This window comes from Enterobacter cloacae complex sp. 382A5, from assembly GCF_050031095.1.
GTDB classification, from domain to species: domain Bacteria; phylum Pseudomonadota; class Gammaproteobacteria; order Enterobacterales; family Enterobacteriaceae; genus Enterobacter; species Enterobacter cloacae.
Window position 1 is genome coordinate 4645353 of the sequence record NZ_JBLGVK010000001.1, and the last position, 114564, is coordinate 4759916.

General features: G+C 53.5%; 103 protein-coding genes, 1 tRNA gene, 3 rRNA genes and 2 pseudogenes (1 of these 109 cut by a window edge). 55 read left to right on the top strand and 54 right to left on the bottom strand.

Features of this window, described 5'->3' with window-relative positions; genetic code table 11:
- Positions 1–36: 36 nt before the first annotated feature.
- The 6 genes from ACQG2G_RS21970 to cpxP form a co-directional block, all read right to left on the bottom strand.
- The gene (locus ACQG2G_RS21970) at positions 37–1341 is read right to left on the bottom strand and encodes an SLC13 family permease (protein ID WP_013099324.1); all 1305 of its coding nucleotides are present in this window, start codon (positions 1339–1341) and stop codon (positions 37–39) included.
- Positions 1342–1414: 73 nt separating this feature from the next.
- Complete coding sequence (locus ACQG2G_RS21975) at positions 1415–2158, bottom strand: CDP-diacylglycerol diphosphatase (RefSeq protein ID WP_020686902.1); 744 nt, start codon at positions 2156–2158, stop codon at positions 1415–1417.
- A 110-nt stretch (positions 2159–2268) separates the two neighbouring features.
- Positions 2269–3258 (bottom strand): sulfate ABC transporter substrate-binding protein, encoded by a 990-nt coding sequence (locus tag ACQG2G_RS21980; RefSeq protein WP_013099326.1) that lies wholly within the window; start codon positions 3256–3258, stop codon positions 2269–2271.
- Between the two features lie 235 nt (positions 3259–3493).
- A complete protein-coding gene (pfkA, locus tag ACQG2G_RS21985; protein WP_013099327.1) occupies positions 3494–4456 on the bottom strand; it encodes a 6-phosphofructokinase in 963 nt (320 codons plus the stop codon).
- A gap of 174 nt (positions 4457–4630) precedes the next feature.
- Positions 4631–5524, bottom strand: coding sequence for a CDF family cation-efflux transporter FieF (gene fieF / locus ACQG2G_RS21990; protein ID WP_013099328.1), 894 nt, complete (start codon positions 5522–5524; stop codon positions 4631–4633).
- Positions 5525–5677: 153 nt separating this feature from the next.
- Positions 5678–6184 (bottom strand): cell-envelope stress modulator CpxP, encoded by a 507-nt coding sequence (cpxP, locus tag ACQG2G_RS21995; RefSeq protein WP_248766696.1) that lies wholly within the window; start codon positions 6182–6184, stop codon positions 5678–5680.
- A 150-nt stretch (positions 6185–6334) separates the two neighbouring features.
- On the opposite strand from cpxP, the gene cpxR reads away from it, so the two are divergent.
- Together cpxR and cpxA are read left to right on the top strand one after the other, a co-directional pair.
- The gene (gene cpxR / locus ACQG2G_RS22000) at positions 6335–7033 is read left to right on the top strand and encodes an envelope stress response regulator transcription factor CpxR (RefSeq protein WP_003862004.1); all 699 of its coding nucleotides are present in this window, start codon (positions 6335–6337) and stop codon (positions 7031–7033) included.
- Positions 7030–8403 (top strand): envelope stress sensor histidine kinase CpxA, encoded by a 1374-nt coding sequence (gene cpxA / locus ACQG2G_RS22005; protein ID WP_047023906.1) that lies wholly within the window; start codon positions 7030–7032, stop codon positions 8401–8403. The genes cpxR and cpxA overlap by 4 nt, the downstream gene beginning before the upstream one ends.
- 118 nt (positions 8404–8521) lie before the next feature.
- Here the strand turns inward: cpxA and yiiM are convergent, their stop codons facing one another.
- Both yiiM and sodA read right to left on the bottom strand, forming a co-directional pair.
- Positions 8522–9196, bottom strand: coding sequence for a 6-hydroxyaminopurine reductase (yiiM, locus tag ACQG2G_RS22010; protein ID WP_248766697.1), 675 nt, complete (start codon positions 9194–9196; stop codon positions 8522–8524).
- Between the two features lie 66 nt (positions 9197–9262).
- On the bottom strand, positions 9263–9883 hold the full coding sequence (gene sodA, locus ACQG2G_RS22015; RefSeq protein WP_003861999.1) for a superoxide dismutase [Mn]: 621 nt from the start codon (positions 9881–9883) through the stop codon (positions 9263–9265).
- A gap of 288 nt (positions 9884–10171) precedes the next feature.
- On the opposite strand from sodA, the gene rhaT reads away from it, so the two are divergent.
- A complete protein-coding gene (gene rhaT, locus ACQG2G_RS22020) occupies positions 10172–11206 on the top strand; it encodes an L-rhamnose/proton symporter RhaT (protein WP_061772737.1) in 1035 nt (344 codons plus the stop codon).
- Here rhaT and rhaR read toward each other — a convergent pair whose 3' ends face one another.
- Together rhaR and rhaS are read right to left on the bottom strand one after the other, a co-directional pair.
- Positions 11207–12055 (bottom strand): HTH-type transcriptional activator RhaR, encoded by an 849-nt coding sequence (gene rhaR, locus ACQG2G_RS22025; RefSeq protein ID WP_248766698.1) that lies wholly within the window; start codon positions 12053–12055, stop codon positions 11207–11209.
- A 73-nt stretch (positions 12056–12128) separates the two neighbouring features.
- Entirely contained in the window at positions 12129–12965 is an 837-nt protein-coding gene (rhaS, locus tag ACQG2G_RS22030; RefSeq protein WP_023621836.1) for an HTH-type transcriptional activator RhaS, read from the bottom strand.
- A gap of 301 nt (positions 12966–13266) precedes the next feature.
- Between rhaS and rhaB the strand changes: the two genes are divergently transcribed.
- From rhaB to rhaM, 5 genes are all read left to right on the top strand, one after another.
- A complete protein-coding gene (gene rhaB, locus ACQG2G_RS22035; protein ID WP_062935392.1) occupies positions 13267–14736 on the top strand; it encodes a rhamnulokinase in 1470 nt (489 codons plus the stop codon).
- Positions 14733–15992, top strand: coding sequence for an L-rhamnose isomerase (rhaA, locus tag ACQG2G_RS22040; protein WP_248766699.1), 1260 nt, complete (start codon positions 14733–14735; stop codon positions 15990–15992). Before rhaB ends, rhaA begins: the two co-directional genes overlap by 4 nt.
- A gap of 121 nt (positions 15993–16113) precedes the next feature.
- Complete coding sequence (rhaD, locus tag ACQG2G_RS22045; RefSeq protein WP_038420828.1) at positions 16114–16944, top strand: rhamnulose-1-phosphate aldolase; 831 nt, start codon at positions 16114–16116, stop codon at positions 16942–16944.
- Between the two features lie 46 nt (positions 16945–16990).
- Complete coding sequence (fucO, locus tag ACQG2G_RS22050) at positions 16991–18139, top strand: lactaldehyde reductase (protein ID WP_038420830.1); 1149 nt, start codon at positions 16991–16993, stop codon at positions 18137–18139.
- Positions 18136–18450: an L-rhamnose mutarotase gene (gene rhaM / locus ACQG2G_RS22055; protein ID WP_013099341.1), complete on the top strand. Its 315-nt coding sequence runs from the start codon at positions 18136–18138 to the stop codon at positions 18448–18450. The genes fucO and rhaM overlap by 4 nt, the downstream gene beginning before the upstream one ends.
- Here the strand turns inward: rhaM and ACQG2G_RS22060 are convergent.
- The 4 genes from ACQG2G_RS22060 to ACQG2G_RS22075 all read right to left on the bottom strand — a co-directional run bounded on the left by ACQG2G_RS22060 (position 18438) and on the right by ACQG2G_RS22075 (position 23549).
- Positions 18438–19715, bottom strand: coding sequence for an MFS transporter (locus tag ACQG2G_RS22060; RefSeq protein WP_038420831.1), 1278 nt, complete (start codon positions 19713–19715; stop codon positions 18438–18440). The genes rhaM and ACQG2G_RS22060 overlap by 13 nt on opposite strands.
- A gap of 44 nt (positions 19716–19759) precedes the next feature.
- Entirely contained in the window at positions 19760–21883 is a 2124-nt protein-coding gene (locus ACQG2G_RS22065; RefSeq protein ID WP_348596008.1) for an alpha-galactosidase, read from the bottom strand.
- A gap of 104 nt (positions 21884–21987) precedes the next feature.
- The gene (locus ACQG2G_RS22070; protein WP_255250413.1) at positions 21988–23082 is read right to left on the bottom strand and encodes a LacI family DNA-binding transcriptional regulator; all 1095 of its coding nucleotides are present in this window, start codon (positions 23080–23082) and stop codon (positions 21988–21990) included.
- The gene (locus ACQG2G_RS22075) at positions 23001–23549 is read right to left on the bottom strand and encodes a helix-turn-helix domain-containing protein (protein WP_013099345.1); all 549 of its coding nucleotides are present in this window, start codon (positions 23547–23549) and stop codon (positions 23001–23003) included. The genes ACQG2G_RS22070 and ACQG2G_RS22075 overlap by 82 nt, the downstream gene beginning before the upstream one ends.
- A 101-nt stretch (positions 23550–23650) precedes the next feature.
- Here ACQG2G_RS22075 and ACQG2G_RS22080 point away from each other — a divergent pair, with 101 nt between their 5' ends.
- On the top strand, positions 23651–24310 hold the full coding sequence (locus ACQG2G_RS22080) for an AzlC family ABC transporter permease (protein WP_013099346.1): 660 nt from the start codon (positions 23651–23653) through the stop codon (positions 24308–24310).
- Positions 24310–24633 (top strand): AzlD domain-containing protein, encoded by a 324-nt coding sequence (locus ACQG2G_RS22085; protein WP_094085437.1) that lies wholly within the window; start codon positions 24310–24312, stop codon positions 24631–24633. The genes ACQG2G_RS22080 and ACQG2G_RS22085 overlap by 1 nt, the downstream gene beginning before the upstream one ends.
- Before the next feature lie 40 nt (positions 24634–24673).
- Here ACQG2G_RS22085 and ACQG2G_RS22090 read toward each other — a convergent pair whose 3' ends face one another.
- On the bottom strand, positions 24674–24886 hold the full coding sequence (locus ACQG2G_RS22090; protein ID WP_013099352.1) for a DUF1471 domain-containing protein: 213 nt from the start codon (positions 24884–24886) through the stop codon (positions 24674–24676).
- Between the two features lie 114 nt (positions 24887–25000).
- Complete coding sequence (gene fdhD / locus ACQG2G_RS22095; RefSeq protein WP_038985305.1) at positions 25001–25837, bottom strand: formate dehydrogenase accessory sulfurtransferase FdhD; 837 nt, start codon at positions 25835–25837, stop codon at positions 25001–25003.
- Positions 25838–26220: 383 nt separating this feature from the next.
- On the opposite strand from fdhD, the gene fdnG reads away from it, so the two are divergent.
- Genes fdnG through fdhE form a run of 4 tightly spaced genes read left to right on the top strand, consistent with a single transcriptional unit; the run spans position 26221 to position 31744 of the window.
- Entirely contained in the window at positions 26221–29271 is a 3051-nt protein-coding gene (gene fdnG, locus ACQG2G_RS22100; RefSeq protein ID WP_165769001.1) for a formate dehydrogenase-N subunit alpha, read from the top strand.
- A gap of 12 nt (positions 29272–29283) precedes the next feature.
- Positions 29284–30186: a formate dehydrogenase subunit beta gene (gene fdxH, locus ACQG2G_RS22105; protein WP_014833793.1), complete on the top strand. Its 903-nt coding sequence runs from the start codon at positions 29284–29286 to the stop codon at positions 30184–30186.
- On the top strand, positions 30183–30818 hold the full coding sequence (fdoI, locus tag ACQG2G_RS22110) for a formate dehydrogenase cytochrome b556 subunit (protein ID WP_023622447.1): 636 nt from the start codon (positions 30183–30185) through the stop codon (positions 30816–30818). Before fdxH ends, fdoI begins: the two co-directional genes overlap by 4 nt.
- Positions 30815–31744: a formate dehydrogenase accessory protein FdhE gene (gene fdhE, locus ACQG2G_RS22115; protein WP_029882351.1), complete on the top strand. Its 930-nt coding sequence runs from the start codon at positions 30815–30817 to the stop codon at positions 31742–31744. The genes fdoI and fdhE overlap by 4 nt, the downstream gene beginning before the upstream one ends.
- A gap of 39 nt (positions 31745–31783) precedes the next feature.
- Here the strand turns inward: fdhE and ACQG2G_RS22120 are convergent, their stop codons facing one another.
- Positions 31784–32155 (bottom strand): type II toxin-antitoxin system VapC family toxin, encoded by a 372-nt coding sequence (locus ACQG2G_RS22120; protein WP_236277121.1) that lies wholly within the window; start codon positions 32153–32155, stop codon positions 31784–31786.
- A gap of 2 nt (positions 32156–32157) precedes the next feature.
- A complete protein-coding gene (locus tag ACQG2G_RS22125; RefSeq protein WP_248766702.1) occupies positions 32158–32400 on the bottom strand; it encodes a CopG family transcriptional regulator in 243 nt (80 codons plus the stop codon).
- 199 nt (positions 32401–32599) lie between these two features.
- On the opposite strand from ACQG2G_RS22125, the gene ACQG2G_RS22130 reads away from it, so the two are divergent.
- Positions 32600–33517: an alpha/beta hydrolase gene (locus tag ACQG2G_RS22130; protein ID WP_248766703.1), complete on the top strand. Its 918-nt coding sequence runs from the start codon at positions 32600–32602 to the stop codon at positions 33515–33517.
- Positions 33518–33529: 12 nt separating this feature from the next.
- Here ACQG2G_RS22130 and fabY read toward each other — a convergent pair whose 3' ends face one another.
- The 5 genes from fabY to typA all read right to left on the bottom strand — a co-directional run bounded on the left by fabY (position 33530) and on the right by typA (position 38379).
- Entirely contained in the window at positions 33530–34471 is a 942-nt protein-coding gene (fabY, locus tag ACQG2G_RS22135; protein WP_013099362.1) for a fatty acid biosynthesis protein FabY, read from the bottom strand.
- Positions 34472–34515: 44 nt separating this feature from the next.
- Positions 34516–34953 (bottom strand): D-aminoacyl-tRNA deacylase, encoded by a 438-nt coding sequence (gene dtd, locus ACQG2G_RS22140; RefSeq protein ID WP_013099363.1) that lies wholly within the window; start codon positions 34951–34953, stop codon positions 34516–34518.
- Positions 34950–35831: a virulence factor BrkB family protein gene (locus ACQG2G_RS22145; protein WP_013099364.1), complete on the bottom strand. Its 882-nt coding sequence runs from the start codon at positions 35829–35831 to the stop codon at positions 34950–34952. The genes dtd and ACQG2G_RS22145 overlap by 4 nt, the downstream gene beginning before the upstream one ends.
- Positions 35825–36424: a glucose-1-phosphatase gene (gene yihX / locus ACQG2G_RS22150; RefSeq protein WP_013099365.1), complete on the bottom strand. Its 600-nt coding sequence runs from the start codon at positions 36422–36424 to the stop codon at positions 35825–35827. The genes ACQG2G_RS22145 and yihX overlap by 7 nt, the downstream gene beginning before the upstream one ends.
- Positions 36425–36555: 131 nt before the next feature.
- A complete protein-coding gene (gene typA / locus ACQG2G_RS22155; RefSeq protein WP_008501854.1) occupies positions 36556–38379 on the bottom strand; it encodes a ribosome-dependent GTPase TypA in 1824 nt (607 codons plus the stop codon).
- Between the two features lie 386 nt (positions 38380–38765).
- Between typA and glnA the strand changes: the two genes are divergently transcribed.
- The 4 genes from glnA (at position 38766) to ACQG2G_RS22175 (ending at position 43057) form a co-directional block, all read left to right on the top strand.
- A complete protein-coding gene (gene glnA, locus ACQG2G_RS22160) occupies positions 38766–40175 on the top strand; it encodes a glutamate--ammonia ligase (RefSeq protein ID WP_013099376.1) in 1410 nt (469 codons plus the stop codon).
- Positions 40176–40362: 187 nt separating this feature from the next.
- A complete protein-coding gene (glnL, locus tag ACQG2G_RS22165; RefSeq protein ID WP_008501857.1) occupies positions 40363–41412 on the top strand; it encodes a nitrogen regulation protein NR(II) in 1050 nt (349 codons plus the stop codon).
- 11 nt (positions 41413–41423) lie between these two features.
- Positions 41424–42836 carry a nitrogen regulation protein NR(I) gene (glnG, locus tag ACQG2G_RS22170; RefSeq protein ID WP_013099377.1) on the top strand — a complete coding sequence of 471 codons (1413 nt, stop codon included), beginning with the start codon at positions 41424–41426 and terminating at the stop codon, positions 42834–42836.
- 110 nt (positions 42837–42946) lie between these two features.
- Entirely contained in the window at positions 42947–43057 is a 111-nt protein-coding gene (locus ACQG2G_RS22175; RefSeq protein ID WP_032618432.1) for a YshB family small membrane protein, read from the top strand.
- 67 nt (positions 43058–43124) lie between these two features.
- On the opposite strand, the gene hemN is transcribed toward ACQG2G_RS22175, so the two are convergent.
- Together hemN and yihI are read right to left on the bottom strand one after the other, a co-directional pair.
- The gene (hemN, locus tag ACQG2G_RS22180; RefSeq protein WP_020686871.1) at positions 43125–44498 is read right to left on the bottom strand and encodes an oxygen-independent coproporphyrinogen III oxidase; all 1374 of its coding nucleotides are present in this window, start codon (positions 44496–44498) and stop codon (positions 43125–43127) included.
- A gap of 188 nt (positions 44499–44686) precedes the next feature.
- Positions 44687–45199, bottom strand: coding sequence for a Der GTPase-activating protein YihI (yihI, locus tag ACQG2G_RS22185; protein ID WP_094085450.1), 513 nt, complete (start codon positions 45197–45199; stop codon positions 44687–44689).
- Between the two features lie 579 nt (positions 45200–45778).
- On the opposite strand from yihI, the gene yihA reads away from it, so the two are divergent.
- Positions 45779–46408 (top strand): ribosome biogenesis GTP-binding protein YihA/YsxC, encoded by a 630-nt coding sequence (gene yihA, locus ACQG2G_RS22190; RefSeq protein WP_020686870.1) that lies wholly within the window; start codon positions 45779–45781, stop codon positions 46406–46408.
- Positions 46409–46720: 312 nt separating this feature from the next.
- Here yihA and polA read toward each other — a convergent pair whose 3' ends face one another.
- The gene (gene polA, locus ACQG2G_RS22195) at positions 46721–49513 is read right to left on the bottom strand and encodes a DNA polymerase I (RefSeq protein WP_020686869.1); all 2793 of its coding nucleotides are present in this window, start codon (positions 49511–49513) and stop codon (positions 46721–46723) included.
- A gap of 440 nt (positions 49514–49953) precedes the next feature.
- Here polA and ACQG2G_RS22200 point away from each other — a divergent pair, with 440 nt between their 5' ends.
- Positions 49954–50862: an acyltransferase gene (locus ACQG2G_RS22200; protein ID WP_013099384.1), complete on the top strand. Its 909-nt coding sequence runs from the start codon at positions 49954–49956 to the stop codon at positions 50860–50862.
- A gap of 23 nt (positions 50863–50885) precedes the next feature.
- On the opposite strand, the gene dsbA is transcribed toward ACQG2G_RS22200, so the two are convergent.
- The 3 genes from dsbA to ACQG2G_RS22215 form a co-directional block, all read right to left on the bottom strand.
- Positions 50886–51509: a thiol:disulfide interchange protein DsbA gene (dsbA, locus tag ACQG2G_RS22205; protein ID WP_013099385.1), complete on the bottom strand. Its 624-nt coding sequence runs from the start codon at positions 51507–51509 to the stop codon at positions 50886–50888.
- Between the two features lie 27 nt (positions 51510–51536).
- Positions 51537–52523: a serine/threonine protein kinase gene (locus tag ACQG2G_RS22210; RefSeq protein ID WP_038985329.1), complete on the bottom strand. Its 987-nt coding sequence runs from the start codon at positions 52521–52523 to the stop codon at positions 51537–51539.
- A 75-nt stretch (positions 52524–52598) separates the two neighbouring features.
- Entirely contained in the window at positions 52599–52868 is a 270-nt protein-coding gene (locus tag ACQG2G_RS22215) for a YihD family protein (RefSeq protein WP_013099387.1), read from the bottom strand.
- A 68-nt stretch (positions 52869–52936) separates the two neighbouring features.
- Between ACQG2G_RS22215 and mobA the strand changes: the two genes are divergently transcribed.
- On the top strand, positions 52937–53521 hold the full coding sequence (gene mobA, locus ACQG2G_RS22220) for a molybdenum cofactor guanylyltransferase MobA (protein WP_061772279.1): 585 nt from the start codon (positions 52937–52939) through the stop codon (positions 53519–53521).
- On the top strand, positions 53518–54021 hold the full coding sequence (gene mobB, locus ACQG2G_RS22225; RefSeq protein WP_061772278.1) for a molybdopterin-guanine dinucleotide biosynthesis protein MobB: 504 nt from the start codon (positions 53518–53520) through the stop codon (positions 54019–54021). Before mobA ends, mobB begins: the two co-directional genes overlap by 4 nt.
- 78 nt (positions 54022–54099) lie before the next feature.
- On the opposite strand, the gene rrf is transcribed toward mobB, so the two are convergent.
- The 4 genes from rrf to ACQG2G_RS22245 form a co-directional block, all read right to left on the bottom strand.
- A 5S ribosomal RNA gene (gene rrf / locus ACQG2G_RS22230) occupies positions 54100–54215 on the bottom strand.
- 63 nt (positions 54216–54278) lie between these two features.
- Positions 54279–57181: ribosomal RNA gene (locus ACQG2G_RS22235) — 23S ribosomal RNA — on the bottom strand.
- A gap of 182 nt (positions 57182–57363) precedes the next feature.
- Positions 57364–57439 (bottom strand) — tRNA-Glu (locus ACQG2G_RS22240).
- A gap of 84 nt (positions 57440–57523) precedes the next feature.
- Positions 57524–59063, bottom strand: a 16S ribosomal RNA gene (locus tag ACQG2G_RS22245).
- Together the 16S, 23S and 5S rRNA genes with 1 tRNA gene alongside form the textbook arrangement of a ribosomal RNA operon.
- A gap of 455 nt (positions 59064–59518) precedes the next feature.
- Here ACQG2G_RS22245 and ACQG2G_RS22250 point away from each other — a divergent pair.
- Both ACQG2G_RS22250 and mdtD read left to right on the top strand, forming a co-directional pair.
- Positions 59519–60226, top strand: a complete 708-nt coding sequence (locus tag ACQG2G_RS22250; protein ID WP_013099390.1) for a FadR/GntR family transcriptional regulator — start codon at positions 59519–59521, stop codon at positions 60224–60226.
- Positions 60223–61656 carry a multidrug transporter subunit MdtD gene (mdtD, locus tag ACQG2G_RS22255; RefSeq protein WP_020690262.1) on the top strand — a complete coding sequence of 478 codons (1434 nt, stop codon included), beginning with the start codon at positions 60223–60225 and terminating at the stop codon, positions 61654–61656. Before ACQG2G_RS22250 ends, mdtD begins: the two co-directional genes overlap by 4 nt.
- Here the strand turns inward: mdtD and rbsR are convergent.
- From rbsR to kup, 7 genes are all read right to left on the bottom strand, one after another.
- The gene (gene rbsR, locus ACQG2G_RS22260) at positions 61622–62614 is read right to left on the bottom strand and encodes a ribose operon transcriptional repressor RbsR (RefSeq protein WP_013099392.1); all 993 of its coding nucleotides are present in this window, start codon (positions 62612–62614) and stop codon (positions 61622–61624) included. The genes mdtD and rbsR overlap by 35 nt on opposite strands.
- Positions 62615–62617: 3 nt before the next feature.
- Positions 62618–63547, bottom strand: coding sequence for a ribokinase (rbsK, locus tag ACQG2G_RS22265; protein WP_028028127.1), 930 nt, complete (start codon positions 63545–63547; stop codon positions 62618–62620).
- 107 nt (positions 63548–63654) lie between these two features.
- The gene (gene rbsB, locus ACQG2G_RS22270; protein ID WP_013099394.1) at positions 63655–64545 is read right to left on the bottom strand and encodes a ribose ABC transporter substrate-binding protein RbsB; all 891 of its coding nucleotides are present in this window, start codon (positions 64543–64545) and stop codon (positions 63655–63657) included.
- A gap of 27 nt (positions 64546–64572) precedes the next feature.
- Entirely contained in the window at positions 64573–65538 is a 966-nt protein-coding gene (rbsC, locus tag ACQG2G_RS22275; RefSeq protein ID WP_029883505.1) for a ribose ABC transporter permease, read from the bottom strand.
- A gap of 4 nt (positions 65539–65542) precedes the next feature.
- Positions 65543–67048: a ribose ABC transporter ATP-binding protein RbsA gene (rbsA, locus tag ACQG2G_RS22280; protein ID WP_020690258.1), complete on the bottom strand. Its 1506-nt coding sequence runs from the start codon at positions 67046–67048 to the stop codon at positions 65543–65545.
- A 7-nt stretch (positions 67049–67055) separates the two neighbouring features.
- A complete protein-coding gene (gene rbsD / locus ACQG2G_RS22285) occupies positions 67056–67475 on the bottom strand; it encodes a D-ribose pyranase (protein ID WP_020690257.1) in 420 nt (139 codons plus the stop codon).
- Between the two features lie 194 nt (positions 67476–67669).
- Positions 67670–69538, bottom strand: a complete 1869-nt coding sequence (kup, locus tag ACQG2G_RS22290) for a low affinity potassium transporter Kup (RefSeq protein ID WP_013099398.1) — start codon at positions 69536–69538, stop codon at positions 67670–67672.
- A gap of 223 nt (positions 69539–69761) precedes the next feature.
- Here kup and ravA point away from each other — a divergent pair, with 223 nt between their 5' ends.
- Both ravA and viaA read left to right on the top strand, forming a co-directional pair.
- Positions 69762–71258: an ATPase RavA gene (gene ravA, locus ACQG2G_RS22295; RefSeq protein ID WP_061772919.1), complete on the top strand. Its 1497-nt coding sequence runs from the start codon at positions 69762–69764 to the stop codon at positions 71256–71258.
- Positions 71252–72703 (top strand): ATPase RavA stimulator ViaA, encoded by a 1452-nt coding sequence (viaA, locus tag ACQG2G_RS22300; protein WP_013099400.1) that lies wholly within the window; start codon positions 71252–71254, stop codon positions 72701–72703. The genes ravA and viaA overlap by 7 nt, the downstream gene beginning before the upstream one ends.
- On the opposite strand, the gene asnA is transcribed toward viaA, so the two are convergent.
- The gene (gene asnA, locus ACQG2G_RS22305; protein ID WP_013099401.1) at positions 72704–73696 is read right to left on the bottom strand and encodes an aspartate--ammonia ligase; all 993 of its coding nucleotides are present in this window, start codon (positions 73694–73696) and stop codon (positions 72704–72706) included.
- A 151-nt stretch (positions 73697–73847) separates the two neighbouring features.
- Between asnA and asnC the strand changes: the two genes are divergently transcribed.
- The 20 genes from asnC to phoU all read left to right on the top strand — a co-directional run bounded on the left by asnC (position 73848) and on the right by phoU (position 93818).
- Entirely contained in the window at positions 73848–74306 is a 459-nt protein-coding gene (gene asnC, locus ACQG2G_RS22310) for a transcriptional regulator AsnC (RefSeq protein ID WP_008500198.1), read from the top strand.
- Positions 74307–74396: 90 nt separating this feature from the next.
- Positions 74397–74846, top strand: a complete 450-nt coding sequence (gene mioC, locus ACQG2G_RS22315; protein ID WP_013099402.1) for an FMN-binding protein MioC — start codon at positions 74397–74399, stop codon at positions 74844–74846.
- Positions 74847–75220: 374 nt separating this feature from the next.
- Positions 75221–77110, top strand: a complete 1890-nt coding sequence (mnmG, locus tag ACQG2G_RS22320) for a tRNA uridine-5-carboxymethylaminomethyl(34) synthesis enzyme MnmG (RefSeq protein WP_061772918.1) — start codon at positions 75221–75223, stop codon at positions 77108–77110.
- Positions 77111–77217: 107 nt separating this feature from the next.
- Complete coding sequence (gene rsmG / locus ACQG2G_RS22325) at positions 77218–77841, top strand: 16S rRNA (guanine(527)-N(7))-methyltransferase RsmG (RefSeq protein ID WP_013099403.1); 624 nt, start codon at positions 77218–77220, stop codon at positions 77839–77841.
- 616 nt (positions 77842–78457) lie between these two features.
- Positions 78458–78838: a F0F1 ATP synthase subunit I gene (gene atpI / locus ACQG2G_RS22330; RefSeq protein ID WP_008500194.1), complete on the top strand. Its 381-nt coding sequence runs from the start codon at positions 78458–78460 to the stop codon at positions 78836–78838.
- Positions 78839–78846: 8 nt separating this feature from the next.
- Entirely contained in the window at positions 78847–79662 is an 816-nt protein-coding gene (gene atpB, locus ACQG2G_RS22335; protein WP_013099405.1) for a F0F1 ATP synthase subunit A, read from the top strand.
- Positions 79663–79711: 49 nt separating this feature from the next.
- Positions 79712–79951, top strand: a complete 240-nt coding sequence (gene atpE, locus ACQG2G_RS22340) for a F0F1 ATP synthase subunit C (RefSeq protein ID WP_000429386.1) — start codon at positions 79712–79714, stop codon at positions 79949–79951.
- A gap of 48 nt (positions 79952–79999) precedes the next feature.
- Complete coding sequence (gene atpF / locus ACQG2G_RS22345; RefSeq protein ID WP_013099406.1) at positions 80000–80470, top strand: F0F1 ATP synthase subunit B; 471 nt, start codon at positions 80000–80002, stop codon at positions 80468–80470.
- A 14-nt stretch (positions 80471–80484) separates the two neighbouring features.
- Positions 80485–81018: a F0F1 ATP synthase subunit delta gene (atpH, locus tag ACQG2G_RS22350; RefSeq protein ID WP_013099407.1), complete on the top strand. Its 534-nt coding sequence runs from the start codon at positions 80485–80487 to the stop codon at positions 81016–81018.
- A 12-nt stretch (positions 81019–81030) separates the two neighbouring features.
- Positions 81031–82572: a F0F1 ATP synthase subunit alpha gene (gene atpA, locus ACQG2G_RS22355; RefSeq protein WP_003862367.1), complete on the top strand. Its 1542-nt coding sequence runs from the start codon at positions 81031–81033 to the stop codon at positions 82570–82572.
- Positions 82573–82623: 51 nt separating this feature from the next.
- Positions 82624–83487 (top strand): F0F1 ATP synthase subunit gamma, encoded by an 864-nt coding sequence (gene atpG / locus ACQG2G_RS22360; protein ID WP_003862364.1) that lies wholly within the window; start codon positions 82624–82626, stop codon positions 83485–83487.
- A 31-nt stretch (positions 83488–83518) separates the two neighbouring features.
- Positions 83519–84901: a F0F1 ATP synthase subunit beta gene (gene atpD / locus ACQG2G_RS22365; RefSeq protein WP_003862362.1), complete on the top strand. Its 1383-nt coding sequence runs from the start codon at positions 83519–83521 to the stop codon at positions 84899–84901.
- Between the two features lie 20 nt (positions 84902–84921).
- Complete coding sequence (locus ACQG2G_RS22370; RefSeq protein ID WP_006177560.1) at positions 84922–85341, top strand: F0F1 ATP synthase subunit epsilon; 420 nt, start codon at positions 84922–84924, stop codon at positions 85339–85341.
- Positions 85342–85478: 137 nt separating this feature from the next.
- A complete protein-coding gene (gene glmU / locus ACQG2G_RS22375) occupies positions 85479–86849 on the top strand; it encodes a bifunctional UDP-N-acetylglucosamine diphosphorylase/glucosamine-1-phosphate N-acetyltransferase GlmU (protein WP_045293067.1) in 1371 nt (456 codons plus the stop codon).
- Between the two features lie 237 nt (positions 86850–87086).
- Positions 87087–88916, top strand: a complete 1830-nt coding sequence (gene glmS / locus ACQG2G_RS22380) for a glutamine--fructose-6-phosphate transaminase (isomerizing) (protein ID WP_020690250.1) — start codon at positions 87087–87089, stop codon at positions 88914–88916.
- A 322-nt stretch (positions 88917–89238) separates the two neighbouring features.
- On the top strand, positions 89239–90279 hold the full coding sequence (gene pstS / locus ACQG2G_RS22385) for a phosphate ABC transporter substrate-binding protein PstS (protein WP_013099410.1): 1041 nt from the start codon (positions 89239–89241) through the stop codon (positions 90277–90279).
- Between the two features lie 128 nt (positions 90280–90407).
- Positions 90408–91367: a phosphate ABC transporter permease PstC gene (gene pstC / locus ACQG2G_RS22390; protein WP_013099411.1), complete on the top strand. Its 960-nt coding sequence runs from the start codon at positions 90408–90410 to the stop codon at positions 91365–91367.
- Positions 91367–92257 (top strand): phosphate ABC transporter permease PstA, encoded by an 891-nt coding sequence (gene pstA / locus ACQG2G_RS22395; protein ID WP_020690249.1) that lies wholly within the window; start codon positions 91367–91369, stop codon positions 92255–92257. The genes pstC and pstA overlap by 1 nt, the downstream gene beginning before the upstream one ends.
- A 47-nt stretch (positions 92258–92304) precedes the next feature.
- Complete coding sequence (pstB, locus tag ACQG2G_RS22400; protein ID WP_008500183.1) at positions 92305–93078, top strand: phosphate ABC transporter ATP-binding protein PstB; 774 nt, start codon at positions 92305–92307, stop codon at positions 93076–93078.
- Positions 93079–93092: 14 nt separating this feature from the next.
- Positions 93093–93818 (top strand): phosphate signaling complex protein PhoU, encoded by a 726-nt coding sequence (gene phoU / locus ACQG2G_RS22405; RefSeq protein WP_008500182.1) that lies wholly within the window; start codon positions 93093–93095, stop codon positions 93816–93818.
- A gap of 50 nt (positions 93819–93868) precedes the next feature.
- Here the strand turns inward: phoU and yieH are convergent, their stop codons facing one another.
- The gene (gene yieH / locus ACQG2G_RS22410) at positions 93869–94534 is read right to left on the bottom strand and encodes a 6-phosphogluconate phosphatase (RefSeq protein WP_013099413.1); all 666 of its coding nucleotides are present in this window, start codon (positions 94532–94534) and stop codon (positions 93869–93871) included.
- Positions 94535–94699: 165 nt separating this feature from the next.
- Between yieH and adeP the strand changes: the two genes are divergently transcribed.
- On the top strand, positions 94700–96037 hold the full coding sequence (adeP, locus tag ACQG2G_RS22415; RefSeq protein WP_023621401.1) for an adenine permease AdeP: 1338 nt from the start codon (positions 94700–94702) through the stop codon (positions 96035–96037).
- A 61-nt stretch (positions 96038–96098) separates the two neighbouring features.
- On the opposite strand, the gene ACQG2G_RS22420 is transcribed toward adeP, so the two are convergent.
- The 3 genes and pseudogenes from ACQG2G_RS22420 to ACQG2G_RS22430 form a co-directional block, all read right to left on the bottom strand.
- Positions 96099–96665, bottom strand: coding sequence for an NADPH-dependent FMN reductase (locus ACQG2G_RS22420; protein ID WP_013099415.1), 567 nt, complete (start codon positions 96663–96665; stop codon positions 96099–96101).
- Positions 96666–96701: 36 nt separating this feature from the next.
- A complete protein-coding gene (locus tag ACQG2G_RS22425) occupies positions 96702–97448 on the bottom strand; it encodes a 4'-phosphopantetheinyl transferase family protein (RefSeq protein WP_013099416.1) in 747 nt (248 codons plus the stop codon).
- 149 nt (positions 97449–97597) lie between these two features.
- A pseudogene (locus tag ACQG2G_RS22430) lies at positions 97598–97906 on the bottom strand (hypothetical protein); the annotation flags it as partial.
- 272 nt (positions 97907–98178) lie between these two features.
- Here ACQG2G_RS22430 and ACQG2G_RS22435 point away from each other — a divergent pair.
- Positions 98179–99213: a DUF4365 domain-containing protein gene (locus ACQG2G_RS22435; RefSeq protein WP_001143643.1), complete on the top strand. Its 1035-nt coding sequence runs from the start codon at positions 98179–98181 to the stop codon at positions 99211–99213.
- 344 nt (positions 99214–99557) lie between these two features.
- Here ACQG2G_RS22435 and ACQG2G_RS22440 read toward each other — a convergent pair whose 3' ends face one another.
- The 6 genes and pseudogenes from ACQG2G_RS22440 to dfrA15 all read right to left on the bottom strand — a co-directional run bounded on the left by ACQG2G_RS22440 (position 99558) and on the right by dfrA15 (position 104167).
- Positions 99558–100322: an IS6-like element IS6100 family transposase gene (locus tag ACQG2G_RS22440; protein ID WP_001389365.1), complete on the bottom strand. Its 765-nt coding sequence runs from the start codon at positions 100320–100322 to the stop codon at positions 99558–99560.
- 506 nt (positions 100323–100828) lie between these two features.
- Positions 100829–101329 (bottom strand): GNAT family N-acetyltransferase, encoded by a 501-nt coding sequence (locus tag ACQG2G_RS22445; protein WP_000376623.1) that lies wholly within the window; start codon positions 101327–101329, stop codon positions 100829–100831.
- 127 nt (positions 101330–101456) lie between these two features.
- On the bottom strand, positions 101457–102296 hold the full coding sequence (gene sul1, locus ACQG2G_RS22450) for a sulfonamide-resistant dihydropteroate synthase Sul1 (RefSeq protein ID WP_000259031.1): 840 nt from the start codon (positions 102294–102296) through the stop codon (positions 101457–101459).
- Positions 102290–102637, bottom strand: a complete 348-nt coding sequence (locus ACQG2G_RS22455) for a quaternary ammonium compound efflux SMR transporter QacE delta 1 (protein ID WP_000679427.1) — start codon at positions 102635–102637, stop codon at positions 102290–102292. The genes sul1 and ACQG2G_RS22455 overlap by 7 nt, the downstream gene beginning before the upstream one ends.
- A 116-nt stretch (positions 102638–102753) precedes the next feature.
- A pseudogene (aadA1, locus tag ACQG2G_RS22460) lies at positions 102754–103592 on the bottom strand (ANT(3'')-Ia family aminoglycoside nucleotidyltransferase AadA1).
- A gap of 101 nt (positions 103593–103693) precedes the next feature.
- Positions 103694–104167, bottom strand: a complete 474-nt coding sequence (gene dfrA15 / locus ACQG2G_RS22465) for a trimethoprim-resistant dihydrofolate reductase DfrA15 (RefSeq protein ID WP_001355915.1) — start codon at positions 104165–104167, stop codon at positions 103694–103696.
- 156 nt (positions 104168–104323) lie between these two features.
- Here dfrA15 and intI1 point away from each other — a divergent pair, with 156 nt between their 5' ends.
- A complete protein-coding gene (gene intI1 / locus ACQG2G_RS22470; RefSeq protein ID WP_000845048.1) occupies positions 104324–105337 on the top strand; it encodes a class 1 integron integrase IntI1 in 1014 nt (337 codons plus the stop codon).
- A gap of 100 nt (positions 105338–105437) precedes the next feature.
- On the top strand, positions 105438–106373 hold the full coding sequence (locus ACQG2G_RS22475) for a BsuBI/PstI family type II restriction endonuclease (protein ID WP_000929142.1): 936 nt from the start codon (positions 105438–105440) through the stop codon (positions 106371–106373).
- Positions 106374–106944: 571 nt separating this feature from the next.
- On the opposite strand, the gene ACQG2G_RS22480 is transcribed toward ACQG2G_RS22475, so the two are convergent.
- Positions 106945–107880 (bottom strand): hypothetical protein, encoded by a 936-nt coding sequence (locus tag ACQG2G_RS22480; RefSeq protein ID WP_000556384.1) that lies wholly within the window; start codon positions 107878–107880, stop codon positions 106945–106947.
- Between the two features lie 1196 nt (positions 107881–109076).
- On the opposite strand from ACQG2G_RS22480, the gene ACQG2G_RS22485 reads away from it, so the two are divergent.
- The 3 genes from ACQG2G_RS22485 to ACQG2G_RS22495 all read left to right on the top strand — a co-directional run bounded on the left by ACQG2G_RS22485 (position 109077) and on the right by ACQG2G_RS22495 (position 111462).
- Positions 109077–109949 (top strand): integrase domain-containing protein, encoded by an 873-nt coding sequence (locus ACQG2G_RS22485; RefSeq protein ID WP_031951562.1) that lies wholly within the window; start codon positions 109077–109079, stop codon positions 109947–109949.
- A 980-nt stretch (positions 109950–110929) separates the two neighbouring features.
- Positions 110930–111115, top strand: a complete 186-nt coding sequence (locus tag ACQG2G_RS22490; RefSeq protein WP_000286063.1) for a hypothetical protein — start codon at positions 110930–110932, stop codon at positions 111113–111115.
- A gap of 77 nt (positions 111116–111192) precedes the next feature.
- The gene (locus ACQG2G_RS22495) at positions 111193–111462 is read left to right on the top strand and encodes a hypothetical protein (RefSeq protein ID WP_000901447.1); all 270 of its coding nucleotides are present in this window, start codon (positions 111193–111195) and stop codon (positions 111460–111462) included.
- A 414-nt stretch (positions 111463–111876) separates the two neighbouring features.
- Here the strand turns inward: ACQG2G_RS22495 and ACQG2G_RS22500 are convergent, their stop codons facing one another.
- Positions 111877–112272, bottom strand: a complete 396-nt coding sequence (locus tag ACQG2G_RS22500) for a hypothetical protein (RefSeq protein WP_000060801.1) — start codon at positions 112270–112272, stop codon at positions 111877–111879.
- The gene (locus tag ACQG2G_RS22505; RefSeq protein ID WP_000783472.1) at positions 112269–113126 is read right to left on the bottom strand and encodes a hypothetical protein; all 858 of its coding nucleotides are present in this window, start codon (positions 113124–113126) and stop codon (positions 112269–112271) included. Before ACQG2G_RS22505 ends, ACQG2G_RS22500 begins: the two co-directional genes overlap by 4 nt.
- Before the next feature lie 345 nt (positions 113127–113471).
- On the opposite strand from ACQG2G_RS22505, the gene ACQG2G_RS22510 reads away from it, so the two are divergent.
- Positions 113472–114564, top strand: partial view of a conjugal transfer protein TraH gene (locus ACQG2G_RS22510; RefSeq protein WP_226343065.1) — the 5' portion only. The gene runs 230 nt beyond the window's last position; the window shows 1093 of its 1323 coding nt (coding positions 1–1093); the start codon lies at positions 113472–113474; its stop codon lies off the right edge, out of view.

The window sequence follows — 114564 nt, forward strand, 5'->3', positions numbered from 1 at the left end:
CGGGTGGCGCTTGCGCTTACCCGCCCTACAAAATCGCTACAAACGACCTAAAACGCTAAACCACAGATAATCCAGCGGCAGCAGCACCAGATACGTGGCAATTGCCAGCGCCAGACAGAGCACCATCCCCGCCCTTGCAGGCACCTTTCCTAAGCCCATCGCCACCACTATCGGCGACGCCTGATACGGCAGCAGCGGCGTGGAATAGCCCAGCACCTGAATCATGATGACAGACAATAGCGGAAAGCCCGTCGCCTCTGAAAAATTCTGCGCCAGCGTGGTATAGAGCGCCGGAACACCGTTAGCCGTCATAATAAAGTTCAGTGCCGTGGTGATCCCGGTCAGCGCCAGGAAACTGGTGAACGGTCTGTCGGCGTCCAGCGGCATTATCTTCAGTAACGCCTCCCCCACCGCCGGACCGATACCGGTTTGCGTCACCACAATGGCCAAACCGAGGATGCCTGCCACATAAATACAGGTGCGCATATTCACCCCCGCCGAGAACTCTTCTCCGGTGATAAAACCTACGCGTGGCAGCATCACAATGACCGATGCCGCAAGTCCGGTCCATGCCGGCCCCACACCGTGCCAGCTCTCCGTCACCCACATTCCCAATACCACCGCCAGCAGCCAGGCAAGGCGTTTTTCATCTCGTCCCATCGGTTCAGCGGGTGCCAGATCCCTGGGCGGCTTCGGGCTGCCGGGGAATAACCAGCAGATTAAACCAATCAGAATCAACCCTTTGAGAATACCGAGCACGGGCGTGTGCAGCAGCAGATAAGGCACGTAGTTCAGATGAATGCCGTATGAGCCCTCTGCCGCACCGCTCATCACCAGATTGGGAACGTTGGCAGGCAGGATGGTGGCCGAAAGCTGGAAGGTGCCGAAACCAACGGCCAGCGCCAGGCCAAACCAGGCGCGCGATCCGTCGGCAATACCGGCACGTTTTGCCATCGCGGCCACGATGGGCATCAGCAGCGCGATACGCCCCATGTTCGACGGCATCACAAACGCCAGGGCATAACTCAGCAGAACCACGCTGGCCACCATTAGCACCCAGGAGTCGGTAAGCCGGGCGGAGAGCGCCCGTGCAGCCCTGTCAGCCAGACCGGTTTTCCGGATTGCCACACCAAGCACAAAGCCGCTGAACACCAGCCAGAAGGCAGACGAGGCAAAGCCGCCAAAAATGACCTCCGGCGGGGCAATTCTGGCGGTCATCGCTGCCGTGAAGAACAGCAGCGCGGTAATGAATTCCGGCAATAGCGACGTCGCCCATAACACAATGGTGACGCCGACTATCGCTGAGGGCACAAACAGAGGGTGGGTTAACCAGAGCGACATGCCTGTCTCCTGTCGTTTTTTTCAGCAAGTCTACGGCGACAGGCAGGACGAGTAAACGCTATTTATGGTGGGGTCACTTCAGGATATCGCATTGATGATCCTGCAATTCCTCAGCCGACGCGCGGTTAAGCATCAGCAGATTACGTTCGGTTGCCAGCAACACAAACGAGCCATCAGACTGCTGGGCCATCGCCAGCGCGAAGCGCCCCATATGGTCACGCGCTTCCGGCAGCTCTTCCGCCAGCATCATAAACGGACTCCGCTGCACCAGCTCGTTCTCCGTCACCCGGCGGGCGAGATATTCATGTCCTTCCAGTCCACCGGGAAGGGGCAGCCATTGGGTGCTGATTTGCCCCTGCGCGGCATTGAGCTTCTCGCGCACGTCCGGGCGCAGGCAGGAGATGTGGATATGGAAATGATTCTGCGTGCGGCCCGTGGGTGAGTTGATGGTCAATGAAATTGCGCTGTCTGGCACCTCGGATCCGTGCTTCATGCTCATAAAGCTACGGGCCTGCCATGCCAGCCAGAAGAAGTTCGGTGTTTGAGGCTTTGTCAGAAGCGGGCTTTCGGTGCCGTTGATGCGGTAGGTGGGCATCAATAAGTACTGCAGCGGACCGTTGCGATCCTTGAACACCACATAGCCCGCGTCAGGTTTGACCTGTGCACACGGCGCCGGATTGCGGTGCTGGATCTGATTCGGCACACACTGGTCCAGCACGATGTGACGCAACGCATTCGGATTACCTGCTTTCATCCAGTACACGCCACCCGCGGCAAGGGCGATAACAATCAGAATCAGTAAGATAATTTTTTTCACAATGCGTTCCCTGTTTTCAGTAGAGGCCAAAGAGTAACGCAAAATGATGACCAAATAAAAAACCCGGCGGATTTCTCACACCGGGTCACCGTGTCGTTCGTTACAAAGGCCTAGCGTTTGCTGATCTGATCGAATGTACCGCCGTTAGAGAAGTGGTCTTTCTGGGCTTTTGTCCAGCCGCCAAACTCATCATCAATGGTGAAGAGCTTCAGTTTCGGGAATACGCTGTCGTATTTCTTCGCAACCGCCGGATCGCGTGGGCGATAGAAGTTCTTCGCCGCAATTTCCTGGCCTTCCGGCGAATAGAGATACTTCAGGTAGGCTTCCGCCACCGCTTTGGTCCCTTTCTTATCGACCACTTTATCCACCACAGAAACGGTCGGCTCGGCGAGGATAGATTCGCTCGGGGTCACGATCTCGAATTTGTCTTTACCCAGCTCGTTGGTCGCCAGCAGGGCTTCGTTTTCCCAGGCAATCAGCACATCGCCAATGCCGCGCTCTACGAAGGTATTGGTGGCACCACGCGCGCCGGAGTCGAGCACTTCAACGTTTTTATACAGCGCTTTGACGAACTCCTGAGCCTTGGCCTGATCGCCATTGTTGTGATGCAGGGCATAGCCCCAGGCTGCCAGATAGTTCCAGCGTGCGCCGCCGGAGCTTTTCGGGTTCGGCGTGATGACCGATACGCCAGGTTTAACCAGGTCGTTCCAGTCATGGATCTGTTTCGGGTTGCCTTTACGCACCAGGAAAACGATGGTCGAGGTATATGGCGCGGAGTTATCCGGCAGGCGTTTGATCCAGTTTTTGTCGATGCGGCCACGTTCGGCAATTGCGTCCACATCGTAGGCCAGCGCCAGAGTCACCACATCCGCTTCAATGCCGTTGATGACGGAGGTCGCCTGCTTACCAGAGCCGCCATGAGACTGGCGAACCACCACATTGTCGCCCGTTTCCTGTTTCCAGTGTGCCGCAAAGGCTTTGTTGTACTGCTCGTATAGCTCACGCGTCGGGTCGTATGACACGTTCAGTAACTGGATGTCCTTAGCCAGAACGCTGGTCGATGCCAGCAATAATGTTAAACCCACGCCCCATTTATTCATCGCCCAGCTCTCATATGTAGTGTTTTGATGAATGCAGCGTGCCAGAAACGGAATTGATGATTAAAGAATAAAAAAAGATTGGCTATAACTTTGAGGAATAAAAAAGTGGATGAGTGGCCTGATGTCCTCACCCCAACCCTCTCCCACGGGAGAGGGCGCAACCATAAAAAACGGTAACCCTGGGGTTACCGTTTTGCATTTACCTTGCCGCCACCCGGCACAATACAAACACCGATCAGTACAGTTTTTTCGCGCAGTCCAGCCAGTCACCTTTGAACGGACGCTTCATGTTTTCGATGGCGTCGATGATGTCATGGTGAACCAGTTTTTCGTTCTGAATACCGACGCAACGACCGCCGTGACCCTGCAGCAGCAGTTCAATGGCGTACGCACCCATGCGGGAAGCCAGGATACGGTCGTATGGACCCGGGGAACCACCACGCTGGATGTGACCCAGAACGGTCGCGCGGGTTTCGCGTTTGGTTTCTGCTTCGATGTACTTCGCCAGCTCATCAACGTCACAGATATGCTCGGTGATCGCGACGATAGCGTGTTTCTTACCTTTGGCGATACCGGCTTTGATTTCTGCAACCAGATCTTCACGGCTGAATTCCACTTCCGGAACCACGACGAACTCACAACCGCCCGCGATAGCCGCAGCCAGGGTCAGGTCGCCACAGTAACGGCCCATCACTTCAACGATGGAGATACGCTGGTGAGAAGAAGAGGTGTCACGCAGACGGTCAATCGCTTCCACAACGGTACCCAAGGCGGTGAAGTAACCGATGGTGTAGTCAGTACCTTTGATGTCGTTGTCGATGGTGCCAGGCAGACCGATGCACGGGAAGCCCATTTCAGTCAGACGTTTTGCACCCATGTACGAACCATCACCACCGATAACAACCAGTGCGTCGAGGCCGCGTTTTTTCATGTTCTCGATAGCCACTTCACGCACGTGTTCGTCGCGGAATTCCGGGAAGCGCGCAGAACCGAGGAAAGTACCACCGCGGTTGATCATGTCAGATACGCTGTAACGGTCGAGCTGAACCATACGGTCTTCATACAGACCCAGATAACCATCATAGATACCAAAAACTTCCAGACCTTCCGTCAGCGCTGCACGAACAACCCCACGAATTGCCGCGTTCATGCCCGGCGCATCACCGCCGCTTGTCAACACACCGATTTTCTTAATCATGACTACCTCTGAACTTAGGAATGCAAAATTGAAATCTGTTGCCGGAAGAAACTTGTCGACCAACGAATACTGCAAATAGTATATCAACCACTTCCAGCTGAATTGATTCAGGTCAGACCAAATGGCGGTAATTTATACACAAAATGCTGGCCTGGCTCACTTTTTTACAACGAATTACGAAAGCCCAACATAACCGGGTACAACCGAGCAGGGATCCTGGTGAATAATGACGTCTGACCCAGGAAAACGCTGCAAAATCGCCTGCTCCACCTGCTCAGCAATAACGTGAGCCTGAACCAATGGCAGGTTGTCTTCCATTTCTATGTGAATCTGAATAAAGCGGGTCGGCCCTGACTGCCGCGTACGAAGATCGTGAGCACCACTGACACCCGGCCAGGAGGTCACGATAGTATAAATTTCATCGCGTTCTGCGTCGGGGAGCGCACGGTCAAGAAGCGATTGCACCGCGTCATACCCCATCCGCAAAGCGCTGTATAAAATATAGATGCCAATCCCTAACGCAAATAACGCATCGGCCCGATGCCAGCCATACCAGGCCAGACCGAGCGCAATAAGAATAGCGCCATTCATCATAACATCAGACTGATAATGAAGCATATCCGCCCGTACAGCCTGACTTTGCGTTTTTCGAACCACCCATCGCTGGAACGTTACAAGAACAAGGGTGCATATAAGTGCAGCCACAGTCACCACCACGCCCACGCCGGGATCGTTCATGGGTGATGGCGAAACAAGATGCTGAATGCCGGTTAAAAACAGAAACAGTGCAGAGCCGGAAATAAACATACTTTGCGCCAGCGCCGCCAGCGATTCGGCTTTGCCGTGCCCGAAGGTGTGTTCTTCATCCGCCGGTTGCAGCGAGTAACGCACCACCAGCAGGTTGGTCAGCGAGGCGGCAATATCCATCAACGAGTCCACCAGCGCCGCCAGAATACTGACCGAGCCCGTGTACCACCACGCGAATATTTTGATGACCAGTAAGCTTGAGGCCACGACCGTCGCGGCAATGGCGGCCCGGCTGACCAGTCTTCCATAGGATTGATTCATAAATACTCCTGTCATGCCATGCCGCTAGTATAACGGAAGGTTACGGAGTCAAAGGATGAATAAACGGTTAACACATCAGAATGAAGGGCAAAAAAAACCCCCACATCATGTGGGGGAAGACAGGGATGGTGTCTATGGCAAGGAAAACAGGGTTTACTGGTTACTACGGGTACTGCTATTGCTACTGAAAAGCGTCGTTTCTGAGCTTCGCTGCATCCGTGCAACCTTACGCAATTGGTCCATACGTTGCTGATGTTTCTGGTTCAAAACCGCTTGCTGCTCGGGCGACAACAGGTGGAACATCTGGTTGCGAACCTTCGCCATCTCTACCTGGCGGGCAACCTGCTCCTGTGCCATTTTTTCTGCCTGAACACGTACAGCGTTTTCGTCAAAATTTTCTGCGGTGACAAGGCGATGCATTGTCTCCATTTCGCTAACATTAACAGGGGGCTGATCGTGTCGTGCCCTCTGCATCAGATCTCGCATCTGTTGACGCTGATGTTCGGTTAAACTTATGCCGTCAAACATATGGCTTTGACTGCTGTGCTGCGCGATGCCCTCTTGTGAGGACGCGTTATCGCCGATGATAGCTACAGCGGCCTGGCTAAACGCACTGAACGCCAGCGTTGAGGCCATGACGGCAGCGGTAACTTTGCGCATCACTTGCTCCCAAAATCTTTCATGTCGCGATTCAACGAGAGACAGTCTACGATTCAGGCTGCAAACATGCGTCAGGGGGTGTAAAACAACGTAAAGTCATGGATTAGATAGCCTTGATGTCGTAATTTCTGCCTCGGAGGTATTTAAACAATGAATAAAATCCTGTTAGTTGATGATGACCGAGAGCTCACATCTCTTTTAAAGGAGTTGCTCGACATGGAAGGTTTCAACGTTCTGGTCGCCCATGATGGCGAGCAGGCGCTGAGTCTCCTTGACGACAGCATCGATCTACTTTTGCTCGACGTCATGATGCCGAAGAAAAACGGCATTGATACGCTGAAAGAGCTTCGCCAGACACACCAGACCCCCGTTATCATGCTGACCGCACGCGGCAGCGAACTAGACCGTGTACTCGGCCTTGAGCTGGGTGCGGATGACTATCTACCGAAGCCGTTCAACGACCGCGAACTGGTCGCCCGTATTCGCGCTATCCTGCGTCGCTCCCACTGGAGCGAACAGCAGCAGAATACTGACAACAGTTCACCGACGCTGGAAGTGGACTCCCTGAGCCTCAATCCGGGTCGTCAGGAAGCGAGCTTTGACGGTGAAACGCTGGAGCTGACCGGTACCGAGTTCACGCTGCTGTATCTGCTGGCGCAGCACCTCGGCCAGGTGGTATCGCGTGAACACTTAAGCCAGGAAGTGCTGGGTAAACGCCTCACGCCGTTTGACCGTGCCATCGATATGCATATCTCGAACCTGCGCCGCAAACTGCCGGAGCGTAAAGACGGTCATCCGTGGTTTAAAACCCTGCGTGGTCGCGGCTATCTGATGGTTTCCGCTTCATGATAGGAAGCTTAACCGCCCGCATCTTCGCCATCTTCTGGCTGACGCTGGCACTGGTTTTAATGCTGGTTTTGATGTTGCCAAAACTCGACTCACGCCAGATGACGGAGCTTCTCGACAGCGAGCAACGTCAGGGCGTGATGATCGAGCAGCACGTAGAAGCCGAGCTGGCAAACGATCCGCCAAACGATTTGATGTGGTGGCGCAGGCTGTTTCGCGCTATCGACAAATGGGCACCTCCCGGACAACGCCTGCTGCTGGTGACCAGCGAAGGCCGCGTGATTGGCGCGGATCGCAATGAAATGCAGATCATCCGCAACTTTATTGGCCAGGCGGATAACGCCGATCATCCGCAGAAGAAAAAATATGGTCGGGTTGAGATGGTGGGCCCTTTCTCAGTCAGGGATGGGGAAGATAACTACCAGCTCTATCTGATTCGCCCGGCGAGCAATTCCCAGTCCGATTTTATCAACCTGCTGTTTGACCGTCCGCTTCTGCTGCTGATTGTGACGATGCTGGTCAGTTCACCGCTGTTGCTTTGGCTGGCGTGGAGCCTGGCAAAACCGGCGCGTAAGCTGAAAAACGCCGCCGACGAAGTGGCGCAGGGTAACCTGCGACAGCACCCTGAGCTGGAAGCCGGACCGCAGGAGTTTCTTGCCGCCGGGGCCAGTTTCAACCAGATGATCACCGCTCTTGAGCGCATGATGACCACACAGCAGCGGCTGCTGTCGGATATCTCGCACGAACTGCGTACGCCGCTCACGCGACTCCAGCTGGGCACCGCACTGCTGCGGCGCCGCAGCGGTGAGAGCAAAGAGCTGGAACGTATCGAAACCGAAGCCCAGCGTCTGGACAGCATGATCAACGATCTGCTGGTGATGTCGCGCAATCAGCAAAAAAACGCGCTGGTGAGCGAAACGGTGAAAGCCAATCAGCTGTGGCATGAAGTGTTAGACAACGCGGCGTTCGAAGCGGAACAGATGGGTAAATCGTTCACCGTCAACTTCCCGCCGGGGCCATGGCCGCTGTACGGTAACCCCAACACGCTTGAGAGCGCGCTGGAGAATATCGTGCGTAACGCCCTGCGCTACTCGCATACGAAGATTGAGGTGGCCTTCTCGGTGGATAAAGACGGTATCACCATCATTGTGGATGACGATGGTCCAGGCGTAAGCCCGGAAGATCGCGAGCAGATTTTCCGTCCGTTCTACCGCACCGACGAGGCGCGGGACCGTGAATCTGGCGGTACCGGGCTGGGTCTGGCGATTGTTGAAACCGCTATGCAGCAGCATCGCGGCTGGGTGAAAGCCGACGACAGTCCGTTGGGCGGGCTGCGGTTAACGCTGTGGCTACCGTTGTATAAGCGTTCGTAGTTTCCCTCTGGCACTGTATTGTAGGCCCGGTAAGCGCAGCGCCACCGGGCAATAACAGGCGCAGAGGCAAAAATGCCGGGTGGCGGCTTCGCCTTACCCGGCCTACTCTCTACGGGGACTATTTTCCCCACAATCTCCGCGAACTACTCTCGATCTTCCCGCTATTACGCCGCTTCTGCATCGTTCTTGTCCAGCTGGTGGATAACCCTGCCGCCGACAGCAGCCGATGATATTGCTCGTCATCAAACGGCATATGCCAGGCAATGGCACAGGCGTCATACACCGACACATCGCTCAGGCGCGACACCAGCTCCAGCGGCGCATCCGCAGACACCTGCCCCGCCAGCACCACCCGGTACAACCAGCCGGTTTTACCCGCGCTCTGCAGCCGTGCGGACATGTCGTTAATGCCGAAATGGAAGTTAAGCTTGAAGCATGGCGAGCGCGGTTGCGTTACCTGAATCAGGGCATCACCCCAGCGGAAAATATCACCAATGAAGACGTCCTTCTCCGTCAGCCCTTCGGTGGAGAGATTCTCACCGAACGCGGGGGCGACGAACAGGTCCGCCTGTTCAGGGAATTCGGTTATCCAGTATTGATAATGCTCGCGCGGATAGTGGCACAGCGCGCGTTCGGGCCCGCCGTGGATTTTCTTCTCGGCCTGCTCGTCGCCCGCAAGCCCGAGCTCGGTTAACGTCAGCTCTCCGTCGACCTGCACTTTGGCGATGGCGCTCGGGCGGCTGCCGTCGTATTCCCTTACCTTGCCTGTAAACACATTCACCGGGTAATGCATCTCTACTCCTTCAGATACAAAAAAAGCGAGTCAACAGACTCGCTTCTCACAGGCGTCAATGCAACCTTATTTTTTCGCGGCGAAACGCGCTGCAGCTTCGTCCCAGTTCACCACATCCCAGAAGGCTTTGATGTAGTCCGGGCGACGGTTCTGGAACTTCAGGTAGTAAGCGTGTTCCCACACGTCCAGACCCAGAATTGGGAAACCAGATGCGCCAGAGATCGCTTCACCCATCAGCGGGGAGTCCTGGTTTGCGGTAGAAACGACCGCCAGTTTGTCACCTTTCAGAACCAGCCACGCCCAGCCAGAGCCGAAACGGGTCGCAGCCGCTTTTTCGAATTCCGCTTTGAAGTTATCAACAGAACCGAAGTCGCGCTCGATAGCCGCTTTCAGGTCGCCCTGCAGGGTGGTACCGGTTTTGAGGCCTTTCCAGAACAGGCTGTGGTTAGCGTGGCCGCCCGCGTTGTTACGCAGTACGGTTTTCTTGTCCGCTGGCAGCTGGTCCAGTTTGGTGATCAGCTCTTCAACAGGCAGGTTAGCGAACTCTGGCAGGCTTTCCAGCGCAGCATTCGCGTTGTTCACATAGGTCTGGTGGTGTTTAGTGTGATGGATTTCCATCGTCTGCTTGTCGAAATGCGGTTCCAGTGCGTCATAGGCATACGGCAGGGATGGCAGTGTATAACTCATAATCCTCTCCATTAGTGTCGGGCGGCACAGCTGTTAATGCCGCGTAAGCAGTTGGTTCATTATAGTTAATTAAATGATATTGAAAATGATTATCAATGCCGTAGTTTTTATAAGGTTATTTGGGTTTTGCCAAATGACAAAATTGTGAGTCTGCTCACCCGGTTAACGTGCTGATTGCCATCCAGAACCAAAGTGCGGCAACCTTCTGAAGGTTCCTGAACCGCCTAATTTTTACACTCATCAAGTCGGGGGGAAGCCACCGGCTATAAAAACGATGAGGACGTAAAAATGAATCATGCGATTACGATGGGTATCTTCTGGCATTTGATAGGCGCAGCCAGTGCAGCCTGTTTCTATGCCCCGTTCAAAAAGGTGAAAGGGTGGTCGTGGGAAACCATGTGGTCGGTTGGCGGTACCGTCTCCTGGCTGATTTTGCCCTGGACCATTAGCGCCATGCTGCTCCCGGATTTCTGGGGCTACTTCACCTCCTTCAGTGCCTCCACCCTGCTGCCGGTGTTTCTGTTCGGTGCGATGTGGGGCATCGGCAACATCAACTATGGCCTGACCATGCGCTACCTCGGGATGTCGATGGGTATCGGCATCGCAATTGGCATTACCCTGATCGTCGGCACGCTGATGACGCCCATTCTTAACGGCAATGTCGATGTGTTGCTCAACACCAAAGGCGGGCAGATGACGCTGCTGGGCGTGCTTGTCGCGGTGATCGGCGTGGGTATCGTCACCCGAGCGGGTCAGCTGAAAGAGCGCAAGATGGGCATCAAAGCCGAGGACTTCAACCTGAAGAAAGGGCTGCTGCTGGCAGTGATGTGCGGCATCTTCTCGGCGGGCATGTCGTTCGCCATGAACGCCGCAAAACCTATGCACGAAGCGGCCGCCGCGCTGGGCGTCGACCCGCTGTACGTGGCGCTGCCAAGCTACGTGGTGATCATGGGCGGCGGCGCGCTGGTAAACCTCGGCTTCTGCTTCATTCGTCTGGCAAAAGTGAAGGAACTGTCGGTAAAAGCCGATTTCTCACTGGCAAAATCCTTAATCCTCACCAATGTGCTGCTGTCGATGCTGGGTGGCCTCATGTGGTATCTGCAGTTCTTTTTCTACGCCTGGGGTCACGCCAGCATTCCACCGCAGTACGACTACATAAGCTGGATGCTGCACATGAGCTTCTACGTACTGTGTGGCGGACTGGTTGGGCTGGTACTGAAGGAGTGGAATAACGCCGGGCGTCGTCCGGTGGGCGTCCTGAGCCTGGGCTGCGTAGTGATCATCATTGCCGCTAACATTGTCGGCCTCGGCATGGCAAACTGATTACGCTGCCTTTCGACTGCGATGACGCCACTGAACCGGCGTCATCCCCACCTCGCGGTTAAACACCACCGAAAAGTAATTACTGTCCTCAAACCCGCAGCGCATCGCCACCTCACTGACCATCAGCTCCGTATGCTGCAACAGATACTGGGCGTGGCAGATGCGCAGCTGGCGCAGGTAGTGGTTCACCGTCATCCCCGTCTGGGTGCGGAACTGCTGGCGCAGCGCGCGCTCGCTGCACTGCTCCTGCTCGCAGAACTTTTCCAGCACAAAACTTTTGTTCAGGCTGCCCGCAAGCCGGGCGATCAGCTTGTCCAGCAGTGCTTCCTGAACGGTCGCGGAGGGGTTATCGGTAGCGTAACGATGGCGTTTGAGGGTCATGACCAGCTGGGCGAACAGCAGTTCCGCCATCGGGTTTGCCACCGGATCGTGCTTCTGGCTCTCCTGCTCCAGCTGGGAGATCGTCTGGCGCACCTGTGCCATGCCGCTGCTGCTCAAGCGCCAGTGGGGTTCGCCTTTGGCATTGAGAAAACCCGGGATATGGGCCGCCCAGTCGACGTTCAGTTTGAGCCTGTCCGGGCAGTAGATCACGTTCTGCAACACCAGATCGTTAACCGAGGCGTAGGCGTGTTTGTCTTCGGCGCGAATGTAAAACAGATCGCCACGCGTAATGCGGTAGGGCCTGTCATTGAGGATGTGTAAGCCGTTGCCGCGCCACACCAGCACCAGCTCGCAAAATTCATGGGTATGCTCGGCAAAGACATTTTGCGGGTAGCGGTCGGCCACCGCGACGGCCTGACTCGCGGAGGCAAAAAAATCATCTTTGCGAAGAATTAACTGAGCGGCCACACCACAACCTCTACGGTGAATAACCGGACATTATTAGCCTTTTTGCGGCAATAAAACGGTGATTGCCTTCGCGTTACTGGAGTGAAGCATCCTTCCCCTGACGGATATCGCGCGGCGACCAGCTAAACTCACGGCGAAAAAGGGTCGAAAAGTGATTACTGTCGCCGAAACCGCAGCGATAGGCGATATCCGTGACGCTTTCATCGGTGTGACGTAAAAGATGACGCGCTTTAATCAGGCGCAGGCGATTGAGGTAGCGCTGTGGCGTCAGCCCGGTGTGTTGCTTGAGCTGACGATGGAGCGTGCGTAACGACAGCGAAAACTCATCCGCCAGCGTTTCCCAGCACACATCCTCGGCGAAATGGTCCTCCAGCCAGGCCATCAGCTGGTTCAGCCGCGCGTCGTTATTAGCCAGCCCTTCCACCAGAGAGCTGCGACGCAGCAGCACCAGCAGCTGCATAAACAGCAGCTCGCGGGTGGCAATGGCATGGGTCTCCTGCCCGTCCTCGCTCTGCTCCAGTTGATTCACCAGCTGGCGCACCTGCTGCAACGTGGACTGATTCACCCGCCAGTGAGACGGGTAGTGCCCATCCTGCTCCTGAGGCAGGAGCTTATTCAACCCCGACAGAAACTGGAACGCGTCCGGCGAACGATAGAGCACGTTGGTCAGGCACAGATTGTCGGTATGTTCATACAAATGCCTGTCGTGATCGCGCACGAAGCACACCATACCGCCGCTGATGGTGTACGGCTGGCCGTTAAAGACATGAATGCCTGTCCCATGCTCGACAATCACAATTTCATGAAAATCATGATGATGTTCAGGAAACGCAGCCTGCGGGAGCCGTGGCTCAATCGCGACCGGAGACGTTCCCGACGGGAAAAAATCGACGCTGTGCAGTACGGTCATAACGGCCCCCACCAATGAGAAAAGTTCTCAAAATAGTAATTAAGGCCTTCCACACTCACCTTAAATTTTTGACAGCAAACATCGCAAAAGCTGTCCATTTTTCAAGAAACAGACGGAAAAATCGGGAAATGCGGTCAGCGTCACATTGCCCGAAAACCCCGCCCTGACTGGAAATTGTGAACTCCCTCACGTTCATCTTTGCTTTCTTGCCAGCGCGAGATTCGGGCTGTCAGTGACGAGAAGGTGGTCTTTTCTTCCCTTTTTTACACTCAGCACCAATGACTTAAGAAGGGACCTGACCATGACTTTTCGCCATTGTGTGGCTGTCGATTTAGGCGCATCCAGCGGCCGCGTAATGCTCGCCACCTGGGACTGCGGCAAGCGCACACTTACGCTTCGCGAAATGCACCGTTTCGCCAACTGCCTGCAAAAACAGGACGGTTTTGATACCTGGGATATTGATGCCCTGGAAGCGGAGATCCGCACCGGGCTGAACAACGTCTGCAACGACGGCATTCGCATCGACAGCATTGGCATTGATACCTGGGGGGTGGACTACGTTCTGCTCGACAGCCACGGCGACCGCGTCGGCCTGCCCGTCTCGTATCGCGACAGCCGCACCGACGGGCTGATGACACAGGCCATCGCGCAGCTTGGCAAGGACAACATCTATGGCCGCAGCGGCATTCAGTTTCTACCCTTTAACACGCTGTATCAGCTGCGCGCGCTGGTTGAGCAGCAGCCGGAGCTGGTCAAAAAGGTGGCGCACGCGCTGCTGATCCCGGACTACTTAAGCTACCGGCTGACCGGCAACATGAACTGGGAATACACCAACGCCACCACCACGCAGTTGGTCAACATCAACACCGACAGCTGGGATGAAATCCTGCTGGCCTGGACCGGCGCTTCGCCTTCCTGGTTCGGCACGCCGACCCATCCGGGTAACGTAATCGGTTACTGGATTTGCCCGCAGGGGAATGAAATCCCGGTGGTCGCCGTCGCCAGTCACGACACCGCCAGCGCGGTGATTGCATCTCCGTTGGCCGGTAAAGACGCGGCCTATCTCTCTTCCGGCACCTGGTCGCTGATGGGCTTTGAGAGCAAAACGCCGTACACCAGCGACGCCGCGATGGCAGCAAACATCACTAACGAAGGCGGTGCCGAAGGCCGCTACCGCGTGCTGAAGAACATCATGGGGCTCTGGCTGCTCCAGAGGATGCTGAAAGAGCAACACATTGCCGACCTGCCTGCGCTTATCGCAGAGACCGAAAAGCTGAAGGCCTGTACGTTCCTGATCAACCCGAACGACGACCGCTTTATTAACCCGGTGCATATGAGCGCCGAAATCCAGGCCGCCTGTTTCGAAGCCGGTCAGCCGGTGCCTTCCCGTCCTGCCGAGCTGGCGCGCTGCATTTTTGACAGCCTGGCCCTGCTCTACGCGGATGTTCTGAGCGAGCTGGCGAGCCTTCGCGGCAAACCGTTCAGCCAGCTGCATATCGTGGGCGGCGGCTGCCAGAACCAGCTGCTGAACCAGCTCTGCGCCGATGCCTGCGGCATCACCGTGGTGGCGGGTCCGGTGGAGGCCTCAACGCTCGGCAACATCGGTATTCAACTGATGACTCTGGACGAACTTTCAGACGTCGACGAATTCCGTTCGGTGGTCACCGCGAATACCCGCCTGACCACCTTCACCCCTAATCCCTGCCATGAAATTGCCCGCTACCGGGCGCAGTTTCAGCAAAAACGACTGACTAAGGAGCTTTGCGCATGACCACTCAACTTGAACAAGCCTGGGACCTGGCTAAACAGCGTTTCGCCGCCGTCGGCGTGGATGTCGACGCGGCGCTGCGCCAGCTCGACCGTCTGCCTGTCTCCATGCACTGCTGGCAGGGCGATGACGTCGCCGGCTTCGAGAACCCGGGCGGTTCTCTGACGGGTGGCATTCAGGCGACGGGTAACTACCCGGGCAAAGCGCGCAACGCCACCGAACTGCGTGCGGATCTGGAACTGGCGCTGAGCCTGATCCCGGGGCCAAAACGCCTGAACCTGCACGCGATCTATCTGGAGTCCGACGAGCCGGTGGCGCGTAACGCAATCAAACCGGAGCACTTTAAAAACTGGGTGGAATGGGCCAAAGCCAACAAACTGGGTCTGGACTTTAACCCGTCCTGCTTCTCGCACCCGCTGAGCGCAGAGGGGTTTACCCTTGGGCATGCCAACGACGACATCCGTCAGTTCTGGATCGACCACGTTAAAGCCTGCCGCCGCGTCTCGGCCTGGTTTGGCGAGCAGCTTGGCACGCCGTCGGTGATGAACATCTGGATCCCGGACGGCATGAAAGACATCACCGTCGACCGTCTCGCCCCGCGTCAGCGCCTGCTGGCCGCGCTGGATGAGGCCATCAGCGAAAATCTCAATCCGGCGCACCACATCGACGCGGTGGAGAGCAAGCTGTTCGGCATTGGCGCGGAGAGCTACACCGTCGGCTCGAACGAGTTCTACATGGGTTACGCCACCAGCCGTCAGACCGCGTTGTGCCTGGACGCCGGTCACTTCCACCCCACAGAAGTGATCTCCGACAAAATCTCCGCCGCCATGCTCTTCGTGCCGCGCCTGCTGCTGCACGTCAGCCGTCCGGTGCGCTGGGACAGCGACCACGTGGTGCTGCTGGATGACGAAACCCAGGCGATTGCCAGCGAAATCATCCGTCATGACCTCTTCGACCGCGTGCACATTGGCCTCGACTTCTTTGACGCCTCCATCAACCGCATCGCGGCATGGGTGATCGGCACCCGCAATATGAAAAAAGCCCTGCTGCGCGCGCTGCTGGAGCCAACCGCAGCGCTGAAACAGCTGGAAGCAAACGGCGACTACACCGCGCGCCTGGCGCTGCTGGAAGAGCAGAAATCCCTGCCGTGGCAGGCCGTGTGGGAGATGTACTGCCAGCGTAACGACACGCCGGCAGGCAGCCAGTGGCTGGAAAACGTGCGGGCGTATGAGAAAGACGTGCTGAGTCAGCGCGGGTAACTGCCCCCTCACCCCTGCCCTCTCCCCAAAGGGGAGAGGGAGCAAACCATCCCCTCTCCCCTTTGGGGAGAGGGTTAGGGTGAGGGGTTCAACCTCACCGCGATAACTGGAAAAGAAAACTATGCAGACCATCACCACCTCCTGGTTCGTCCAGGGCATGATCAAAGCCACCTCCGATGCCTGGCTGAAGGGCTGGGACGAGCGTAACGGCGGCAACCTGACGCTGCGCCTGGACGACGCGGATATCGAACCCTACACGGCCGATTTCCACCAGAAGCCGCGCTATATTGCCCTGAGCCAGCCCATGCCGCTGCTCGCCAATACGCCGTTTATCGTCACCGGTTCCGGCAAGTTCTTCCGTAACGTCCAGATTGATCCTGAGGCCAACCTTGGCGTGGTGAAAGTGGACAGCGACGGCGCGGGCTACCACATCCTGTGGGGCCTGACCGATGAAGCGGTACCCACATCTGAACTGCCGGCGCACTTCCTCTCGCACTGCGAGCGCATCAGGGCGACTGACGGCAAAGACCGCGTGATCATGCACTGCCACGCCACCAACCTGATCGCCCTGACCTACGTGCTGGAAAACAGCTCTGACTTCATCACCCGCAAGCTGTGGGAAGGCAGCACCGAGTGTCTGGTGGTCTTCCCGGACGGGGTCGGCATTCTGCCGTGGATGGTACCGGGCACCGACGAAATCGGCCAGGCGACCGCCAGAGATATGCAAAAACATTCGCTGGTGCTGTGGCCGTTCCACGGCGTCTTCGGCAGCGGCCCTACGCTTGATGAAACCTTCGGCCTGATCGACACCGCCGAGAAATCCGCTGAAGTGCTGGTAAAGGTTTATTCCATGGGCGGTATGAAGCAAACCATTACCCGCGAAGAACTTATTGCGCTCGGCAAGCGCTTCGGCGTAACCCCGCTCCGTTCAGCGCTGGAAATATATGCATAAACCCTCGCTGACCGGACGGTCCGGGCGATAGTTAAGGAGAATTATCATGAGCTTTATGTTGGCACTGCCAAAAATCAGCCTGCACGGCGCGGGTGCTATTGGCGACATGGTCAGGCTGGTGGCGAACAAACGGTGGGGCAAAGCGCTGATTGTCACCGACGGCCAGCTGGTGAAGCTGGGCCTGCTGGACAGTCTGTTTACCGCGCTGGATGCGCACCAGATGTCATATCAGCTGTTTGACGCGGCCTTTCCCAACCCGACGGAGGCGCTGGTGCAAAAAGGCTATGCAGCATACCGGGACGCGGAATGTGATTATCTTATCGCCTTTGGTGGCGGCAGCCCGATTGATACCGCCAAAGCGATTAAAATCCTCACCGCCAATCCGGGTCCGTCCACCGATTATTCCGGCGTCGGCAAGGTGAAAAACCCGGGTGTGCCGCTGGTGGCGATCAACACCACCGCAGGCACGGCGGCGGAGATGACCAGCAACGCGGTGATTATTGACTCCGCGCGTCAGGTGAAAGAGGTGATCATCGACCCGAACATCATTCCGGATATCGCCGTGGATGATGCCAGCGTGATGCTGGATATTCCTGCGTCCGTCACTGCCGCAACGGGAATGGATGCGTTAACGCACGCCATTGAAGCTTACGTGTCCGTTGGCGCGCACCCGCTGACCGATGCCAACGCGCTGGAAGCAATTCGCCTGATTAACCTCTGGCTGCCCAAAGCGGTCGACGACGGTCATAACCTGGAAGCACGCGAGCAGATGGCGTTTGGTCAGTATCTGGCGGGCATGGCGTTTAACAGTGCTGGCCTCGGCCTCGTGCATGCCCTGGCGCACCAGCCGGGCGCGACGCACAATCTGCCGCACGGCGTGTGTAACGCCATCCTGCTGCCGATCATCGAAAACTTTAACCGCCCGAACGCCGTAGCACGGTTTGCTCGCGTGGCGCAGGCGATGGGCGTCGACACGCGCGGCATGAGCGACGAAGCGGCCAGCATGTCAGCGATTCAGGCGATTCGCGACCTGAGCGCCCGCGTCGGCATTCCGTCCGGCTTCAGCCAGCTTGGTGTCACCAAAGCCGATATCGAAGGCTGGCTGGATAAAGCCCTCGCCGACCCGTGCGCGCCATGCAACCCGCGCACCGCCAGCCGCGACGAGGTGCGCGAGCTGTATTTGGAGGCATTATGATCCGCAAAGCCTTTGTGATGCAGGTAAACCCGGACGCGCACGAGGAGTACGCGCGTCGCCACAACCCCATCTGGCCCGAACTGGAAGCGGTGCTGAAGGACCACGGCGCGCACCACTACGCCATTTATCTCGACCGGGAACGTAACCTGCTGTTTGCCACCGTAGAGATTGAATCGGAGGAGCGCTGGAACGCGGTCGCGAATACCGACGTCTGCCAGCGCTGGTGGAAACACATGCGTGATGTAATGCCGTCGAACCCGGACAACAGCCCGGTGAGTACCGGGCTGGAAGAGGTGTTTTATCTGGACTGACTGGTTAACGCTGCCGCGCCCGCGGCAGCGGCTATCTCCTGCCTGCTGCTCAGCGTAAACGCTGACACCACCGTGATCGCCAGCACGAAGCAGCCCAGCATCAGATACGTCTCCTGGAAGCCGATCCGATCATACATATTTCCGGCAAAGGCGGAGAGGAAAATGGCCGCTGACTGTTTGGCAAACTGAAAGCCAATCAGATAGATAGTGGCCGAGAGTCGCGTATCAAACACGCCGGTGATGTACTTGAATGCCCCCACCAGCAGGAACGGGACTTCCAGGGCGTGCAGCATTTTCAGGGCGATGACCTCCACGGCGGTGGTGGCAAACGACGAGCCGATGATGCGCGTCGCCATAATCAACCCGGCGATCAGCAGCGTATTTTTCGCCCCAATGCGGTTAATTATCCACGGCGAGCAGAACATGATGATGGCGTTACAGATCTCCCCCGCCGTCGTCGCGAAACCAAAGGCGCGAGTGCCCTCCTGCGGCGTGGCGAAGAAGGTTTTGAAGAAGGTGGCGAACTGCTGATCAAAAACGTCATAGACGCAGGCCACGCCAATCACGTACAGAATAAACATCCACATTTTGCGCTGACGGAACAGGTTAAAGACCGTTTTCGCGGTGATCTGCGGCTGGTTGGCCCCCAGGGCATTCATCACCTGTACCGTCTGATTGGGCTTCGGCTTTGCGACCACCAGCAGCAGCATCAGCAACAGCGCCGCCGCCGATCCCATCCAGAAAACGTATGACGGATCGATACCAAACAGGATGCCCCCCGTTGAGGCGCACAGCCCCCAGCCGAGGCAGCCGAACATGCGCGCCTTGCCATATTCAAAGGCGCTGTTGCGGCTCACGCGTTCGATATAGGCCTCAATCGCCCCGGACCCGGCCGAGAAAACAAAGCCGATATACAGCCCGCCGCTCAGCGCGCCCAGCCAGATGTTGGTTTTCAGCAGCGGCGCGAATACGTACAGGAAGAAGGGCGCAAACAGAAACAGCAGCACCGAGATAATCCACAGCAGGTGTTTTTTCAGCCCCAGCTTGTCCGAAATCACCCCCAGCACCGGCTGGAAGGCGATAGCCGAGAGCGAAATGCAGGAGAAAACGATGCCGGTATGGGTTTTATTCAGGCCGATGATGTCCGACAGCCAGATAGGCAGAAACGGAAAGCAGGTAGCCATGATGAAGAAGTAGAGAAAGAAGAACAGCCCAAAAATCCAGAAGTTAGGGTTGTCTTTGTGGGTACAGGTTGTTGTGTTCATTATTTTTATCCTCAACGGAGGGCCGGCTCCCCGGCCCGTCACCCTTACACGCGTTCCACGCCAATCAGAATGGCGGTTTCCGGATCGAGAATCGGCAGCGCAATACCCGCCTGCATCAGCCACTCACCGCTCGCCGTTTGCGGCGCGTTCATCCACGCCGGGAGCTTGCGCATGGTGTGCCCGCCCTCTCCCGTAATCTGAATATTCGGGTGATCGAGCAGCGTGATGCGGTACTGCGCGCTGGCGTCCAGCCCCGGCATGCGCAGCGGCATCATCAGGGTGTAATCCGGCATCGCGAGCTGGCTGACCATAAACAGCCCGTGCTTCCTGTCGTCACTCACTATACCCTGCGCCAGCGTGGTGGCGTCCGGCATATCCACGCGCCACTGGGTGCCGTGGTGGATCACCTCGCGCCACTGCTTGTGCAGCGCGGCGTAATGGCGATAGCCTTCGCGCTCCTGCGCGTCCACGGTGAGCGGATCCAGCTCCAGCCCCATATGGCCAAACAGCGCCGTCAGCCCGCGAAAGGCGATGCTGTGCTGGCGGAACGTCGCGTGGCATTTATGATGACCGATATGCGCGCCCATCACCTCCGGCGGGAAGAAGTAGCTCATGCCGCGCTGAATAGCGTTGCGCTCCAGCGCGTCGTTGTTGTCGGACGCCCAGAAGCGATGGCAGCGGGTCAGCACCTCGTAATCGATTCGTCCGCCACCGGAGGAGCAGGATTCAAATTCAATATGCGGGAAACGCTCGCCCAGCACATCTAAAAGTCGATAAAACTGGCGGGTCTGCGCGTCGGCGGCGGCTCTGCCGTTATGGCCAGGCTGCACCAGCTCGCGGTTCATATCCCATTTCACATAATCAACCGCATGCTCACCCAGCAGCCAGCTCATGCGCTCCACCAGGTAATCAAACGCTTGCGGAATGTTCAGGTTGAGCACCAGCTGGTGTCGTCCGGTCGCCTGCGCGTATCCCGGCAGCGCCAGAACCCAGTCGGGGTGCGCGCGGTAGAGATCGGAATCCGGGTTGATCATCTCCGGTTCAATCCAGATGCCGAACTCCATGCCGAGGTTTTTGACGTGGTCGATCACTGGCCGCAGGCCGTTCGGGTATTTTTTCTCATCCAGATACCAGTCGCCCAGCGCAGCATGGTCGTCGTTGCGTCCTTTAAACCAGCCGTCGTCGATGATAAAGCGTTCCACACCCAGCGCGGCCGCCTCGTCAGCCATACGCATGATGTAGTTCGGATCATGGTTGAAGTAGATCCCCTCCCAGGTGTTGAGGTGGACCGGACGCGGTTTGTTTTCCGGGAAACGGATGATGTTGTCGCGCAGGTAGCGGTGAAACTGCTGGCTCATGCCGTTCAGCCCGTGCGCGGAGTAGCTCGCATAAAGGCGTGGCGTCCAGAGCGTTTGTCCCTCTTCCAGCGCCATCTCCCCTGGCAGGTAGAGCGCTTCCGCTTGCAGATAGCGACGGCCATCGGTTTTGGCTTCAGCGCGAAGGCGATGGTTGCCGCTCCAGCCCAGATGCACACCCCAGACATCGCCGTGCATTTCGCTGAACGACGGCGTGCCTGAAATCAGCGCCGGGAAGTGTTCGTGAGACGTTCTACCCCGGCGGTTCTCAATCACAAAGCTGTCATGCTCCAGCATGACGCGGTGCGGCTGGAATTCACGGATCCAGCGGCCATGAAACGCCATCACCTCCCGGGCGCGCTCCGCCACGGGCAGCGTGACGGCAAAACGATCCACCTGCCACGCCTGCGATTTCAGGTTGGTTACGCCGTGCCGCACGACCAGCACGCCGCTGGCGTCCAGCGCCAGCTCGCTGGTCAGGCGCAGGCCCGCGTGTTCATCTTCTGCCGCTATCGTCAGGGTTTGTCCCTGCTGCTGCACGTCCGTGGTGCTGAAAACCGGGGAACCATCCAGCCCCTGCCGGTGCCCCTCAATGCCGGGTGAACCAAACAGGCCGTGTCCAGGTTCAGCCATCAGCGTAACCGGGGAATCCACGTCGAGCCTGCCGTTAGCCACCGGGCGTTCGAGCGTAGCGGCATCCTGCGGCGAAAAGTGCTGAAGGTGCGGCCCCCAGTAGAGAATTTCGGCAAACGGGTGCGTTTTTATCACCACGTCCACCGTGTTGCTTACGAGTCGAAAAACGGAATCTTGCATCAGACATCTCCAGTCATCGGGATGTCCTGAGTGTTGATCCGAAACGTTTCGGATACAAACCAAAACGTTTCGGATCTGTGATCGGCTTTGGAATTTTGCGTGGTTTACGCCGTCTGGCCTGGGGAGAATTCCGGCTGCCAGAGCACCTGAAGAGTGTCGATGTCGTCGCCATTAATCAACTGGCGCACCATATCGGCAATCTGCTTCCCGACGCCCTGACGGGTAGACTGGATCACCGCCGCCACGTCGATATCGACGATGCTGTCCTGGGGCAAACCGTCGTAGACCACCAGCGATACGGCATTCTCGCCGGTTAGACGGCCAAGCTGTGCCAGCGCCATTGCCGCGCCGTCGCCGTGGGTGTTGCAGTCGGTGATGATGGCCGTGGGGGGTTGCGGCAGAGAGAGCAGCTCTTTTGTTGTGGCGTAGCCGACCCGGCGGGAAGGCGGCATGGCGCGCAGCCACTCGCTGGACAGCCCGGCTTCACGCAGCGCATCCAGATACCCCTGGCGACGCTGGGTGATGAACGCCTGGTTGTTACTTTCGCCGAGCAAAGCAATGCGCTGATGGCCTTTTTCGATCAGCCAGCGGGTGGCCTGATACGTACCGGCGTAGTTGTCGAAATCAAACCATGCATAGGGCTGCGGCAGCTGACTGCGTCCGAGAGCCAGAAAGGGGAACCCGGCAGCCTGAAGCTGCTCAAGGCGCGGATCGTGATCCAGCGTGTGCGCCACAATCAGCGCATCCACGCGACGGCTTTGCACCATGCGCATATAGCTGTGTTTATCGGCCAGATCGTCATCGGCAATCAGCAGGAGATCGATTTCATGTCGCGCCAGTTCATGGCTAATTTCGCCGACCATGTCCATAAATACGCTGTTATTGAGCGGAACAGGATGTACCGGAAAAACCAGCCCCACCGCGTCGATCTTGCCCATCTTCAGACGACGGGCAAAGGTATTGGGCCGATAGCCGCGTCGCTGGGCTTCCGCTTCCACGCGGGCGCGCGTCTCGCTGGAGACGTCGTCATATCCGTTGAGGGCACGACTGACGGTGGTAACCGAAAGCCCCAGTTCTTTGGCGATAGCTTTAAGCGACATGCGTTTCCGTTTCCTGGTTAATTTTGTTCCGCCACCAGTAGCGCGTAGGTGTCTGGCTCCAGGGCCTTGAAGATATGCGGTTCGTCGGCGGGATAGCAAATGTAATCCCCTGCCTCCAGCACCTCTGCGGCATCAAGCAAACCGACCAGCGCCCGGCCCTGGGTCACAATAATATGTTCAACCGACCCCGGTGAATGGGGCTGGGAAATACGATCGGCACCTGGCTGGGTGATGAGCAGGTAGACATCGCGCCGTGCGCCCGGGGGGCATGCCGCCAGCAGAATGGCTTCGTAATTGGCCTGCCCGGCGACCACTTTTGTGCCTTCACCGCGGCGGATCACCTGCGTGGTCGGCTGCTGCGGCTCCAGCAACCGTGCAAAAGGAATATCCAGCGCCACACATAGCGACCACAGCGTCTCAAGGCTGGGATTGCCATTGCCGGACTCCAGCTGCGAAAGTGTGGATTTAGCGATACCGGCACGGCGGGCAATTTCCGCCAGTGAAAGTCCGGTTCGCAGGCGTTCTCGCACCAGACTTTTGGCGATCACGCTGATTGGCTGCGTCATAAACGGCCTCTTGTTCTATAAATCGAACGATTCGTTCATCTTGTAAACCGAATCTGATCCGTTCATTATAATGGATACACGTTCGATATGGCTAAAATTGTATGAAACGTTCTCTCTCTTGCCTGAAAGGCGACACCATCAAAGCAATTATCCTCGTTTGCCTCGCCGTTGGCGTGGTGGGGATGTCATACGGCTCGCTGGCGATGGCCTACGGTTTCCCGCTGTGGGTACCGTTTGTACTGTCTATTACCGTGCTGGCGGGGGCCTCGGAGTTTATGTTTATCGGTATCGTGGCGAGCGGGGGTAACCCACTGGCGGCGGCCGCGGCCGGGCTGCTGGTGAACGCCCGCCATGTGCCGTTTGGCGTTACGGTGCGCGAGCTGGTGGGTAAACGCGGTTTAAGCTTTTTGGGCTGCCACATCATGAACGACGAAAGCGTGGTGTTTGGGCTGTCGCAAAAAACCCCGGAGCAGCGCAAAACGGCCTACTGGCTGTGCGGCCTGGGCGTTGCCATCCTCTGGCCGCTGGGTACCCTGCTGGGTGCCATGGTCGGAAAACTGTTGCCGGCCCCGGAAACCATCGGGCTGGACGCGGTATTTCCGGCCATTTTGCTGGCCTTAGTGGTTCCGGCGTTTAAAAACCGCACCACGCTTATCCGCGCCTGCAGCGGCGCCGCCCTGTCGCTGGCCGCCGTACCGTTCGCTCCGGTGGGCTTACCGGTACTGCTCTCTTTACTCGGTCTCGCCGCGAGAAAAAAATAATGGAAAACATGACCCTCTTTATCCTCGGTATCGCCATTCTGTCAGCAGGGACCTATCTGATGCGTCTTGGCGGGGCGAAACTGGGTAGCCGACTGGCGCTGTCCGAGCGATCTCAGGCATTGCTGTCGGATGCGGCAACGGTGTTGCTGTTTTCCGTGGCGCTGGCGACCACCTTCTATGAAGGGGAACATTTCGCCGGGATGGCGCGGTTGCTGGGCGTGGCGTTTGCGGTGTTTCTGGCCTGGCGAAAAATGCCGTTAATTGTGGTGATCGTGGCGGCGGCGGTCGTTACGGCGCTGCTGCGTCTGGCGGGCATAAACTAAAAAAGCGCCCCAGGGGCACTCTTTCGACGGTGTAGCGTAATTATTTGTTCAGTTCAGCGGTCATATGTACGCGGTTACCAGAGAATGCCTGAGTAATTTTGTAAGAGGACGCGCCCGCTTCCTGAGCCTGAGCGGCGATTTTCGCTTCTGCGCCATCCAGCGTGGAGGCAGAGGCGGTAACAGTTTGTGCAGCGAAAGAACCGAATGAAGCAGCCAGAGCGATTACAGCGACAAAAGTTTTGATGCTTTTCATGATATAAACCCTTTAGTTAAGTTGTTTAGGTAAGGCACCGTGCCTTGATGAGATAAATACTAGACCTCATGACCGACAACTAAAAGCGGAAGGATTTGCTATTATCATTCAAAATTACTGATCAACAATTAATCGCTGCGGATGGGTATAAATTGTCGCCCTTCCCGGTTTGCAGAACCCAACCAGCGTCAGGTTACAACGCTCTGCCACCTCTACCGCCAGCGTCGTCGCCGCCGAGACCGCAAACAGGATTTCGACACCGCACATTGCAGATTTTTGCACCATCTCGTAGCTGGCGCGGCTGGAAACCAGCGCTGCGCCGTGCTGCCAGAGATCGCTCTCCCGCGCCCGACGCCCCATCAGTTTATCCAGTGCCACATGACGTCCCACGTCTTCATGCCCACCGGCGATATCGCCTGATGGCAGAACCCATGCCGCCGCATGCGTACAGCCGCTCAACTGGCCGATGGGCTGCACGTCGTTGAGGTGGGCAAGCGCGTGGTCGAGGTTGGCCAGATTGAAGGTCTGCGTAAAGGGCAGCGGCGCGACAGGTTTGCCGATATCGTTCAGTTGCTCAACGCCACAGACGCCGCACCCTGTTCGCCCGGCCAACGCGCGACGACGCTCCTTCAGCCCCATAAAGCGACGACTGGAGAGTTCGATCTGCACTTCCAGACCGTTGCAGGCCTGAACCACATCCATGCCGTAAATGTCCTGTGGATGCGCAATGATGCCTTCCGAGAGCGAAAACCCGATGGCGAACAGTTCAAGATCTTTTGGCGACGCCATCATCACAACGTGCGAGATGCCGTTGTACACCAGGGCGACGGGGACTTCTTCCGCCAGAAAATCGGGCGTGGCGTGGGTAATGTGAGGGGGTCGATGTACCGACAGCTCCACAATGCCTGCTGGCAGCGGTGACGAGTGGGTAGCACGGTTTTGTTTAGACACAACGGTTTTCCTGAACAACCACGGAGGTGAGCCTGCTATTGCAGCATAAACCACAGGCCTTACGCATAGTATGGATCAACTTTTCAGCACCCAACCGCCTCAAGTTTACCTACTCATTCTGGAGAGGTGCAACCGGCGCCATGCTACACCCCTGTAACATGCGGGGTTAATAATGTGATTGATATCACATTTTATAATCAACACGGTGATAATACGTTCACTTTGTATTAACGCCATTGGAACAGGCGTACCGACATTGTGGTATTCTGGTGATATCCCCCGGAGAAATGAGGGATTAACGCAAATTTTTCTCCTTTGCGGTCATTATTCAACCGCGAAGTCAAAACTACATATGTAAGCAATGTCGAAACAAGGAGTGACCCATGCAGGTCAGCAGAAGGCAGTTCTTTAAGATCTGCGCTGGCGGTATGGCAGGCACCACGGCAGCGGCACTGGGCTTTGCGCCTGGCGTAGCGCTGGCGGAAACGCGGCAGTATAAACTGCTGCGCACCCGTGAAACCCGTAATACCTGTACGTACTGCTCTGTCGGTTGCGGGCTGTTAATGTATAGCCTCGGCGACGGTGCTAAAAACGCCAAAGCGTCTATCTTCCACATCGAAGGCGACCCGGACCACCCGGTCAACCGCGGCGCGCTGTGCCCGAAAGGGGCCGGTCTGGTGGACTTTATCCACTCCGAAAGCCGTCTGAAATTCCCGGAATATCGCGCGCCTGGCTCTGATAAATGGCAGCAAATCAGCTGGGAAGAAGCATTTGACCGCATCGCTAAACTGATTAAAGAAGACCGCGATGCCAACTTTATTGCGAAGAACGCCGACGGCGTGACGGTCAACCGCTGGCTCTCCACCGGGATGCTGTGTGCATCGGCTTCCAGTAACGAAACCGGCTATTTAACTCAGAAATTCACGCGCGCACTCGGTATGCTCGCGGTCGACAACCAGGCGCGTGTCTGACACGGACCAACGGTAGCAAGTCTTGCTCCAACATTTGGTCGCGGTGCGATGACCAACCACTGGGTCGACATCAAGAACGCCAACCTCATTGTGGTGATGGGCGGTAACGCCGCTGAAGCGCACCCTGTCGGGTTCCGCTGGGCGATGGAAGCCAAAATCCACAACGGTGCGAAACTGATTGTGATCGATCCCCGCTTTACGCGTACAGCGTCAGTGGCGGATTTCTACACCCCTATTCGTTCAGGTACTGACATCACTTTCCTGTCAGGCGTATTGCTGTACCTGATGACTCACGAAAAATATAACCGCGAATACACCGAAGCCTATACCAACGCCAGCCTGATCGTGCGTGAGGATTACCACTTCGAAGATGGTCTGTTCAGCGGTTACGACGCCGAAAAACGCAAGTACGACAAAACCAGCTGGAACTACGAGCTGGACGAGAACGGCTTTGCGAAGCGCGACACCACCCTGCAACACCCGCGCTGCGTGTGGAACCTGCTGAAAGAGCACGTTTCCCGCTATACGCCGGACGTTGTTGAGAACATCTGTGGTACGCCAAAGGCTGACTTCCTGAAGGTCTGCGAGCTTATCGCCGAAACCAGCGCGAAAGACAAAACCGCGTCGTTCCTGTATGCCCTCGGCTGGACGCAACACTCCATTGGTGCGCAGAACATCCGTACCATGGCGATGGTTCAGCTGCTGCTCGGCAACATGGGGATGGCAGGCGGCGGCGTGAACGCCCTGCGCGGTCACTCCAACATTCAGGGTCTGACCGACCTCGGCCTGCTGTCACAAAGCCTGACAGGTTATATGAACCTGCCAAGCGAGAAACAACCGGACCTGCAAACCTACCTGACAGCCAGCACGCCAAAACCGCTGCTTGAAGGCCAGGTGAACTACTGGGGCAACTATCCGAAGTTCTTCGTCTCGCTGATGAAAGCCTTCTACGGCGACAAAGCGACGGCGGAAAATAGCTGGGGCTTTGACTGGCTGCCGAAGTGGGACAAAGGTTACGACGTGCTGCAGTACTTCGAGATGATGCACCAGGGTCAGGTCAACGGCTACATTTGCCAGGGCTTTAACCCGGTCGCCTCGTTCCCGAACAAGAACAAGGTTGTCGAGTCTCTGTCGAAACTGAAGTTCCTGATTACCATCGACCCGCTCAACACCGAGACCTCGACCTTCTGGCAGAACCACGGTGAATCGAACGACGTCGATCCGTCAAAAATTCAGACCGAAGTATTCCGTCTGCCATCAACCTGCTTCGCGGAAGAGAACGGTTCTATCGTCAACTCTGGCCGCTGGTTGCAGTGGCACTGGAAAGGTGCGGACGCCCCGGGCATCGCCATGAACGACGGCGAGATCCTGGCCGGTATCTTCTTACGCCTGCGTAAGATGTACGCGGCAGAAGGCGGCGCGAACCCGGAACCGGTTCTGAACATGACCTGGAACTACTCGACGCCGGAGAATCCATCCCCGGAAGAAGTGGCGATGGAGAGCAACGGTAAGGCGCTGGCGGACGTTATCGACCCGGCCACCGGTACCGTGCTGGCGAAAAAAGGCGATCAGCTCAGCACCTTCGCGCACCTGCGTGATGACGGCACCACCTCAAGCGGTTGCTGGATCTTTACCGGTAGCTGGACGCCGAAAGGCAACCAGATGGCCAACCGCGATAACGCTGACCCATCGGGCCTTGGCAATACGCTGGGCTGGGCTTGGGCATGGCCGCTTAACCGCCGCATTCTCTATAACCGTGCCTCCGCTGACCCGCAGGGTAACCCGTGGGATCCGAAGCGTCAGCTTCTGAAATGGGACGGCGCGAAATGGGGCGGCGTGGATATTCCGGACTACAGCACTGCCGCACCAGGCAGCGATGTCGGGCCGTTTATCATGCAGCCTGAAGGGATGGGACGCCTGTTTGCCATCGATAAAATGGCGGAAGGGCCGTTCCCGGAACACTACGAGCCGTTTGAAACGCCGCTGGGTACTAACCCGCTGCACCCGAACGTGGTCTCTAACCCGGCTGCCCGTATCTTTAAGGGCGACTTTGAAGCGCTGGGTAAAAAAGACAAGTTCCCGTATGTGGGCACCACTTACCGTCTGACCGAGCACTTCCACTACTGGACCAAGCACGCGCTGCTTAACGCCATCGCGCAGCCGGAACAGTTTGTGGAGATCGGCGAGAAGCTGGCGAACAAGCTCGGCATTGCCCATGGCGATACCGTGAAGGTCTCCTCTAACCGTGGCTATATCAAGGCCAAGGCGGTAGTGACCAAGCGTATTCGCACGCTGAACGTTCACGGTCAGCAGGTGGATACCATCGGTATTCCGATTCACTGGGGTTATGAGGGCGTGGCGAAGAAAGGGTTCATTGCGAACACCCTGACGCCATTCGTCGGTGATGCGAACACGCAGACGCCGGAGTTTAAGGCCTTCCTCGTGAACGTGGAAAAGGTGTAACGGAGACGACTTATGGCTTATCAATCTCAGGACATTATTCGTCGTTCCGCGACTAACGGTTTCACGCCCGCGCCTCAGGCGCGGGACCACCAGCAGGAAGTGGCGAAGCTTATCGACGTTACCACCTGTATCGGCTGTAAAGCCTGTCAGGTGGCCTGTTCAGAGTGGAACGACCTCCGTGACGAAGTGGGTCACAACGTCGGGGTGTACGACAACCCGGCCGACCTGACCGCCAAGTCCTGGACGGTAATGCGTTTCTCTGAAGTGGAGCAGAACGACAAACTGGAATGGCTTATCCGCAAAGATGGCTGTATGCACTGTGCGGATCCGGGCTGCCTGAAGGCGTGTCCGTCAGAAGGGGCTATCATTCAGTATGCCAACGGCATTGTCGACTTCCAGTCCGAGCAGTGCATCGGCTGCGGCTACTGCATCGCGGGCTGCCCGTTTGACGTGCCGCGACTGAACCCGGAAGACAACCGCGTCTACAAATGTACGCTGTGCGTTGACCGCGTGAACGTTGGCCAGGAGCCAGCCTGCGTGAAAACCTGTCCAACCGGCGCCATCCACTTTGGCTCCAAAGAGGATATGAAAACGCTGGCGGCCGAACGCGTGGGTGAACTGAAAACCCGTGGTTACGATAACGCTGGCCTGTACGATCCGGCCGGTGTGGGCGGTACGCACGTGATGTACGTGTTGCACCATGCCGACAAGCCGAATCTGTATCACGGCCTGCCGGAGAACCCGGAAATCAGCGCCACCGTGAAGTTCTGGAAAGGCATCTGGAAACCGCTGGCAGCGGTCGGTTTTGCTGCCACCTTCGCAGCGAGCATCTTCCACTACGTCGGTGTTGGTCCGAACCGCGCGGAAGAGGAAGACGATAACCTGCATGAAGAGAAAGACGAGGTGCGCAAATGAAAAAACGTGACACCATCGTGCGCTACACCGCGCCGGAACGCATCAACCACTGGGTCACCGCCTTCTGCTTTATGCTGGCGGCGATAAGCGGGCTGGGGTTCTTCTTCCCGTCCTTCAACTGGCTGATGCAGATACTGGGTACGCCACAGCTGGCGCGCATCCTTCACCCGTTCGTGGGTGTGGTGATGTTTGCCTCGTTTATCATCATGTTTTTCCGTTACTGGCACCATAACCTAATCAATCGGGATGATATCTTTTGGGCGAAGAATATTCGTAAGATCGTCGTCAACGAGGAAGTGGGTGACACCGGGCGTTATAACTTCGGCCAGAAGTGCGTATTCTGGGCGGCGATTATCTTCCTGGTCCTGTTGCTGGTGAGCGGCGTGATCATCTGGCGTCCGTACTTTGCGCCTGCTTTCTCAATCCCGGTGATCCGATTCGCGCTGATGCTGCATTCATTTGCCGCAGTGGCGTTAATTGTGGTTATCATGGTGCATATTTACGCCGCCCTCTGGGTGAAAGGCACCATTACCGCGATGGTGGAAGGATGGGTAACCAAAACGTGGGCGAAGAAACATCACCCGCGTTGGTACCGTGAAGTCCGAAAGACAACGGAAAAGAAAACTGAATGAGTATTCGCATAATCCCGCAAGATGAGCTGGGGTCGAGCGAGAAACGCACGGCGGAATATATTCCGCCGTTGTTATTCCCCAGACTCAAGAACCTCTACAACCGCCGTGCAGAGCGCCTGCGCGAGCTGGCAGAGAACAACCCGCTGGGCGATTTTCTGCGTTTTGCCGCGCTGGTTGCCCATGCGCAGGAAGTGGTGCTGTACGACCACCCGCTGCAAATGGATCTGACTGCGCGCATCAAAGAAGCCAGTGAGCAGGGCAAGCCGCCGCTGGATATTCACGTCCTGCCGCGTGACAAGCACTGGCATAAGCTGCTGCATTCTCTGATTGCCGAGCTGAAGCCCGAGATGAGCGGCACCGCGCTGGCGGTCATTGAGAACCTGGAAAAAGCCTCCGATCAGGAGCTGGAAGAGATGGCGAGCGCGCTGTTTGCCTCTGACTTCTCGCTGGTCAGCAGCGATAAAGCGCCGTTTATCTGGGCTGCGCTGTCGCTCTACTGGGCGCAAATGGCCAGCCTGATCCCTGGTAAAGCGCGCGCCGAATACGGCGAAGCGCGCCAGTTCTGTCCGGTGTGTGGCTCAATGCCAGTCTCCAGCATGGTACAGATCGGCACCACCCAGGGGCTGCGCTACCTGCATTGCAACCTGTGTGAAACAGAGTGGCATGTGGTGCGCGTGAAGTGCAGCAACTGCGAGCAGACCCGCGATCTGAACTACTGGTCGCTGGAAAATGAAGACGCGGCGGTAAAAGCCGAAAGTTGCGGCGATTGCGGTACGTATCTGAAGATTCTGTATCAGGAAAAAGACCCGAAAGTTGAAGCGGTGGCTGACGATCTCGCCTCGCTGATTCTGGACGCCAAAATGGAGCAGGAGGGCTTTGCCCGTAGCTCTATCAACCCGTTCCTGTTCCCGGGTGAAGGGGAGTAATCTCCTGTAATAGTGCCGGGCGGCGCAAGCTTGCCCGGCCTACAGTTGATAAGGCGTAACGACCTCATCAATACCCGAAAAATCTTTCGTATTTCGAGAAAACAACGGACATTTTCTGCTCTGGGCTGTGGCCAGAATGATGGCATCAGGCAGTTTCATTCCATGCTTTTCACGCAGTAAAACGCTTCTTTCCGCGATATCCCGAGACACATCAATAATTTCGAAAGCGCCCATCACGGCTGCCGTTTTCGCTTCATGACCATGCCTGCGTGCGCCCACCATCACCTCCATCCAGGTAATTAAGCTAATGGCTCGATGTGACGCGGCATGATCAATCGCATCCGCAGCTTCGACACGGTTGTTGAAGAGATCAATGAGAATATTGGTATCAAACACGGCCATATTATTCATGATCACCATTCCTCACGCAGCTTACGTTCATACTCCAGCCCGTCTTCTTTCTTGTCTCCCCACAAGCCAAGCGCACCGCGGATAACAGACGAACTCTGCTGGTCGAGATACTGCTCTATCGCCTCCCGTAGCAGCTCAGCGCGCGGCTGATTTCGCAGTTGCTTGAGGTTATCCAGCCGTTGAATCACGTCATCAGATAAATCGATCAGTATTCTGCCCATATCCAGTTCCGCCAAAACACTCATATATCACCTTAGTATATCATCTGCGGTTAATTTTCAGGCAAAATACACCTTATCAATTTAGGGTTAAAGGGCATTTTTTCGAGAGTAATCAATTTTGCGAGCCGCTTTCCATATCGTTCGCATCCTCAGATTTCGCTGTTTTCATCTGCACTAAATCAGGCTATAAATCTGTATATACATACAGCAAAAGGACATCACCATGGCACTGGAAAAGGGTATTGATAGGCTTGTGCAGGATTTTATCGCTGCAGGCCGACCTGGCGCGCGTAAGCAGAGTATTGATGACCGGAGAGCCGGATATGTTGCCAGCACTGTACTTGCCGGCGAGACCGAAACCCGCGTGCAGGTTGAAACGCTTGTCATTGATGGCCTTACCTTTCGGGTATTTTCGCCTCTCAATGTCTCTGAAACGTTACCTTGTGCCCTCTACTACCATGGCGGTTGTTTTGTCAGCGGTGGGTTTGCAACCCATGACAATCAGCTCCGCCAGCTGGCGTATTACGGTCAGTGTCGGGTGGTTGCGGTTCAGTACAGGCTGGCACCGGAGCATACCTTCCCCGCTGCGCATGATGATGCAGAGAGAGCGGCGGAGCTTGTCTGGCAACATGCCGAAAAAGTCGGTGTGGATAAAAACCGGATTACGCTTTGTGGTGACAGTGCAGGCGGCCATCTGGCGCTGGTCACCGCGCTGCGGCTCAAGGCTAAAACAGAGTGGAATCCGGCCCAGCTTATCCTTATCTACCCTATGCTCAACGCCACAGCCAGCTTTGCAAGTTATACCCATAATGGGCAGGACTACGTTATCACGCGCGATACGCTGCTGAGTGGTTATGATATGTACCTGGCAGAGACAGACCGCCGGGACCCTGAAGCCAGCCCACTCTGGCGGGATGATTTCAACGGCCTGCCGCCGGTACATATTATTACCGCCGAGTACGATCCGCTATGCGACGAGGGTCAGGCGCTTTATCAACATATGACAGAACAAGGGGTTATTTGCACAGCGCAGCATTGGCTGGGTGTCATCCACGGCTTCTTCCAGCTTGCCGGCGTCAGTCCATCAGCGCGAGACGTTCTTCGGGACATCGCCTGGCGGATCAACTCCGCCCGGCGATAACATCGGGGAACCTTATTCCTCCTCGTTCCCGCCCTCTTCATACGCGCCAAACGGCTTCGCAGGCAGAACGATATAGGTGCCTTCAAACACCGCGCCTGGGGTTTCATCGCCAAAGAGTTCAACCTGCATCTGTACACGGGCTTTGCGGCCGCGCGCCAGGCGGTCGAGATCGCCCCCCAAAGAGCCGAGATCGGCCACGGCGCTCGGTTTACCGCTTATGGGGGCGCTGTAGCGAATATGGGCATCAGCCAGAATGATCGTGCCGCCAAGGTGGCGTTCACGCAGCATCAGCCAGATAAGCCCCCAGCCGGTGAGCGTGGCGAGCGAAAACAGGCTGCCGGCAAATAGCGTGTGGTGTGGGTTCTGATTGCCGGTTTCCGGCATGGTGGTAATGAATTTTTGCCCGGTGTACTGCTGAATACGCACCCCCATCTTTTCACTCAGAGGGATGTGCTGATACCAGGCCTGCTGAAGCTGTCCGCACCAGTCCGCGCGGTGGAGAATATCATCCAGCGTGGCGATGGGTTTAATCATCAAAAAGTGGCGAATCGGCGTGGTTTGCGGGGTCGTAATTTCCCCCTGATTAACAAAACCGAGTTTGGCGAAGAACTCAACGGCATCTTCGCGGGCGCTACAGGTCACGCGTTTAACGCCTTCCTGACGGGCCACTGACTCCAGGGTCATGGCCATCAACGTACCTAACCCTTTGTCCTGCACGGAGGGATGGACCGCCATAAAACGAATAGAGGCTTCGTTATCGGCATTAATATACAGACGCCCGACGGCAACGAGGTTACCCTCTTCGTCCATCACCATCTGATGATGTGCCATGGCGTCCCAGGCGTCGCGTTCAGACCCTTTAGGCTGATGTAATGGCTTGCGCAGCATTTCCCAGCGGAACTGGTAATAGGCTTCTAACTCTTCTTCCGTTTGCGGTACTCGAAGGTGATACATAGCTGTACTCTCTCTTGTTACCCGCGGCCACGCCGCCAGTTGGCTCATACCTGGAGCCAGAATGTGACGGGGCCATCGTTCACCAGCGATACCTGCATATCTGCAGCAAATCGTCCGGTTTGCGTATTCATTTCCTGTTGGCGACAACGCTCAACAAAGTACTCGTAAAGCGCTTCTGCCCGATCCGGGGCCGCACCTTTTGAGAAACTCGGGCGCATGCCGCGTTCGGTATCGGCGGCCAGCGTAAACTGGGAAACCACCAGCACGCTTCCGCCCGATTGCTGGACGTTAAGGTTCATCTTGCCTTCCGCATCACTGAAGATACGGTAGCCCAGCACGCGTTCACATAAGCGGTTGGCTTTTTGTTCGTCGTCATCCTTTTCGACACCTAACAACACTAAAAGTCCTGGGCCAATTTCACCCGTCACCTCTCCCTCCACGGTGACGCTGGCACGGGTTACGCGCTGTATCAATGCAATCATGGTTGGTCTGCTTCTTGTTGTTTTTCAGCTTCTGCTGCTTTTTTAAGTTCGCGGTATACGCCGAGAGTGACAGTTATTTCCGCACCAAGCAAGACGATACACCAGGTCCAGTAAACCCAGACAAACAAAATGGGGATCACCGCCAGTACGCCGTAAATGAGCTGATAGGATGGGAACATGGTGATGTAAAGGGCAAACCCCTTTTTGCCCAGTTCGAAGAGTACCGCTGCAACCAGTGCGCCAACAACCGCATCACGGTTCGGCACGCGCGTGGTCGGCACCACACTGTAGAGCAGCCAGAAAGAGAGCCACGATAAAATCAGCGGGAAGATACGCAACACGTTATCAATGGCACCGTTGAGATCGCTGGCCCAGCGCAGGGAGAGCAGATAGGAGCTAATCGCCAGGCTCGCCCCCGCCAGCAGCGGGCCGAGAGTTAAAATCATCCAGTAAACAGCAAAGGAATAGACCTTCGGGCGGACTTTTTTACTCCGCCAGATCGTATTAAGCGCACTGTCGATGGAGTACATCAGCAGCAGCGCGGTGACGATAAGCCCGCACGCCCCCACTGCCGTCATCTTGCTGGAGTTTGCGACAAACTGTTCAATGTAGTTCTGGATCACATCGCCAGTGGCAGGAATAAAATTCGCAAAGACGAAGTGGCGCAGCTGCAGGCTGACCTCTGCAAACATGGGAAAAGCGGAAAAAAGGGCAAAAATAACCGCCACCAGCGGTACCAGGGAGAGCAACGACACGTAGGCGAGGTTACCCGCCAGCGTGGTCATGTTGTCCTCATCAATACGGTGCCAGAGGAGTTTTAGCCAGGCCCTGAGCGGGCGAGTATGGTGCGTGGCTTTTTGATGAACGGTTTTTAGCATAACTGCTTCGCAAAGTAGTTCGGTATCGTCTCTTTTCCGGTCACCAGAATTGACGTAATACCCAACTGGTTAGCTCCCTCTATATTATCGGCATTGTCATCGAAAAAGACCGCATCGGACGCGGAGAATCCTTCCGCTTGCAGTACCGCCTGATAAATCCGCGCTTCGGGTTTACGCATCCCCATCTCTTGCGAGAGGTAGATTTTATCTGCTGCGGCCTTAACTTCTGGGTATTCCTCTGGCCAGAACGTGGTGTGCAGGCGGTTGGTGTTCGACAGCACGACGACCCGGTGACCCTGCTCGCGAAGTTTATGCATGATGTCGATAACCTCAGGGCGGATAGCGACAAATACAGCCTGCCAGCCGTGGGAGAACTGTTCGTAGCTTAACGGCAGATCCATTTCATGGCACAGACGTTCAGCAAACACTTCGTCGCTGATCTCACCCCGTTCATGCTGATGGAATGTCTCGCCCATGGCGAAACTCTGTTTCAACGTCGCCAGCGGGACACGGCTAAAATCGCTCCATGCGCCCAGCACCCGATTGAAATCGATATCGACGATTACATTTCCTAAGTCAAAGATATAAAGCATGTTTATCTCCTGCTCGCCGTGGAAAAGTAACTGTAGCGGGAAAGATAAGGTTTGGCTATGAAGTACGCACAGGGTAGAAAAAGAAAAACCCCGCCACAAGGGCGGGGTTTTGTTGACCAGAGAGGAGTGTATTACTCTTCTTTCGCACCGCGCATTGCACGTTTACGATCGTTCTCGGTCAGGTGACGTTTACGGATACGGATAGACAGTGGAGTCACTTCTACCAGTTCGTCGTCATCGATGAATTCCAGAGCCTGCTCCAGCGTCATCTTGATCGGTGGAACCAGAACCGTTGCTTCGTCAGTACCGGACGCACGCATGTTGGTCAGTTTTTTACCGGTCAGGCAGTTTACCGTCAGGTCGTTAGAACGACTGTGAATACCGATGATCTGGCCTTCATACACTTCAGCACCGTGACCCAGGAACAGCTTACCGCGATCCTGCAGACCGAACAGCGCAAACGCAACCGCTTTACCCTGACCGTTAGAGATCAGCACGCCGTTGTTACGCTGGCCCACTTCACCCGGACGTACGTCGTCGTAGTGGCTGAAGGTGGAGTACAGCAGACCGGTACCGGAAGTCATGGTCATGAACTCAGAACGGAAGCCGATCAGGCCACGGCTTGGGATCACGTAGTCGAGACGTACGCGGCCTTTGCCATCTGGATTCATGTTTTTCAGGTCGCCTTTACGCTCACCCAGAGCCTGCATCACAGAACCCTGGTGCTGCTCTTCAACGTCCAGCGTTACGTTTTCGAACGGCTCTTGTTTACGGCCGTCGATTTCGCGGAAGATAACTTTCGGACGGGAAACCGCCATCTCGAAACCTTCACGACGCATGTTTTCGATCAGAACAGACAGGTGCAGTTCACCACGACCGGATACGCGGAAGGCATCAGCGTCTTCCGTTTCTTCAACGCGCAGCGCAACGTTGTGCACCAGCTCTTTGTTCAGGCGGTCAAGGATCTGACGAGAGGTAACGAATTTACCTTCTTTACCACAGAATGGAGAGGTATTGACGTTGAAGAACATGGTTACCGTTGGTTCATCAACAGACAGGGCTGGCAGCGCTTCCACGTTCTGCGGGTCGCAGATGGTGTCAGAGATGTTCAGCTCGCCCAGACCGGTGATCGCGATGATATCGCCCGCTTCAGCCAGATCGCTGTCGATACGCTCCAGACCCAGGTGAGTCAGCACTTTGCCCACTTTACCGTTACGGGTTTTGCCTTCGCTATCGATGATAGTAACCTGCTGGTTCGGCTTCACTTTACCGCGTTTGATGCGGCCGATACCGATAACGCCAACGTAGTTGTTGTAGTCCAGCTGGGAGATCTGCATCTGCAGAGGACCATCAAGATCAACATCCGGAGCCGGTACGTGATCGACAATCGCCTGATACAGCGGGGTCATGTCTTCCGCCATATCTTCGTGATCCAGACCTGCAATACCATTCAGCGCCGAAGCGTAGATGATAGGGAAGTCCAGCTGCTCGTCGGTCGCGTCAAGGTTAACGAACAGGTCGAACACCTGATCAACAACCCAGTCAGGACGTGCGCCAGGACGGTCAACCTTGTTGATAACAACAATAGGCTTCAGGCCATGGGCAAATGCTTTTTTGGTCACGAAACGCGTTTGCGGCATTGGGCCGTCAAAGGCGTCAACCACCAGCAGCACGGAATCCACCATGGACATCACGCGCTCAACTTCACCACCGAAGTCGGCGTGCCCTGGGGTATCAACGATGTTGATACGGTAGTCATTCCATTTGATAGCGGTGTTTTTCGCGAGGATGGTAATCCCACGCTCTTTCTCCAAATCGTTGGAGTCCATCACACGCTCTTGAGTTTCGGCACGTGCATCAAACGTACCGGATTGCTGCAGCAGCTTATCAACCAGGGTAGTTTTACCATGGTCAACGTGCGCGATGATGGCGATGTTACGCAAATTTTCGATCACAACTTTGCCTCAGGCATTAGAAATAGCGCGTTATTGTACACGGATTAATCGCACTACAAAACAGGATCACAAACATCCCCCGCAAACAAGTATTGCAGAGATGCTTTGTGATCGCTTTCACGGAGCGTAAAAAGGGCACTTTAACGAAAATTGCACCAATATGGTGCTCAGTGTTCACACTGAAGCACTATACTGGTGCAACATAACCATTGTGGTGCAGCACTTTTGCACTATGGTGCGCATGATAACGCCTTTTTGGGGTGTTTTAAAAGTTGGCACAGATTTCGCTTTATAAAAATACGGCAAAAAGATGGCCTCATAGCCACCTTGATAGAAGTTGAAGACCTCGTTACCACGACGACAATGACCAATCTGGAGAGTTAAGTATGTCCGCTGAACACGTTTTGACGATGCTGAACGAACATGAAGTGAAGTTTGTTGATCTGCGCTTCACCGATACTAAAGGTAAAGAACAGCACGTCACAATTCCTGCTCATCAGGTAAACGCCGAATTCTTTGAAGAAGGCAAAATGTTTGACGGCTCCTCCATTGGTGGCTGGAAAGGCATTAACGAATCTGACATGGTTCTGATGCCAGACGCGACCACGGCGGTCATTGATCCGTTCTTCGAAGAGCCAACCCTGATCATCCGTTGCGATATCCTCGAGCCAGGCACGCTGCAGGGCTACGACCGTGACCCTCGCTCCATCGCTAAACGTGCAGAAGAGTACCTGCGTTCTACCGGCATCGCAGACACCGTTCTGTTCGGGCCAGAGCCAGAATTCTTCCTGTTCGATGACATTCGTTTCGGTGCCTCTATCTCTGGCTCCCACGTGGCTATCGACGACATCGAAGGTGCATGGAACTCCTCCACCAAATACGAAGGTGGTAACAAAGGTCACCGTCCTGGCGTGAAAGGCGGTTACTTCCCGGTTCCTCCGGTCGATTCTTCACAGGACATCCGTTCCACCATGTGTCTGGTGATGGAAGAGATGGGCCTGGTAGTTGAAGCTCACCACCACGAAGTGGCGACTGCTGGTCAGAACGAAGTGGCAACCCGCTTCAACACCATGACCAAAAAAGCGGACGAAATTCAGATCTACAAATACGTTGTGCACAACGTTGCACACCGTTTCGGTAAAACCGCGACCTTCATGCCAAAACCAATGTTTGGCGACAACGGTTCCGGTATGCACTGCCACATGTCCCTGTCCAAGAACGGTACCAACCTGTTCTCTGGTGACAAATATGCAGGTCTGTCTGAGCAGGCGCTGTACTACATTGGCGGCGTAATCAAACACGCTAAAGCGATCAACGCCCTGGCGAACCCAACCACCAACTCTTACAAGCGTCTGGTCCCAGGCTACGAAGCACCTGTTATGCTGGCTTACTCAGCGCGTAACCGTTCTGCTTCTATCCGTATCCCGGTAGTGGCTTCTCCTAAAGCGCGTCGTATCGAAGTGCGCTTCCCGGATCCAGCAGCTAACCCATACCTGTGCTTCGCAGCACTGCTGATGGCCGGTCTGGACGGTATCAAGAACAAGATCCACCCAGGCGAAGCGATGGACAAAAACCTGTATGACCTGCCGCCAGAAGAAGCGAAAGAGATCCCACAGGTTGCAGGCTCTCTGGAAGAAGCCCTGCAGGCACTGGACGCTGACCGCGAGTTCCTGACTGCGGGTGGCGTGTTCACTGACGACGCTATCGATGCCTACATCGCCCTGCGTACTGAAGAGAACGACCGCGTGCGCATGACTCCGCATCCGGTTGAATTCGAACTGTACTACAGCGTTTAAGTTACAACGGGTTTCGCGCCACCCTTCAGGCGCGGCCCCGAAAGCTTTTTTTTTTGTTGCCGTGGAAACTTTCAGCCCATCTCCGGATGGGCTTTTTTCTCCACCAACAACCTGATCTCACGCGCTTTTTACGACGAAAAAGCTATACTGCACTAAATTAGTGCAACCAACTCCAGGAGACTGCTGAATGGCAACTGGCACGCTGCCCGATGCTGGGCAGATCCTCAATTCGTTAATTAACAGCATTTTGCTGGTCGACGACGAGCTGGCTGTTCATTACGCCAACCCGGCGGCGCAGCAACTGCTCGCCCAAAGCGCACGCAAACTGTTTGGCACTCCGCTGCCAGAATTATTGAGCTATTTTTCGCTGAACATTGGCCTGATGCAGGAAAGTCTGCAGGCCGGTCAGGGGTTCACCGATAACGAAGTGACGCTGGTGATCGACGGGCGCTCGCATATTTTGTCGCTTACCGCGCAACGTCTTCCTGAAGGGCTGATCCTGCTCGAAATGGCGCCGATGGACAATCAGCGCCGACTGAGCCAGGAGCAACTTCAGCATGCGCAGCAAATTGCCGCCCGCGATCTGGTGCGGGGCCTGGCGCATGAAATCAAAAACCCACTGGGCGGATTACGCGGGGCGGCGCAGCTGTTAACCAAAGCGCTGCCGGACCCTGCGCTGGCGGAGTATACCAACGTCATCATTGAGCAGGCCGACCGTCTGCGTAACCTGGTTGACCGCCTGCTCGGGCCGCAACAGCCGGGTATGCACGTCACAGAAAGCATTCATAAAGTGGCTGAACGGGTGGTGAAGCTCGTCTCAATGGAGCTGCCGGAGAACGTTACGCTGGTGCGTGATTATGACCCCAGCCTGCCGGAACTGGCGCACGATCCGGACCAGATTGAGCAGGTCCTGCTGAATATTGTGCGTAATGCGCTGCAGGCTCTGGGACCGGAAGGCGGCGAAATCATTTTGCGTACCCGAACCGCATTCCAGCTCACCTTGCATGGCGTGCGCTATCGGCTGGCGGCACGCATCGACGTTGAGGACAACGGGCCGGGGATCCCATCTCATCTGCAGGACACCCTGTTCTACCCGATGGTCAGCGGTCGCGAAGGCGGTACCGGGCTGGGATTATCCATTGCCCGCAGTTTGATCGATCAACACTCTGGAAAAATTGAATTTACCAGTTGGCCGGGACATACCGAGTTTTCGGTTTTCCTGCCGATTAAAAAATAAAGGTGACGTTTATGCAACGAGGGATAGTCTGGGTAGTCGATGACGATAGCTCCATCCGTTGGGTGCTTGAACGCGCGCTCACAGGGGCGGGATTAAGCTGCACGACGTTTGAGAGCGGCAGCGAAGTGCTCGACGCACTCACCACCAAAACGCCGGATGTTCTGCTGTCGGATATTCGTATGCCGGGTATGGACGGGCTGGCGCTTTTAAAGCAGATCAAACAACGCCACCCTATGCTTCCGGTCATCATAATGACGGCACACTCCGATCTGGATGCCGCCGTTAGCGCCTATCAGCAAGGGGCATTCGACTACCTGCCCAAGCCGTTTGATATCGACGAAGCGGTCGCGCTGGTTGAGCGCGCCATTAGCCATTACCAGGAGCAGCAACAGCCCCGTAATGCGCCCGATTTCGGCCCTACCACGGACATCATTGGCGAAGCACCGGCGATGCAGGATGTGTTTCGCATTATTGGCCGTCTGTCGCGTTCGTCCATCAGCGTACTGATTAATGGCGAATCGGGCACCGGTAAAGAGCTGGTCGCGCACGCCTTACATCGCCATAGCCCGCGGGCAAAAGCGCCGTTTATCGCCCTGAATATGGCGGCTATCCCGAAAGATTTGATTGAATCCGAACTGTTCGGCCATGAAAAAGGCGCCTTTACCGGGGCAAATACCATTCGTCAGGGCCGCTTCGAACAGGCTGACGGGGGGACATTATTTCTGGATGAAATTGGCGATATGCCGCTGGATGTTCAGACCCGTCTTCTGCGCGTGCTGGCCGACGGACAGTTTTATCGCGTGGGCGGGTATGCGCCGGTGAAAGTGGATGTACGCATTATTGCCGCGACACACCAGAACCTGGAGCAACGCGTGCAGGAGGGAAAATTCCGTGAGGATTTATTCCATCGCCTGAACGTCATCCGCGTCCATCTACCGCCGCTACGTGAACGTCGCGAAGATATCCCTCGCCTGGCGCGTCACTTCCTGCAGGTCGCCGCGCGTGAACTGGGCGTAGAAGCCAAACAGCTTCACCCGGAAACCGATGCCGCCCTCACCCGCCTGGCCTGGCCGGGTAACGTGCGTCAGCTGGAAAATACCTGTCGCTGGCTCACCGTCATGGCCGCCGGACAGGAGGTCTTGATTCAGGATCTGCCGGCTGAGCTGTTTGAAGCGACCGCCCCTGAAAGCAGTACGGGCCATGCGCTGCCGGACAGCTGGGCGACGCTGCTGGCGCAGTGGGCCGATCGCGCGCTGCGTTCCGGTCATCAAAATTTGCTCTCTGAGGCGCAGCCGGAGATGGAACGCACGCTGTTAACCACCGCGCTTCGTCATACGCAGGGCCATAAACAGGAAGCAGCCCGCCTGCTGGGATGGGGACGTAATACCCTGACGCGTAAGCTTAAAGAGCTGGGAATGGAGTAATCTGCACCGCTGTGTAAAGATTACTAATTGAGCGCAAATTGCCGTTATTTTGCGCTTTACTGTGTCGATGAGTTTTGTATGATCGTGCCCGGAAATTGGGGGTGAACATCATGCTGGAAACATTAGTACATATGCTCTCTAGCGGAGCCGCAGAAAGCCACACGCCGCAAACCGCAGTTGCTGCAGTGTTGTGTGCGGCGCTGGTTGGTCTGTTTAGCTAGCGGGTAAAAATGTAAAAGCCGGGTGGCGGCTTCGCCTTACCCGGCCTACGTTTCATGCTTTTGCGGCTTAAATCACCCGCGAGAACTGCTGCATACGCGCTTTCTGCCGAAGGTAAGCGTCAAAGCACATGCAGATATTACGAATCAATAAACGTCCTTTCGGCGTGACCTCAATCGCATTCTCCGACACATCCACCAGCCCGTCCTTCGCAAGCGGTGCCAGCAGCTTCAGGTCTTCTGCAAAATAATCGCTAAAGTGCAGATCCCACTGCGACTCAACGTCGCTGAAATCGAGACGGAAGTTGCAGATAAGCGCCTTAATCACATCACGACGAATGCAGTCGTCACGTGTTAACGCGATGCCGCGCCACAGCGCGTTGCCCTTTTCATCCACCTGCTGATAGTAGAGCTTCAACTCTTTCTGGTTTTGCGCGTAGCAATCGCCAATCATGCTGATGGCGGAAACGCCCATCCCCAGCAAATCGGTATCGCCCTGGGTGGTATAGCCCTGGAAATTACGGTGCAGTACCCCTTCGCGCTGAGCAACAGCCAGCTCGTCATCCGGACGGGCAAAGTGATCCATACCGATAAACTGATAGCCGGTCTCGGTCAGCGAGGTAATGGTTTCCTGGAGAATATCCAGTTTCTGTTGAGCAGAAGGCAGATCGGCATCTTTGATTTTGCGCTGCGCAGCAAAGAGCGTCGGCAGATGCGCATAGTTGAACACGCTCAGGCGGTCCGGGTTAAGTTCAGCCACGCGTTTCAGCGTAAAGGCAAAGCTCTCCGGTGTCTGCTTTGGCAGGCCGTAAATCAGATCGATATTGGTTGAGGTGAAACCAATTTCACGCGCATGGTTGAGTAAGGCAAAGATAAATTCTTCGTCCTGCTCGCGGTTCACCAGACGCTGAACCTCTTTATTGAAGTCCTGAACGCCCATACTCAGGCGATTGAAGCCTTCGGCACGTAAATGATCCAGCACATCCAGCTCAATTTCACGCGGATCGACCTCGATCGAGATTTCGGCGTCGTCATTAAAATGAAAATTGCCGCGAAGAAGCGCCATCAAACGGCTGATCTGCGCTTTATTCAGATAGGTTGGCGTACCGCCGCCCCAGTGAAGCTGGCTGACATGACGGCCAGTAAACAACGGCGCGCGATGCAAAATTTCCTGCTCCAGCGCATCCAGATACTGATCGGCTTTATGCTGCTGACGGGTGACAATTTTATTGCAGCCGCAGAAGTAGCAGAGCTTATGGCAGAACGGAATATGGACGTAGAGCGACAGCGGGCGTTCTGGATAGCGCGCGACGGCCTGCTGAAAATCACCCTCGCCGAAGGCATCGGAGAACTCCAGCGCGGTGGGGTATGAGGTATAACGCGGCCCGGAATAGTTATATTTCTGGATCAGGGCCAAATCCCAGTCGATAGATGGTACAGACATGCTCACTCCTTCCGTTGGTGTCGCGTTCGTATACGGCGGCCCGTTCTGGCCCCGTTGCGGACCATCATTCGGGTGCGCAGCCACTTCTGTCGCCGCGACAACCGCCGTAGTTTAACGAATAACCACACCAGATAACATATAACCGGAAGGGTTATAAGCAGGACTATCGTTCCTGCCGGGTGCAAATGTTAGTTTCCACCCTTCAGAAGACGCATCATATCTTCCTGCTTTTCGTCTTCTTCATCTTCGTCATCGTCGTATGACAGGCCCAGCTTCTGCATCAGTTCGTCGATGCGATCCAGTTTGGCATCCACCCAGGACTGCTCTTCAGCGGTCAGGGTTTCACCCTCTTCAAGACGTTCCAGCAGCGCGTCCAGGCGCTCATCGTTCTCCAGCAAATCCAGCTCAGCCTGCGGTGAAAGCATAGGTTTCTCGCTCTTTGGTTTGTGCTGCTTAGTGACCGGGGTGTCTGTCACGCCCAGTGGAATGGGAGTTTTACTGCCGATACGTGGATCTTTCTGCGGCTTATTTTTAGCAGAAGAGCCAGATGCACCGCCACCGTTTGCACGGCTACCCGCAGCATGACCGCGATGTTTTTTTTCGCGTTTGCGATCGCGCGCTTCCTGGTTCAGTTCTTCGCGCGTTTTGCGGCGTGCTTTGGCAGGGCGTTTCGCGCCCGCTGCGGAGGTCGGTTTTTTCATGATGTTTTATCTTTAAGTCGTTTTCTTCAGTATAGAATTGCGGCGAAATCTAGCAGAAAGCAAGCAAAGAAAAAAGGCGACAGAGCAATCTGTCGCCTTTTTTCCTGACTCATAACCCTTAACGGGTCAGACATTCCGTGTTTGCCTACAACAAACCCTGTTTATCCGTTGGCTGATACCGTCCGTGATACGGTTCCTTTTCCTGTTAAAACGCCTCCAGGCGCTGGTCATCCTGACAATCCTGCGTCTTCGCCTCCTGGCGCTCCTGACCCTTATCCCTAAGTCATTATCCTGTTGGCATCCCCGCCTTGACGCACACTTTACCTTGTTCATTTAAACTAACAAGCAACGAAAGGGTACAAAAACGGATTTTCAGATAATCACTCAATATTAATCTTATGATTTAAAACAGTTTGTATTTTTTTACACCTGCGATTTCTCTGAAATTTCTCATAACATCTATAGCCGATGTCTCACATCGGCCAGGGCTTAAGCCTACAGACCAGGTGCAATCAAAAAAGTCTTTTGCCTGCATTCAGGTATAATCCCCCGCAGATTACGATTTTTGGAGACGACCACGTGACTACCTGGAACTACCAACAGACGCATTTTGTCACCAGTGCGCCCGATATTCGCCACCTGCCCTCTGATACCGGCATCGAAGTGGCCTTTGCTGGCCGCTCGAATGCGGGGAAATCCAGCGCACTGAATACGCTGACCAATCAGAAGAACCTGGCGCGTACCTCAAAAACACCTGGCCGTACCCAGCTGATTAACCTGTTTGAAGTGGCCGAAGGCAAACGCCTGGTCGATTTACCGGGGTACGGTTACGCGCAGGTACCGGAAGAGATGAAGATCAAGTGGCAGCGCGCGCTGGGTGAATACCTGGAAAAGCGCATGTGCCTGAAAGGCCTGGTGGTGCTGATGGATATTCGCCACCCGCTGAAAGACCTTGATCAGCAGATGATCGACTGGGCTGTGGCAAGCGATATTGCCGTTCTGGTGCTGCTGACAAAAGCGGATAAGCTGGCGAGCGGCGCGCGTAAAGCGCAGGTGAATATGGTTCGTGAAGCGGTACTGGCATTCAACGGAGATGTGCAGGTTGAAGCGTTCTCCTCGCTGAAAAAGCAGGGTGTGGATAAGCTGCGTCAGAAGCTCGACAGCTGGTTCAGTGAGCTGGAGCCCGCAACAGAAGCGGAAGAAGAGTAATACCGGGCGCGGCCATGGCCGCGCTTTTTTTTGTCCGAAATTTTCTTTGCCGCAATAAAAAACGCCCCAGTCATTACTGACTGGGGCGGCTAAAATATTCAGCCAAATCCGATTACGTGAAGTAAAAGGTCTGAAAGATAGAACATCTTACCTCTGTACCCTACGCCGCTAACTCTACCCCTTTTTTTGCTGCAGAAAAAGCACTTTTTGTAGTTTTTTTTCATTCTTTACATAGGGAATTCTAATGATCGTCACAAAACGCACGTCGTTATGTTGCTAACTTACATAAAAAGCACGTTATTCGCCGAACCATTAGTGAGCCTGATCCCAGTTTTCACCACTTCCCACTTCCACCAGCAACGGCACATCGAGTTTCATGCTGTTTTCCATTAGTTCGTGGATCGTCTTCGACACGCTATCGAGATCGTCTTTGTGCACTTCGAACACCAGTTCATCGTGTACCTGCATGATCATTTTCACGCGCGGTTTCTCTTTTTCCAGCCAGGCATCCACGGCGATCATCGCGCGCTTGATGATGTCAGCTGCGGTTCCCTGCATAGGAGCGTTGATTGCAGCACGTTCTGCCCCGGCACGGCGTGCCGCGTTGCTGGATTTAATGTCGGGTAAGTAGAGACGACGACCGTCCAGGGTTTCAACGTAGCCTTTTTCCTTCGCCTGCGCGCGGGTGCGTTCCATATATTCCAGTACGCCCGGATATCGCTCGAAGTAGAGATCCATATACTTCTGCGACTCTTTACGCGGAATATTGAGCTGGCGTGAAAGACCGAAGGCGCTCATGCCGTAAATCAGGCCGAAGTTGATTGCTTTCGCGCTGCGGCGTTGCTCGTTTGTCACGCTGTCCAGCGGCAGACCAAAGACTTCCGCAGCGGTTGCCCGGTGGATGTCCTTCCCTTCGGCAAAGGCCGTCAACAGGCCCTTATCACGCGAGAGGTGCGCCATAATGCGCAGCTCGATTTGCGAGTAGTCAGCAGAGACAATCAGATAGTCATCAGGTGCAATAAACGCCTGACGAATGCGACGCCCTTCTTCATTTCGTACCGGAATGTTCTGCAGGTTTGGATCGGTCGAGGAGAGACGTCCGGTGGCCGCCACAGCCTGATGGTATGAAGTATGCACACGACCCGTTTTCGGGTTGATCATCAGCGGCAGCTTATCGGTGTAAGTCGATTTCAGCTTTGCCAGACCACGGTACTCCAGAATGACTTTGGGCAGTGGATAATCCAGCGCCAGCTCCTCCAGCACCTCTTCAGAGGTGGACGGTGCGCCGCCAGGGGTTTTCTTCAGCGGTTTGATCCCCTGCTTTTCAAACAGGATGGTTTGCAGCTGTTTTGGGGATGAGAGGTTAAACGGCTCACCAGCAAGCTCATGCGCCTTTTGCTCCAGTTCGGTCAGACGCTGGGCGAGTTCGCCCGAGTGGTTATGCAGTACCGTCGGATCGATTTTTACGCCATTGCGCTCGATGCGTGAAAGGACAGGTACCAGCGGCATTTCAATGTTCTGAAACACATTCAGCGGCCCTTCGTGCTTCTGCAATTTTGGCCACATTTTCAGATGCAGCTGCAGCGTGACGTCGGCATCTTCTGCCGCATAGCGTCCCGCCTCTTCCAGCGCTATCTGGTTAAAGGTGAGCTGATTTTTGCCCTTACCGGCAATCTCTTCAAACGTGATGGTTTTATGCTTTAACCAGCGGTCAGACAGGGAGTCCATATCATGACGACCTGCTACGCTGTCCAGAATGTAGGATTCCAGCATGGTATCAAACGCGATACCGCGCAGCTCAATACCGTAGTTTTGCAGAATACCGCGATCGTATTTGAGGTTTTGCCCCACCTTCAACGCGTTGTCGTCTTCCAGAATCGGCTTCAGCAGTTCCAGTACGCGTTCGCGAGAGAGTTGCTCCGGTGCGTCCAGGTAATCATGCGCGACGGGAACATAGGCAGCGATACCCGGCTCTGTCGCAAATGACAGGCCCACCATATTGGCGGTAATGTTATCCAGGCTGTCAGTTTCCGTGTCGAAAGCAAACACCGGTGCTTTTTTCAGTTTCTCGATCCAGGCAACCAGCTGTGACTCTTCAAGAATGGTTTCGTAGTGCTCAAAAGAGAGCGCTGCGGCTTCTTCTTCAGCCTGATCGTCGGCATCAATGACAATCGTCTCTTTTGGCTTCGCAGCCGGTTTGGCGCCTTTTGCCTGCAGCCATTTACCGGCTTCCACGTCGGTGGTCCAGCGCTTAAATTCGTATTTCTTAAACAGACTCAGCAGGTCATCCGCAGATGGTTGTTGTACCTCAAGCTGCTCACATCCCAGTTCCAGCTCAACATCGGTTTTAATCGTCGCCAGCTTATAGGAGAGATAAGCCACCTCTTTATTCTCTTCCAGCTTCCCGGCCATGGTTTTTGCGCCACGGAAGGAGAGCCCGGCGATTTTGTCAGACTCTGCATACAGCGTATCCAGCCCGCCCAGTCCCTGAAGGAGTGCCTGTGCCGTTTTTTCGCCAACGCCTGGCACGCCTGGGATGTTATCCGATGAGTCGCCCATCAACGCGAGGAAATCGATAATCAACTCTGGCGGCACGCCATATTTTGCGACCACCTCTTCAGGGCCGAGGATGGTGTTGGTCATGGTGTTAATCAGGGTGATCCCTGGCGTCACCAGCTGCGCCATATCTTTATCACCAGTACTGATGAGAACCGGACGGCCCATTTTTTCGGCTTCACGCGCCAGGGTGCCAATGACGTCATCCGCTTCAACACCAGAAACCGCCAGCAGTGGCAGCCCCATCGCTTTCACCATCGCGTGCAGCGGCTCAATCTGCGCACGCAGATCGTCAGGCATTGGCGGACGGTGAGATTTGTAATGCTCAAATAACTCGTCGCGGAAAGTTTTGCCTTTCGCATCAAAAACGACTGCCGCATGGGTTGGCTGATACTGAAGGATCAGGCTACGCAGCATGTTAAGTACACCGTACATCGCGCCGGTGGGTTCCCCTGCGCTATTGGTCAGAGGAGGAAACGCATGATACGCCCGATACAGGTAAGAAGAGCCGTCGACGAGAATAAGAGGGTTTTCTGGGATCTGAACCATAATGTCCGTGCCTTTAATCAATTTATGACTAAAGGATGCCACAGAAGGATGAAAACATCAGTTATTAGCGCCTGATACAGGAAAAGATTTTACGATCGTGAGGATCGCTCGCAAAAATTTAAACTGTGGATAAGTTTGTGAATACTTTCACTTCATATGACTAACAAAGGCAAAAAAAGCGTAAAGACACATAATTATCATCTATTTATCAATTAGTTATATGAGAATAATGAATTATATTGCTAGCTAATGAGAATATAGCATATGTGGATATATGCCCGGTTTGCTGCGTAATAGTAGTGAAATCTTCTGCAGCGAGATGCTGCCTGTCAACTCTCCGTATGAAAGCCCCATTATTTTGTCTGATTTCTGATAAAATCAGCGCCCTGCACCGGATAGTCGGTCGCTAACTTACAGCTAACCATTTGAAAAAGCTCATCATGTCGAGATTGCTCGCTGCAATAACATTACTGTTAAGCATCATTTTAACTATTCTGGTGACGATCGCCTGTTCTGTACCGATCATCATCGCCGGGATAATTAAACTGCTGTTACCTTTGCCTACGGTTTGGCGAGCCGTGTCGGCGTTTTGTAATTTCATGATGTACTGCTGGTGCGAAGGGTTGGCCATCCTGCTGCGCCTGAATCCTCACCTGAAGTGGGACGTTGAGGGTCTGGAAAGACTCAACAAAAAGAACTGGTATCTGCTGATCTGTAATCACCACAGCTGGGCCGACATCGTGGTGTTATGTGTGCTGTTCCGTAAGCATATCCCGATGAACAAATACTTCCTGAAGCAGCAGCTGGCCTGGGTACCGTTTATCGGCCTGGCCTGCTGGGCGCTGGATATGCCGTTTATGAAACGCTATTCGCGCAGCTATTTGATTCGCCACCCGGAGCGGCGGGGTAAGGATGTGGAAACGACGCGTCGTTCCTGCGAGAAGTTTCGCGCACATCCGACAACGATTGTGAATTTTGTCGAAGGCTCGCGGTTTACAGAAGAGAAGCGTCTTCAGACTCGCTCCCCTTATCAGAACCTGCTGCCACCCAAGGCGGCGGGTATTGCCATGGCGCTTAACGTGCTGGGGGCGCAGTTCGATAAATTACTGAACGTGACGCTCTGCTATCCGGAAAACGATAAGACGCCTTTCTTCGATATGCTTAGCGGCAAGCTGACGCGTATCGTGGTTCGTGTCGATCTGGTGCCAATTGATACCGAACTGCATGGGGATTACGTTAACGATAAGAACTTCAAACGTCGTTTCCAGCTTTGGCTTAATACGCTCTGGAAAGAGAAAGACGAGCAGATAGAGAACATCAAAGCTTCAAACAAAAACGCCGGTCATTGACCGGCGTTTTTATATCATTGGGTTTACTTCTTCTCGACCAGGTATTTCACGGTGTCTGCGTACTGCTGTACGAAGATATCCATGCTGCTGGTGTCCATGCCCTGCATGTTCAGTTGATATTTGCCGTTAACATACATCGCCGGAACGCCCTGGAGCTGCAGATCGGCTGCGGCTTTTTCCTGTTGAGCAACCAGCGATTTCACGACAAAGCTGTTCCATGCGGCGTCGTAGTCTTCACCTTTCACGCCTGCGTCAACGAACACTTTACGAATATCTGCTGCGGTCTGGACGGTCTGGGTTTTCTGCACCGCTTCAAACATAGGGGAGGTGATCTTATCTTCCACACCCAGCGCAATCGCAACCGCCCACGCCTGAGTCAGGTCTTTACCCAATGGGCCCAGGAACTCAACGTGGTATTTGGTCATTTTGGTGCCTTCCGGCAGCTTTTTCTTCACGTTGTCAGCAACATGCAGCACCTGCTCAAACTCATAGCAGTGTGGGCAATAGAACGAGAAGAACTCGAGAACCTGTGGCTCGCCAGCGACGGGCTTGTCCAGCGTGATGTACTGTTTGCCGTCGGTAAACTGTGCAGCAGAAGCGCTAAATGCCAGAATCATACCTGCCAGCGCCAGCCAAATTTTTTTCATGATTAACTCTCTCCTGGGTGTGTCCAATTAATACATCGGCGTTAGTTGCAGTGGGGGTTCCTGAAGAACCTTAACCTGCTCAGTAAATGTGGATATCTGGCTGCGCCAGTAATCCTCTCCGGTAAGCCACGGGAAATTACGAGGAAATGCGGGATCATCCCAACGCCTGATTAACCATGCGAGATAATAAACAAAACGCATCGCACGTAAAGGTTCTATCAGGGCAATTTCGTCTGAATTAAAAGGGCTAAACTCTTCATAGGCTTCAATAATCGTTTCAAGCTGCATACGTTGCTCGGCTTTGTCGCCGTTGAGCAACATCCACAAATCCTGCACCGCTGGCCCCATCCGCGCATCATCGAGGTCAACAAACAGAGGGCCATCGCGCCAGAGAATATTCCCGGCATGACAATCACCATGCAAACGCAGGACAGAAATATCATCGCGCCAGCAGGCTTTTACCGCCCCAATAAGTTTATCCGTCGCGCTGAGAAACGCGTCCTTTAACGCAGAGGGAATAAGCGCTGAGGTTTCGAAGACCTGGCGGGGCTCAATAAGGTATTCCTGAATACCGATAGTCGGGCGGGCAATAAACGACGTTTTGCGTCCCGTCTGGTGGATGCGTCCCAGATAGCGGGCAACCCACTCCATTTGGTCGATATTATCCGCTTCAAACTGGCGGCCACCCAGACTGGGAAATACAGCGTAATAGAACCCTTCGTGCGTAAGCAGCGTTTGGTTATTGAATTTTATCGGTGCGGCAACAGGAACTTCATCATTCAGTAAATCGTGAGCAAACTGATGCTCTTCCTGAATTTGTTCAGCGGACCAGCGCTTGGGGCGATAGAACTTAACAACGAAGCGCTGACGATCCTCGTCCTGGAATTGATAGACGCGGTTTTCGTAGCTATTTAGCGGGGTTAGCCCGGAATCCACCCGAATACCCTGCTCAAACAGCGCATCCATAATGGTATCCGGGTGTAATGTCTGGAAAGTAAAAGCCTGGTCGTTCATCCGATCATCCGGAAATTATACGAATGATTCAGGATATCATCTTGTGGCGATTTCGGTGCCGCCGCTTACAAGCTTTTACTCTTTAATTACGCCTCGGGCGCGCAGCAATGCGGTTTTAAAATCTTCCTCATAATCTTTCTGAATACCAGGAATAACAGCATCTTTGGCAGAGTCACGCATTTTGAGGTGATAGATCAGGATATCGTCAGAAAGGTCTGTCAGTTCACCTTCAAAACCTGACTCTTTCGCCAGTTTCTGTAAAAATTGCATCAGATTCAGCTCTGGCTCTTTTTGCCAGGCTGGCTGGAGGAGTTCAATGACTTCATTCAGACGTTTACATTTCATGGTGGTGCTCCTTTCATTTAGAGTGACACGTTAGCAGGGTCAATCCCACAATAAAAGAGGCGATATTTGTGAATCCGGGTCAGGAAATCATCGGAGTGGTTCTGGCGGGTGGCAGGGCAACGCGCATGGCGGGAAAAGATAAGGGGATTCAGCAGCTTAACGGTAAGCCACTTTGGCAGCATGTTGCTGACACGCTTGCAGATCAGGTTGCGGCAATGGCCATCAGTGCCAATCGCCATATCGATATTTATCAGCGCAGCGGATACCCCGTTTATCAGGATACTCTTGGGGATTACCCAGGACCGTTGGCCGGCATGCTCTCGGTCATGCAGCAGTCTGAGGCAGAGTGGTTTGTTTTCTGCCCGTGTGATACGCCATTTATTCCCTCCTGCCTTGTCGAGCGTCTCGTGCAGTCTCGTGATGGTGCACCGGTTGTCTGGGTGCATGACGGTGAGCGTGACCATCCTGCTATTACGCTGATTCATAGATCATTAGTTCCAGCGCTGCAGGATTACCTGACGGCGGGAGAGCGAAGAGTCATGGTGTTTATGCGTCAGTCAGGCGGCCATTCCGTTGATTTTAGTGACTGGAAGTCTGCATTTGTGAACGTGAATACGACGGAAGATTTACAGACCATGGAGGAGAAAAAATGACGCCTGTTTTAGCTATCGCCGCCTGGAGTGGTACCGGGAAAACGACGCTGCTTAAAAAGCTGATACCCGCACTTTGTGCCAGAGGCATCCGCCCAGGGCTGATTAAGCATACCCACCACAATATGGACGTCGATAAACCGGGTAAAGACAGCTATGAACTGCGTAAGGCAGGAGCCGCGCAAACCATGGTGGCAAGTCGTGAGCGGTGGGCATTGATGACGGAAACGCCCGATGAAGCACCACTGGATCTCGCGTATCTGGTTAGTCGGATGGATCACTCCACGCTTGATCTGGTGCTGGTTGAGGGGTTTAAGCATGAGGCCGTTGCAAAGATCCTGCTGTTCAGAAACGATGCCGGGCATGATGTTAGCGAGTTAACGCTGGATGAGCATGTCATTGCGGTGGCCAGCGATGTCGCTCTCGATGTTGAGGTTCCGGTGCTGGATTTAAATGATGAGGATAAGATTGCTGCGTTTATTGTGGGGTGGTGTGCGGTCTGATGCCCCTTCCACAGGGTGAGGGAGAAAACAAAAGCAAAAAACCCCGCACCTTACGGTACGGGGTTCTTCTTATTTGATGCCTGGCAGTTCCCTACTCTCACATGGGGAGACCCCACACTACCATCGGCGCTACGGCGTTTCACTTCTGAGTTCGGCATGGGGTCAGGTGGGACCACCGCGCTAAAGCCGCCAGGCAAATTCTGTTAATCTGTATCAGGCTGAAAATCGTCTCTTCGCCAAAACACCTTCGGCGTTGTAAGGTTAAGCCTCACGGTTCATTAGTATCGGTTAGCTCAACGCATCGCTGCGCTTACACACCCGACCTATCAACGTCGTCGTCTTCAACGTTCCTTCAGGAGACTTTAAGTCTCAGGGAGAACTCATCTCGGGGCAAGTTTCGTGCTTAGATGCTTTCAGCACTTATCTCTTCCGCATTTAGCTACCGGGCAGTGCCATTGGCATGACAACCCGAACACCAGTGATGCGTCCACTCCGGTCCTCTCGTACTAGGAGCAGCCCCCCTCAATTCTCCAGCGCCCACGGCAGATAGGGACCGAACTGTCTCACGACGTTCTAAACCCAGCTCGCGTACCACTTTAAATGGCGAACAGCCATACCCTTGGGACCTACTTCAGCCCCAGGATGTGATGAGCCGACATCGAGGTGCCAAACACCGCCGTCGATATGAACTCTTGGGCGGTATCAGCCTGTTATCCCCGGAGTACCTTTTATCCGTTGAGCGATGGCCCTTCCATTCAGAACCACCGGATCACTATGACCTGCTTTCGCACCTGCTCGAGCCGTCACTCTCGCAGTCAAGCTAGCTTATGCCATTGCACTAACCTCCTGATGTCCGACCAGGATTAGCTAACCTTCGTGCTCCTCCGTTACTCTTTGGGAGGAGACCGCCCCAGTCAAACTACCCACCAGACACTGTCCGCAACCCGGATTACGGGTCTACGTTAGAACACCAGCCATTAAAGGGTGGTATTTCAAGGTCGGCTCCACGCAGACTGGCGTCCACGCTTCAAAGCCTCCCACCTATCCTACACATCAAGGACCAGTGTTCAGTGTCAAGCTATAGTAAAGGTTCACGGGGTCTTTCCGTCTTGCCGCGGGTACACTGCATCTTCACAGCGAGTTCAATTTCACTGAGTCTCGGGTGGAGACAGCCTGGCCATCATTACGCCATTCGTGCAGGTCGGAACTTACCCGACAAGGAATTTCGCTACCTTAGGACCGTTATAGTTACGGCCGCCGTTTACCGGGGCTTCGATCAAGAGCTTCGCGTTGCCGCTAACCCCATCAATTAACCTTCCGGCACCGGGCAGGCGTCACACCGTATACGTCCACTTTCGTGTTTGCACAGTGCTGTGTTTTTAATAAACAGTTGCAGCCAGCTGGTATCTTCGACTGATTTCAGCTCCACCCGCAGGGGCTTCACCTACATATCAGCGTGCCTTCTCCCGAAGTTACGGCACCATTTTGCCTAGTTCCTTCACCCGAGTTCTCTCAAGCGCCTTGGTATTCTCTACCTGACCACCTGTGTCGGTTTGGGGTACGATTTCGTGTTACCTGATGCTTAGAGGCTTTTCCTGGAAGCAGGGCATTTGTTACTTCAGCACCGTAGTGCCTCGTCATCACACCTCAGCGTTAAAAGGTACCGGATTTACCTGGAACCTCCGCCTACATGCTTAAACCGGGACAACCGTCGCCCGGCTAACATAGCCTTCTCCGTCCCCCCTTCGCAGTAACACCAAGTACAGGAATATTAACCTGTTTCCCATCGACTACGCCTTTCGGCCTCGCCTTAGGGGTCGACTCACCCTGCCCCGATTAACGTTGGACAGGAACCCTTGGTCTTCCGGCGAGCGGGCTTTTCACCCGCTTTATCGTTACTTATGTCAGCATTCGCACTTCTGATACCTCCAGCAACCCTCACAGGCCACCTTCAACGGCTTACAGAACGCTCCCCTACCCAACAACACATAGTGTCGCTGCCGCAGCTTCGGTGCATGGTTTAGCCCCGTTACATCTTCCGCGCAGGCCGACTCGACCAGTGAGCTATTACGCTTTCTTTAAATGATGGCTGCTTCTAAGCCAACATCCTGGCTGTCTGGGCCTTCCCACATCGTTTCCCACTTAACCATGACTTTGGGACCTTAGCTGGCGGTCTGGGTTGTTTCCCTCTTCACGACGGACGTTAGCACCCGCCGTGTGTCTCCCGTGATAACATTCTTCGGTATTCGTAGTTTGCATCGGGTTGGTAAGCCGGGATGGCCCCCTAGCCGAAACAGTGCTCTACCCCCGAAGATGAGTTCACGAGGCGCTACCTAAATAGCTTTCGGGGAGAACCAGCTATCTCCCGGTTTGATTGGCCTTTCACCCCCAGCCACAGGTCATCCGCTAATTTTTCAACATTAGTCGGTTCGGTCCTCCAGTTAGTGTTACCCAACCTTCAACCTGCCCATGGCTAGATCACCGGGTTTCGGGTCTATACCCTGCAACTTAACGCCCAGTTAAGACTCGGTTTCCCTTCGGCTCCCCTATACGGTTAACCTTGCTACAGAATATAAGTCGCTGACCCATTATACAAAAGGTACGCAGTCACACCCGAAGGTGCTCCCACTGCTTGTACGTACACGGTTTCAGGTTCTTTTTCACTCCCCTCGCCGGGGTTCTTTTCGCCTTTCCCTCACGGTACTGGTTCACTATCGGTCAGTCAGGAGTATTTAGCCTTGGAGGATGGTCCCCCCATATTCAGACAGGATACCACGTGTCCCGCCCTACTCTTCGAGTTCACAGCCTGTGCATTTTCGTGTACGGGACTTTCACCCTGTACCGTGCGACTTTCCAGACGCTTCCACTAACACACAAGCTGATTCAGACTCTGGGCTGCTCCCCGTTCGCTCGCCGCTACTGGGGGAATCTCGGTTGATTTCTTTTCCTCGGGGTACTTAGATGTTTCAGTTCCCCCGGTTCGCCTCGTTAACCTATGTATTCAGTTAACGATAGTGTGACGAATCACACTGGGTTTCCCCATTCGGACATCGCCGGGTCAAGGGTTCATATCACCTCGCCGGCGCTTTTCGCAGATTAGCACGTCCTTCATCGCCTCTGACTGCCAGGGCATCCACCGTGTACGCTTAGTCGCTTAACCTCACAACCCGAAGATGTTTCACTTCTGATTGCGAAAATTTGAGAGACTCGAACACACATAACATGTGTGTCGTTTCAATTTTCAGCTTGATCCAGATTTTTAAAGAGCAAATATCTCAAACATGACTCGCAAGTCAGTTTTGAGATATGACGGCAGGTGACTTTCACTCACGAACCAGCAAGTGGCGTCCCCTAGGGGATTCGAACCCCTGTTACCGCCGTGAAAGGGCGGTGTCCTGGGCCTCTAGACGAAGGGGACGTACAGTCTCAATCGCAAGACGCCTTGCTATTTACTTTTCATCAGACAATCTGTGTGAGCACTACAAAGGCAGGTTCTTTAAGGTAAGGAGGTGATCCAACCGCAGGTTCCCCTACGGTTACCTTGTTACGACTTCACCCCAGTCATGAATCACAAAGTGGTAAGCGCCCTCCCGAAGGTTAAGCTACCTACTTCTTTTGCAACCCACTCCCATGGTGTGACGGGCGGTGTGTACAAGGCCCGGGAACGTATTCACCGTAGCATTCTGATCTACGATTACTAGCGATTCCGACTTCATGGAGTCGAGTTGCAGACTCCAATCCGGACTACGACGCACTTTATGAGGTCCGCTTGCTCTCGCGAGGTCGCTTCTCTTTGTATGCGCCATTGTAGCACGTGTGTAGCCCTGGTCGTAAGGGCCATGATGACTTGACGTCATCCCCACCTTCCTCCAGTTTATCACTGGCAGTCTCCTTTGAGTTCCCGGCCTAACCGCTGGCAACAAAGGATAAGGGTTGCGCTCGTTGCGGGACTTAACCCAACATTTCACAACACGAGCTGACGACAGCCATGCAGCACCTGTCTCACAGTTCCCGAAGGCACCAATCCATCTCTGGAAAGTTCTGTGGATGTCAAGACCAGGTAAGGTTCTTCGCGTTGCATCGAATTAAACCACATGCTCCACCGCTTGTGCGGGCCCCCGTCAATTCATTTGAGTTTTAACCTTGCGGCCGTACTCCCCAGGCGGTCGATTTAACGCGTTAGCTCCGGAAGCCACGCCTCAAGGGCACAACCTCCAAATCGACATCGTTTACGGCGTGGACTACCAGGGTATCTAATCCTGTTTGCTCCCCACGCTTTCGCACCTGAGCGTCAGTCTTTGTCCAGGGGGCCGCCTTCGCCACCGGTATTCCTCCAGATCTCTACGCATTTCACCGCTACACCTGGAATTCTACCCCCCTCTACAAGACTCCAGCCTGCCAGTTTCGAATGCAGTTCCCAGGTTGAGCCCGGGGATTTCACATCCGACTTGACAGACCGCCTGCGTGCGCTTTACGCCCAGTAATTCCGATTAACGCTTGCACCCTCCGTATTACCGCGGCTGCTGGCACGGAGTTAGCCGGTGCTTCTTCTGCGGGTAACGTCAATTGCTGTGGTTATTAACCACAACACCTTCCTCCCCGCTGAAAGTACTTTACAACCCGAAGGCCTTCTTCATACACGCGGCATGGCTGCATCAGGCTTGCGCCCATTGTGCAATATTCCCCACTGCTGCCTCCCGTAGGAGTCTGGACCGTGTCTCAGTTCCAGTGTGGCTGGTCATCCTCTCAGACCAGCTAGGGATCGTCGCCTAGGTGAGCCGTTACCCCACCTACTAGCTAATCCCATCTGGGCACATCTGATGGCAAGAGGCCCGAAGGTCCCCCTCTTTGGTCTTGCGACATTATGCGGTATTAGCTACCGTTTCCAGTAGTTATCCCCCTCCATCAGGCAGTTTCCCAGACATTACTCACCCGTCCGCCACTCGTCACCCGAGAGCAAGCTCTCTGTGCTACCGTTCGACTTGCATGTGTTAGGCCTGCCGCCAGCGTTCAATCTGAGCCATGATCAAACTCTTCAATTTAAAAGTTTGATGCTCAATGAATTAAACTTCGTAATGAATTACGTGTTCACTCGTTGAGACTTGGTATTCATTTATTGTCCGAAGACATTAAGAATCCATGTCACTTTGAGTGCCCACACAGATTGTCTGATAAATTGTTAAAGAGCAGTGCCGCTTCGTTTTCGCTGCGGCGCGGGGTGTGCATATTACGCTTTCCCGCTTCAGAGTCAAGCGTTTAATTTGCTTTTCTCTGCTGACCCGGCGGCGTGTGTGCCGTTGTTCCGTGTCAGTGGAGGCGCATTATAGGGAGTTATTCTGAAGTGACAAGAGGAAATTTAAAAAAAGTTTCCGTCCGTGTTTTTTTTCACCAATAGCGATGAAATCAAGCTACAAAGTGTTCTATTTGATGTATCTGCAACCACAATCACATTCACGGTGGCATACTTATCGACAAGAATCATTAAGGAATAAAAGCAATGCCATTGAGCGCACAACAGCTGGCAGCCCAAAAAAACCTGTCTTATGTGCTGGCAGAAAAGCTGGCTCAGCTGATTTTAGCGGGTAAATATGCCCCGGGTAGCATCCTGCCGGGTGAAATGGAGCTGGGCGAGCAGTTTGGCGTGAGTCGTACCGCCGTTCGCGAAGCAGTGAAAACCTTAACAGCAAAAGGCATGGTGCTACCGCGTCCGCGCATTGGCACGCGGGTAATGCCACAAAGCAACTGGAACTTCCTCGATCAGGAACTTCTCTCCTGGTGGATGACAGAAGACAACTTCAATCAGGTCGTCGATCACTTTCTGGTGATGCGCAGCAGTCTTGAGCCGCAGGCCTGCCTGCTTGCCGCCACGCTCGGGACAGCAGAACAAAAAGCCCAGCTCAACACATTAATGGAAGAGATGGTGTTCCTGAAAAAGCACTTCAACCGCGAGCGCTGGGTTGAGGTCGATATGGCCTGGCATGAACATATCTATATGATGAGCGCCAATCCGTTCCTTACCTCTTTTGCTTCTTTATTCCATTCGGTGTACCACACCTACTTTACCTCTATTACTCAGGACGAAGTGGTGAAGCTGGATCTGCATCAGGCCATTGTCGATGCCATTCAGGAGAGCGACGGGCAACGAGCCCTGAGCGCGTGCCAGGCGTTACTGGCCGCGCCAACCCACCAGCAGGTGAATAAATGACAAAGAAAAAAGCACGCAGCATGGCCGGGCTGCCGTGGATTGCAGCCATGGCGTTCTTTATGCAGGCACTGGATGCCACCATCCTCAACACCGCACTTCCCGCCATTGCGCAAAGCCTTAACCGATCGCCGCTGGCGATGCAGTCCGCCATCATCAGTTACACCCTGACGGTTGCAATGTTGATCCCGGTGAGCGGCTGGCTGGCCGATCGCTTCGGCACCCGTCGCGTATTTATGTTGGCCGTAACGCTCTTTACGCTCGGTTCGCTGGCCTGTGCATTATCATCCTCTCTGACCGAACTGGTTATCTTCCGCGTTCTGCAGGGAATTGGCGGCGCGATGATGATGCCCGTGGCGCGCCTGGCACTTTTGCGCGCCTATCCACGCAGTGAATTGCTTCCCGTGCTCAACTTCGTCACCATGCCCGGCCTGGTCGGTCCGATACTTGGCCCGGTGCTGGGCGGTGTGTTTGTCACCTGGGCCAGCTGGCACTGGATCTTCCTGATTAATATTCCAATTGGCGTAGCAGGGCTGCTGTATGCCCGTAAATATATGCCGAACTTCACCACGCCAAGACGCAGTTTCGATATGGGTGGTTTTTTCCTGTTTGGTCTGAGCCTGGTATTGTTCTCCAGCGGGATGGAGCTGTTTGGTGAGAAGATAGTGGCAACATGGCTTGCGCTGGCTGTCATTCTTGGCGGTATTTTGCTGTTCCTTCTTTATATACGTCATGCACGCCGTCACCCGACACCGCTGATCTCGCTGTCTCTCTTTAATACGCGCACTTTCTCGGTAGGTATCGCGGGGAATATTGCTTCGCGCCTGGGGACGGGCTGCGTACCGTTTTTGATGCCTCTGATGCTGCAGGTCGGTTTCGGCTATCCGGCCCTGATAGCCGGCTGCATGATGGCGCCCACGGCAATGGGCTCAATTCTGGCCAAATCAACCGTCACGCAGGTGCTGCGCTGGTTTGGCTATCGGAAGACGCTGGTTGGCGTAACGGTCTTTATCGGGCTGATGATTGCGCAGTTCTCGCTACAATCTGCCTCGCTTCCCGTCTGGATGCTGATCCTGCCGCTGTTTGTGCTGGGTATGGCAATGTCAACGCAGTTCACGTCGATGAACACGATTACTCTCGCGGATCTGACTGACGACAACGCCAGTAGTGGCAACAGCGTGCTGGCGGTGACTCAACAGTTATCAATCAGCCTTGGGGTGGCTGTCAGTGCCGCGGTACTGCGGTTCTATGAAGGTTTTGACAGCGCGAACACCGTCGAGCAGTTCCACTATACCTTTATCACGATGGGCGTACTTACCGTCGTTTCAGCGCTGGTCTTTATGCTGTTAAAACCGAAAGATGGTCGAAACCTGATTAAAGAACGCCACAAAACAAAAGCTAAACCGAACCCCGTTCCATCAGAACAGGAGTAAGCTGCAGACGTTGCTGCTGCAGCGTGGGCTGCGCCATTCGGTGTATTAATACATCAATGGCCAGCTCACCCAGTTCATCTTTTGGCTGATGGATCGTGGTCAGCGGCGGGGTCATGTAGCTGGCCAGTTCGATATCATCGTAGCCAATCACCGCCATATCGTCAGGAATACGCAATCCCGCCTGGTACAACGCCTTATACGCCCCAAATGCCATGGCATCGTTGCCAATAAAGACGGCCTGCGGGCGCGGAGTCTGCGCCAGCAATGTCTGCATCGCCTCGAAACCGCCCTGAAATTCAAAATCGCCGGTAATACGGTAACCCTCCGGAACCGCGAGTCCCGCCCGAGCCATCGCGGAAAGGTACCCCTCCAGACGTAGCCGCGCCGGGGTTTTATCCAGCGGGCCAGTAATGCAGGCGATGCGGGTATGGCCTTTGTCGATCAGATACTGGGTTGCCATATCTCCGCCCAGCAGGGAGTTATCCTGAATCAGATCGCTGGTCCCGTCGAACGGCGCCCAGTCCATCATCACCGTGGGGATAGACGGATAACGCTGAATGATCTCTTTCGAGGGTTGATGCGTTTCGGTACACAGCAGCAGTAATCCGTCGACGCGTTTTTGCATCAGCGTCTCCAGATTACGGTTCATACGCTGCTCATCCCCTTCGGTATTGCACAGCACCAGACTATAGCCGCGTTCGAAGCAGCTGCGTTCCACCCCGCGGACAAGTTCAGAATAAAAGGGATTCGTACTGGCGGTGATCAGCATGCCAATGGTGCGCGTCTGGTTGAGCTTCAGGCTGCGGGCCAGCGCAGACGGCGCATAGTTGAGATCTTTCACTGCGGCTTCGACTTTCTCCCGAATCGCCTCGCTGACGAAGCGATCGTTATTAATGACGTGGGAGACTGTCGACGTAGAAACGCCCGCCAGGCGGGCGACATCTTTCATTGTGGCCAAGCGTTACCCCTGCTGACTTAAGAATTCGTCGATCTCTTTACGCCACGGAACGGAGGGCTGGGCACCTTTGCGCGTGACGGCGATAGCCGCAGCAGCATGCGCAAAGCGGATAGCATCATCCATTCCCTTTCCTTCCAGCAGCGCTGTCACCAATGCTCCGTTAAACGTATCGCCTGCCGCGATAGTGTCAATCGCCTTGACCTTAAAGCCCGGCACGCGACGGCCTTCGCCGTTTACGCTTGCCCACACGCCGCGGCTACCGAGGGTAATGATAACGGTGCCGATGCCTTTATCGTGCAGCGCTTTCGCGGCACGTGCTGCGTCATCATCATTTTCAACACCAATGCCCGTCAGTTTTTCCGCTTCGGTTTCGTTCGGTGTAATGATGTCCACCCGCGCCAGCAGTTCGTCTGATAATACACGGGCAGGCGCAGGATTAAGTACGACAGTGGTATGATTTTGATGCGCAATGTCAGCGGCCGCCAGTACGCTTTCTACGGGCGATTCCAGCTGCATCAGTAACGCGTCGGCATTAGCGATAAGCTCGCGCTGTGCTTCAACGCGGTCCGTCGTAAGACGGGCATTCGCGCCTGCATGAATACCGATGACATTCTCACCTTCCGCGTTGACGAAAATCAGCGCCACGCCGGTCGACTCCCCTGCAACAACGCTGACTGGCGCAACATCGATGTTATCGCTGGCGAGCTGTTTACGCACGCGCTCACCGGTATCGTCATCACCCGTGCAGGCGATAAACGCGATATTTGCCCCACTGCGTCCTGCTGCAACCGCCTGGTTGGCACCTTTACCGCCAAATGCCACCTGATAATGGTTGCCGGTGACGGTTTCGCCCGGCGTCGGGAAGGATTCAAGGTTAAGAATGTGATCGGCATTGATACTGCCAAGGACGACGAGGTTGCCTGCGGTTTTCATGGTTGAGCTGTCCATCTGAGAGCGCCACCGGTGTTACCCGGTGGCGTATGCCACACTTTTCTTTATTGGTGTCCCTCAGGCAGCCAGCGACTGCCTGAATCGCCTTTTTACTGCTTGATGACCAGTTTCAGGTCAACTGGATATTTAGCCTGAACTTTTTCGCCCTTCAGCACTTTGTCAGCAGTCTGCACGCCAGTCGCGCCGATCTGCTCAGGCAGCTGAGCGATGGTCGCCGCCAGTTTGCCATCATTTACCGCTTTTTCACCATCTGGTGTGCCGTCAAATCCGACAACCATCACATCAGATTTACCTGCAGTCTGCAGGGCACGCAGCGCGCCGAGCGCCATTTCGTCGTTCTGTGCGAACACCGCCTGCACGTCTGGGTGCGCGGTCAGCAGGTTCTGCATAACGTTCAGACCTTTAGTACGGTCGAAGTCAGCAGGCTGGCTGGCCAGGACGTTAAATTTGTGAGCCGCAACCGCCTGCTGGAAACCTTCGCCACGTTCGCGGGCTGCGGACGTACCGGCAATACCCTGCAATTCGATAACTTTCGCGCCTTCACCTGCTTTCTTCGCGATGTAGTCACCCGCGATTTTACCGCCCAGCACGTTATCAGACGCAATGTGGCTCACAACGTCGCCTTTCGTTGCCTGACGGTCCAGGGTGATCACCGGGATCTTCGCCTGGTTTGCCATCTTCACGGCGTTACCCACCGCGTCAGAATCGGTTGGGTTGATCAGCAGAATTTTGGTGCCGCGAACGGTTAAGTCCTGCACGTTAGCCAGCTCTTTCGCCGGGTTGTTCTGTGAATCCAGCACCACCAGGTTGTAGCCCAGTTTGTCGGCTTCTTTCTGTGCGCCATCCTTCAGGGAGACGAAGAACGGGTTGTTCAGCGTGGAGATAACCAGCGCGATGGTGTCTTTCGCCATAGCGTTAGCACTTACGGTTGCGCTCAGCGCGACAGCAGAAACCAGGGTAGCCAGTTTTTTCATGTTCATATCTAAGATGTCCTGTAGTGTCGTCAGTTACTGTTTTTTGTTGTCTACCAGGACCGCCAGCAAAATCACCACTGCTTTAACGATCATCTGGTAATAGGAGGAAACACCTAACAAATTCAAACCATTATTCAGGAAACCGAGAATCAGTGCGCCGATCAATGTCCCAACAATGCGACCTTTACCGCCCGCAAGACTCGTACCGCCCAGAACCACTGCCGCAATGGCATCCAGCTCATACCCCGTACCCGCCGTTGGCTGCGCGGAAGAGAGGCGCGCCACTTCGATGATGCCCGCCAGAGAGGCCAGCAAACCGCACAGTGAGTAAACGATAATTTTAACTTTGTTGACGCTGATACCGGACAGACGCGTTGCCGCTTCGTTACCACCCAGTGCATAAATATAGCGGCCCAGACGCGTGTGGTGCAGCATGTACCACGCCGCCAGGAAGACGATGGCCATGATCCAGACCGGCGTCGGGATACCCAGCGGGCGACCGATACCGAACCAGCCAAACAGATCGGCGTTGTCCGTAAAGCCGGTGTTAACCGGGCTGCCGTTGGTATACACCATGGTGACACCGCGCAGCAGCAGCATCATGACCAGCGTCGCAATAAACGCCTGAACACGACCTTTCGCCACAATAACCCCGGTGACAGCACCAATTGCCGCACCCAGCGCCAGCGCAGCGGCAACGGCAACCAGCGCGTTGACCTCAATCCCGACGATTGAAGCAGCAACCGCACCGGTGAGCGCCAGCAGGGAACCGACGGACAGATCGATACCCGATGTCAGGATCACCAGTGTCATCCCGACCGCCATAATGGCGTTCACGGAGGTCTGCTGCAGAATATTGAACAGGTTATTAACGGTGAAGAAATTGGGGCTCATGGTCGACACAATCGCGATCAGCACCAGCAGGGCAATCAGCGATTTTTGTTCCATCAGCCATGCCTTTGTGAAATAACGGCGACCAGAAACAGCCTGGGTAGTCATCTTCTTACTCCTGATTCACGCGATTAAGCTTGCCCACAGCGGCAGCCATCAGAACTTCCTGGGTGGCCTGCTCGCGAGTGAATTCACCGCCGAGATGCCCTTCATGCATGACGATAATGCGATCGCTCATGCCTAATACCTCTGGCATCTCGGAAGAGACCAGAATGATGCTCAGACCGTCGGCCTTGAACTGGTTAATCAGCTGATAGATCTCTTTTTTGGCCCCGACGTCCACGCCGCGGGTAGGTTCATCAAGGATCAACACTTTCGGGCGCGTCATCAGCCCGCGTGCAATCGCCACTTTCTGTTGATTACCGCCGGACAACAGGCCAATCGCCTGTTCCATCGAGGGGGTTTTCACATTAAAGAGGCGGATAAAATCGCTGACTGCCTGCTGTTCATCTTTATGTTTCAGGCTGCCGCCGCTGCGGCTGAAATAGCGCAGGGCGGTAAGAGACATGTTCTCTTTCACCGACATGCCCAGCACTAAGCCGTCGCGCTTACGGTCTTCGGAGATATAAACAATACCATTCGCCAGGCCATCCTGCGGAGAGCGCGTCACCACTTCATGCCCGTCGAGAGTGACATAACCGCTGGATCGCGGCAGCGCACCGTACAGCACTTTCATCAGCTCGGTACGGCCAGCACCCATTAGCCCTGCCACGCCAAGAATTTCCCCTTTACGCAGGGTAAAGGAGACATTGTCCACGCCAGGGCCACAGAGGTTATCCACCTTCAGGCGGATCTCACCCGGTGCTTTGTCGAGGTGCGGGTATTGATCTTCGAGCTTGCGTCCCACCATCATTTCGATAAGCGTATCTTCCGTCAGCGATGCCACTTCACGCTCGGCAATAAACTGCCCGTCGCGGAAGACGGTAACGTCGTCGCAGATCTCGAAAATCTCTTTCATACGGTGAGAGATATAGACAATTCCACGTCCCTGCGATTTCAGCTCGCGGATGACGCGGAACAGGGATTCGGTTTCGGTATCGGTCAGGGCGTCCGTCGGTTCATCCATAATGATGACCTTCGACTCAAAGCTCAGCACTTTCGCGATCTCCACCATCTGCTGGTCGCCAATGGAGAGTTCGCCCACCAGGCGGTCGCTTTTGAAGCGCAGGTTCAGCTTCGCCAGCAGCTTATCCGCTTCGGCATACATCGTTTTCCAGTCAATTTTGCCAAACCGGTTAACAAATTCGCGGCCAAGGAAGATGTTCTCCGCAATAGTGAGCTGCGGGATCAGGTTCAGTTCCTGGTGAATAATGCCGATCCCCGCTTCCTGCGAGGCTTTTGGACCGCTGAAGGTGGTCTCTTTACCCAGCCACAAAAGTGAACCGGCATCGCGTTGATAGATACCGGTCAGCACTTTCATCATGGTGGATTTGCCGGCGCCATTCTCGCCCACCAGCGCCATTACGCGTCCGGCATAAACGTTCAGCGCCGCGCCAGAAAGGGCTTTTACGCCTGGGAACGATTTATCGATCCCTTTAAGTTGCAGTAATGCGTCCATGATGGCCTCAGAAGGTGACGCCAGCACAGAGAATGATATTCGCATACGGGGAACACTCCCCGCTGCGAATCACCGCCTGACTGTCTGCGGTTTGTTGTTTGAACTGTTCGTGCGTTGTGTAACGAATTTCTATGGTGTTTCCCTGGTGCTGTTGCAGTTGCTCAATGTGATTGAGCAACGTTTCGTGGAGTTGCGGATTATGTTGTTTAATTTCCGTCGCGAGAATGGCCGCCTCAACCTGCATCTCCGCAGTCACTACATCCAGTACCTGCATAAACGAGGGCACGCCCTGCGTTAACGCCATATCAATACGGGTTGTGTTGCGCGGAACCGGTAAGCCTGCATCGCAAACCACCAGCGTATCGGTATGCCCAAGACGGGAAATAACCGACGAGATTTCTGAGTTGAGAACCGTGCCTTTCTTCATTTTCTTGCTCCACTAGCGAAACGTTTCGCTGAAATCAGTTTAGTCTTAAGAGTGTTCAGAAAACCACCATGACGTAACAGAATTGTGATCGGTGTCGAAACGTTTCGCTAAGTGAAATGAGACGTAAATTTTGGCGGGAATATTGAGTATGAATAGGCCGGGTAAGCGAAGCGCCACCCGGCATTTTAAGGAGCTTAAATCTCGACCTGGGTTCCCAGCTCGATCACACGGTTAGGCGGGATCTCAAACTGGTCCGGCGCACGCAGGGCGTTTCGCTGCAGAATAAGATACAGCTTGCCGCGCAGGCGCAGATACCACGGACGTTTACCGATAATCAGCGACTCATGCGACATAAAGAACGATGTTTCCATCATGCGGCAGCTTAAGCCTTCCAGACCGCAGCGGTGGAAGACCTCTTCCACGTTCGGCGTCTCACGCCAGCCGTAGCTCGCCACCACGCGCCAGAAGGTTGGCGACAGTTGCTCAATTTGAACACGGCGCACGTTGTGAACATACGGTGCATCTTCGGTGCGCAGGGTCAGCAGGATAACCCGCTCATGCAGTACCTTGTTGTGCTTGAGGTTATGCATCAATGCGAACGGAATAACGTTCAACGCACGTGACATATACACCGCCGTGCCCGGTACGCGAACCGGTGGGGATTTCTCCAGCGAGGCAATCATCGCCTCCAGGGAGTTTCCATGTTCATGCATACGACGCAGCAGACGGAAACGCTCGCTTTTCCACGTGGTCATCACAATGAACATCAACAGACCAAGCGTCAGCGGTAGCCAGCCGCCGGAGACAATCTTATCGAGGTTTGCCGAGAACAGCGGTACGTCGATGCACAGGAAGCCCACCAGAATCATCGCCACGAGGAACTTGTTCCAGTGCCAGTTTCGGTACGCCACCGTGGTGGAAAGAAGCGATGTCAGCACCATGGTGCCTGTTACCGCAATACCGTACGCCGCGGCCAGGTTGCTGGAGTGCTCAAAGCTGACGATCACGATCACCACAGCAAAATAGAGCAGCCAGTTAACAAACGGGATGTAGATCTGGCCCGATTCCATCTCTGAGGTATGGATGATACGCATGGGAGAGAGATACCCCAGACGCACGGCCTGGCGCGTCAGAGAGAACACGCCGGAAATGACCGCCTGAGAAGCGATAACGGTGGCCAGCGTGGCCAGAATAAGCATCGGCACCAGCGCCCAATCCGGGGCCAGCAGGAAGAAGGGGTTTTTAATCGCTTCCGGGTTTTTCAGCAGCAGCGCCCCCTGCCCGAAGTAGTTCAATACAAGCGATGGCAGGACAACTAAAAACCACGCCACGCGAATCGGCAGTTTGCCGAAGTGCCCCATATCTGCATACAGCGCTTCGACACCGGTAATAGAGAGCACAACGGCGCCGAGCGCCACGAAGGAAACGACTTTGTATTCAAGGAAGAAATGGATAGCCCAGTATGGGTTCAGCGCCTGCAGAACCTCCGGGTTGCCAATAACTCCGCGCAAACCGAGCGCCGCCAGAATCAGGAACCAGGCCAGCATAATCGGTGCGAACAATTTCCCCACCAGCCCGGTACCGTGCTTCTGGATAATAAACAGCAACGTCAGAACGATTATCGCCAGCGGAACCACCCACGTATCAAGCTGCGGTGCGATAATCTCAAGCCCCTCAATCGCCGAAAGCACCGAGATAGCAGGCGTGATGACCACTTCCCCATAGAAGAAGCTGCCACCAATCAGGCCAATAATAACCAGTACCGACGTCATTCTGGCCGAGGTGTTGCGCCCCGCAAGGGACATCAGGGTCAGGATCCCCCCCTCACCTGCGTTATCTGCACGCATCACAAAGGAGAGGTATTTAACAGAAACCACCAGGATCAGCAGCCAGAAGATGAGGGACAGGAAGCCAAATACGGCATCGCGTTCAACACCAAAGCCAAACTGGCCGGACAGACATTCACGAAGCGTATAAAGCGGGCTGGTGCCGATATCACCGTAGACAACCCCGATCGCCGCAAGCGTAATTGCGGGTAATGATTGCTTATTATCAGTGCTCATAGACTAGTCTTTTCGTTTAAATAACAAATGTGTTCCTGTTCCCTTGGTCCACAAAAAGCGCACAGTATGCACGATTCGTTGCAAAATCGAACCCCTAAATGCAACCGCATTAATGTAGCGCAAAGAAAATTGCGCCGCACTTCAGCCTATTACCAGCCCTGACTGAAACGTCTATACTCGCTTCAATTAGCCGCCACGACGGCGAAAGGATGCAAAAACTATTATGGCTCACTCACATTTATTAGCAGAAAGAATTTCCCGTCTCAGCAGCGCACTGGAGAAAGGTCTTTTCGAACGCAGTCACGCCATCCGCCTCTGTTTACTGGCGGCGTTGAGCGGTGAAAGCGTATTTCTGCTTGGCCCGCCGGGCATTGCCAAAAGCCTGATTGCCCGTAGGCTGAAATTTGCCTTTCAGAATGCACGCGCCTTCGAATACCTGATGACCCGCTTTTCCACCCCTGAAGAGGTTTTCGGCCCGCTGTCCATCCAGGCGCTGAAAGATGAGGGGCGTTATCAACGCCTTACCGAGGGGTATCTGCCGGAAGCAGAGATTGTTTTTCTCGATGAGATCTGGAAAGCGGGACCGGCCATTCTGAATACCCTGCTCACGGCGATTAACGAACGTCGGTTCCGTAACGGCGCCAGCGAAGAAAAAATCCCGATGCGCCTGCTGGTGGCCGCCTCGAACGAACTTCCCGAAGCCGACAGCAGCCTTGAAGCGCTGTATGACCGCATGCTGATCCGCCTGTGGCTGGACAAAGTGCAGGATAAATCGAACTTCCGCTCCATGCTGACCAGCCAGCAGGATGAAAATGAAAACCCGGTAGCCGCTTCACTGCAGGTCACGGACCAGGAGTATCAGCAGTGGCAGGTGGATATCGGCAAAATCACACTGCCGGACGCGGTCTTTGAGTTGATCTACCAGCTCCGTCAGCAGCTCGATCTCCTTCCTTCTGCACCTTATGTTTCCGACCGTCGCTGGAAAAAAGCAATTCGTCTGCTGCAGGCCAGCGCCCTGTTCAGCGGGCGCGACGCGGTTGCCCCTATCGATCTGATCCTGCTGAAAGACTGCCTCTGGCACGATGCCGAAGGGATGAATCTGATGCAGCAGCAGCTTGAAATATTGATGACCGGACACGCCTGGGGCCAGCAATCGATGCTCAACCAGCTTGGGGCGATTGCCCAACGGCGCATTCAGCTACAGCAGCAGCAAAGTGATAAAACCGCGCTGAAGGTGAACCGTCTTGGCGGCATGTTCGCCCGTAAACCACACTACGAACTGCCCGCTGAACTGACCAGCCCAACGCTGACGCTGCTTCTCCAGCAGCCGCTTAAACTCCATGACATGCAGGTGGTGCACATTACGCTTGAGCGTGACGCGCTGGCCCAGTGGCTTGATAAGGGCGGAGAGATCCGCGGTAAGCTTAACGGTATAGGCTTTGCACAGCCGCTGAATATGGAAGTGGACAGCAGTCAGCACCTGGTGATCCGCGACGTAAGCCTGCAGGGGTCGCGCCTTGCCCTCCCGGGAAGCGCCTCTGACAGCGTGCCGGAAGAGATCACGCAGCAGCTGGAGGCGCTGGATACCGAATGGCATCAGCAGCATACGCGCTTCAGCGAACAGCAAAAGTGCCTCTTTATTCACAGCGACTGGTTAGGTCGCATTGAAGCCAGCCTGCAGGACGTGAGCGCGCAGATCAAACAGGCTCGTCAATGCTAACGCTGGATACGCTTAACGTCATGCTGGCCGTCAGCGAAGATGGGTTGATCGAAGAAGTGATCATTACTCTTCTGGCGTCTCCTCAACTGGCGGCTTTTTTTGAAAAATTCCCGAAGCTAAAAAAAGCAATGACGGACGATCTCCCGCGCTGGCGGGACAACCTGCGACAGCGGTTTAAAGAGACCGAAGTGCCACAGGAGTTAACCGAAGAGGTGGCCTGCTATCAGCAGTGCCAGCGGCTTTCCACGTCGCAGTTTATTGTTCAGATCCCGCAAACCCTGACGTTACTCGATAAAGTACACTCCCCATTTGCCAGCCAGGCCCGGGCGCTGGTCACCGATAACGCCACCTTCACCCCCGCCTTACACACACTCTTTTTACAGCGCTGGCGCCTCAGCCTTGTGGTTCAGGCCACGACGCTGAACCAGCAACTGCTGGATGAAGAGCGTGAACAATTGCTCAGCGAAGTTCAGGAACGCATGACCTTAAGCGGTCAGCTGGAGCAGGTACTGGTAGAAAATGAAAACGCCGCCGGACGTCTCTGGGATATGAGTGCAGGCCAAATCAGGCGTGGGGATTATCAGCTGATTGTCCGGTATGGTGATTTCCTGGCGCAGCAGCCCGAGCTGATGAAGCTTGCGGAACAGCTGGGTCGCTCAAGGGAGGCTAAATCGGTCCCAAAGAAGGATGCCCCGATGGAAACCTTCCGCACCCTGGTGCGGGAACCGGCCACCGTGCCGGAACAGGTGGATGGGCTCCAGCAAAGCGATGACATTTTACGCCTGCTGCCTACGGAGCTGAGCACGCTCGGGATGACCGAGCTGGAATATGAGTTTTATCGTCGGCTGGTGGAAAAACAGCTTCTGACCTATCGCCTGCATGGCGAAGCCTGGCGCGAAAAAATCAGTCAACGTCCGGTGGTCCATCAGGATTTTGATGAGCAACCGCGCGGCCCATTTATCGTTTGTGTGGATACATCCGGATCGATGGGCGGTTTCAACGAACAGTGTGCCAAAGCGTTCTGCCTGGCGCTGATGCGCGTGGCGCTCGCTGACCGGCGTCGCTGCTTTATCATGCTCTTTTCCAGCGAAGTGGTCAGCTATGAGCTGACCCATCAGCAGGGTATTGAGCAGGCGATCCGCTTTTTAAGCCAGCGTTTTCGCGGCGGTACCGATCTGGCCAGCTGTTTTCGCAGCATTGTGGAACGTATGCAGGGCGGCGACTGGTACGACGCTGACGCGGTGGTGATTTCCGATTTTATTGCCCAGCGGCTGCCGGATGACGTGGTGAATAAAGTGAAGGAGTTACAGCGGGTGCATCAGCACCGTTTCCACGCAGTGGCGATGTCCGCCCATGGAAAACCCGGCATCATGCGCATCTTCGATCATATCTGGCGCTTTGATACCGGGTTGCGTAGCCGCCTGCTCAGACGCTGGCAGCGTTAATTACAGAAGCGAGCTGACGCTTTCACGTACCTGCTGCGGCCAGACACCACACTGCACCTGACCAATATGCGACAGTTGCAGCAGCAGCATGGTCAGACGGGACTGGCCGATGCCGCCGCCAATGGTCTGCGGCATCTCACCGCGCAGCAGCGCCTGGTGCCATTCCAGCGTGAGACGATCTTCATCACCGGTCACCGCCAGCTGGCGTTTCAGCGCATCAGCATCCACGCGGATCCCCATTGAGGAGAGTTCAAACGCATCTTCCAGCACGGGGTTCCAGACCAGAATATCGCCGTTGAGACCGGCAAATTCGCCCTCGCTCATGGTGCTCCAGTCATCATAATCCGGTGCACGAACATCATGACGTTTACCATCCGACAGCTTACCGCCGATCCCCATCAGGAAGACGGCACCCAGTTCTTTAGCGATCGCACGTTCACGACCTTTAGCATCCAGATCCGGGAAACGACTCAGCAACTCCTGGCTGTGAACAAAGTGGATCGATTCCGGCAGGAACGGTGCCAGACCAAACTCTTTGCTTACGGCCGCTTCGGTCGCTTTGATCCCGGCGTAGATCGCCTCAACGGTGGATTTCAGCGTGCCGACATGGCGCTCGCCATCACCCATTACGCGCTCCCAGTCCCACTGGTCAACGTAAACAGAGTGAATGGCAGACAGGCGGTCTTCATCGGGGCGGAGGGCTTTCATGTGCGTGTAAAGCCCTTCACCCGCGCTGAAGTCGTGCTGTCCCAGGGTTTGACGCTTCCACTTCGCGAGGGAATGAACCACTTCGAACTGGGCGTCTGGCAGTGTTTTCACTTTCACCTGCACCGCTTTTTCGCATCCGGACAAGTTATCCTGCGTCCCATCACCCACGCGGCTGAGAATCGGTGCCTGAACTTCAATCAGACCCAGCTTCTCTTCCAGCTGGCGGGAAAAATGGGATTTAACGAAACTGATCTGGCGTTGTTTTGCGATATAAGCGGTTTTCATTATTTATACTCCTGCGTCCTGTTGGTATTGATTAAGCAACAGAAAAGGCATTCAATTCAATAATCAAACAACAAAAAGCCACCTTCACTTTTGATTCGTTAAAATTTAACGCTAGAATAGAGTGATTCATTAATCTTCATAAGAAAAAGCTATGGAAAATTATCAGATCGATAATCTGGACCGCGGCATCCTGGAGGCGTTAATGGCCAATGCCCGTACCGCCTATGCCGAACTGGCGAAGCAGTTTGGCGTCAGCCCGGGGACGATTCACGTTCGTGTAGAGAAGATGAAACAGGCGGGGATCATTACCGGGGCTCGTATCGATGTCAGCCCAAAACAGCTGGGTTATGACGTCTGCTGCTTTATTGGCATTATTCTTAAAAGCGCAAAAGATTATCCTTCCGCGCTGGCGAAGCTGAACGCGCTCGATGAAGTCACAGAGGCGTACTACACCACCGGCCACTACAGCATCTTTATCAAGGTGATGTGTCGATCCATAGATGCCCTGCAGCAGGTACTTATCAACAAGATCCAAACAATCGATGAAATTCAGTCCACCGAGACGTTGATCTCGCTGCAAAACCCGATCATGCGTACCATTCGCCCCTGATCGGGCAAATCCATACCCACATTTTCCACAGGTAGATCCCAGCCCGTTCACAGCGTACAATGACCCCCTCTTTATCTGAGCGAGCGATCAATGGCGGACATTACCCTTATCAGTGGCAGCACCCTTGGCGGCGCGGAATATGTAGCGGAACATCTGGCTGAGAAGCTGGAGGATGCGGGATTTTCCACACAAACGCTGCACGGGCCTTTGCTTGAAGATCTCCCGACTGATGGGGTCTGGCTGGTGATCACCTCCACGCATGGCGCAGGTGATCTTCCGGATAACCTGCAACCTTTATATGACGAACTGCAGGAACAGCAGCCAGACCTGTCAAACGTGCGCTTTGGCGCAGTGGGTATTGGCAGCCGTGAATATGACACCTTCTGCGGTGCTATAGAGAAAGTGGAAGCCGCTGTCACCGCCTGCGGAGCTAAACAGGTGGGTGAAACGCTGAAGATCAACATCCTCGATCATGATATTCCGGAGGATCCGGCTGAGATCTGGCTGGGTGAATGGAAAAATTTACTCAAAAACGATTAAAGATCGCGCGAACAGATGTGGATAACTCTGGTTAAAAGCTCGTATTAAGCAGTAGTTATCCAAAGAACAACGTTGAAGTCGTTTTTGCCCTGTGTATAAAGTCGCGATCTGATCCCAGCTTATACGGGCCAGGATCACCGATCATTCACAGCAAACGATCCTTTCTAACTCCATGATCTTCTTTATGAGATCGGACTTATCCACAAAGGTCCGCGATCCTAATAAGAGATCACAATAGAACAGATCTCTAAATAAAAAGATCTTCTTTTTAATAGCCCAGGATCCCAATGCTTTCTCGAAAGACTAAAGTTGAGTAGAATCCACGGCCCGGGCTTCAATCCATTTTCATACCGCTTTACGCGAGGCAGACCACCATGTTTTATCAGGATCCTTTTGACGTCATCATCATTGGCGGGGGTCACGCAGGCACTGAGGCCGCAATGGCCGCAGCGCGAATGGGTCAGCAGACCCTGCTTTTGACACACAATATCGACACGCTGGGACAAATGTCCTGTAATCCGGCGATTGGCGGCATTGGGAAAGGACACCTGGTAAAAGAAGTGGATGCACTTGGCGGCCTGATGGCAAAAGCGATCGATCACGCAGGCATTCAGTTTAGGATACTAAACGCCAGTAAAGGCCCCGCTGTGCGTGCGACCCGCGCTCAGGCAGACCGCGTGCTTTATCGTCAGGCGGTGCGTACCGCCCTGGAGAACCAGCCGAACCTGATGATCTTCCAGCAGGCAGTGGAAGATCTTATCGTGGAGAACGATCGTGTCGTTGGCGCAGTTACCCAGATGGGGCTCAAATTCCGCGCCAAAGCGGTTGTTCTGACCGTCGGGACATTCCTGGACGGTAAGATCCATATCGGTCTGGATAATTACAGCGGTGGACGTGCTGGCGATCCGCCATCTATCCCATTGTCACGCCGTCTGCGTGAACTGCCGCTGCGTGTCAACCGTCTGAAAACCGGTACTCCACCGCGTATTGATGCGCGCACCATTGATTTCAGCGTGCTGGCACAACAGCACGGCGATAACCCAATGCCGGTCTTCTCGTTCATGGGCAATGCAGCGCAGCATCCGCAGCAGGTACCGTGCTATATCACGCATACCAACGAAAAAACCCATGACGTGATCCGCAATAACCTCGATCGCAGCCCAATGTACGCCGGCGTGATCGAAGGGATCGGCCCACGCTATTGCCCGTCGATCGAAGACAAAGTCATGCGCTTTGCCGATCGTAACCAGCACCAGATCTTCCTGGAGCCAGAAGGGCTGACCTCGAACGAAATCTATCCGAACGGCATCTCCACCAGCCTGCCGTTCGATGTGCAGATGCAAATTGTTCGCTCAATGCAGGGGATGGAGAATGCGAAAATCGTTCGCCCTGGCTACGCTATTGAGTACGATTTCTTCGATCCGCGTGACCTGAAGCCAACCCTGGAGAGCAAATTCATCCACGGTCTGTTCTTCGCAGGTCAGATTAACGGCACCACCGGTTACGAAGAAGCTGCTGCACAGGGCCTGCTGGCCGGTCTGAACGCCGCCCGTTTCTCTGCCGAGAAAGAGGGCTGGGCTCCGGCGCGTTCTCAGGCTTATCTGGGCGTGCTGGTCGACGATCTCTGCACGCTGGGCACCAAAGAACCGTACCGTATGTTTACCTCTCGCGCGGAATATCGCCTGATGCTGCGCGAAGATAACGCTGACCTGCGTCTGACCGAAATGGGCCGTGAGCTGGGTCTGGTGGATGACGAACGCTGGGCACGCTTCAACGAGAAACTGGAGCGCATTGAGCAGGAACGTCAGCGCCTGAAAACGACCTGGGTTAATCCGCAGGCTGAAACCGCTGCGGAAGTGAACGCTCACTTAACTGCGCCGCTCTCGCGCGAAGCCAGCGGTGAAGATCTGCTGCGTCGCCCGGAAGTGACCTATGAGAATCTGGTGAAACTCACCGCCTTTGCCCCGGGTCTTGAAGACGCTGAAGCGGCAGAGCAGGTTGAGATCCAGGTTAAATACGAAGGTTACATCGCGCGTCAGCAGGATGAGATCGAAAAGCAGCAGCGTAACGAAAACACGCTGCTGCCGGAAATGCTGGACTATCGTCAGGTGACGGGGCTGTCCAACGAGGTGATCGCCAAACTGAACGATCACAAACCGGTGTCGATCGGCCAGGCCTCCCGCATCTCGGGCGTTACCCCAGCAGCGATTTCAATTCTGCTGGTGTGGCTGAAAAAGCAGGGCATGCTGCGCCGCAGCGCGTAATATGTGTAATTCGCCCGGTGGCGCTGCGCTTACCGGGCCTACAGAACTCCGTAGGGCGGGTTAGCGAAGCGTCACCCGCCACTTAAGTCTCTCAACAGGTATTCACCGTGCTCAATAAACTCTCTCGTCTGCTGGATCAGGCAGGTATTTCGCTCACCGATCACCAGAAAAATCAGCTGGTGGCCTATGTCGATATGCTGAACAAATGGAATAAAGCGTACAACCTCACCTCCGTACGCGACCCCAACGAGATGCTGATTCGCCATATTCTCGATAGCATTGTGGTTGCGCCGTACCTGAACGGTGAGCGCTTTATCGATGTGGGCACGGGTCCTGGCCTGCCGGGTATTCCCCTGTCAATTGTCCGCCCGGAAAGCCATTTCACGCTGCTGGATAGCCTTGGCAAGCGCGTGCGTTTTTTGCGCCAGGTACAGCATGAGCTGAAGCTTGAGAACATCACGCCTGTGCAAAGCAGGGTAGAGGAGTTTCCGGCAGAGCCACCGTTCGACGGGGTTATCAGCCGTGCGTTTGCTTCGCTTAATGACATGGTGAGCTGGTGTAAGCACTTACCGGCAGAGAATGGCCGTTTTTATGCGCTGAAAGGGCAGTTGCCCGGCGATGAAATTGAACAGCTTCCGGACGGTTTTGCCGTCGAGTCCATTGAGAAATTACAGATTCCTCAGCTCGAAGGCGAACGTCATCTGGTGATAATTAAGCCAAACAATTTTTAAAAATTTAATAAAAAATGTGGAATTTGTGCTGTTCTGTCAGTGTTAAAAAACAGCACAACACAACGGATTTTGCCGGAGAGAATTTAACCGTGTTTTTACTAAGGGTTTTCTAATGGTTAACTTTCTCACCATTGTTCACCCTGAAGATAATCAACCACGAAAATATCAGCCTGCTAAAAGTGGAAAGCAGCAACCAGAATGCAATGTTAAATATTTATTAAGAATGTCAATAAAAGGTTTTTATTGTATACGGGGCTGTTTTGAAAATAGTTGCGACATTTTATCTTTAATTTCAGAAAGATGAAATTAAGCGATTTACGAGTTTGATAAATACAACCTTATCGCAAATGTGTATTTTGTGATCTCGTGCACGCTTTGTAGTCAACGTTTTCGCGCTGTTTGCAGTTTTGCTCGAAGGTCGGGGCTTTCATCAAAAGTTGAAAAATAGCGGCGGGGAAAAATATTTAAACATTTATTCACCTTTTCGCTACTTAATGTTTGAAATCACGGGTGCGCACCGTATAATTTGACCGCTTTTTGATGCTTGACTCTGAGCCTTAAAGGACGTTTTATACGACACGCGGCATACCTCGAAGGGAGCAGGAGTAAAAACGTGATGTCTGTGTCGCTCTTGAGTAGAAACGTTGCTCGTAAGCTTCTGTTCATTCAGTTTCTGGCTGTGATAGCAAGTGGACTGCTGTTTAGCCTCAAAGACCCCTTCTGGGGCATCTCCGCCGTGTGCGGGGGTTTGGCGGTTGTGCTGCCAAACGTGTTGTTTATGATTTTTGCCTGGCGTCATCAGGCGCATACACCTGCCAAAGGCCGCGTGGCCTGGTCCTTCGCCCTCGGCGAAGTGTGTAAGGTGTTGCTGACCTTTGCTCTACTGGTGATGGCGCTGGCGGTTTTGAAAGTGGTATTCATGCCGCTGATAGCTACGTGGGTTTTGGTGCTGGTGGTACAAGTTCTGGCTCCAGCTGTAATCAATAACAAAGGGTAAAAGGCATCATGGCTTCAGAAAATATGACGCCGCAGGATTACATAGGTCACCATCTGAATAACCTTCAGCTGGACCTGCGTACATTCTCGCTGGTGGATCCGCATAACCCCCCGGCCACCTTCTGGACGATCAACATCGACTCCATGTTCTTCTCGGTGGTTTTGGGTCTTCTGTTCCTGGCCATGTTCCGCGGTGTTGCTAAAAAGGCGACCAGCGGTGTTCCAGGGAAATTCCAGACGTTCGTTGAGATGATCATCGGCTTCGTCCATGGCAGCGTGAAAGACATGTACCATGGTAAGAGCAAGCTGATTGCGCCACTGGCACTGACCGTGTTCGTGTGGGTCTTCCTGATGAACCTGATGGACCTTCTGCCTATCGATTTCCTGCCGTGGATTGGCGAGCATGTCTTCGGTCTGCCTGCTCTGCGCGTGGTTCCGTCTGCTGACGTGAACATCACCCTGTCGATGGCGCTGGGCGTGTTTATCCTGATTCTTTTCTACAGCATCAAAATGAAAGGCGTAAGCGGCTTTGTGAAAGAGCTTACCTTGCAGCCGTTCAACCACTGGGCGTTTATTCCGGTCAACCTGATCCTGGAAGGCGTTAGCCTGCTGTCCAAACCTGTTTCACTGGGTCTGCGACTGTTCGGCAACATGTATGCGGGTGAGCTGATTTTCATTCTGATCGCGGGTCTTCTGCCGTGGTGGTCACAGTGGGTTCTGAATGTGCCGTGGGCCATTTTCCACATCCTGATCATTACGCTGCAAGCCTTTATCTTCATGGTTCTGACGATCGTCTATCTGTCGATGGCGTCTGAAGAGCACTGATTTTTTACCAACACTACTACGTTTTAATTGAAACAAACTGGAGACTGTCATGGAAAACCTGAATATGGATCTGCTGTACATGGCTGCCGCTGTGATGATGGGTCTGGCGGCTATCGGTGCTGCGATCGGTATCGGCATCCTCGGGGGCAAATTCCTGGAAGGCGCTGCGCGTCAACCTGATCTGATTCCTCTGCTGCGTACTCAGTTCTTTATCGTTATGGGTCTGGTGGATGCTATCCCAATGATCGCTGTAGGTCTGGGTCTGTACGTGATGTTTGCTGTCGCGTAGTAGTTGTTTTAAAACCCCAAGCCACAGAAATTTAAGAGGTATTGTGCTGTGAACATGAACGCAACAATCCTCGGCCAGGCCATCGCGTTTATTATCTTTGTCTGGTTCTGCATGAAGTATGTATGGCCGCCTTTAATGGCTGCCATCGAAAAACGTCAGAAAGAAATTGCTGACGGTCTGGCTTCTGCAGAACGTGCAAAGAAAGATTTGGACCTTGCACAGGCCAACGCGACAGACCAGCTGAAAAAAGCGAAAGCGGAAGCTCAGGTAATCATCGAACAGGCTAACAAACGCCGTTCTCAGATCCTGGACGAAGCCAAAGCTGAAGCAGAACAGGAACGTACTAAGATCGTGACACAGGCTCAGGCTGAAATTGAAGCTGAGCGTAAACGTGCTCGTGAAGAACTGCGTAAGCAGGTTGCGATTCTGGCTGTTGCTGGCGCCGAGAAGATCATCGAACGTTCCGTGGATGAAGCTGCTAACAGCGACATCGTGGACAAACTTGTCGCTGAACTGTAAGGAGGGAGGGGCTGATGTCTGAATTTGTTACGGTAGCTCGCCCCTACGCCAAAGCAGCTTTTGACTTTGCTGTCGAACACCAAAATGTCGATCGCTGGCAGAATATGCTGGCGTTTGCCGCTGAGGTGACGAAAAACGAACAAATGGCCGAGTTGCTTTCTGGTGCATTAGCACCTGAAACCCTCGCCGCGTCGTTCATCGCCGTGTGCGGAGAGCAACTGGATGCCAACGGCCAGAACCTGATTAAGGTAATGGCAGAAAATGGTCGTCTCCGTGTGCTCCCGGATGTTCTCGAGCAGTTTGAGCACTTACGTGCCCTTAGTGAAGCTACTGCTGAAGTTGAAGTAACTTCTGCGACTGAACTGAGTCATGAACAGCTTGCGAAAATTACCGCCGCGATGGAAAAACGTCTGTCACGCAAAGTTAAGCTGAATTGCAAAATCGATAAGTCTGTAATGGCAGGCGTAATCATCCGCTCGGGTGATATGGTCATTGATGGCAGCGTACGCGGCCGTCTTGAGCGCCTTGCAGACGTCTTGCAGTCTTAAGGGGACTGGAGCATGCAACTGAATTCCACCGAAATCAGCGAACTGATCAAGCAGCGCATTGCTCAGTTCAATGTTGTGAGCGAAGCTCATAACGAAGGTACTATTGTTTCTGTAAGTGACGGTGTTATCCGCATCCACGGCCTGGCCGATTGTATGCAGGGTGAGATGATTTCCCTGCCGGGTAACCGTTACGCTATCGCACTGAACCTGGAGCGCGACTCCGTAGGTGCAGTTGTGATGGGTCCATACGCTGACCTCGCCGAAGGCATGAAGGTTAAGTGTACTGGCCGTATTCTGGAAGTTCCGGTTGGCCGTGGCCTGCTGGGTCGTGTTGTTAACACCCTGGGTGCACCAATCGACGGTAAAGGTCCGGTTGAGCACGATGGCTTCTCTCCAATCGAAGTTATCGCACCGGGCGTTATCGACCGTCAGTCCGTAGATCAGCCTGTTCAGACGGGTTATAAGTCCGTTGATGCCATGATCCCAATCGGTCGTGGTCAGCGTGAACTGATCATCGGTGACCGTCAGACCGGTAAAACCGCGATGGCTATCGATGCCATCATCAACCAGCGTGACTCCGGCATCAAATGTGTGTACGTGGCTATCGGCCAGAAAGCGTCCACCATTTCTAACGTGGTTCGTAAACTGGAAGAGCACGGCGCGCTGTCTAACACCATCGTTGTTGTGGCTACCGCTTCTGAATCTGCTGCACTGCAATACCTGGCGCCATACGCCGGTTGTGCAATGGGTGAATACTTCCGTGACCGCGGTGAAGATGCACTGATCGTATACGATGACCTGTCTAAACAGGCTGTTGCTTATCGTCAGGTTTCCCTGCTGCTCCGTCGTCCACCAGGACGTGAAGCGTTCCCTGGCGACGTATTCTACCTCCACTCTCGTCTGCTGGAGCGTGCTTCCCGCGTTAACGCGGAATACGTCGAGAACTTCACCAAAGGTGAAGTGAAGGGTAAAACGGGCTCTCTGACCGCGCTGCCGATCATTGAAACCCAGGCGGGTGACGTTTCTGCGTTCGTTCCGACCAACGTAATCTCCATTACCGATGGTCAGATCTTCCTGGAAACCAACCTGTTTAACTCCGGTATTCGTCCGGCGGTTAACCCGGGTATCTCCGTATCCCGTGTAGGTGGTGCTGCTCAGACCAAGATCATCAAGAAACTGTCCGGTGGTATCCGTACCGCGCTGGCACAGTATCGTGAACTGGCTGCGTTCTCTCAGTTCGCATCCGATCTGGACGAAGCAACCCGTAAACAGCTGAGCCACGGTCAGAAAGTGACCGAGCTGCTGAAGCAGAAACAGTACGCACCAATGTCTGTTGCTCAGCAGGGCCTGGTACTGTTCGCGGCTGAACGCGGTTACCTCGAAGATGTGGAACTGGCGAAAATCGGTAGCTTCGAAGCCGCTCTGCTGGCTTACGTCGACCGTGATCACGCTCCGCTGATGCAAGAGATCAACCAGACCGGTGGCTATAACGACGAAATCGAAGGCAAGCTGAAAGCTATCCTCGATTCCTTCAAAGCAACCCAATCCTGGTAATCGTCCGGCGGCTTGTCTCAGGACAAGCCGCCTGGCATTGAGGAGAAGCTCATGGCCGGCGCAAAAGAGATACGTAGTAAGATCGCAAGCGTCCAGAACACGCAAAAGATCACTAAAGCGATGGAGATGGTCGCCGCTTCCAAAATGCGTAAATCGCAGGATCGCATGGCGGCCAGCCGTCCTTATGCAGAAACCATGCGCAAAGTGATTGGTCACCTTGCAAACGGTAATCTGGAATATAAGCACCCTTACCTGGAAGAACGCGACGTTAAGCGCGTGGGCTACCTGGTGGTGTCGACCGACCGTGGTCTGTGTGGCGGCTTGAACATTAACCTGTTCAAAAAACTGCTGGCGGATATGAAAGGCTGGTCCGATAAAGGCGTTCAGTGCGACCTCGCATTGATCGGCTCTAAAGGCGTCTCTTTCTTTAACTCCGTTGGTGGCAACATTGTCGCTCAGGTGACCGGTATGGGTGATAACCCGTCCCTGTCCGAACTGATCGGCCCGGTTAAAGTGATGTTGCAGGCCTATGATGAAGGCCGTCTGGACAGACTGTACGTTGTCAGCAACAAATTTATTAACACCATGTCTCAGGTGCCAACGCTCACTCAGATGCTGCCTTTACCGGCTTCAGAAGATGACGAGCTGAAACAGAAAGCCTGGGATTACCTGTATGAACCCGATCCGAAACCGCTGCTGGATACCCTGCTGCGTCGTTACGTTGAATCTCAGGTTTATCAGGGCGTTGTAGAAAACCTGGCCAGCGAGCAGGCCGCACGAATGGTGGCGATGAAAGCCGCGACCGATAATGGCGGCAGCCTGATTAAAGAGCTGCAGTTGGTTTACAACAAAGCTCGTCAGGCCAGCATTACTCAGGAACTCACCGAGATCGTCTCGGGGGCCGCCGCGGTTTAACCAGGTTTACGAATTACGTAGAGGATTCAAGATGGCTACTGGAAAGATTGTCCAGGTAATCGGCGCCGTGGTGGACGTCGAGTTCCCTCAGGACGCCGTACCACGCGTGTACGACGCGCTTGAGGTACAGAATGGTAACGAGAGCCTGGTGCTGGAAGTTCAGCAGCAGCTCGGCGGCGGTATCGTGCGTACCATCGCGATGGGTTCTTCCGACGGTCTGCGTCGTGGTCTGGAAGTTAAAGACCTTGAGCACCCGATCGAAGTCCCGGTAGGTAAAGCAACACTGGGTCGTATCATGAACGTATTGGGTCAGCCAATCGACATGAAAGGCGACATCGGTGAAGAAGAGCGTTGGGCTATCCACCGCGCGGCACCTTCCTACGAAGAGCTGTCCAGCTCTCAGGAACTGCTGGAAACCGGTATCAAAGTTATCGACCTGATGTGTCCGTTTGCGAAGGGCGGTAAAGTTGGTCTGTTCGGTGGTGCGGGTGTAGGTAAAACCGTAAACATGATGGAGCTGATCCGTAACATCGCGATCGAGCACTCCGGTTACTCCGTATTTGCGGGCGTAGGTGAACGTACTCGTGAGGGTAACGACTTCTACCACGAAATGACCGACTCCAACGTTCTGGACAAAGTATCCCTGGTTTACGGCCAGATGAACGAGCCACCAGGAAACCGTCTGCGCGTTGCGCTGACTGGTCTGACGATGGCTGAGAAGTTCCGTGACGAAGGCCGTGACGTTCTGCTGTTCGTTGATAACATCTACCGTTACACCCTGGCCGGTACTGAAGTATCTGCACTGCTGGGGCGTATGCCTTCAGCGGTAGGTTATCAGCCTACGCTGGCGGAAGAGATGGGTGTTCTTCAGGAACGTATCACCTCTACCAAAACCGGTTCTATCACCTCCGTTCAGGCGGTATACGTACCTGCGGATGACTTGACTGACCCATCACCAGCAACCACCTTTGCGCACTTAGATGCAACCGTGGTACTGAGCCGTCAGATCGCGTCTCTGGGTATCTACCCGGCCGTTGACCCGCTGGACTCCACCAGCCGTCAGCTGGATCCACTGGTTGTTGGTCAGGAACACTACGACACCGCGCGTGGCGTACAGTCCCTGCTGCAGCGTTACCAGGAACTGAAAGACATCATCGCCATCCTGGGTATGGATGAACTGTCTGAAGAAGACAAACTGGTGGTAGCACGTGCGCGTAAGATCCAGCGCTTCCTGTCCCAGCCGTTCTTCGTTGCGGAAGTATTCACCGGTTCTCCAGGTAAATACGTTTCCCTGAAAGACACCATCCGTGGCTTTAAAGGCATCATGGAAGGCGAATACGATCACCTGCCAGAGCAGGCGTTCTACATGGTTGGTTCCATCGAAGAAGCTGTGGAAAAAGCCAAAAAACTTTAACGCCTTAATCGGAGGGTGATATGGCAATGACTTACCACCTGGACGTCGTCAGCGCAGAGCAACAAATGTTCTCTGGTCTGGTCGAGAAAATCCAGGTAACGGGTAGTGAAGGTGAACTGGGTATCTTCCCGGGTCACGCACCGCTGCTCACCGCCATTAAGCCTGGTATGATCCGCATCGTTAAACAGTTCGGTCACGAAGAGTTTATCTATCTGTCCGGCGGCATTCTTGAAGTGCAGCCTGGCAGTGTGACCGTTCTGGCCGATACCGCTATTCGTGGCCAGGATCTCGACGAAGCGCGAGCCCTGGAATCGAAGCGTAAGGCTGAAGAGCACATTAGCAGCTCTCATGGTGACGTGGATTACGCTCAGGCGTCTGCGGAGCTGGCCAAAGCGATCGCCAAACTGCGCGTTATCGAGTTGACCAAAAAAGCGATGTAACACCGGCTTGAAAAGCACAAAAGCCAGTCTGGATACCAGGCTGGCTTTTTTTTCGTCCTTAATTCATGACGAAAAAGATGTAGAATTTTAAGCACCAAACGTTTTTACTTCTCACTCAAACTACCGTCAGGATGCGTATGTCAAACAGTGCGATGAGCGTGGTGATCCTTGCCGCAGGCAAAGGTACCCGCATGTATTCCGATCTGCCTAAAGTGCTTCATACACTGGCAGGAAAGCCAATGGTGCAGCATGTTATTGATGCAGCAAATGAATTGGGCGCTCGCCAGGTTCACCTGGTCTATGGCCACGGCGGCGATCTGCTTAAAAAGACGCTGAGCGATGACAAGCTCAACTGGGTGCTTCAGGCTGAACAGCTGGGAACCGGCCACGCAATGCAGCAGGCAGCACCGTTCTTTGCCGATGACGAAGACATTCTGATGCTCTACGGCGATGTTCCGCTGATCTCCATCGACACACTGACTCGCCTGCGTGAAGCCAAACCGCAGGGCGGTATCGGTTTATTAACCGTCGTGCTGGACGATCCGACCGGCTACGGCCGCATCACCCGTGAAAACGGCAACGTTACGGGTATCGTTGAACATAAAGACGCCAGCGAAGCACAGCGCCAGATTCAGGAGATCAACACCGGTATCCTGATGGCTAACGGCGCGGACATGAAGCGCTGGCTGTCTAAGCTCAACAACAACAACGCGCAGGGTGAATACTACATCACCGACATCATTGCGATGGCGTACCAGGAAGGGCGTGAGATTGCGGCGGTTCACCCGGCGCGTATCAGCGAAACCGAAGGGGTGAATAACCGCCTTCAGCTTTCCCGTCTGGAGCGTGTTTATCAGTCCGAACAGGCCGAAAAACTGCTGCTGGCCGGCGTGATGCTGCGCGATCCGGCGCGTTTCGATCTGCGTGGAACGTTAACGCACGGGCGCGACGTTGAAATTGATACTAACGTTATCCTGGAAGGTAACGTCACGCTGGGTAACCGCGTCAAAATTGGTGCGGGCTGTGTGATTAAAAACAGCATCATCGGTGATGATTGCGAAATTAGCCCATACAGCGTGGTGGAAGATGCCCGTCTTGACGCAGCGTGCACTATTGGGCCGTTCGCGCGTCTGCGCCCGGGGGCTGAGCTGCTGGAAGGCTCACATGTTGGAAACTTCGTTGAGATGAAAAAAGCGCGTCTGGGTAAAGGCTCTAAAGCCGGTCATTTGACCTATCTGGGCGATGCGGAAATTGGCGACAACGTGAATATTGGCGCAGGAACGATTACCTGCAACTATGACGGCGCGAATAAGTTTAAAACCATCATCGGTGATGATGTGTTTGTTGGTTCCGACACTCAGTTGGTGGCGCCTGTTACCGTGGGTAACGGCGTAACGATAGCCGCCGGGACAACCGTTACGCGCGATATCGCCGATAACGAACTGGTGTTAAGCCGTGTGCCGCAGGTGCACAAGCAGGGCTGGAAACGCCCTGTGAAGAAGAAGTAACGGATTTACCCCTCACCCTAACCCTCTCCCCAAAGGGAGAGGGGATCGTTCGGTGCGGTGTTTTTCTCCCTCGCCCCTTTGGGGAGAGGGCCGGGGTGAGGGGATAATATAATCCTCCCCCCACAAGCAGTACCCATAACAATAACCCCACTCTCTACAAGGCTCGGGGTGCCCGGAAAGGGCAAATACAGGTCAGCGACAACGCATGGCATAACGCCATAATCAGGAAATCTAACTATGTGTGGAATTGTTGGCGCAGTTGCGCAGCGTGATATTGCTGAAATCCTTCTCGAAGGTTTACGTCGTCTGGAATACCGTGGCTACGACTCTGCCGGTCTGGCAGTAGTGGATGCAGAAGGTCATATGACCCGTCTGCGTCGCCTCGGTAAAGTGCAGATGCTGGCCCAGGCCGCGGAAGAACACCCGCTGCACGGTGGCACCGGTATTGCGCATACCCGCTGGGCGACACACGGCGAACCGTCTGAAGGCAACGCGCACCCGCATGTGTCTGAACACATCGTGGTCGTGCATAACGGCATTATCGAAAACCACGAACCGCTGCGCGAAGAACTGAAAGCGCGCGGCTATACCTTCGTTTCTGAAACCGATACCGAAGTGATTGCGCACCTGGTGCACTGGGAGCTGGCACAGGGCGGCACGCTACGTGACGCGGTGCTGCGCGCAATCCCACAGCTGCGCGGTGCGTACGGTACGGTGATCATGGACTCCCGCGATCCGTCCACCCTGCTGGCGGCGCGTTCCGGTAGTCCAATGGTTATCGGTATGGGCATGGGCGAAAACTTTATCGCTTCTGACCAACTGGCGCTCCTGCCGGTCACCCGCCGCTTTATTTTCCTGGAAGAGGGTGATATCGCAGAAGTGACTCGCCGCAGCGTGACGGTATTTGATACCAAAGGCGAGCAGGTGAAACGTCCTGAAATTGAATCCAATCTGCAGTACGACGCAGGCGACAAAGGCGCTTACCGTCACTACATGCAGAAAGAGATTTACGAGCAGCCAAACGCCATCAAAAACACCCTGACCGGTCGTATCAGCCACGGTGAAGTGGACCTGAGCGAACTGGGTGCCAACGCAAACGAGCTGCTCAGCAAGGTTGAGCACATTCAGATTGTGGCCTGCGGTACCTCCTACAACTCCGGGATGGTCTCTCGCTACTGGTTTGAATCGCTGGCTGGCGTGCCGTGCGATGTGGAAATCGCCTCTGAATTCCGCTACCGCAAATCCGCCGTGCGTCGTAACAGCCTGATGATCACCCTTTCTCAGTCTGGCGAAACGGCAGATACTCTGGCGGCGCTGCGTCTCTCTAAAGAGCTGGGTTACCTGGGATCGCTGGCTATCTGTAACGTGCCGGGCTCATCGCTGGTGCGTGAATCCGATCTGGCGCTGATGACCAAAGCGGGCACTGAAATCGGCGTGGCCTCTACCAAAGCGTTTACCACGCAGCTGACGGTTCTGCTGATGCTGGTGGCGAAACTGGCGCGTCTGAAAGGGCTGGATGCTTCTGTTGAGCATGACATCGTTCATGGTCTGCAGGCACTGCCAAGCCGTATTGAGCAGATGTTATCTCAGGATAAGCGCATTGAAGCCCTGGCTGAAGATTTCTCTGACAAGCACCACGCCCTGTTCCTCGGCCGTGGCGACCAGTACCCCATTGCGCTGGAAGGCGCGCTGAAGCTGAAAGAGATCTCCTACATCCACGCTGAAGCCTACGCGGCAGGCGAGCTAAAACACGGCCCGCTGGCGCTGATTGACGCGGATATGCCGGTTATCGTTGTGGCACCTAACAACGAACTGCTGGAAAAACTGAAGTCCAACATTGAAGAAGTTCGCGCCCGCGGTGGTGTACTTTACGTCTTCGCTGATAAGGACGCCGGTTTTGCCAGCAGCGACAACATGCACATCATCGAGATGCCGCATGTAGAAGAGGTTATTGCCCCTATCTTCTACACCGTGCCGCTGCAGTTACTGGCTTACCACGTTGCGCTGATCAAAGGCACCGACGTTGACCAGCCGCGTAACCTGGCGAAATCGGTCACCGTAGAATAATCCCTCCAGGCTCCACCTTCGGGTGGAGCTTTTTTACCCTGCCTGGTTTGTTTTTAATCAACGCATTCGCGTTTTTATTTATGACAATCTGTCATCTTCAGCTACTTTTTTCAGTGTCACATAAAGAAAATATTTCTGAAAAGTTGTTGTCATGATTGTGGCTAACATGATGATAAATCAGGAATCTTTCGCTGGTTTTTAAGCTAAATTTCCATTGTCATAAAACTGTCATAATTCGTACATTTATCTGTCACCTGTTTGTCCTATTTTGCTCATCGTAGCCACTTAAACAATGATTTACGAAATCCTTGCAGGAGACATTATGAAAGTTATGCGTACCACTGTCGCAACTGTTGTCGCCGCGACCTTATCTCTGAGCGCTTTCTCTGTATTCGCAGAAGCAAGCCTGACTGGCGCTGGTGCAACCTTCCCTGCGCCGGTGTATGCCAAATGGGCGGATACCTACCAGAAAGAAACCGGTAACAAGGTTAACTATCAGGGTATCGGCTCCTCCGGTGGCGTGAAACAAATTACCGCAAACACCGTTGATTTCGGCGCATCCGACGCTCCGCTGTCTGATGACAAACTGGCTCAGGAAGGCCTGTTCCAGTTCCCGACCGTAATCGGTGGTGTGGTTCTGGCGATCAACCTGCCGGGCGTGAAGTCGGGTGAGCTGGTGCTGGACGGTAAAACCCTGGGTGATATCTACCTGGGCAAAATCAAAAAATGGGATGACGAAGCCATCGCTAAGCTCAACCCTGGCCTGAAGCTGCCTTCTCAGAACATCGCCGTGGTTCGCCGCGCGGATGGTTCTGGTACCTCTTTCGTCTTCACCAGCTACCTGGCGAAGGTGAACGAAGAGTGGAAATCTAAAGTCGGTTCCGGCTCTACCGTTAACTGGCCAACCGGTCTGGGCGGTAAAGGGAACGACGGTATCGCCGCGTTCGTACAGCGTCTGCCGGGTTCTATCGGTTACGTAGAATATGCGTACGCCAAGCAGAACAACCTGTCCTACACCAAACTGGTTTCTGCTGATGGCAAACCTGTCAGCCCGACTGAAGAGAACTTTGCCAACGCTGCAAAAGGCGCTGACTGGAGCAAATCCTTCGCTCAGGACCTGACTAACCAGAAAGGTGAAGACGCGTGGCCAATCACCTCTACCACCTTCATTCTGGTTCACAAAGAGCAGAAGAAACCTGAGCAGGGCGCAGAAGTGCTGAAGTTCTTCGACTGGGCATACAAAAACGGCGGCAAACAGGCTAATGACCTGGATTATGCCAGCCTGCCAGACAGCGTGGTTGAGCAGATTCGTGCTGCATGGAAAACCAACGTGAAAGACAGCAGCGGTAAAGCGCTGTACTAACAGGATATATTTAACGAAGATGGCGGGTGGCGCTACGCTTACCCGCCCTACGGTTAACGCTGTAGGCCCGGTAAGCGTCAGCGCCACCGGGCATATTCGTAAAAACGTCTCAAACAGAAGAGTAATTTATGGCTGCAACCAAGCCTGCATTTAACCCTCCGGGTAAAAAAGGTGACATGATTTTCAGCGCGCTGGTGAAACTGGCTGCGCTGATTGTGCTATTGCTGCTGGGCGGCATTATCGTGTCTCTGATTTTCTCCTCCTGGCCGAGCATTCAGAAATTCGGTTTCTCCTTCCTGTGGACCAAAGAGTGGGACGCGCCGAATGATATCTACGGTGCGCTGGTGCCGATTTACGGCACGCTGGTCACCTCGTTCATCGCCCTGCTGATTGCAGTTCCGGTAAGCTTTGGTATCGCCCTGTTCCTGACGGAACTGGCACCGGGCTGGCTGCGACGCCCGCTGGGTATCGCCATTGAACTGCTGGCGGCTATTCCAAGTATCGTGTACGGCATGTGGGGCCTGTTTATCTTTGCGCCACTGTTTGCCACGTATTTCCAGGAGCCGGTGGGTAATGTTCTTTCCGCTATTCCGTTTGTGGGGGCGCTGTTCTCCGGCCCGGCATTCGGTATCGGTATTCTGGCGGCTGGTGTGATCCTCGCCATCATGATTATTCCGTACATTGCGGCAGTTATGCGTGATGTGTTCGAACAAACCCCGGTGATGATGAAAGAGTCGGCTTACGGCATTGGCTGCACCACCTGGGAAGTGATCTGGCGTATCGTTCTTCCGTTCACCAAAAATGGGGTGATCGGGGGCGTGATGCTGGGCTTAGGGCGTGCGTTGGGTGAGACCATGGCGGTGACCTTTATCATCGGTAACACCTACCAGCTCGACAGTGCCTCGCTCTATATGCCGGGCAACAGTATTACCTCCGCACTGGCAAACGAGTTCGCCGAAGCGGAATCCGGGCTGCACGTGGCGGCGCTGATGGAGCTGGGTCTGATCCTGTTCGTGATTACCTTCATCGTACTGGCGATCTCTAAGCTGATGATCCTGCGTCTCGCGAAAAATGAGGGGGCACGCTAATGGCAACTCTCGAAATGCAAAGCACTGCTCAGCTTGCGGAATCCCGCCGCAAAATGCAGGCGAAGCGTCGTTTCAAAAACCGTATCGCGCTGACGCTCTCGATGGCGACGATGGCCTTTGGTCTGTTCTGGCTGATCTGGATCCTCTTCTCTACCGTGGTTCGCGGTATCGACGGCATGTCTCTGGCGCTGTTCACCGAAATGACGCCGCCGCCGAACACGGCAGGTGGTGGACTGGCGAACGCCCTGGCAGGCAGCGGATTGCTGATCCTGTGGGCGACGGTATTCGGTACGCCGCTTGGCATCATGGCGGGTATCTATCTGGCGGAATATGGCCGTAAATCCTGGCTCGCAGAAGTGATTCGTTTCATTAACGACATTCTGCTCTCTGCGCCGTCTATTGTGGTGGGTCTGTTTGTTTACACCATTGTTGTGGCACAAATGGAACACTTCTCCGGCTGGGCGGGTGTGATTGCGCTGGCGCTGCTGCAGGTGCCTATCGTCATTCGTACCACCGAGAACATGCTCAAACTGGTGCCGGACAGTCTGCGTGAAGCGGCGTATGCGCTGGGTACACCAAAGTGGAAAATGATCTCCGCGATTACGCTTAAAGCCTCTGTCTCCGGGATCATGACCGGTATTCTGCTGGCCATTGCCCGTATCGCGGGTGAAACGGCACCGCTGCTGTTTACCGCCCTCTCCAACCAGTTCTGGAGCACGGACATGATGCAGCCGATCGCCAACCTGCCGGTGACGATCTTTAAATTTGCGATGAGCCCATTCGCGGAATGGCAGCAGCTGGCCTGGGCCGGGGTGCTGATCATCACCCTTTGCGTATTGTTGCTGAACATTCTGGCGCGCGTCATTTTCGCGAAGAAGAAACACGGTTAATTTTTTACGGCGCGGCAGCTCGCGGCGCCGAATGAGGAAATGAGTCAATGAGTATGGTTGATACTGCCCCGGGTAAGATTCAGGTTCGTGATTTGAACTTCTACTACGGCAAATTCCATGCCCTGAAGAATATCAACCTGGATATCGCGAAGAACCAGGTAACGGCATTCATCGGTCCGTCCGGCTGTGGTAAATCCACGCTGCTGCGCACCTTTAACAAAATGTACTCGCTCTATCCAGAGCAGCGTGCCGAAGGCGAAATCATCCTGGACGGTGAAAACATTCTGACCCAGGCTCAGGATATCGCCCTGCTGCGCGCGAAAGTGGGCATGGTTTTCCAGAAACCGACGCCGTTCCCGATGTCGATTTACGACAACATCGCGTTTGGCGTACGCCTGTTTGAAAAGCTCTCCCGTGCCGATATGGACGAGCGCGTGCAGTGGGCCTTGACCAAGGCCGCATTATGGAACGAAACCAAAGATAAGTTGCACCAGAGCGGTTACTCTCTCTCCGGCGGGCAGCAGCAGCGTCTGTGCATTGCGCGTGGAATCGCGATCCGCCCGGAAGTGTTGCTGCTGGATGAGCCATGTTCAGCGCTGGACCCGATCTCAACCGGTCGTATCGAAGAGCTGATCACCGAGCTGAAGCAGGATTACACCGTGGTTATCGTGACCCACAACATGCAGCAGGCTGCGCGTTGCTCCGACCACACGGCATTTATGTACCTGGGCGAGTTGATTGAGTTCAGTAACACGGACGATCTGTTCACCAAGCCCGCTAAAAAGCAAACAGAAGACTATATCACCGGTCGTTACGGTTGATTCAGGAGCGCGCTATGGACAATCTCAATCTTAATAAACACATTTCCGGCCAGTTCAACGCAGAGCTGGAAAGTATTCGCACTCAGGTCATGACCATGGGTGGCATGGTCGAGCAACAGCTTTCTGATGCGATCACGGCGATGCATAACCAGGACAGCGAACTGGCGAAGCGCGTTATCGAAGGCGATAAAAACGTCAACATGATGGAAGTGGCGATTGACGAAGCGTGTGTGCGCATCATCGCCAAGCGTCAGCCGACGGCGAGCGACCTGCGTCTGGTGATGGCCATCATCAAAACCATCGCCGAGCTGGAACGTATCGGTGACGTTGCGGATAAAATCTGCCGCACCGCGCTGGAGAAATTCTCTCAGCAGCATCAGCCGCTGCTGGTGAGCCTGGAGTCGCTGGGCCGCCACACGGTGCAGATGCTGCACGACGTGCTGGATGCCTTTGCGCGTATGGATCTGGATGAAGCGGTACGTATCTACCGTGAAGACAAGAAAGTCGACCAGGAGTATGAAGGCATCGTGCGCCAGCTGATGACCTACATGATGGAAGATTCACGTACGATCCCAAGCGTACTGACCGCCCTGTTCTGCGCGCGCTCTATCGAGCGTATCGGCGACCGCTGCCAGAACATTTGCGAATACATTTTCTACTTTGTGAAAGGTCAGGACTTCCGTCACGTGGGCGGCGACGAACTGGACAAGCTGCTGGCGGGTAAAGATCCAAAAGAGTAATCGGTGGTTAAAATGCCCGGTGGCGCTGCGCTTACCGGGCCTACAAAAACCTATCGTGTAATATTCCACCCGCGCGCCTTCCACAATTCCGGCAACTGCGCCAGATCGGTAAAGGTCGTCACTTTTGGATGATCGATCGGCTTGTTGTGCGGGTCGGCACAGAAATAAAACACTTCCATTCCTGCATCAATGCCCGACTGCGCGCCCGCGGACGAGTCATCCACCAGAATACAGTTCTCTACGTTGACGTTCATTGCGTTTGCCGCATGGAACATCAGCGCAGGATCTGGCTTCCAGCGTTGAATATCGTAGCCGCTGAACAATTTTTCCGGGAAGTGGTGCAGCATCTCAAGCTTACCCAGCGAGTGCTGCATTTTGCTGACCGGTCCGTTAGACACCACGCAGATCGGTACCGTCATGGCATCCAGCAGCGCGTTTGCGCCAGCAATGACCTCCAGCTCAGAATCGAACAGGCGTGCGACCTCGGCGCGGTACACCGGTTCCAGATCCGTTTTCGCCAGATCCACACCGTGTTCGGCGTTAATGATGTCGATGATCTCGTACAGTTTCACGCCCTTAAAGCGTTTGAACACCTCGTCGAGATCGAGCGTAATACCAAATTCCTGGAACATGGCGACATACGCGCGGGAACAAATGACCTCACTGTCGACCAGCGTACCGTCGCAGTCGAAAAATACCGCTTCAATTCCGGACATGCCTTTCCCTTTTTACAAGTTTAACGTTTACGTACTGCAGTTCAACGAGACGCAATCGTTGCCGTATAAGCAAAATCAATGAAAAAAGTATCTCGTAACCGCCACTATTGTCGCATTTTGGTATAGGATAGCGACGAATTTTCCCTCCTTGTTCGGAAATTGATGATGAGTCAACAACACACAACCCAGACATCGGGTCAGGGTCTGCTTGAGCGCGTGTTCAAACTGCGCGAGCACGGCACAACGGCACGCACCGAAGTGATCGCCGGTTTTACTACCTTCCTGACGATGGTCTATATCGTTTTTGTTAACCCACAAATTCTGGGCGTTGCTGGCATGGATACCAGCGCCGTCTTCGTGACCACCTGCCTGATCGCTGCACTTGGCAGCATTCTGATGGGCGTGTTTGCTAACCTGCCGGTCGCACTGGCCCCGGCGATGGGTCTTAACGCATTCTTTGCGTTCGTGGTGGTTCAGGCGATGGGGCTGCCGTGGCAAGTCGGCATGGGCGCTATCTTCTGGGGCGCGGTAGGTCTGCTGCTGCTGACTATTTTCCGCGTGCGTTACTGGATGATTGCTAACATTCCTGTCAGCCTGCGCGTGGGTATCACCAGCGGTATCGGTCTGTTCATCGGTATGATGGGGCTGAAAAATGCCGGTGTTATCGTCGCTAACCCGGAGACGCTGGTCAGCATCGGTCACCTGACCTCCCATAACGTGCTGCTGGGCGTGCTGGGCTTCTTTATCATCGCGATCCTCGCTTCCCGCAATATTCATGCGGCGGTGCTTGTGTCCATCGTAGTGACCACCCTGCTGGGCTGGATGCTGGGTGACGTTCACTATAACGGCATTGTCTCCGCACCACCGAGCGTCTCTACCGTTATTGGTCATGTTGATCTGGCGGGTTCCCTGAATCTGGGCCTGGCGGGGGTGATTTTCTCCTTTATGCTGGTGAACCTGTTTGACTCCTCCGGCACGCTGATCGGCGTGACCGACAAAGCGGGTCTGGCGGATGAGAAAGGTAAATTCCCGCGCATGAAGCAGGCGCTGTTTGTGGACAGCATCTCCTCTGTCAGCGGTGCTTTTATCGGAACCTCTTCTGTTACCGCTTACATTGAGTCCTCTTCCGGTGTCTCCGTAGGGGGCCGTACCGGTCTGACCGCGGTAGTGGTGGGTATTCTGTTCCTGCTGGTGATCTTCCTTTCTCCACTGGCTGGCATGGTTCCACCGTATGCGGCTGCCGGTGCGCTGATTTACGTGGGGGTACTGATGACCTCCAGCCTGTCGCGCGTGAAGTGGGATGATTTAACCGAAGCGGTACCGGCGTTTATTACCGCGGTAATGATGCCGTTCAGCTTCTCTATTACTGAAGGTATCGCCCTGGGCTTTATCTCTTACTGCGTGATGAAGATTGGCACTGGTCGTTTCCGCGACCTCAGCCCGTGTGTCATCATTGTGGCGCTGCTGTTTGTGCTGAAGATTGTGTTTATCGACGCCAAATAAACATGTTTGCACCCTCTCCCGTGGGAGAGGGCTGGGGTGAGGGCATCAGCCCGCACCTCACTTAAGCCTTCACCCTCTTGATATAATCCCCAAACGCCGTCAGCTGGCCAGAGAGATGGTCACGCGTGCTCTGATCCACCACTTCACCCGTCTGCGGGTCGACCTTATTCTGAATCACACCACCCATAAATTCCGGCTTGTTCATGACCATTGCATCCAGGAATACCAGGATCTGGCGCAGGTGATACTGGCAGCGCGCACCGCCAATGGCGCCCATTGAACTGGTCTGAATCAGCACCGGCTTACCGGAAAGCGGCTGCTCCGGCAGGCGGGATAGCCAGTCAATTGCGTTTTTCAGACCACCCGGAACCGAGTAGTTATACTCTGGCGTCACAATCACCACCCCGTCAGCCTGGCGAATCTGCTCAGCCAGCGCTTCGACGCTCTGCGGAAAGCCTTCTTCCTGCTGCACGTCCGCATCGTAAAGGGGAATGTCACCAATGGACGGCAGGGCGCTAATCTCCATACCCGCCGGAGCCAACTGTGGCAGCGTACGGGCAACCATCCCGTTAAATGAACCTTTGCGCAGGCTTCCCAGTAATGTAACGACTTTCAACGTTTCAGACATGATTACTCCTGTTTCATCATGATGACCCTGAACGGATCAGCTAAGGGTATATGCTTTTTCTGCCGGTAAACTGGTTAATCTCATCAGGCGTGCGGCGGGCTCGTTGGCACGTTCGGGCACATCCGGAAGGCTACTCCATCCCTGTTTACTGTCAAATTCCCAGATTTTCAGCCGTTCAATGGCAGGTGTCACTGCTACAGACCAGATCAGTACGTCTTCAACATCGCTGAGCGCTTCTACCAGCGCGGCTTGCGTGGAGCGCAGGCGTCCGGAGCCCGGCAGGAGTTGCAGCTGACTGGCATCGTCTGACGCGCAGCCACAGAGCTTACGAATGCTCTGACGCAAGGTGATAAGCTGAGCCCGGGCTTCAGTGGGATCGTTCTGGTTGCGCACCCACAGCTGTTCATTGCTGGAGAGAGGGTAATCATCATGCGGGCTGGCGCCGTGAAAACCGCGTGTCGCGCGCTGAAGCTCCATATCCAGCCCGCAATCGCCTTCGGTGGTGAGTGCTACGCCAATAATATTGCCCGTATAGGCAATGGAGAAACGCGGCAGCTCCGGGTCGGCAAAGACCGGACGACCTTCAGGTTGGATGATAATGTCCGGCAGCTCACTGGTGCCGTACAGCATAAACAGCAGTTCAGCAAGAAGCGCCCGGGACGCCAAAAAACGCGACCGACGGTGCTCAGGAAGTTTGAGCGCTTCACTGTGACACGCTGAAGAAATTCTGGCCGATACGAGACGACCTTCTGTCAGTATCCCTCTTGCAAAGTGCGTAGCCATTTTTCGCTCCTTGATAATGGTCGTAGTCGGTTAAACGGTTACATCATTATCGCTTAACTCAACTCCTGTTTTAATCAGTAAATGATAGTAAGAAAAGGCTGAGGACCGAACTTTACATTTTCTTAGGCGAAAATTGGATCGCTGACACCCTATAACGCCTTAATGGTCTCGCGTAGCCAGAGGATTTTCGGATTATGGCTGTTCCGTTTATGCCAGATCTGCGTGAAGGGCTGGAGGACCATAAGTAAAAGGATGCAGAGCATGCTACAGCCAATCAGAATCCCGATCAGCATATTGAGCGCAAACGGCGTCAAGAACGAGACCGCCATACTGACCATCGTGGAATACTGCTCGCGATTAAAACCCATGGTTTCCATCAGCAGCACCAGGGAAACGGTTACATAGGTGAGGATCGCCGTCACGCTCAGAGTGGTGATCAATAATCGGCTAATAAAAAACGGTTCAGTAGCTTTCGGCCGGATGGCTCTCTTTGAGTACGGCAATCGACTGGACAAGGGTGATTTCCTGGGGGAAATCACCCTTCAGTAACGGGGGTCACTTACCAATACAGAAAGTGAAAAAACATTAATTATCAATTAATTATAATTAAATTGGCGTGCATTTGGGGTAATTTCGGTTATTCACCTAAGTACGGTTACTTTGTACTGCCAGAACATATTATATTAAAAAATGCGTTCTGCGTCAGTGTTCAAGGTATTGAGGAACCAATATGCCAACCTATGCAAAATCGTTAGTAACTTCTAAGAAAGGTATTAACTACGTAAGAGGAGTTATCGAGGGAGTTGGCTGCTTGTTTCAAAAGATTGAGCAGGAAAATGATCTTGGGATAGATGCGATTTGCGAGTTGATAAACTCAAATGGTCAGCCAGAAAACCACCTTTTTGCTTTGCAGATCAAGTCTGGTGACTCTTACTATGATAGTTCTAAAAACTCCTGTTCATTTAGGATAGGAACTCATAGGGATTACTGGACAAATTATAAGGTCCCCCTTTTTGCTGTTGTTTACATACCATCTCTCGACACGGCTTATTGGACAGATATTAAGAAATTTCTGAAGAGTAACGTTCACGCTAGCTCCATTAGTTTCGATTTGAGTCGTGCCAATCACTTTGATGAAGAGAAGTTCATTTCTTACTTTAAGCCCTTGGTTACTGGGAGAGGGCCAAATATTTCTCTGGAAGACAGTTTAAGACTTGTTAGAAGCAGTAATGATGACGAGGCTTGGCTTGGTTTAACAACGTTATTTAGGCGATTTCCTAATACATACCAAACCTGGGATGAGTTGGTTAGAGCTTTCAAAATAAGAAGTATTGCCAAAATTCCTAGATTACTCATTTATCTTCTAGCCCATATCCCTTGGCATGGCGATATTTCATACAGTGGCGAAGATATAAAGTCAGAGATTAGATGTTATGCCGCTGACTTGTTTAATTCGTTTGATGAAGGTGACATACGTAAGTTACTGTCCATGATCGATGACAACGGAATACAGAGGGGAGCTATCGGGCAATCGGTCGAAGCTGTAATTAACTGTGTAGGTAGTGCATCACAGTATCTAATCAGAATTATCAGGAATGGCTGCGACAGTATGGAACTAAGAGAATCAGCAGCGTTCATTTTGGCCGTCGATAAAGGTGTTGAGGCTATACCGTACCTTCGAGAGTTAGCATCTAGTGGCAGCGAGATATCCAGTTTGATTATTCAGGATATCGCTGAACATGGTGGGTTTTACCCATACTCTTAATGCTTTTGATTTTCACCTCAACGATACCCATCTAATCTATCAATAATTAAGTGCAAAAAGTCCGCAACCCAAATTGGATGCGGACTTTTTTTTGTCCAGAAAACCACCGTTTATTGAACAGTTAGAACACTTACCTATTGTCATTTTCAGAAGACGACTGCACCAGTTGATTGGGCGTAATGGCTGTTGTGCAGCCAGCTCCTGACAGTTCAATATCAGAAGTGATCTGCACCAATCTCGACTATGCTCAATACTCGTGTGCACCAAAGCGAGGTGAGCATGGCGACGGAGGCTCTGTTGCAAAGATTGGCGGCAGTCAGAGGTAGGCTGTCGCTCTGCGCCGATCAGGCGGCTGCTGCGAAATGGTGGTTGAGCATGCCCATGGCCTCCGTCAGCGCCGAGGGCCCAATGCCAAAAGCTCTCTCCACAAGGCGCACCTCGCCCCTGATGCCGGGCTGCAGGCACCAGGGGCGAGCCTGTCCTTTGCGCAGGGCTCGCATGACTTCGAATCCCTTGATCGTGGCATAGGCCGTGGGGATCGATTTGAAACCGCGCACCGGCTTGATCAGTATCTTGAGCTTTCCGTGATCGGCCTCGATCACGTTATTGAGATACTTCACCTGCCGGTGGGCCGTCTCCCGGTCCAGCTTTCCTTCGCGCTTCAATTCGGTGATCGCTGCACCATAGCTCGGCGCTTTGTCGGTATTGAGCGTGGCAGGCTTTTCCCAGTGCTTCAGGCCTCGCAGGGCCTTGCCCAGGAACCGCTTCGCTGCCTTGGCGCTGCGGGTCGGCGACAGGTAGAAATCGATCGTGTCGCCCCGCTTGTCGACTGCCCGGTACAGGTAGGTCCACTTGCCCCGCACCTTGACGTAGGTTTCATCCAGGCGCCAGCTCGGATCAAAGCCACGCCGCCAGAACCAGCGCAGCCGCTTCTCCATCTCCGGGGCGTAGCACTGGACCCAGCGATAGATCGTCGTATGGTCGACCGAAATGCCGCGTTCCGCCAGCATTTCCTCAAGGTCGCGATAGCTGATCGGATAGCGACAATACCAGCGCACCGCCCACAGGATCACATCACCCTGGAAATGGCGCCACTTGAAATCCGTCATCGTTCCGTCCGTCCAATCTCCGCCAAGCATGCTCAAGCTTCACGATTTTTGCAACAGAGCCCACACGAGTATTGAGCATAGTCGAGATTGGTGCAGATCACTTCTGATATTGAACTGTCAGGAGCTGGCTGCACAACAGCCATTACGCCCAATCAACTGGTGCAGTCGTCTTCTGAAAATGACATTTGGTATCTCTCATAAACGGATGTTTTTGAGAGAACTATCTTCGGCCTTCACACGCACGAAAGGCGGCGAAGCTCCGCCGTTAATCCGTCCGCCGGAGATCTCGCCCAGGCAGGCTGAAGGCCGAGCAAGCCTGACAGGCCCGAAAAGCCCGGCACGGGCGTCGGCGGCGATGACGGCGGCGGCATTATCCAGGGTTGATGATGGAAGTGGAGGATATCGACAACCTCTCGCGCAACCAAGACATCGCGGTCGGACTGCAAGTGATCTTGAAGCCACGGGCCCGTCCCACCCCGACATGGACCTCGATGCCCGAACGGACGTTAGATTTCGAGTTCTAGGCGTTCTGCGATGAAGGTTGGATCCCAGCCGGGATTGAAAGTGTCGACGTGGGTGAATCCGAGCCGCTCGTATAGGCCACGCAGGTTCGGGTGGCAGTCGAGCCGCAGCTTGGCGCACCCCTGCGTTCGCGCGGCATGGCGGCAAGCCTCGATCAGCGCGGAGCTGACACCCCGGCCCGCATGTGTCCGTCGCACCGCGAGCTTGTGCAGATATGCGGCCTCCCCCTTGAGGGCGTCGGGCCAGAACTCGGGATCCTCGGCCGACAAGGTGCAACAGCCGACGATGCCGTCGCTGCAACTCGCGACTAGGAGCTCGGATCTCAGGACGAAGGTCTCCGCGAATGTCCGGTCGATCCGCGCGACGTCCCAGGCGGGCGTTCCCTTGGCGGACATCCACGCCGCAGCGTCGTGCATCAGCCGCACAACCTCGTCGATATCACCCGAGCAGGCGACCCGAACGTTCGGAGGCTCCTCGCTGTCCATTCGCTCCCCTGGCGCGGTATGAACCGCCGCCTCATAGTGCAGTTTGATCCTGACGAGCCCAGCATGTCTGCGCCCACCTTCGCGGAACCTGACCAGGGTCCGCTAGCGGGCGGCCGGAAGGTGAATGCTAGGCATGATCTAACCCTCGGTCTCTGGCGTCGCGACTGCGAAATTTCGCGAGGGTTTCCGAGAAGGTGATTGCGCTTCGCAGATCTCCAGGCGCGTGGGTGCGGACGTAGTCAGCGCCATTGCCGATCGCGTGAAGTTCCGCCGCAAGGCTCGCTGGACCCAGATCCTTTACAGGAAGGCCAACGGTGGCGCCCAAGAAGGATTTCCGCGACACCGAGACCAATAGCGGAAGCCCCAACGCCGACTTCAGCTTTTGAAGGTTCGACAGCACGTGCAGCGATGTTTCCGGTGCGGGGCTCAAGAAAAATCCCATCCCCGGATCGAGGATGAGCCGGTCGGCAGCGACCCCGCTCCGTCGCAAGGCGGAAACCCGCGCCTCGAAGAACCGCACAATCTCGTCGAGCGCGTCTTCGGGTCGAAGGTGACCGGTGCGGGTGGCGATGCCATCCCGCTGCGCTGAGTGCATAACCACCAGCCTGCAGTCCGCCTCAGCAATATCGGGATAGAGCGCAGGGTCAGGAAATCCTTGGATATCGTTCAGGTAGCCCACGCCGCGCTTGAGCGCATAGCGCTGGGTTTCCGGTTGGAAGCTGTCGATTGAAACACGGTGCATCTGATCGGACAGGGCGTCTAAGAGCGGCGCAATACGTCTGATCTCATCGGCCGGCGATACAGGCCTCGCGTCCGGATGGCTGGCGGCCGGTCCGACATCCACGACGTCTGATCCGACTCGCAGCATTTCGATCGCCGCGGTGACAGCGCCGGCGGGGTCTAGCCGCCGGCTCTCATCGAAGAAGGAGTCCTCGGTGAGATTCAGAATGCCGAACACCGTCACCATGGCGTCGGCCTCCGCAGCGACTTCCACGATGGGGATCGGGCGAGCAAAAAGGCAGCAATTATGAGCCCCATACCTACAAAGCCCCACGCATCAAGCTTTTGCCCATGAAGCAACCAGGCAATGGCTGTAATTATGACGACGCCGAGTCCCGACCAGACTGCATAAGCAACACCGACAGGGATGGATTTCAGAACCAGAGAAAGAAAATAAAATGCGATGCCATAACCGATTATGACAACGGCGGAAGGGGCAAGCTTAGTAAAGCCCTCGCTAGATTTTAATGCGGATGTTGCGATTACTTCGCCAACTATTGCGATAACAAGAAAAAGCCAGCCTTTCATGATATATCTCCCAATTTGTGTAGGGCTTATTATGCACGCTTAAAAATAATAAAAGCAGACTTGACCTGATAGTTTGGCTGTGAGCAATTATGTGCTTAGTGCATCTAACGCTTGAGTTAAGCCGCGCCGCGAAGCGGCGTCGGCTTGAACGAATTGTTAGACATCATTTACCAACTGACTTGGTGATCTCGCCTTTCACGTAGTGAACAAATTCTTCCAACTGATCTGCGCGGGAGGCCAAGCGATCTTCTTCTTGTCCAAGATAAGCCTGTCTAGCTTCAAGTATGACGGGCTGATACTGGGCCGGCAGGCGCTCCATTGCCCAGTCGGCAGCGACATCCTTCGGCGCGATTTTGCCGGTTACTGCGCTGTACCAAATGCGGGACAACGTAAGCACTACATTTCGCTCATCGCCAGCCCAGTCGGGCGGCGAGTTCCATAGCGTTAAGGTTTCATTTAGCGCCTCAAATAGATCCTGTTCAGGAACCGGATCAAAGAGTTCCTCCGCCGCTGGACCTACCAAGGCAACGCTATGTTCTCTTGCTTTTGTCAGCAAGATAGCCAGATCAATGTCGATCGTGGCTGGCTCGAAGATACCTGCAAGAATGTCATTGCGCTGCCATTCTCCAAATTGCAGTTCGCGCTTAGCTGGATAACGCCACGGAATGATGTCGTCGTGCACAACAATGGTGACTTCTACAGCGCGGAGAATCTCGCTCTCTCCAGGGGAAGCCGAAGTTTCCAAAAGGTCGTTGATCAAAGCTCGCCGCGTTGTTTCATCAAGCCTTACGGTCACCGTAACCAGCAAATCAATATCACTGTGTGGCTTCAGGCCGCCATCCACTGCGGAGCCGTACAAATGTACGGCCAGCAACGTCGGTTCGAGATGGCGCTCGATGACGCCAACTACCTCTGATAGTTGAGTCGATACTTCGGCGATCACCGCTTCCCTCATGATGTTTAACGCCTGGCACAGCTGCCGACAAAATTGGCGCTTGTTTTGCCGGCTTTTTGGCAAAACAAGTGACACTTTTGGCGGTCAGTTGCTGCCACTTGTTAACCCTTTTGCCAGATTTGGTAACTATAATTTATGTTAGACACGAAGTCTTGGCTAAAAACTGGCCTAAAACTACTGGGGATTTCTGGAAAATAGACATCACCTTCTGGCTCAATGTCGATTGTTGAAATATGTAAAGTATCAACTTTATCGATCAGGCTTTTGTATATTTCACCACCACCAGACACAATCACATGATCCGTTATCGTCTTCAGATGATTTAGCGCTTCATCGATAGATGGAAATACCAATACATTCTCATCACTGGAAGTGAAGCTTGAACGAGTTACAACGGCATATTTTCGGTTGGGTAAAGCCCCCATTGACTCGAAAGTCTTTCGGCCTACCAAAAGCCACTGATTATAGGTAATCGCTTTGAAGAGTAATTGTTCCCCTTTGGCACTCCATGGAATATCTGGGCCATTTCCGATAACTCCATTCTTCGAAATTGCTGCCATTAGTGATAGTTTCACGATACTTCCTTAGGGGTTAACTTTGTTTTAGGGCGACTGCCCTGCTGCGTAACATCGTTGCTGCTCCATAACATCAAACATCGACCCACGGCGTAACGCGCTTGCTGCTTGGATGCCCGAGGCATAGACTGTACAAAAAAACAGTCATAACAAGCCATGAAAACCGCCACTGCGCCGTTACCACCGCTGCGTTCGGTCAAGGTTCTGGACCAGTTGCGTGAGCGCATACGCTACTTGCATTACAGTTTACGAACCGAACAGGCTTATGTCCACTGGGTTCGTGCCTTCATCCGTTTCCACGGTGTGCGTCACCCGGCAACCTTGGGCAGCAGCGAAGTCGAGGCATTTCTGTCCTGGCTGGCGAACGAGCGCAAGGTTTCGGTCTCCACGCATCGTCAGGCATTGGCGGCCTTGCTGTTCTTCTACGGCAAGGTGCTGTGCACGGATCTGCCCTGGCTTCAGGAGATCGGAAGACCTCGGCCGTCGCGGCGCTTGCCGGTGGTGCTGACCCCGGATGAAGTGGTTCGCATCCTCGGTTTTCTGGAAGGCGAGCATCGTTTGTTCGCCCAGCTTCTGTATGGAACGGGCATGCGGATCAGTGAGGGTTTGCAACTGCGGGTCAAGGATCTGGATTTCGATCACGGCACGATCATCGTGCGGGAGGGCAAGGGCTCCAAGGATCGGGCCTTGATGTTACCCGAGAGCTTGGCACCCAGCCTGCGCGAGCAGCTGTCGCGTGCACGGGCATGGTGGCTGAAGGACCAGGCCGAGGGCCGCAGCGGCGTTGCGCTTCCCGACGCCCTTGAGCGGAAGTATCCGCGCGCCGGGCATTCCTGGCCGTGGTTCTGGGTTTTTGCGCAGCACACGCATTCGACCGATCCACGGAGCGGTGTCGTGCGTCGCCATCACATGTATGACCAGACCTTTCAGCGCGCCTTCAAACGTGCCGTAGAACAAGCAGGCATCACGAAGCCCGCCACACCGCACACCCTCCGCCACTCGTTCGCGACGGCCTTGCTCCGCAGCGGTTACGACATTCGAACCGTGCAGGATCTGCTCGGCCATTCCGACGTCTCTACGACGATGATTTACACGCATGTGCTGAAAGTTGGCGGTGCCGGAGTGCGCTCACCGCTTGATGCGCTGCCGCCCCTCACTAGTGAGAGGTAGGGCAGCGCAAGTCAATCCTGGCGGATTCACTACCCCTGCGCGAAGGCCATCGGTGCCGCATCGAACGGCCGGTTGCGGAAAGTCCTCCCTGCGTCCGCTGATGGCCGGCAGCAGCCCGTCGTTGCCTGATGGATCCAACCCCTCCGCTGCTATAGTGCAGTCGGCTTCTGACGTTCAGTGCAGCCGTCTTCTGAAAACGACACAGGCGCTATCTAGTAAGAAAGATAGGCCTGTTACGACCTGGTATGCTCCAAATTCTCGAGAACCTGTCAGAGATGAAACTATTCGATATGGGTTTATAGCCCTTGGTGCCGTTATTGAACGCACTGGTTTGCCCGTGACAACTCCTCTTCCTAAATACGCAATGTCAAAAGCATTTGCAGCTCTGTTCAATGTAGATTTAATTGGGGATGATTTAGAGGCTTTAATTCGTAGCTGGCAGAACTCTCATCTTAATGCTGCCGCTTTAAGTCGAATTCGATTACTTGGTGCGCATGCCACTGCCGCAGCATCAGATCAGATAACCGCGACATTACCTAATTCTGGGTTAGTAATGCTTGAGTCTGGTCCGTCAGGCGTAATAGGTAAGGCGGTGATCGAACAATTCGCTCGGAAGTTTTTAAAGACGCCAGCCGTATTATGGTTGTCTCAGTCAGGGGAAAAGGTTGGTATTGATCTTGCGAGTAGGTTAAAGCTCAAAATTGACCCTTCAAAAACGTTACCTGACGTTATTTTAGTTGATCTTGGGACCAAGACTGACGGTAGTGACATGTTATTTGTTTTTATTGAAATTGTTGCTTCAGATGGTCCAATTAACTCTATGCGTAAACAGAAGCTAACTGAGATAGCTATTGAAGCTGGCTTCTCTGCCCAGAATCTTGCTTTTGTAACTGCATTTCAAGATCGTTCAGCCGCTCCATTCAAAAAAGCAATGTCAGAACTCGCGTGGGGAACTTATGCGTGGTTTTGTTCTGAGCCAGATAATTTAATTGAGCTAAGAGATGGCAGTTCTATAATCTTGTCAGAGCTTTTATGATTTTTAATACAGAACAGTATAATACCTCTATACTGTTCTTAGTTATCTAATATAATACTGAATCTTTTTAATATCATTAGAAATGTTATCATTGTAGAAATAAATAATGAATAGCAAAAAAATGAACATGTAATAAAAAAGTAGTAACTAAACCCAGTGTTGATTTTCGAATCGTAGAAGGAAATTACTGCTGAAAGTATTACAATTAGTATTGATGTAAGGATTGCATAGCAAATGTTGTGACATAATTCTTTGTAAAGATTTATGTGCTTCAAGTAAGAGGTTATTTTATCTGCGATAGTCTCATTATCTTTTTTATCTATGAGCTTACTCTTTTGATCATAAACCATTACGACAGCACTCATTAATAATGCTGTTGTTATAGCTCCGAAATTAACCATTATGCCAACTACTGAGCTCGGCATTACTTTGAATAAAAAGCATATTGTTCCAGAAGCTATGATTGGGAATATAAGATGAAAGAAAATATCTGATTTAGATAAACTATCTGAATCTTCATTTTTAAAACTGGAGATGTGATTCTTTATCAAGAAAAATATATTTATTTTATTCATATACAATATCCTTTGCCGTATATTTCACAAATATAATCATTTATCTCTTCTTTTACACAGTTATGTAGGTCGGCTTGATTAGGTTCGTTGGTTATTGGATTTATATTCAGACTTGCATCATCCAACGTTACAGATACGCCTTTTGCTATTATATTTCTTAAATCATAAATTTTATTTTTTCCATTCACCTGTGCTGTTATTTTTATTTTATCACTATTTGGCTCTAAAATATCTATTAACTTATTTTGTGAAGGAGATTTTCCGAGATAATCATTGATATAGCCCATTGAATAACCTTTGTTTTTTATTACAAAGTCGGCGGTCATTCTGTCACCAATTAATCGCATGGCATCTGCGGTGTCTTTACTTGTTTTATAGCCAATAGCTTTTATTTCTATTACAGGGGAGTCTTTAATAGTTTGAGGTATATCTTTGTGTAGTAATGGTAGTATTCTCGCTTCCAATGAAGGATTGTGCGCTTTAAACCCAAGTTCTACTGTGCTTTTTATTGGAGTTCTTGCATTTAATCGAGATGTTTCATGGAATGCAAAAATTCCAGTATCTAAGCTATCCGGTAGATAGATAAAAATATATCTTTTTTTCTCAGTGACTTCATCATGAGTTACTTTTTTATGATTTGTTGATGATAGAGTCTTCTGTCTAACAGTGTAGTTTTCTCCATAACGGCCCGCATTTACATAGCCATATATAATTCTTTTTGAATCATCAAAAGTTAAGTTTCCTGTTGGTATAGATACAATTAGTTTTGAATCTTGATCTTCCAGAGGGATGTTAACTTTGCTTTGGAGTATTTTTTTTGTAATTTCATAGGCGCTCAGTTTGTTATCACCATTTAACTCTCCAAGCTTGTATGATTTTCTTGATCTTTGCTTAGTTAAAACTCTGAATGATGACATGTGTACTGAGTGCATTATTATACCTTTTATTACTGATTCTCATTACTGTTTGTGAGTTGTGTGTTAAATATTTTTCGCACCTATAACTTAGGTTGGTGCTTGTAACTTCGATACTTCAGTTGGCGGTTGATTGTTTAAATTAGATTGATCTAAATAACCAAAACGCCACCGAAAAGCAGCTTGCTGATAAAAAATGTTGAGCTTTACATTCATAAGCAATCGAAAAACAATCTAAAAGCCACTTCTCAAGCAAACTTCATGGTTACTATATCTGTACTGCATCAAAAAGCCATCCAAAAACGACCTAAAGGTTATCAAATTACGATGTTATGCTCGACTTGACTACTGTATCCATTTGATTAGTATATAAAGTGTTTTTGGTAGCTGGCCTTCAAACAGCATTCTGCAAAACTAAGGCGATTGCCTTCATTTCTTAACCCTCAGGGGGACTGTCCCCTATGGGCATTCCTCCATCTGTAACAATCTCCCCGGAGGAAGACTCGATGTTTATCATCTTTATACTTGCAGCGTTATGCTGCTGCCTGTGCTTGTGTATTGCACAAGTTAAAAGGCTTCCATACCGCGATTTTGCTCAAAGCAATATCGTGTCCTTGGTACTCGATTCCGAGCTGCCAAACCAAAGAGGACCACCCTCAAAATCAGGACGAGTGTTGGAATACCCAACTTGCTCGATGCTCCACCCCGTCTCTGTCGCCGTAGGCGTAAACAGAGACGGGGGTAGAGCCCCCGACGGAAGCCTTGAGCCTCAAGGGCTCTAGGCTTTCGCACCGCGCACGAATGTGCGCGAATTATACCGCCTTCGGCGGTTGGCGCGCTTCGCGCTTTCCTTTCCAAAGAATGACACGACAGTACCAGCCGGATCTGCTGGCAGTTTGTTCCGTCGGAACAGACCAGCCAATGGAATGAGCAGTTCGCTCCATAGCAGTACAGTTCGTAATTAATGACCGTGGACATCGGGTTTAACTGTCCTGTGTTTGGGCAAGATCCCAACGTTGGCCTTAGCATGCAGAGCTAATTAAAAAACTGCGTTTCACTTACCACTGGATACGGACGGGCCAACAAAATAACAATTTTGATTAACAGAGTTAGGGGGAACAATGCGTTCAGAGCGGACTAATCCGGATTCACGGAATTTTGGCCTTCGTAGCCGAGATATAAACAAGGCTGCCCTGAACGCTCTCAAGGAGGGGATGAAGAGTTTTCAGTCCATAGCCACTATTCATGACCGATGGAGCGTTTTTAGCGCTTGGATTAAGTCCGAACAGGGCATAAAGGACATGCGGGATATAGAAAAGGCTCATTTGGTCGCTTATGCGGCGCACCTTAATGATCGCTACGAGCGGGGAGAAATTGCGCCATCCACGGCGCAGAACTACCTGAGCGCAGTGAATCGGGTGATGGAGATTGCGCGTGGCGACCGACAGGTACGTGTAGATCCTGTCTCCGAGGGGGGACTTCCAAAGCGCTCAGGTATCGCCACTGGCGACCGAAGTGTTTCGGAAGCTTCCCATAATGCCGCAATGGGGGCAGCCTCCGAGCGCCTTGGGGCTTTGCTGGAACTACAGCGTAATTTCGGTCTGCGGTTCGAGGAATCGGCCAAGCTGGATGCAGCCAGAGCACTAAGAGAGGCCGAGAAAACTGGCTCCGTGAGCATAAAAGATGGCACCAAGGGTGGCCGGGCGCGCACTGTTCCGATCACCAGTGATGCTCAAATTACGGCACTCCAGCGAGCCGCCGCCATACAGGATGGCCGCAGCATGATCCCCGCCGAGAAGAATTATCGTGAGTTTCGGCAAGAAGCCTACCGGGAGATCGGCCGCCATCCGGTGAACTTCCACGGCGAACGGCACCACTACGCTCAAACGCGCTACAAAACTTTGATGCGTGCTGATTGCCCGGTAAAAGCAGGTGTTAAACATGGGCGAGAGCACTATGAATATTTAGCCAAAGAACTTGGAGTATCAATAGCTCACGCCAAAATGCTGGACAAAGAAATCAGAACTGAAGTGGCTTTGGAATTGGGTCACGGTCGCATCGATGTGACAAATAGTTATTTGGGGTAATTGATGGAAAAATGGGTAAGAGAAAGAAGCCATGTTTATGTGCGGCACGGAGGGAAGACTGCTCGGCGAGCGATGGTAAAAAGGCTAATTGCGGCTTTAAATGATATCGCTGCCAATGAAAAAGGGGTCAACGCACCATCACAAATCGGAAGAGCTCATATCCATCGGTATTACACTAGGCATCAAGGATTGAGTTCCACGACATTACGGGATCATTTTTATGCGTTCCGACTCTTGTGGGAATTACTTAACCGTCCTGGAGAACCTCCACGCCCAAAAAACACCGGCTCTGCTGATTAAAAGCCATCTATGCCTATGTCATATTCCTTAATCAGACCTTCCGTTCGCCGCATTACCGTTTGTAATTACCGTATTATCATAATTATCGTAATTACGATAAAAAGCAGGTGGAATGGGGGCTTCTGCATAATAAAAATAGTTCCTGCATTGTTTAATTGTGCCCAAAAAGGGCCAATACAGCGCGTGTCGATTCAGAACTGAGCTGTTAAATTTGAATTAACTTCAGCCCCGTGCTGAGTATGTGCGATAGCTGGTCGCCAAAAACAAACAGCATTTTATCAATTTATCCCGCAACCGGGGTTCACCGGTTCTGCGGTGTAACCCCTTCAATTCCATCTAATTGGAGGTGTTTATGTACTTTTCTACGTTCGTTTTGATCATGATTGTTACCGTGGGCGTCATTGCTTTCGGGGCTAACATTGTCGCCAAATTACTAAATAAGGCTTCGATTCTTGCATATCGATCATTGAGAAAAACGCGGCCCGTACGGGTCGTCAGTCCATTGGTAATTAATAGCAGTTCATTGTGTGGTGAATGGTTGAAAGCTGCCTCCGGTAGCAATCAACCTGGTGTCTCCGATGCTGTCGAATGCGCTCCGCTTGAGGGTGAGCTGGTTGCAGAACGCGCTGTAATAGGTTCCACCAGGAAATTATTGTCAGCTCAAAGTTGAGGGAGATTTAATGTATCGACTGATTCTAGTAAACAAAAAAAAGCGAACGCGAGAGTATCAGCCTTCTGATGCTGGTTATAGGGCAGCTCTCAAAGCCACGCGCAAGTTTTTGGAACAAAATCCCCAGGGAAATGCGGTGCTTTACGGGCATGGTGTTTGTGAGTCCTTCACTATACGCAACATGCCTGAAGCCTAATCCCTAATTAAATAACCCAACCGGGTACTTTGCCCGGTTGGGCTAAGTCCCGGCTATTAAACTTTCGGAGAATTAATATGTTGGGACAAAATCAAACAGAGATCCATCAATTCGATGTGTGTGGCCGCGTGTATTATCGTGGGGTTAACTACACTGAAAAAGAAGGTGAGTTGGCTGTTGAAACGGTAGAAGCTACTTCTCATGATGAAGCTGAAGCGATGTTTAAAAGCCTGCAGGTTGAGTATGCTTGTGAGTGTAATCGGACTGTTGAGCGAATCGATATCACTTTCACTATTGACTTGACGATAGCTGAAAGCGACAACGATGAACCGTACTTAGTGATGTAATTACTAAGAAAAGCAAAGGGCCAGCTTGTCTGGCCCTTTGCTACATATGGTGATAGGAATCTACTGAATCGGTTTCATGAGCCTGCTTGGCCGTTTGCTCATCCAAGAGGTGGAGTATCTCTGATGCCTTGCGTCTGGCCTCGGCTACAATTTCTGGCTTCTCCTGCTCCAAGATCTGGTCTAGTGTTTTTGCCACTGGTAAATCTCGCTAGTTTAGTTAGACTCTAAGTATATAAGGTTTTACAAGAGAGGTTCAGTTCCGTGGATGCCTTTACTATTGCAATGTTAAGTTTGCTCGCATTTTTTACCATTGTGACGTTCGGAAGTTTGTATTTATACAACAAACACAATCAAAACCGCTCTGATCAATAAATATATGTGTATTAAACGGCCCTGTTATCAATGCTGAATAATTCAGCAACAAACTGGTATTTTTACTTTCTCAATTAGATGATCGGACATAGCGTTAATTTCCTCATCGTCTAGCTTCGGGGCAAACAGGGGCGTTCCCCAGAATTGAACCTGTGGATAGTCTGAAAGCCTAAATACTCCATACGGCCATCGGTCCTCGTCACCCAACCACCGGCGTAAAGTCAGATCTATACCCCATCCATCCTTTAGCTCTATCCAGCAATGCGGATTGATTTGTGTCTTGCTATGTACTGTTTCAACAAACCCTACTCTGCACTGATGTGGAATGTCTGATTTGGCTAGAATGTTGCTGATCACGTAAGTCATCACATCACAACTGGCTTTTGAATCCTCCAGATTTAGCAAAGCCAGTTCCAGTTCTTCATGCCACAGACTCATTGTGCCTTCCTAAATAGCAATTGCTGGCCTTTTTCATAGATAACTGGATATGGTAAAGCTTTGCCATCCTGGAACACACTACTGGGCGGGAAATACATGACTGCCCATTCCGGCAGCGCTCGGCTCGTACTTTTGTAAAAATCGTCCATTGGAAATGATTTCACGTCGCTGACCTGGGTGAAAATCAATCGAGAATATTTGGTTGTGTTATTAGCGGCCAGATTAAAGCTATCAATATTACCATTGCCCACAAAGGCTGGTGTTTTCCAAGGATTCGGCATTGTAACGTTGTATGCAATTACGCAGTTTGAGCCATCACAGCCAAATTGCGGAGCCATTACTGCCCACATAATTAAGGGGTTTCCATCAATCTTAGGCGCTGTACTTTCCACTATTTTAGTTAAATCCAGGTTCATAGATTTCGCGGCTACCGCAACGGCATTATCAATTAGGTTTATATAGTTGCTATAAGCATCTTCTGAGGATTTAGCCATTGATGCAGGCATCCATGCCATCAAACTTGGCCTAGCGGATGGGTTATCCGGTGATGTAAGAATGCTTGCAGTGTTAAACATGAGAGTTTGCTGACCGTTCAATCCTCTTAATGGAGCATCAAGCGATGAGGCCAAGCTTGTGACATTTAGCGCTTTCATCAATAGAGACTGTTTATATGAGTTCCGCCCATCTTCTGAGTCTCTCAGATCTTGGTCATAAATACCCCCAGCTCTTGCCAAGTTTAGCGCTCTGGACATCTCTGGATTATAGGATTTTGGGGTTGTAGCACAGCCTGCGAGCATAATGGCGGCGAACAAGGCTGTAGCTGAACTTACGGAAGTTGACATATTCATTTTCATTTAAAGCTCCTCTTTTAGAAATAGAGTGCCATTGGTTTGTGAAAATGCAACAAGGGTTAAGTAAAACTTTTTAAAAATCATAAGTTTGTACGGACGTGACAAAGTTGCCGACATTATTCAATGATTAACTTTCACATGTGAAAGTTTTATTTGGACTGCCCAAATTGGACAGTTTGGCAGTTCGGTTTGTACTCATTTGCTCGGTAGGCTTTCGGGTGACACGAAACCTATTGGAGCAACAGTATGAGAGTCTCTCCCCCTTACATTAGAACACTATCTGCCTCTTGTTTAATCATCTTCTCTGTCGTCGCCACTCATGCCTCGGCTGAAGGGCTTCAGTCCGAGATGGATAGACTATTCAACGAAATGAGTAATACAACCAGACCGGGTATTCATCAGACACAACGCCGTGGAGTTATTGCGGGTGGGCGTGTGACCACCAAAGCGCGTATTTTTGATGAAAACCTAGTTAGCTTTGTCCCTCCATCCTGGAAAGCTGGGTGTGGTGGCGTTGATCTATTCGGTGGTTCTTTATCGTTTGTGAATGCAGATCAGATTGTTCAACTGATGCGAGCTGTGGCAGCAAATGCAAAGGGCTATGCTTTTCAACTAGCTCTGGATAATGTTTTTCCTGATGGTGCCAAATGGATAGAAAACTTTCAGAAGAAAGTTCAGGCTTTGAACCAGCATTTAGGCAATTCTTGTCAGTTAGCTCAGGGTATTGTTAACGATTCACTAAGTGCTTTTGACACAAAACTAAAGAACGATACTCGTACAAAAGCATCGACCAAAGGCTTATTTGAAGACATGTTTTCTGCAACGCAGGAAACGGATGGACAAACGGCAATCAAGACGCTGAAAGACAACTCGCAACAGGCCTACCAAGAGATGATAGGTAATATTGTCTGGAAGCAACTCAAAAAGAATAGTGTAAGCTCATGGTTCCTGTACGGGGATAACAGCCTGCTTGAAGCCATGATGTCTATAACTGGTGCCGTTGTCATTGGTGATTTAATTAATGATCCAAATCTTGCTGGAGCAGACAACAGTACTAATCCCATCGTCACCTTACCGGGGAATCGAATTACCCTTGGAGATCTCATTTCAGGTGGCTCTGTTAAAGTTTATTCATGTGACAGTGATACGGTTAACTGTATTTCTGCTGGTTCTGAGCTGAAGAGTGTTCAGCTCAGGGGTATTGGCAATCAAATGTCAGATTTACTTCTTGGTTCTGATTCTTCACCTGGATTGATTTATAAATATGCAAACAATGTTGGGGCGTTAAGTTCTGCCGAGATAGCTTTTGTATCAAATCTCCCCAGTAGCTTTGGCTCACTCTTCCGAAATCTTGCTGCTGTTTCCAGTGATACAGCAGAGCAGTTTGCTCAGCAAGCACAGACCATCATAGCGCTAGATATAACCTACAGGTTTATTGAGG

What these genes read in the sequence shown, in the direction of transcription:
- ACQG2G_RS21970 (WP_013099324.1), bottom strand. Translation starts at nt 1,341, where the DNA reads ATGTCGCTCTGGTTAACCCACCCTCTGTTTGTGCCCTCAGCGATAGTC.
- ACQG2G_RS21980 (WP_013099326.1), bottom strand. Translation starts at nt 3,258, where the DNA reads ATGAATAAATGGGGCGTGGGTTTAACATTATTGCTGGCATCGACCAGC.
- pfkA (WP_013099327.1), bottom strand. Translation starts at nt 4,456, where the DNA reads ATGATTAAGAAAATCGGTGTGTTGACAAGCGGCGGTGATGCGCCGGGC.
- fieF (WP_013099328.1), bottom strand. Translation starts at nt 5,524, where the DNA reads ATGAATCAATCCTATGGAAGACTGGTCAGCCGGGCCGCCATTGCCGCG.
- cpxP (WP_248766696.1), bottom strand. Translation starts at nt 6,184, where the DNA reads ATGCGCAAAGTTACCGCTGCCGTCATGGCCTCAACGCTGGCGTTCAGT.
- cpxR (WP_003862004.1), top strand. Translation starts at nt 6,335, where the DNA reads ATGAATAAAATCCTGTTAGTTGATGATGACCGAGAGCTCACATCTCTT.
- cpxA (WP_047023906.1), top strand. Translation starts at nt 7,030, where the DNA reads ATGATAGGAAGCTTAACCGCCCGCATCTTCGCCATCTTCTGGCTGACG.
- yiiM (WP_248766697.1), bottom strand. Translation starts at nt 9,196, where the DNA reads ATGCATTACCCGGTGAATGTGTTTACAGGCAAGGTAAGGGAATACGAC.
- sodA (WP_003861999.1), bottom strand. Translation starts at nt 9,883, where the DNA reads ATGAGTTATACACTGCCATCCCTGCCGTATGCCTATGACGCACTGGAA.
- rhaT (WP_061772737.1), top strand. Translation starts at nt 10,172, where the DNA reads ATGAATCATGCGATTACGATGGGTATCTTCTGGCATTTGATAGGCGCA.
- rhaS (WP_023621836.1), bottom strand. Translation starts at nt 12,965, where the DNA reads ATGACCGTACTGCACAGCGTCGATTTTTTCCCGTCGGGAACGTCTCCG.
- rhaB (WP_062935392.1), top strand. Translation starts at nt 13,267, where the DNA reads ATGACTTTTCGCCATTGTGTGGCTGTCGATTTAGGCGCATCCAGCGGC.
- rhaA (WP_248766699.1), top strand. Translation starts at nt 14,733, where the DNA reads ATGACCACTCAACTTGAACAAGCCTGGGACCTGGCTAAACAGCGTTTC.
- rhaD (WP_038420828.1), top strand. Translation starts at nt 16,114, where the DNA reads ATGCAGACCATCACCACCTCCTGGTTCGTCCAGGGCATGATCAAAGCC.
- fucO (WP_038420830.1), top strand. Translation starts at nt 16,991, where the DNA reads ATGAGCTTTATGTTGGCACTGCCAAAAATCAGCCTGCACGGCGCGGGT.
- rhaM (WP_013099341.1), top strand. Translation starts at nt 18,136, where the DNA reads ATGATCCGCAAAGCCTTTGTGATGCAGGTAAACCCGGACGCGCACGAG.
- ACQG2G_RS22060 (WP_038420831.1), bottom strand. Translation starts at nt 19,715, where the DNA reads ATGAACACAACAACCTGTACCCACAAAGACAACCCTAACTTCTGGATT.
- ACQG2G_RS22065 (WP_348596008.1), bottom strand. Translation starts at nt 21,883, where the DNA reads ATGCAAGATTCCGTTTTTCGACTCGTAAGCAACACGGTGGACGTGGTG.
- ACQG2G_RS22075 (WP_013099345.1), bottom strand. Translation starts at nt 23,549, where the DNA reads ATGACGCAGCCAATCAGCGTGATCGCCAAAAGTCTGGTGCGAGAACGC.
- ACQG2G_RS22080 (WP_013099346.1), top strand. Translation starts at nt 23,651, where the DNA reads ATGAAACGTTCTCTCTCTTGCCTGAAAGGCGACACCATCAAAGCAATT.
- ACQG2G_RS22085 (WP_094085437.1), top strand. Translation starts at nt 24,310, where the DNA reads ATGGAAAACATGACCCTCTTTATCCTCGGTATCGCCATTCTGTCAGCA.
- ACQG2G_RS22090 (WP_013099352.1), bottom strand. Translation starts at nt 24,886, where the DNA reads ATGAAAAGCATCAAAACTTTTGTCGCTGTAATCGCTCTGGCTGCTTCA.
- fdxH (WP_014833793.1), top strand. Translation starts at nt 29,284, where the DNA reads ATGGCTTATCAATCTCAGGACATTATTCGTCGTTCCGCGACTAACGGT.
- fdoI (WP_023622447.1), top strand. Translation starts at nt 30,183, where the DNA reads ATGAAAAAACGTGACACCATCGTGCGCTACACCGCGCCGGAACGCATC.
- fdhE (WP_029882351.1), top strand. Translation starts at nt 30,815, where the DNA reads ATGAGTATTCGCATAATCCCGCAAGATGAGCTGGGGTCGAGCGAGAAA.
- ACQG2G_RS22120 (WP_236277121.1), bottom strand. Translation starts at nt 32,155, where the DNA reads ATGAATAATATGGCCGTGTTTGATACCAATATTCTCATTGATCTCTTC.
- ACQG2G_RS22125 (WP_248766702.1), bottom strand. Translation starts at nt 32,400, where the DNA reads ATGAGTGTTTTGGCGGAACTGGATATGGGCAGAATACTGATCGATTTA.
- ACQG2G_RS22130 (WP_248766703.1), top strand. Translation starts at nt 32,600, where the DNA reads ATGGCACTGGAAAAGGGTATTGATAGGCTTGTGCAGGATTTTATCGCT.
- fabY (WP_013099362.1), bottom strand. Translation starts at nt 34,471, where the DNA reads ATGTATCACCTTCGAGTACCGCAAACGGAAGAAGAGTTAGAAGCCTAT.
- dtd (WP_013099363.1), bottom strand. Translation starts at nt 34,953, where the DNA reads ATGATTGCATTGATACAGCGCGTAACCCGTGCCAGCGTCACCGTGGAG.
- ACQG2G_RS22145 (WP_013099364.1), bottom strand. Translation starts at nt 35,831, where the DNA reads ATGCTAAAAACCGTTCATCAAAAAGCCACGCACCATACTCGCCCGCTC.
- yihX (WP_013099365.1), bottom strand. Translation starts at nt 36,424, where the DNA reads ATGCTTTATATCTTTGACTTAGGAAATGTAATCGTCGATATCGATTTC.
- glnA (WP_013099376.1), top strand. Translation starts at nt 38,766, where the DNA reads ATGTCCGCTGAACACGTTTTGACGATGCTGAACGAACATGAAGTGAAG.
- glnL (WP_008501857.1), top strand. Translation starts at nt 40,363, where the DNA reads ATGGCAACTGGCACGCTGCCCGATGCTGGGCAGATCCTCAATTCGTTA.
- glnG (WP_013099377.1), top strand. Translation starts at nt 41,424, where the DNA reads ATGCAACGAGGGATAGTCTGGGTAGTCGATGACGATAGCTCCATCCGT.
- ACQG2G_RS22175 (WP_032618432.1), top strand. Translation starts at nt 42,947, where the DNA reads ATGCTGGAAACATTAGTACATATGCTCTCTAGCGGAGCCGCAGAAAGC.
- hemN (WP_020686871.1), bottom strand. Translation starts at nt 44,498, where the DNA reads ATGTCTGTACCATCTATCGACTGGGATTTGGCCCTGATCCAGAAATAT.
- yihI (WP_094085450.1), bottom strand. Translation starts at nt 45,199, where the DNA reads ATGAAAAAACCGACCTCCGCAGCGGGCGCGAAACGCCCTGCCAAAGCA.
- polA (WP_020686869.1), bottom strand. Translation starts at nt 49,513, where the DNA reads ATGGTTCAGATCCCAGAAAACCCTCTTATTCTCGTCGACGGCTCTTCT.
- ACQG2G_RS22200 (WP_013099384.1), top strand. Translation starts at nt 49,954, where the DNA reads ATGTCGAGATTGCTCGCTGCAATAACATTACTGTTAAGCATCATTTTA.
- dsbA (WP_013099385.1), bottom strand. Translation starts at nt 51,509, where the DNA reads ATGAAAAAAATTTGGCTGGCGCTGGCAGGTATGATTCTGGCATTTAGC.
- ACQG2G_RS22210 (WP_038985329.1), bottom strand. Translation starts at nt 52,523, where the DNA reads ATGAACGACCAGGCTTTTACTTTCCAGACATTACACCCGGATACCATT.
- ACQG2G_RS22215 (WP_013099387.1), bottom strand. Translation starts at nt 52,868, where the DNA reads ATGAAATGTAAACGTCTGAATGAAGTCATTGAACTCCTCCAGCCAGCC.
- mobB (WP_061772278.1), top strand. Translation starts at nt 53,518, where the DNA reads ATGACGCCTGTTTTAGCTATCGCCGCCTGGAGTGGTACCGGGAAAACG.
- ACQG2G_RS22250 (WP_013099390.1), top strand. Translation starts at nt 59,519, where the DNA reads ATGCCATTGAGCGCACAACAGCTGGCAGCCCAAAAAAACCTGTCTTAT.
- mdtD (WP_020690262.1), top strand. Translation starts at nt 60,223, where the DNA reads ATGACAAAGAAAAAAGCACGCAGCATGGCCGGGCTGCCGTGGATTGCA.
- rbsK (WP_028028127.1), bottom strand. Translation starts at nt 63,547, where the DNA reads ATGAAAACCGCAGGCAACCTCGTCGTCCTTGGCAGTATCAATGCCGAT.
- rbsB (WP_013099394.1), bottom strand. Translation starts at nt 64,545, where the DNA reads ATGAACATGAAAAAACTGGCTACCCTGGTTTCTGCTGTCGCGCTGAGC.
- rbsC (WP_029883505.1), bottom strand. Translation starts at nt 65,538, where the DNA reads ATGACTACCCAGGCTGTTTCTGGTCGCCGTTATTTCACAAAGGCATGG.
- rbsA (WP_020690258.1), bottom strand. Translation starts at nt 67,048, where the DNA reads ATGGACGCATTACTGCAACTTAAAGGGATCGATAAATCGTTCCCAGGC.
- rbsD (WP_020690257.1), bottom strand. Translation starts at nt 67,475, where the DNA reads ATGAAGAAAGGCACGGTTCTCAACTCAGAAATCTCGTCGGTTATTTCC.
- kup (WP_013099398.1), bottom strand. Translation starts at nt 69,538, where the DNA reads ATGAGCACTGATAATAAGCAATCATTACCCGCAATTACGCTTGCGGCG.
- ravA (WP_061772919.1), top strand. Translation starts at nt 69,762, where the DNA reads ATGGCTCACTCACATTTATTAGCAGAAAGAATTTCCCGTCTCAGCAGC.
- viaA (WP_013099400.1), top strand. Translation starts at nt 71,252, where the DNA reads ATGCTAACGCTGGATACGCTTAACGTCATGCTGGCCGTCAGCGAAGAT.
- asnA (WP_013099401.1), bottom strand. Translation starts at nt 73,696, where the DNA reads ATGAAAACCGCTTATATCGCAAAACAACGCCAGATCAGTTTCGTTAAA.
- asnC (WP_008500198.1), top strand. Translation starts at nt 73,848, where the DNA reads ATGGAAAATTATCAGATCGATAATCTGGACCGCGGCATCCTGGAGGCG.
- mioC (WP_013099402.1), top strand. Translation starts at nt 74,397, where the DNA reads ATGGCGGACATTACCCTTATCAGTGGCAGCACCCTTGGCGGCGCGGAA.
- mnmG (WP_061772918.1), top strand. Translation starts at nt 75,221, where the DNA reads ATGTTTTATCAGGATCCTTTTGACGTCATCATCATTGGCGGGGGTCAC.
- atpI (WP_008500194.1), top strand. Translation starts at nt 78,458, where the DNA reads ATGTCTGTGTCGCTCTTGAGTAGAAACGTTGCTCGTAAGCTTCTGTTC.
- atpB (WP_013099405.1), top strand. Translation starts at nt 78,847, where the DNA reads ATGGCTTCAGAAAATATGACGCCGCAGGATTACATAGGTCACCATCTG.
- atpE (WP_000429386.1), top strand. Translation starts at nt 79,712, where the DNA reads ATGGAAAACCTGAATATGGATCTGCTGTACATGGCTGCCGCTGTGATG.
- atpH (WP_013099407.1), top strand. Translation starts at nt 80,485, where the DNA reads ATGTCTGAATTTGTTACGGTAGCTCGCCCCTACGCCAAAGCAGCTTTT.
- atpA (WP_003862367.1), top strand. Translation starts at nt 81,031, where the DNA reads ATGCAACTGAATTCCACCGAAATCAGCGAACTGATCAAGCAGCGCATT.
- atpG (WP_003862364.1), top strand. Translation starts at nt 82,624, where the DNA reads ATGGCCGGCGCAAAAGAGATACGTAGTAAGATCGCAAGCGTCCAGAAC.
- atpD (WP_003862362.1), top strand. Translation starts at nt 83,519, where the DNA reads ATGGCTACTGGAAAGATTGTCCAGGTAATCGGCGCCGTGGTGGACGTC.
- ACQG2G_RS22370 (WP_006177560.1), top strand. Translation starts at nt 84,922, where the DNA reads ATGGCAATGACTTACCACCTGGACGTCGTCAGCGCAGAGCAACAAATG.
- glmU (WP_045293067.1), top strand. Translation starts at nt 85,479, where the DNA reads ATGTCAAACAGTGCGATGAGCGTGGTGATCCTTGCCGCAGGCAAAGGT.
- glmS (WP_020690250.1), top strand. Translation starts at nt 87,087, where the DNA reads ATGTGTGGAATTGTTGGCGCAGTTGCGCAGCGTGATATTGCTGAAATC.
- pstS (WP_013099410.1), top strand. Translation starts at nt 89,239, where the DNA reads ATGAAAGTTATGCGTACCACTGTCGCAACTGTTGTCGCCGCGACCTTA.
- pstC (WP_013099411.1), top strand. Translation starts at nt 90,408, where the DNA reads ATGGCTGCAACCAAGCCTGCATTTAACCCTCCGGGTAAAAAAGGTGAC.
- pstA (WP_020690249.1), top strand. Translation starts at nt 91,367, where the DNA reads ATGGCAACTCTCGAAATGCAAAGCACTGCTCAGCTTGCGGAATCCCGC.
- pstB (WP_008500183.1), top strand. Translation starts at nt 92,305, where the DNA reads ATGAGTATGGTTGATACTGCCCCGGGTAAGATTCAGGTTCGTGATTTG.
- phoU (WP_008500182.1), top strand. Translation starts at nt 93,093, where the DNA reads ATGGACAATCTCAATCTTAATAAACACATTTCCGGCCAGTTCAACGCA.
- yieH (WP_013099413.1), bottom strand. Translation starts at nt 94,534, where the DNA reads ATGTCCGGAATTGAAGCGGTATTTTTCGACTGCGACGGTACGCTGGTC.
- adeP (WP_023621401.1), top strand. Translation starts at nt 94,700, where the DNA reads ATGAGTCAACAACACACAACCCAGACATCGGGTCAGGGTCTGCTTGAG.
- ACQG2G_RS22420 (WP_013099415.1), bottom strand. Translation starts at nt 96,665, where the DNA reads ATGTCTGAAACGTTGAAAGTCGTTACATTACTGGGAAGCCTGCGCAAA.
- ACQG2G_RS22425 (WP_013099416.1), bottom strand. Translation starts at nt 97,448, where the DNA reads ATGGCTACGCACTTTGCAAGAGGGATACTGACAGAAGGTCGTCTCGTA.
- ACQG2G_RS22435 (WP_001143643.1), top strand. Translation starts at nt 98,179, where the DNA reads ATGCCAACCTATGCAAAATCGTTAGTAACTTCTAAGAAAGGTATTAAC.
- ACQG2G_RS22440 (WP_001389365.1), bottom strand. Translation starts at nt 100,322, where the DNA reads ATGACGGATTTCAAGTGGCGCCATTTCCAGGGTGATGTGATCCTGTGG.
- ACQG2G_RS22445 (WP_000376623.1), bottom strand. Translation starts at nt 101,329, where the DNA reads ATGGACAGCGAGGAGCCTCCGAACGTTCGGGTCGCCTGCTCGGGTGAT.
- sul1 (WP_000259031.1), bottom strand. Translation starts at nt 102,296, where the DNA reads ATGGTGACGGTGTTCGGCATTCTGAATCTCACCGAGGACTCCTTCTTC.
- ACQG2G_RS22455 (WP_000679427.1), bottom strand. Translation starts at nt 102,637, where the DNA reads ATGAAAGGCTGGCTTTTTCTTGTTATCGCAATAGTTGGCGAAGTAATC.
- intI1 (WP_000845048.1), top strand. Translation starts at nt 104,324, where the DNA reads ATGAAAACCGCCACTGCGCCGTTACCACCGCTGCGTTCGGTCAAGGTT.
- ACQG2G_RS22475 (WP_000929142.1), top strand. Translation starts at nt 105,438, where the DNA reads ATGGCCGGCAGCAGCCCGTCGTTGCCTGATGGATCCAACCCCTCCGCT.
- ACQG2G_RS22480 (WP_000556384.1), bottom strand. Translation starts at nt 107,880, where the DNA reads ATGCACTCAGTACACATGTCATCATTCAGAGTTTTAACTAAGCAAAGA.
- ACQG2G_RS22485 (WP_031951562.1), top strand. Translation starts at nt 109,077, where the DNA reads ATGAAGAGTTTTCAGTCCATAGCCACTATTCATGACCGATGGAGCGTT.
- ACQG2G_RS22490 (WP_000286063.1), top strand. Translation starts at nt 110,930, where the DNA reads ATGTATCGACTGATTCTAGTAAACAAAAAAAAGCGAACGCGAGAGTAT.
- ACQG2G_RS22495 (WP_000901447.1), top strand. Translation starts at nt 111,193, where the DNA reads ATGTTGGGACAAAATCAAACAGAGATCCATCAATTCGATGTGTGTGGC.
- ACQG2G_RS22500 (WP_000060801.1), bottom strand. Translation starts at nt 112,272, where the DNA reads ATGAGTCTGTGGCATGAAGAACTGGAACTGGCTTTGCTAAATCTGGAG.
- ACQG2G_RS22505 (WP_000783472.1), bottom strand. Translation starts at nt 113,126, where the DNA reads ATGAAAATGAATATGTCAACTTCCGTAAGTTCAGCTACAGCCTTGTTC.